The organism is Ensifer sp. VA4 (assembly GCF_055710065.1).
Genome location: NZ_JBVQPO010000012.1, coordinates 170,815 through 274,061, shown reverse-complemented (window position 1 = coordinate 274,061; position 103,247 = coordinate 170,815). Strand labels below are relative to the sequence as shown.

At 64.3% G+C, this 103,247-nt stretch carries 107 protein-coding genes and 2 pseudogenes; 56 read left to right on the top strand and 53 right to left on the bottom strand.

From position 1 onward, the window contains the following. Positions 1 to 289: LysR substrate-binding domain-containing protein (locus AC0C6X_RS22235; protein ID WP_472955191.1), on the top strand; the 289-nt coding region annotated here is incomplete at its 5' end. Positions 290 to 306: 17 nt separating this feature from the next. On the opposite strand, the gene arsB is transcribed toward AC0C6X_RS22235, so the two are convergent. The 3 genes from arsB to AC0C6X_RS22220 form a co-directional block, all read right to left on the bottom strand. Continuing rightward, positions 307 to 1,365, bottom strand: coding sequence for an ACR3 family arsenite efflux transporter (gene arsB / locus AC0C6X_RS22230; protein ID WP_472955190.1), 1,059 nt, complete (start codon positions 1,363 to 1,365; stop codon positions 307 to 309). After that, a complete protein-coding gene (locus AC0C6X_RS22225) occupies positions 1,365 to 1,886 on the bottom strand; it encodes an arsenate reductase ArsC (protein ID WP_173517024.1) in 522 nt (173 codons plus the stop codon). Before AC0C6X_RS22225 ends, arsB begins: the two co-directional genes overlap by 1 nt. A 103-nt stretch (positions 1,887 to 1,989) precedes the next feature. Further along, positions 1,990 to 2,340 carry an ArsR/SmtB family transcription factor gene (locus tag AC0C6X_RS22220; protein ID WP_173517025.1) on the bottom strand — a complete coding sequence of 117 codons (351 nt, stop codon included), beginning with the start codon at positions 2,338 to 2,340 and terminating at the stop codon, positions 1,990 to 1,992. A 42-nt stretch (positions 2,341 to 2,382) separates the two neighbouring features. Between AC0C6X_RS22220 and AC0C6X_RS22215 the strand changes: the two genes are divergently transcribed. After that, positions 2,383 to 2,904, top strand: coding sequence for a DUF6428 family protein (locus tag AC0C6X_RS22215; protein WP_472955189.1), 522 nt, complete (start codon positions 2,383 to 2,385; stop codon positions 2,902 to 2,904). 34 nt (positions 2,905 to 2,938) lie between these two features. On the opposite strand, the gene AC0C6X_RS22210 is transcribed toward AC0C6X_RS22215, so the two are convergent. Then, positions 2,939 to 4,672, bottom strand: a complete 1,734-nt coding sequence (locus tag AC0C6X_RS22210) for an adenylate/guanylate cyclase domain-containing protein (RefSeq protein ID WP_173517027.1) — start codon at positions 4,670 to 4,672, stop codon at positions 2,939 to 2,941. A gap of 198 nt (positions 4,673 to 4,870) precedes the next feature. Between AC0C6X_RS22210 and AC0C6X_RS22205 the strand changes: the two genes are divergently transcribed. The 3 genes from AC0C6X_RS22205 (at position 4,871) to AC0C6X_RS22195 (ending at position 7,475) form a co-directional block, all read left to right on the top strand. After that, entirely contained in the window at positions 4,871 to 5,794 is a 924-nt protein-coding gene (locus AC0C6X_RS22205) for a bifunctional helix-turn-helix transcriptional regulator/GNAT family N-acetyltransferase (protein WP_472955186.1), read from the top strand. A gap of 282 nt (positions 5,795 to 6,076) precedes the next feature. Then, complete coding sequence (locus AC0C6X_RS22200) at positions 6,077 to 7,060, top strand: sensor histidine kinase (protein ID WP_173517029.1); 984 nt, start codon at positions 6,077 to 6,079, stop codon at positions 7,058 to 7,060. Between the two features lie 28 nt (positions 7,061 to 7,088). After that, the gene (locus AC0C6X_RS22195) at positions 7,089 to 7,475 is read left to right on the top strand and encodes a response regulator (RefSeq protein ID WP_472955184.1); all 387 of its coding nucleotides are present in this window, start codon (positions 7,089 to 7,091) and stop codon (positions 7,473 to 7,475) included. Positions 7,476 to 7,485: 10 nt separating this feature from the next. Here the strand turns inward: AC0C6X_RS22195 and AC0C6X_RS22190 are convergent, their stop codons facing one another. The 3 genes from AC0C6X_RS22190 to AC0C6X_RS22180 form a co-directional block, all read right to left on the bottom strand. Next, positions 7,486 to 8,181: an SOS response-associated peptidase gene (locus AC0C6X_RS22190; protein WP_472955181.1), complete on the bottom strand. Its 696-nt coding sequence runs from the start codon at positions 8,179 to 8,181 to the stop codon at positions 7,486 to 7,488. A gap of 39 nt (positions 8,182 to 8,220) precedes the next feature. Next, on the bottom strand, positions 8,221 to 9,624 hold the full coding sequence (locus AC0C6X_RS22185) for a DUF1254 domain-containing protein (protein WP_472955194.1): 1,404 nt from the start codon (positions 9,622 to 9,624) through the stop codon (positions 8,221 to 8,223). Between the two features lie 192 nt (positions 9,625 to 9,816). Further along, positions 9,817 to 10,467 carry a LysE family translocator gene (locus AC0C6X_RS22180; protein ID WP_472955180.1) on the bottom strand — a complete coding sequence of 217 codons (651 nt, stop codon included), beginning with the start codon at positions 10,465 to 10,467 and terminating at the stop codon, positions 9,817 to 9,819. Between the two features lie 217 nt (positions 10,468 to 10,684). Here AC0C6X_RS22180 and AC0C6X_RS22175 point away from each other — a divergent pair, with 217 nt between their 5' ends. The 5 genes from AC0C6X_RS22175 (at position 10,685) to AC0C6X_RS22155 (ending at position 14,709) form a co-directional block, all read left to right on the top strand. Further along, positions 10,685 to 11,119, top strand: a complete 435-nt coding sequence (locus AC0C6X_RS22175; protein WP_043616306.1) for an RrF2 family transcriptional regulator — start codon at positions 10,685 to 10,687, stop codon at positions 11,117 to 11,119. 167 nt (positions 11,120 to 11,286) lie between these two features. Beyond that, positions 11,287 to 12,171, top strand: coding sequence for an NAD(P)/FAD-dependent oxidoreductase (locus AC0C6X_RS22170; RefSeq protein ID WP_472955179.1), 885 nt, complete (start codon positions 11,287 to 11,289; stop codon positions 12,169 to 12,171). A gap of 130 nt (positions 12,172 to 12,301) precedes the next feature. Beyond that, positions 12,302 to 13,120, top strand: coding sequence for an arginase family protein (locus AC0C6X_RS22165; protein ID WP_472955177.1), 819 nt, complete (start codon positions 12,302 to 12,304; stop codon positions 13,118 to 13,120). A gap of 83 nt (positions 13,121 to 13,203) precedes the next feature. Next, the gene (locus tag AC0C6X_RS22160; RefSeq protein ID WP_472955175.1) at positions 13,204 to 13,995 is read left to right on the top strand and encodes a DUF1194 domain-containing protein; all 792 of its coding nucleotides are present in this window, start codon (positions 13,204 to 13,206) and stop codon (positions 13,993 to 13,995) included. Positions 13,996 to 14,367: 372 nt separating this feature from the next. Beyond that, the gene (locus AC0C6X_RS22155; protein ID WP_173517037.1) at positions 14,368 to 14,709 is read left to right on the top strand and encodes a DUF6616 family protein; all 342 of its coding nucleotides are present in this window, start codon (positions 14,368 to 14,370) and stop codon (positions 14,707 to 14,709) included. A 36-nt stretch (positions 14,710 to 14,745) separates the two neighbouring features. Here AC0C6X_RS22155 and AC0C6X_RS22150 read toward each other — a convergent pair whose 3' ends face one another. Together AC0C6X_RS22150 and AC0C6X_RS22145 are read right to left on the bottom strand one after the other, a co-directional pair. Next, positions 14,746 to 15,177 carry a GNAT family N-acetyltransferase gene (locus AC0C6X_RS22150; protein WP_472955174.1) on the bottom strand — a complete coding sequence of 144 codons (432 nt, stop codon included), beginning with the start codon at positions 15,175 to 15,177 and terminating at the stop codon, positions 14,746 to 14,748. Positions 15,178 to 15,291: 114 nt separating this feature from the next. Further along, positions 15,292 to 16,959: an arylsulfatase gene (locus tag AC0C6X_RS22145; RefSeq protein WP_472955172.1), complete on the bottom strand. Its 1,668-nt coding sequence runs from the start codon at positions 16,957 to 16,959 to the stop codon at positions 15,292 to 15,294. A gap of 279 nt (positions 16,960 to 17,238) precedes the next feature. On the opposite strand from AC0C6X_RS22145, the gene AC0C6X_RS22140 reads away from it, so the two are divergent. Both AC0C6X_RS22140 and AC0C6X_RS22135 read left to right on the top strand, forming a co-directional pair. Continuing rightward, entirely contained in the window at positions 17,239 to 17,748 is a 510-nt protein-coding gene (locus tag AC0C6X_RS22140; RefSeq protein WP_472955171.1) for an NUDIX hydrolase, read from the top strand. A gap of 123 nt (positions 17,749 to 17,871) precedes the next feature. Beyond that, positions 17,872 to 18,339: a group III truncated hemoglobin gene (locus AC0C6X_RS22135; RefSeq protein ID WP_472955170.1), complete on the top strand. Its 468-nt coding sequence runs from the start codon at positions 17,872 to 17,874 to the stop codon at positions 18,337 to 18,339. 21 nt (positions 18,340 to 18,360) lie between these two features. Here the strand turns inward: AC0C6X_RS22135 and recX are convergent, their stop codons facing one another. Beyond that, complete coding sequence (gene recX, locus AC0C6X_RS22130; protein ID WP_472955168.1) at positions 18,361 to 18,921, bottom strand: recombination regulator RecX; 561 nt, start codon at positions 18,919 to 18,921, stop codon at positions 18,361 to 18,363. 266 nt (positions 18,922 to 19,187) lie between these two features. Continuing rightward, positions 19,188 to 20,417 carry an aminotransferase-like domain-containing protein gene (locus AC0C6X_RS22125; protein WP_173517043.1) on the bottom strand — a complete coding sequence of 410 codons (1,230 nt, stop codon included), beginning with the start codon at positions 20,415 to 20,417 and terminating at the stop codon, positions 19,188 to 19,190. Positions 20,418 to 20,907: 490 nt separating this feature from the next. Between AC0C6X_RS22125 and AC0C6X_RS22120 the strand changes: the two genes are divergently transcribed. Together AC0C6X_RS22120 and AC0C6X_RS22115 are read left to right on the top strand one after the other, a co-directional pair. Then, positions 20,908 to 21,510: a class I SAM-dependent methyltransferase gene (locus AC0C6X_RS22120; RefSeq protein WP_472955167.1), complete on the top strand. Its 603-nt coding sequence runs from the start codon at positions 20,908 to 20,910 to the stop codon at positions 21,508 to 21,510. A 596-nt stretch (positions 21,511 to 22,106) separates the two neighbouring features. Then, the gene (locus AC0C6X_RS22115) at positions 22,107 to 23,639 is read left to right on the top strand and encodes an arylsulfatase B (RefSeq protein WP_472955165.1); all 1,533 of its coding nucleotides are present in this window, start codon (positions 22,107 to 22,109) and stop codon (positions 23,637 to 23,639) included. Between the two features lie 190 nt (positions 23,640 to 23,829). On the opposite strand, the gene AC0C6X_RS22110 is transcribed toward AC0C6X_RS22115, so the two are convergent. The 4 genes from AC0C6X_RS22110 to AC0C6X_RS22095 form a co-directional block, all read right to left on the bottom strand. Continuing rightward, complete coding sequence (locus AC0C6X_RS22110; RefSeq protein ID WP_247960256.1) at positions 23,830 to 24,045, bottom strand: hypothetical protein; 216 nt, start codon at positions 24,043 to 24,045, stop codon at positions 23,830 to 23,832. 89 nt (positions 24,046 to 24,134) lie between these two features. Continuing rightward, positions 24,135 to 25,184, bottom strand: a complete 1,050-nt coding sequence (locus AC0C6X_RS22105) for an MBL fold metallo-hydrolase (protein WP_472955163.1) — start codon at positions 25,182 to 25,184, stop codon at positions 24,135 to 24,137. Positions 25,185 to 25,576: 392 nt separating this feature from the next. Next, entirely contained in the window at positions 25,577 to 26,239 is a 663-nt protein-coding gene (locus AC0C6X_RS22100; RefSeq protein WP_173517048.1) for a peroxiredoxin, read from the bottom strand. 457 nt (positions 26,240 to 26,696) lie between these two features. Then, positions 26,697 to 27,692: a threo-3-hydroxy-L-aspartate ammonia-lyase gene (locus tag AC0C6X_RS22095; protein ID WP_472955161.1), complete on the bottom strand. Its 996-nt coding sequence runs from the start codon at positions 27,690 to 27,692 to the stop codon at positions 26,697 to 26,699. Between the two features lie 254 nt (positions 27,693 to 27,946). Between AC0C6X_RS22095 and AC0C6X_RS22090 the strand changes: the two genes are divergently transcribed. After that, positions 27,947 to 28,474 carry a hypothetical protein gene (locus AC0C6X_RS22090; RefSeq protein ID WP_472955159.1) on the top strand — a complete coding sequence of 176 codons (528 nt, stop codon included), beginning with the start codon at positions 27,947 to 27,949 and terminating at the stop codon, positions 28,472 to 28,474. Positions 28,475 to 28,690: 216 nt separating this feature from the next. Then, on the top strand, positions 28,691 to 29,665 hold the full coding sequence (locus AC0C6X_RS22085; protein ID WP_472955158.1) for an autotransporter outer membrane beta-barrel domain-containing protein: 975 nt from the start codon (positions 28,691 to 28,693) through the stop codon (positions 29,663 to 29,665). A gap of 333 nt (positions 29,666 to 29,998) precedes the next feature. Here the strand turns inward: AC0C6X_RS22085 and AC0C6X_RS22080 are convergent, their stop codons facing one another. Together AC0C6X_RS22080 and pdxR are read right to left on the bottom strand one after the other, a co-directional pair. After that, on the bottom strand, positions 29,999 to 30,682 hold the full coding sequence (locus tag AC0C6X_RS22080; RefSeq protein WP_472955155.1) for a peroxiredoxin-like family protein: 684 nt from the start codon (positions 30,680 to 30,682) through the stop codon (positions 29,999 to 30,001). 179 nt (positions 30,683 to 30,861) lie between these two features. Then, complete coding sequence (gene pdxR, locus AC0C6X_RS22075) at positions 30,862 to 32,358, bottom strand: MocR-like pyridoxine biosynthesis transcription factor PdxR (protein WP_472955153.1); 1,497 nt, start codon at positions 32,356 to 32,358, stop codon at positions 30,862 to 30,864. Positions 32,359 to 32,433: 75 nt separating this feature from the next. Here pdxR and AC0C6X_RS22070 point away from each other — a divergent pair, with 75 nt between their 5' ends. The 12 genes and pseudogenes from AC0C6X_RS22070 (at position 32,434) to AC0C6X_RS22015 (ending at position 42,322) form a co-directional block, all read left to right on the top strand. Further along, positions 32,434 to 33,057 (top strand): FMN-binding negative transcriptional regulator, encoded by a 624-nt coding sequence (locus AC0C6X_RS22070; RefSeq protein WP_472955151.1) that lies wholly within the window; start codon positions 32,434 to 32,436, stop codon positions 33,055 to 33,057. Between the two features lie 244 nt (positions 33,058 to 33,301). Continuing rightward, positions 33,302 to 33,934 carry a LysE family translocator gene (locus AC0C6X_RS22065; protein ID WP_173517074.1) on the top strand — a complete coding sequence of 211 codons (633 nt, stop codon included), beginning with the start codon at positions 33,302 to 33,304 and terminating at the stop codon, positions 33,932 to 33,934. A 117-nt stretch (positions 33,935 to 34,051) separates the two neighbouring features. After that, positions 34,052 to 35,638 carry an acetolactate synthase large subunit gene (locus AC0C6X_RS22060; protein ID WP_472955148.1) on the top strand — a complete coding sequence of 529 codons (1,587 nt, stop codon included), beginning with the start codon at positions 34,052 to 34,054 and terminating at the stop codon, positions 35,636 to 35,638. Between the two features lie 282 nt (positions 35,639 to 35,920). Next, entirely contained in the window at positions 35,921 to 36,163 is a 243-nt protein-coding gene (locus tag AC0C6X_RS22055; RefSeq protein WP_173517076.1) for a helix-turn-helix domain-containing protein, read from the top strand. A gap of 411 nt (positions 36,164 to 36,574) precedes the next feature. After that, positions 36,575 to 37,567: pseudogene (locus AC0C6X_RS22050) on the top strand (IS481 family transposase). 338 nt (positions 37,568 to 37,905) lie between these two features. After that, entirely contained in the window at positions 37,906 to 38,115 is a 210-nt protein-coding gene (locus tag AC0C6X_RS22045; protein WP_173517077.1) for a cold-shock protein, read from the top strand. Between the two features lie 326 nt (positions 38,116 to 38,441). Further along, the gene (gene rpsU, locus AC0C6X_RS22040; protein WP_472955143.1) at positions 38,442 to 38,678 is read left to right on the top strand and encodes a 30S ribosomal protein S21; all 237 of its coding nucleotides are present in this window, start codon (positions 38,442 to 38,444) and stop codon (positions 38,676 to 38,678) included. 295 nt (positions 38,679 to 38,973) lie between these two features. Further along, positions 38,974 to 39,207: a hypothetical protein gene (locus tag AC0C6X_RS22035; RefSeq protein ID WP_173517079.1), complete on the top strand. Its 234-nt coding sequence runs from the start codon at positions 38,974 to 38,976 to the stop codon at positions 39,205 to 39,207. 368 nt (positions 39,208 to 39,575) lie between these two features. Continuing rightward, complete coding sequence (locus tag AC0C6X_RS22030) at positions 39,576 to 39,698, top strand: hypothetical protein (protein WP_282439033.1); 123 nt, start codon at positions 39,576 to 39,578, stop codon at positions 39,696 to 39,698. A gap of 373 nt (positions 39,699 to 40,071) precedes the next feature. Continuing rightward, a complete protein-coding gene (locus AC0C6X_RS22025) occupies positions 40,072 to 40,986 on the top strand; it encodes a pyridoxal-phosphate dependent enzyme (protein WP_247958270.1) in 915 nt (304 codons plus the stop codon). A 244-nt stretch (positions 40,987 to 41,230) separates the two neighbouring features. Next, on the top strand, positions 41,231 to 41,998 hold the full coding sequence (locus AC0C6X_RS22020; protein WP_472955140.1) for a TIGR01458 family HAD-type hydrolase: 768 nt from the start codon (positions 41,231 to 41,233) through the stop codon (positions 41,996 to 41,998). A 90-nt stretch (positions 41,999 to 42,088) separates the two neighbouring features. Next, positions 42,089 to 42,322 carry a hypothetical protein gene (locus AC0C6X_RS22015; RefSeq protein ID WP_472955139.1) on the top strand — a complete coding sequence of 78 codons (234 nt, stop codon included), beginning with the start codon at positions 42,089 to 42,091 and terminating at the stop codon, positions 42,320 to 42,322. A 122-nt stretch (positions 42,323 to 42,444) separates the two neighbouring features. On the opposite strand, the gene ilvC is transcribed toward AC0C6X_RS22015, so the two are convergent. The 4 genes from ilvC to AC0C6X_RS21995 all read right to left on the bottom strand — a co-directional run bounded on the left by ilvC (position 42,445) and on the right by AC0C6X_RS21995 (position 46,145). Then, a complete protein-coding gene (gene ilvC / locus AC0C6X_RS22010) occupies positions 42,445 to 43,506 on the bottom strand; it encodes a ketol-acid reductoisomerase (RefSeq protein WP_173517082.1) in 1,062 nt (353 codons plus the stop codon). A gap of 143 nt (positions 43,507 to 43,649) precedes the next feature. Next, on the bottom strand, positions 43,650 to 44,297 hold the full coding sequence (locus tag AC0C6X_RS22005) for a TetR/AcrR family transcriptional regulator C-terminal domain-containing protein (protein WP_247958272.1): 648 nt from the start codon (positions 44,295 to 44,297) through the stop codon (positions 43,650 to 43,652). A gap of 433 nt (positions 44,298 to 44,730) precedes the next feature. Next, positions 44,731 to 45,144 carry a hypothetical protein gene (locus tag AC0C6X_RS22000; protein ID WP_472955137.1) on the bottom strand — a complete coding sequence of 138 codons (414 nt, stop codon included), beginning with the start codon at positions 45,142 to 45,144 and terminating at the stop codon, positions 44,731 to 44,733. A gap of 152 nt (positions 45,145 to 45,296) precedes the next feature. Next, entirely contained in the window at positions 45,297 to 46,145 is an 849-nt protein-coding gene (locus tag AC0C6X_RS21995; protein ID WP_247958273.1) for a LysR family transcriptional regulator, read from the bottom strand. Positions 46,146 to 46,243: 98 nt separating this feature from the next. On the opposite strand from AC0C6X_RS21995, the gene AC0C6X_RS21990 reads away from it, so the two are divergent. The 5 genes from AC0C6X_RS21990 (at position 46,244) to AC0C6X_RS21970 (ending at position 51,613) form a co-directional block, all read left to right on the top strand. Further along, positions 46,244 to 46,864: a cysteine hydrolase family protein gene (locus AC0C6X_RS21990; protein ID WP_472955135.1), complete on the top strand. Its 621-nt coding sequence runs from the start codon at positions 46,244 to 46,246 to the stop codon at positions 46,862 to 46,864. Positions 46,865 to 47,043: 179 nt separating this feature from the next. Further along, positions 47,044 to 48,393: an efflux RND transporter periplasmic adaptor subunit gene (locus tag AC0C6X_RS21985; RefSeq protein ID WP_472955134.1), complete on the top strand. Its 1,350-nt coding sequence runs from the start codon at positions 47,044 to 47,046 to the stop codon at positions 48,391 to 48,393. An 11-nt stretch (positions 48,394 to 48,404) separates the two neighbouring features. Next, complete coding sequence (locus AC0C6X_RS21980) at positions 48,405 to 50,348, top strand: MacB family efflux pump subunit (RefSeq protein ID WP_472955132.1); 1,944 nt, start codon at positions 48,405 to 48,407, stop codon at positions 50,346 to 50,348. Positions 50,349 to 50,428: 80 nt separating this feature from the next. Further along, on the top strand, positions 50,429 to 50,839 hold the full coding sequence (locus tag AC0C6X_RS21975) for a hypothetical protein (protein WP_472955130.1): 411 nt from the start codon (positions 50,429 to 50,431) through the stop codon (positions 50,837 to 50,839). Positions 50,840 to 50,914: 75 nt separating this feature from the next. Beyond that, positions 50,915 to 51,613 carry a Type 1 glutamine amidotransferase-like domain-containing protein gene (locus AC0C6X_RS21970; RefSeq protein WP_472955129.1) on the top strand — a complete coding sequence of 233 codons (699 nt, stop codon included), beginning with the start codon at positions 50,915 to 50,917 and terminating at the stop codon, positions 51,611 to 51,613. Positions 51,614 to 51,651: 38 nt separating this feature from the next. Here AC0C6X_RS21970 and AC0C6X_RS21965 read toward each other — a convergent pair whose 3' ends face one another. Further along, the gene (locus AC0C6X_RS21965) at positions 51,652 to 51,909 is read right to left on the bottom strand and encodes a YjiS-like domain-containing protein (protein WP_472955127.1); all 258 of its coding nucleotides are present in this window, start codon (positions 51,907 to 51,909) and stop codon (positions 51,652 to 51,654) included. 68 nt (positions 51,910 to 51,977) lie between these two features. On the opposite strand from AC0C6X_RS21965, the gene AC0C6X_RS21960 reads away from it, so the two are divergent. After that, positions 51,978 to 52,883 (top strand): LysR family transcriptional regulator, encoded by a 906-nt coding sequence (locus tag AC0C6X_RS21960; protein ID WP_173517091.1) that lies wholly within the window; start codon positions 51,978 to 51,980, stop codon positions 52,881 to 52,883. On the opposite strand, the gene AC0C6X_RS21955 is transcribed toward AC0C6X_RS21960, so the two are convergent. After that, positions 52,880 to 53,266: a hypothetical protein gene (locus tag AC0C6X_RS21955; protein ID WP_173517092.1), complete on the bottom strand. Its 387-nt coding sequence runs from the start codon at positions 53,264 to 53,266 to the stop codon at positions 52,880 to 52,882. The genes AC0C6X_RS21960 and AC0C6X_RS21955 overlap by 4 nt on opposite strands. A 259-nt stretch (positions 53,267 to 53,525) precedes the next feature. Continuing rightward, on the bottom strand, positions 53,526 to 53,777 hold the full coding sequence (locus AC0C6X_RS21950) for a GFA family protein (protein ID WP_472955124.1): 252 nt from the start codon (positions 53,775 to 53,777) through the stop codon (positions 53,526 to 53,528). Positions 53,778 to 53,925: 148 nt separating this feature from the next. On the opposite strand from AC0C6X_RS21950, the gene AC0C6X_RS21945 reads away from it, so the two are divergent. Next, positions 53,926 to 54,675: an SDR family oxidoreductase gene (locus AC0C6X_RS21945; protein ID WP_472955121.1), complete on the top strand. Its 750-nt coding sequence runs from the start codon at positions 53,926 to 53,928 to the stop codon at positions 54,673 to 54,675. A 95-nt stretch (positions 54,676 to 54,770) separates the two neighbouring features. Here the strand turns inward: AC0C6X_RS21945 and AC0C6X_RS21940 are convergent, their stop codons facing one another. Continuing rightward, entirely contained in the window at positions 54,771 to 55,223 is a 453-nt protein-coding gene (locus AC0C6X_RS21940; RefSeq protein ID WP_247958282.1) for an Lrp/AsnC family transcriptional regulator, read from the bottom strand. Between the two features lie 115 nt (positions 55,224 to 55,338). Here AC0C6X_RS21940 and AC0C6X_RS21935 point away from each other — a divergent pair, with 115 nt between their 5' ends. Beyond that, entirely contained in the window at positions 55,339 to 56,322 is a 984-nt protein-coding gene (locus tag AC0C6X_RS21935) for a nucleoside recognition domain-containing protein (protein ID WP_472955119.1), read from the top strand. 22 nt (positions 56,323 to 56,344) lie between these two features. Here AC0C6X_RS21935 and ftrA read toward each other — a convergent pair whose 3' ends face one another. Beyond that, positions 56,345 to 57,382 carry a transcriptional regulator FtrA gene (gene ftrA / locus AC0C6X_RS21930; RefSeq protein ID WP_173518159.1) on the bottom strand — a complete coding sequence of 346 codons (1,038 nt, stop codon included), beginning with the start codon at positions 57,380 to 57,382 and terminating at the stop codon, positions 56,345 to 56,347. 87 nt (positions 57,383 to 57,469) lie between these two features. On the opposite strand from ftrA, the gene AC0C6X_RS21925 reads away from it, so the two are divergent. Together AC0C6X_RS21925 and AC0C6X_RS21920 are read left to right on the top strand one after the other, a co-directional pair. Beyond that, on the top strand, positions 57,470 to 57,901 hold the full coding sequence (locus AC0C6X_RS21925) for a rhodanese-like domain-containing protein (protein ID WP_472955117.1): 432 nt from the start codon (positions 57,470 to 57,472) through the stop codon (positions 57,899 to 57,901). Between the two features lie 249 nt (positions 57,902 to 58,150). Then, the gene (locus AC0C6X_RS21920; RefSeq protein ID WP_173517097.1) at positions 58,151 to 58,639 is read left to right on the top strand and encodes a GNAT family N-acetyltransferase; all 489 of its coding nucleotides are present in this window, start codon (positions 58,151 to 58,153) and stop codon (positions 58,637 to 58,639) included. A gap of 400 nt (positions 58,640 to 59,039) precedes the next feature. Here AC0C6X_RS21920 and AC0C6X_RS21915 read toward each other — a convergent pair whose 3' ends face one another. Next, the gene (locus AC0C6X_RS21915) at positions 59,040 to 60,272 is read right to left on the bottom strand and encodes an HlyD family secretion protein (protein ID WP_173517098.1); all 1,233 of its coding nucleotides are present in this window, start codon (positions 60,270 to 60,272) and stop codon (positions 59,040 to 59,042) included. A gap of 3 nt (positions 60,273 to 60,275) precedes the next feature. Continuing rightward, positions 60,276 to 60,716, bottom strand: a complete 441-nt coding sequence (locus AC0C6X_RS21910) for a hypothetical protein (RefSeq protein ID WP_173517099.1) — start codon at positions 60,714 to 60,716, stop codon at positions 60,276 to 60,278. Between the two features lie 371 nt (positions 60,717 to 61,087). Here AC0C6X_RS21910 and AC0C6X_RS21905 point away from each other — a divergent pair, with 371 nt between their 5' ends. Then, entirely contained in the window at positions 61,088 to 61,813 is a 726-nt protein-coding gene (locus tag AC0C6X_RS21905; protein WP_173517100.1) for a class I SAM-dependent methyltransferase, read from the top strand. Positions 61,814 to 61,930: 117 nt separating this feature from the next. Here the strand turns inward: AC0C6X_RS21905 and AC0C6X_RS21900 are convergent, their stop codons facing one another. Next, the gene (locus AC0C6X_RS21900) at positions 61,931 to 63,199 is read right to left on the bottom strand and encodes an NAD(P)/FAD-dependent oxidoreductase (protein WP_472955113.1); all 1,269 of its coding nucleotides are present in this window, start codon (positions 63,197 to 63,199) and stop codon (positions 61,931 to 61,933) included. A gap of 214 nt (positions 63,200 to 63,413) precedes the next feature. Then, positions 63,414 to 63,878, bottom strand: a complete 465-nt coding sequence (locus tag AC0C6X_RS21895) for an Lrp/AsnC family transcriptional regulator (RefSeq protein ID WP_173518160.1) — start codon at positions 63,876 to 63,878, stop codon at positions 63,414 to 63,416. Between the two features lie 190 nt (positions 63,879 to 64,068). On the opposite strand from AC0C6X_RS21895, the gene AC0C6X_RS21890 reads away from it, so the two are divergent. Then, positions 64,069 to 64,788 carry an aspartate/glutamate racemase family protein gene (locus tag AC0C6X_RS21890; protein ID WP_247958289.1) on the top strand — a complete coding sequence of 240 codons (720 nt, stop codon included), beginning with the start codon at positions 64,069 to 64,071 and terminating at the stop codon, positions 64,786 to 64,788. A gap of 168 nt (positions 64,789 to 64,956) precedes the next feature. Here AC0C6X_RS21890 and AC0C6X_RS21885 read toward each other — a convergent pair whose 3' ends face one another. From AC0C6X_RS21885 to AC0C6X_RS21870, 4 genes are all read right to left on the bottom strand, one after another. Beyond that, entirely contained in the window at positions 64,957 to 65,325 is a 369-nt protein-coding gene (locus AC0C6X_RS21885) for an NIPSNAP family protein (protein WP_472955110.1), read from the bottom strand. Then, a complete protein-coding gene (locus AC0C6X_RS21880; RefSeq protein WP_472955107.1) occupies positions 65,325 to 65,705 on the bottom strand; it encodes a VOC family protein in 381 nt (126 codons plus the stop codon). The genes AC0C6X_RS21885 and AC0C6X_RS21880 overlap by 1 nt, the downstream gene beginning before the upstream one ends. A 47-nt stretch (positions 65,706 to 65,752) precedes the next feature. After that, on the bottom strand, positions 65,753 to 67,033 hold the full coding sequence (locus tag AC0C6X_RS21875) for an FAD-dependent oxidoreductase (RefSeq protein WP_472955104.1): 1,281 nt from the start codon (positions 67,031 to 67,033) through the stop codon (positions 65,753 to 65,755). 405 nt (positions 67,034 to 67,438) lie between these two features. Continuing rightward, positions 67,439 to 67,843, bottom strand: coding sequence for a winged helix-turn-helix transcriptional regulator (locus AC0C6X_RS21870; RefSeq protein WP_173517105.1), 405 nt, complete (start codon positions 67,841 to 67,843; stop codon positions 67,439 to 67,441). 198 nt (positions 67,844 to 68,041) lie between these two features. Between AC0C6X_RS21870 and AC0C6X_RS21865 the strand changes: the two genes are divergently transcribed. Beyond that, a complete protein-coding gene (locus tag AC0C6X_RS21865) occupies positions 68,042 to 68,926 on the top strand; it encodes an SDR family oxidoreductase (protein ID WP_472955100.1) in 885 nt (294 codons plus the stop codon). Positions 68,927 to 69,004: 78 nt separating this feature from the next. Here the strand turns inward: AC0C6X_RS21865 and AC0C6X_RS21860 are convergent, their stop codons facing one another. From AC0C6X_RS21860 to AC0C6X_RS21850, 3 genes are all read right to left on the bottom strand, one after another. Then, positions 69,005 to 70,219, bottom strand: coding sequence for a multidrug effflux MFS transporter (locus AC0C6X_RS21860; RefSeq protein WP_472955098.1), 1,215 nt, complete (start codon positions 70,217 to 70,219; stop codon positions 69,005 to 69,007). A gap of 104 nt (positions 70,220 to 70,323) precedes the next feature. Next, positions 70,324 to 70,956, bottom strand: coding sequence for a histidine phosphatase family protein (locus AC0C6X_RS21855; RefSeq protein ID WP_472955097.1), 633 nt, complete (start codon positions 70,954 to 70,956; stop codon positions 70,324 to 70,326). 52 nt (positions 70,957 to 71,008) lie between these two features. Beyond that, positions 71,009 to 71,761 carry a pyridoxine 5'-phosphate synthase gene (locus tag AC0C6X_RS21850; protein ID WP_472955095.1) on the bottom strand — a complete coding sequence of 251 codons (753 nt, stop codon included), beginning with the start codon at positions 71,759 to 71,761 and terminating at the stop codon, positions 71,009 to 71,011. A 451-nt stretch (positions 71,762 to 72,212) separates the two neighbouring features. Between AC0C6X_RS21850 and AC0C6X_RS21845 the strand changes: the two genes are divergently transcribed. The 3 genes from AC0C6X_RS21845 (at position 72,213) to AC0C6X_RS21835 (ending at position 75,381) form a co-directional block, all read left to right on the top strand. Continuing rightward, positions 72,213 to 73,325, top strand: coding sequence for a hypothetical protein (locus tag AC0C6X_RS21845; RefSeq protein ID WP_472955094.1), 1,113 nt, complete (start codon positions 72,213 to 72,215; stop codon positions 73,323 to 73,325). Between the two features lie 491 nt (positions 73,326 to 73,816). Then, positions 73,817 to 74,494 carry a MerR family transcriptional regulator gene (locus AC0C6X_RS21840; RefSeq protein WP_173517110.1) on the top strand — a complete coding sequence of 226 codons (678 nt, stop codon included), beginning with the start codon at positions 73,817 to 73,819 and terminating at the stop codon, positions 74,492 to 74,494. A 212-nt stretch (positions 74,495 to 74,706) separates the two neighbouring features. Further along, positions 74,707 to 75,381 (top strand): spermine/spermidine synthase domain-containing protein, encoded by a 675-nt coding sequence (locus AC0C6X_RS21835; RefSeq protein ID WP_472955093.1) that lies wholly within the window; start codon positions 74,707 to 74,709, stop codon positions 75,379 to 75,381. Positions 75,382 to 75,404: 23 nt separating this feature from the next. Here the strand turns inward: AC0C6X_RS21835 and AC0C6X_RS21830 are convergent, their stop codons facing one another. Then, the gene (locus tag AC0C6X_RS21830) at positions 75,405 to 76,532 is read right to left on the bottom strand and encodes an ATP-dependent DNA helicase (protein ID WP_173517113.1); all 1,128 of its coding nucleotides are present in this window, start codon (positions 76,530 to 76,532) and stop codon (positions 75,405 to 75,407) included. 11 nt (positions 76,533 to 76,543) lie between these two features. Continuing rightward, complete coding sequence (locus AC0C6X_RS21825) at positions 76,544 to 76,723, bottom strand: hypothetical protein (RefSeq protein ID WP_173517114.1); 180 nt, start codon at positions 76,721 to 76,723, stop codon at positions 76,544 to 76,546. 210 nt (positions 76,724 to 76,933) lie between these two features. Between AC0C6X_RS21825 and AC0C6X_RS21820 the strand changes: the two genes are divergently transcribed. The 4 genes from AC0C6X_RS21820 to AC0C6X_RS21805 all read left to right on the top strand — a co-directional run bounded on the left by AC0C6X_RS21820 (position 76,934) and on the right by AC0C6X_RS21805 (position 79,995). Beyond that, positions 76,934 to 78,028 carry an AbrB family transcriptional regulator gene (locus AC0C6X_RS21820; RefSeq protein ID WP_173517115.1) on the top strand — a complete coding sequence of 365 codons (1,095 nt, stop codon included), beginning with the start codon at positions 76,934 to 76,936 and terminating at the stop codon, positions 78,026 to 78,028. A gap of 209 nt (positions 78,029 to 78,237) precedes the next feature. Next, the gene (locus AC0C6X_RS21815) at positions 78,238 to 78,612 is read left to right on the top strand and encodes a COG4315 family predicted lipoprotein (RefSeq protein WP_173517116.1); all 375 of its coding nucleotides are present in this window, start codon (positions 78,238 to 78,240) and stop codon (positions 78,610 to 78,612) included. Continuing rightward, entirely contained in the window at positions 78,596 to 79,150 is a 555-nt protein-coding gene (locus AC0C6X_RS21810; RefSeq protein ID WP_247958304.1) for an RNA polymerase sigma factor, read from the top strand. The genes AC0C6X_RS21815 and AC0C6X_RS21810 overlap by 17 nt, the downstream gene beginning before the upstream one ends. After that, the gene (locus AC0C6X_RS21805) at positions 79,147 to 79,995 is read left to right on the top strand and encodes an anti-sigma factor family protein (RefSeq protein WP_247958305.1); all 849 of its coding nucleotides are present in this window, start codon (positions 79,147 to 79,149) and stop codon (positions 79,993 to 79,995) included. Before AC0C6X_RS21810 ends, AC0C6X_RS21805 begins: the two co-directional genes overlap by 4 nt. Positions 79,996 to 80,034: 39 nt before the next feature. On the opposite strand, the gene AC0C6X_RS21800 is transcribed toward AC0C6X_RS21805, so the two are convergent. The 6 genes from AC0C6X_RS21800 to AC0C6X_RS21775 all read right to left on the bottom strand — a co-directional run bounded on the left by AC0C6X_RS21800 (position 80,035) and on the right by AC0C6X_RS21775 (position 84,490). After that, positions 80,035 to 80,880, bottom strand: a complete 846-nt coding sequence (locus AC0C6X_RS21800) for a glycosyltransferase family 2 protein (protein WP_247958306.1) — start codon at positions 80,878 to 80,880, stop codon at positions 80,035 to 80,037. A 31-nt stretch (positions 80,881 to 80,911) separates the two neighbouring features. Further along, positions 80,912 to 81,907 (bottom strand): glycosyltransferase family 2 protein, encoded by a 996-nt coding sequence (locus AC0C6X_RS21795; RefSeq protein WP_247958307.1) that lies wholly within the window; start codon positions 81,905 to 81,907, stop codon positions 80,912 to 80,914. Positions 81,908 to 82,045: 138 nt separating this feature from the next. Continuing rightward, positions 82,046 to 82,420 (bottom strand): nitrile hydratase accessory protein, encoded by a 375-nt coding sequence (locus tag AC0C6X_RS21790; RefSeq protein ID WP_247958308.1) that lies wholly within the window; start codon positions 82,418 to 82,420, stop codon positions 82,046 to 82,048. Continuing rightward, positions 82,407 to 83,066, bottom strand: a complete 660-nt coding sequence (gene nthB, locus AC0C6X_RS21785) for a nitrile hydratase subunit beta (protein WP_472955089.1) — start codon at positions 83,064 to 83,066, stop codon at positions 82,407 to 82,409. Before nthB ends, AC0C6X_RS21790 begins: the two co-directional genes overlap by 14 nt. Then, complete coding sequence (gene nthA / locus AC0C6X_RS21780) at positions 83,063 to 83,701, bottom strand: nitrile hydratase subunit alpha (protein ID WP_247958346.1); 639 nt, start codon at positions 83,699 to 83,701, stop codon at positions 83,063 to 83,065. Before nthA ends, nthB begins: the two co-directional genes overlap by 4 nt. 195 nt (positions 83,702 to 83,896) lie before the next feature. Then, a complete protein-coding gene (locus AC0C6X_RS21775; RefSeq protein ID WP_247958347.1) occupies positions 83,897 to 84,490 on the bottom strand; it encodes a LysE family translocator in 594 nt (197 codons plus the stop codon). A gap of 239 nt (positions 84,491 to 84,729) precedes the next feature. Here AC0C6X_RS21775 and AC0C6X_RS21770 point away from each other — a divergent pair, with 239 nt between their 5' ends. Further along, positions 84,730 to 85,575, top strand: a complete 846-nt coding sequence (locus tag AC0C6X_RS21770) for an aldo/keto reductase (protein WP_173517125.1) — start codon at positions 84,730 to 84,732, stop codon at positions 85,573 to 85,575. A gap of 22 nt (positions 85,576 to 85,597) precedes the next feature. Here AC0C6X_RS21770 and AC0C6X_RS21765 read toward each other — a convergent pair whose 3' ends face one another. From AC0C6X_RS21765 to AC0C6X_RS21755, 3 genes are all read right to left on the bottom strand, one after another. Then, positions 85,598 to 86,620 carry an NADP-dependent oxidoreductase gene (locus AC0C6X_RS21765; RefSeq protein ID WP_247958348.1) on the bottom strand — a complete coding sequence of 341 codons (1,023 nt, stop codon included), beginning with the start codon at positions 86,618 to 86,620 and terminating at the stop codon, positions 85,598 to 85,600. Positions 86,621 to 86,923: 303 nt separating this feature from the next. After that, positions 86,924 to 87,496: an acetolactate synthase small subunit gene (gene ilvN / locus AC0C6X_RS21760; protein ID WP_173517126.1), complete on the bottom strand. Its 573-nt coding sequence runs from the start codon at positions 87,494 to 87,496 to the stop codon at positions 86,924 to 86,926. A gap of 21 nt (positions 87,497 to 87,517) precedes the next feature. Beyond that, positions 87,518 to 89,296: an acetolactate synthase 3 large subunit gene (locus tag AC0C6X_RS21755; RefSeq protein WP_173517127.1), complete on the bottom strand. Its 1,779-nt coding sequence runs from the start codon at positions 89,294 to 89,296 to the stop codon at positions 87,518 to 87,520. A 383-nt stretch (positions 89,297 to 89,679) separates the two neighbouring features. Here AC0C6X_RS21755 and AC0C6X_RS21750 point away from each other — a divergent pair, with 383 nt between their 5' ends. Beyond that, a complete protein-coding gene (locus AC0C6X_RS21750; RefSeq protein WP_282439034.1) occupies positions 89,680 to 89,808 on the top strand; it encodes a hypothetical protein in 129 nt (42 codons plus the stop codon). A 47-nt stretch (positions 89,809 to 89,855) separates the two neighbouring features. Continuing rightward, complete coding sequence (locus tag AC0C6X_RS21745; RefSeq protein ID WP_472955086.1) at positions 89,856 to 91,055, top strand: NAD-dependent formate dehydrogenase; 1,200 nt, start codon at positions 89,856 to 89,858, stop codon at positions 91,053 to 91,055. A gap of 69 nt (positions 91,056 to 91,124) precedes the next feature. Here AC0C6X_RS21745 and AC0C6X_RS21740 read toward each other — a convergent pair. Continuing rightward, positions 91,125 to 91,268, bottom strand: a pseudogene (locus tag AC0C6X_RS21740) (alkene reductase); the annotation flags it as partial. Positions 91,269 to 91,366: 98 nt separating this feature from the next. Here AC0C6X_RS21740 and AC0C6X_RS21735 point away from each other — a divergent pair. Then, positions 91,367 to 93,100 carry a tetratricopeptide repeat protein gene (locus tag AC0C6X_RS21735; RefSeq protein WP_472955083.1) on the top strand — a complete coding sequence of 578 codons (1,734 nt, stop codon included), beginning with the start codon at positions 91,367 to 91,369 and terminating at the stop codon, positions 93,098 to 93,100. 25 nt (positions 93,101 to 93,125) lie between these two features. Here AC0C6X_RS21735 and cax read toward each other — a convergent pair whose 3' ends face one another. Next, a complete protein-coding gene (cax, locus tag AC0C6X_RS21730) occupies positions 93,126 to 94,226 on the bottom strand; it encodes a calcium/proton exchanger (protein ID WP_472955080.1) in 1,101 nt (366 codons plus the stop codon). Between the two features lie 348 nt (positions 94,227 to 94,574). On the opposite strand from cax, the gene AC0C6X_RS21725 reads away from it, so the two are divergent. After that, positions 94,575 to 96,647 (top strand): ATP-binding protein, encoded by a 2,073-nt coding sequence (locus AC0C6X_RS21725; RefSeq protein ID WP_472955078.1) that lies wholly within the window; start codon positions 94,575 to 94,577, stop codon positions 96,645 to 96,647. Positions 96,648 to 97,018: 371 nt separating this feature from the next. Beyond that, positions 97,019 to 97,420 (top strand): VOC family protein, encoded by a 402-nt coding sequence (locus tag AC0C6X_RS21720; RefSeq protein ID WP_173517132.1) that lies wholly within the window; start codon positions 97,019 to 97,021, stop codon positions 97,418 to 97,420. A gap of 22 nt (positions 97,421 to 97,442) precedes the next feature. Here the strand turns inward: AC0C6X_RS21720 and miaA are convergent, their stop codons facing one another. Beyond that, the gene (gene miaA / locus AC0C6X_RS21715; protein ID WP_472955075.1) at positions 97,443 to 98,354 is read right to left on the bottom strand and encodes a tRNA (adenosine(37)-N6)-dimethylallyltransferase MiaA; all 912 of its coding nucleotides are present in this window, start codon (positions 98,352 to 98,354) and stop codon (positions 97,443 to 97,445) included. On the opposite strand from miaA, the gene serB reads away from it, so the two are divergent. Both serB and AC0C6X_RS21705 read left to right on the top strand, forming a co-directional pair. After that, complete coding sequence (gene serB / locus AC0C6X_RS21710) at positions 98,353 to 99,240, top strand: phosphoserine phosphatase SerB (RefSeq protein ID WP_472955072.1); 888 nt, start codon at positions 98,353 to 98,355, stop codon at positions 99,238 to 99,240. The genes miaA and serB overlap by 2 nt on opposite strands. Further along, complete coding sequence (locus AC0C6X_RS21705) at positions 99,237 to 99,803, top strand: GNAT family N-acetyltransferase (protein ID WP_472955069.1); 567 nt, start codon at positions 99,237 to 99,239, stop codon at positions 99,801 to 99,803. The genes serB and AC0C6X_RS21705 overlap by 4 nt, the downstream gene beginning before the upstream one ends. Before the next feature lie 218 nt (positions 99,804 to 100,021). Here the strand turns inward: AC0C6X_RS21705 and AC0C6X_RS21700 are convergent, their stop codons facing one another. Both AC0C6X_RS21700 and AC0C6X_RS21695 read right to left on the bottom strand, forming a co-directional pair. After that, positions 100,022 to 100,924, bottom strand: a complete 903-nt coding sequence (locus AC0C6X_RS21700) for a LysR substrate-binding domain-containing protein (RefSeq protein ID WP_472955067.1) — start codon at positions 100,922 to 100,924, stop codon at positions 100,022 to 100,024. Between the two features lie 626 nt (positions 100,925 to 101,550). After that, on the bottom strand, positions 101,551 to 103,074 hold the full coding sequence (locus AC0C6X_RS21695; protein ID WP_472955064.1) for a DegQ family serine endoprotease: 1,524 nt from the start codon (positions 103,072 to 103,074) through the stop codon (positions 101,551 to 101,553). Between the last annotated feature and the right edge of the window lie 173 nt (positions 103,075 to 103,247).

Here is a 103,247-nt window from a genome sequence, read left to right as displayed (position 1 = left end):
GATCGACGCGGCCCTTCACGCCCTCGGGCTCGAGCGCGACATCGCCGCATCCGTCGGCAGCTTCTACGAAGCCCTGGCGCTTGCCCGCGCCACGGATCTGATCGCCAGCGTGCCCGAACGCTACACCGGCACCTTGCGCGCAAACCTCGTCACCTTCCCGCTGCCGGTCTCTCTGCCCGAAATCACCATCTCGCTGCTCTGGCACCCCCGCCTGGATGCGGATCCGGCGCATCGGTGGTTAAGGGGGTGTGTCAGGGAGGTGTGTGTGGGCGCGCGTTCGGCGTCTTAAATTAGGCCCCCATTACCTCACGCGCGCTCCGAAACGGCATTCCTGGCGACGGCGGGCGCTGCCTCGTACCAGCCCTTGGATCTGTTCACGATCCAGACGACCGACAGCATCACCGGCACCTCGATCAGCACCCCGACGACGGTGGCGAGCGCTGCGCCCGACTGGAAACCGAAAAGACTTATGGCGGCGGCAACGGCCAGTTCGAAGAAGTTCGAGGCGCCTATGAGAGCAGAGGGACCGGCGACGCAATGTTTCTCGCCCGACAGGCGATTGAGCAGATAGGCGAGCCCGGCGTTGAAATAGACCTGCACGAGGATCGGCACCGCCAGAAGCGCAATGATCGTCGGCTGCGCGATGATCTGTTCGCCCTGAAACCCGAACAGCAGCACCAGCGTTGCCAGCAGGGCGACCAATGAGGCCGGCTGAACCTTCGCCAGGAAGCGATCGAGCGCCGCGGACGAAGCGTTCGCCAGGAGACGCTTGCGAAGCACCTGCGCGATGATCACGGGAACGACAATGTAGAGGGCGACCGACAGCACTAAAGTTGCCCACGGCACGGTGATCGCGGAGAGCCCGAGCAGAAGCCCGACGATGGGCGCGAAGGCGACGATCATGATCGCGTCGTTGAGCGCCACCTGGGAGAGCGTGAACAGCGGTTCGCCCTTCGTCAGGTTCGACCACACGAATACCATCGCCGTACAGGGCGCTGCGGCGAGGATGATGAGGCCGGCTATGTAGGAATCGATCTGATCGGCCGGCAGCAGCGGCCGGAAGAGCCAGCCGACGAACAGCCAGCCGAGCAGCGCCATCGAGAACGGCTTGACCGCCCAGTTGATGAGAAGCGTCACGCCGATGCCGCGCCAATGGCTTCCGACATTGGAAAGCGACCGAAAGTCGATCTTCACCAGCATGGGAATGATCATCAGCCAGATGAGGATGGCGACCGGTATGTTGACCTTGGCGATCTCGGCAGCGCCAATCGCCTGAAACACACCAGGCATGAGGTGGCCGAGCGCTATGCCCGCCACGATGCAGATCGTGACCCAGAGGGTCAGGTATCGCTCGAACGCCGACATCACGAAGCCCTCCGCTCGGTCGCGCCTTCCATGCCGCCGATCTCGCGCAGATGGCGCTCCAGCACCATGCGGTCGATCGATGCCAGCGGCAGGTTGACGAAGGCCGTGATGCGGTTCTTCAGGAACTTCGCGGCCTCGGCAAAGGCCCGCTGGATCTCGCCCTCGCTTCCTTCGACGGCGGCCGGATCCTCGATGCCCCAATGGGCCGTCATCGGATGACCGATCCACACCGGACAGGCCTCCCCGGCAGCGCTGTCGCAGACCGTGAAGATGAAATCCATCTGCGGGGCGCCGGCGCCGGAGAACACGTCCCAGCTCTTCGAGGACAATCCGTCCGTCGGATAGCCGAGCGCTTCGAGCTCCCGGATCGCGTGCGGGTTCACCTGCCCCTTCGGCTGGCTGCCGGCAGAATAGGCGCGAAAGCGACCCTTCCCCTCCTTGTTGAGGATGGCTTCGCCGAGAATGGAGCGGGCGGAATTGCCCGTGCACAGGAAGAGCACGTTGTAGATGCGGTCAGACATGGCGGTTTGTCCCGTTAATGCGAGGGGTCCAGGAGAAGGAGTTCATCGGGTGCGGACGGCGGGCGAAAGAACGACCGGACGGCTGCCTGCTTTCGCCGATCGGTCATGCCTTCGCTCCCGCCGGTGCGCAGCACGACGCCGCAGCGACGGCGGGGGCGCAGATCTCGGGATGGCCGCCGCAGCAGTCCTCCATCAGGAAGCGGACCAGCCCGCCAAGCGCGTCATAGCCGGCCCGGTAGATGATCGAGCGGGATTCGCGTTGCTGCGTGATCAGCCCCGCTCTCTCCAGTTCCTTGAGATGAAAGGAGATATTCGAGGGCGATACCTCCACCCTTTCCGCCAGCGCCCCCGCCGCCATCCCGTCCGCGCCGGCGACGACGAGCAGGCGGACGATCTGAAGGCGGGTCTCCTGGGAAAGCGCTGCGAAGGCAGCGAGGGCTTGACGCTCATCCATATTTCAATAATCCTTGAATAGTTGAAATGAGGATTAGCCCAAATGAATGTTCCCGACAAGTCCAAAATCGGCGACCACGACCTCAGCCTCGCCGACTTCATCAGCGCGCTCGGGACCGCCCGGGATCTGCCGCTGGTGTTTCACTACGACGGCCATGCGGTGAGATCCGGCTACCACGTCACGGAAGTCAAGGCCGGCCAGTTCTCGGCCCTCGATTGCGGCGCCAATCCGGAGGCCTGGTCCGAGATCTTCGTGCAGTTATGGGACGTCGAGGAAGCCGGCCGAACGCATCTTTCCGCCGGAAAGTTCGCGGCCATCGTCCGCAAGGTCTCCGAACACGTTCGCCTCGACGCCACGGCCCGCCTGACCTTCGAGGTCAGCGACGGCGTGCGCCCGATGCAGCTCTACTGCGCCGGTACCCCCGTGTTGGAGGATGGCGGCATTCACGTCCACCTGCAGCCGAGACCGGCAAGCTGCAAGCCGCGCGACCGCTGGCTGGCCGAAGCCGCCCCGGCTCAGGCCTGCTGCGGCCCCAGGGAGAACGCTGGCGGCTGCTGCCCGTAGAGCAAATTTTCGGGGTCGATCGAGGCCCGCCTTTTCACCCCGCCCCCGCCTTGGTGAGCCCCTCGCGCAAATGCTGCGCATCGCTCTCCTGCGCATAGTGCAGCGTGCCGAGAAAAGCCCCGATCTCGAACGAGGGGTTGAGCGCCCGCACCTTCTCCATATGCGCGCCGGCCGCGATCGTGTCGCCGAGCCAGCCGTAGCAGGCGGCGATGAAGGCGTGCTGGGTCTCGTCCATGCTGGAGAGATGCATGAAGGCTTCTATCGCCTCGCCATACTGGCGGGCGGCGAAATGGGCCTTGCCGAGGTGGCTCCAGAAACGCTCCGGGTGGTGCGGGTTGAGCCGCATCGCCTTGCGGATCCATTCCACCCCCTCCTCCGGCCGGCCGAGCCAGGTCAGCAGTTCGCCCTGCTGCACCACCACCAGGTCGTAATTCGGGTTGAGGAAGAGCGCCCGCTCCTGGTGGTAGCGCGCCGTCGTCAGCGCATTGTTGTTGACGTTGACCGCCGCGAGGATGCGGTGCACGTCAGCGTCGTTGTCGTCGAGCGCGAGCGCCCGTTCGAGCTCGTCATTGATCTCGGCCCAGGTCGCCTCCTTGTCGGCGCACCAGCCATAGACCCAGGCCTGGCCGAGGATGCAGGCGCGCCAGGCGTGGGCATGGGCATAGCCGGGGTCGAGCGAGACGGCCCGGTCGATCAGCGATTGCGCCTGCTCGTTATCGGCGGCGCTGCCGCGGTGGTGCAGCACCTTGGCGGCAAGCGCGCATTCATAGGCCGCCATGTTCGCCGGCTTCGTGCGGGAGAGCTGGTCGCGCTGGGCGGCCTCCAGGCGCCCGGGCACGGTGGCGGCGATCGCCGCCGTCACCTCGTCCTGAATGGCGAAGATGTCGTCGAGCTGCCGGTCGTATTTGTCGGCCCAGATATGGGCATCGCTCTGCGCGTCGATGAGCTGCACGGTGACGCGCACCCGCTCGCCGATCTTGCGCACGCTGCCTTCCACCAGATATTGCGCCCCGAGGCTGGCTGCCACCTCGCGCGCGTTCACCGGCTGGTTCTTGTAGACAAAGGAGGAGTTGCGCGAGATGACGAAGAGCTCATGCCGGCGCGACAGCTCGGTGATGATATCCTCGGTCAGGCCGTCGGCGAAAAACTCCTGGTCCGGATCGCCGCTCATATTGTCGAAGGGCAGCACGACGATCGTCGGCTTGCAGACGCCCTTTTTCGCCGTATCACCCGCTGCAGCCGGCAAACCTGCCCCTTCGAGCCCGACGCGATAGAGGTGCACCGGGCGGCTGATGTTCTTCAAGATCTTCTCGCCGAGATCGTCGATCGGCAATTCCAGCCGGTCGGCAACTTGCGTTGCCACCGCCGCGGTGACGCAGATGCCGCCGACCTCGGCCAGTTGCTCGGCGCGCGCGGCGATATTGACCCCGTCGCCAAAGATGTCGTCGTCCTCGAAGATGATGTCGCCGAGATTGATGCCGATGCGGAATTCGATCCGCCGGTCCTCCGGCACGTCGCTGTTGCGCCGCTTCATGCGGCTCTGGATCTCGACCGCGCATTTGACCGCATCGGTCACGCTCTGGAACTCGACCAGCAACCCGTCGCCGGTGGTCTTGATCAGCCGCCCCTTGTTCTTGGCGATCGCGGGATCGATGAGCTCGATGCGGTGGGTTCTCAGCCGCGCAAGCGTGCCCGCTTCGTCGGCTTCCATCAGCCGACTATAGCCGGCCATATCGGCCGCCAGCACTGCGGCGAGTCTCTGCTCCATGGGCTTGCCATACGATAAAAGAGCGGCCGATTCCGGACCAGGAGGTTCCCGGTGCAATACTATCGCACGCCGAGGGGATCGCCTACCTAAATTAGAGAGCTCTGCTTTTCGATCACCGCATCAACGGCAAGGTCGCTTGACATTACTTGCCTAAGGCAACTAATTATATGCTCAAGGCAATTTCATAAAGGCATCGCCATGTCTGCGCAGCAGATCCACGACCGCGCCCTGACGGTGCGGCGCTTCAACCGCTTCTATACCCGCCTGATGGGCCTGCTGCACGAGCACCTGCTCGCCAGCGCCTTCTCGCTGACGGAGGTTCGCATTCTCTATGAGCTGGCGCACCGGCCGGCGCTCACCGCATCCGATCTCTGCCGCGAGCTCGGCCTCGACGCCGGTTATCTCAGCCGCGTCATCGCCGGCTTCGAGAAGAAGGGGCTGGTCGAAAGGACCCGCTCACCGGCCGATGGCCGGGTTGCGCAACTCGAACTGACGGAAGCGGGGCGCGCTACGTTCCAGCCCCTGGAGGATGCCTCCCAGCGCGAGGTCGTCGCCATGCTGGAAAAGCTCTCGGTGCCGGAACAGCGGCAACTGGTTTCAGCGATGGGCGAGATCGAGAGCCTGCTCCAGGAGGAGCGGGTGCCAACCTACATCCTGCGCGATCCGCAGCCGGGCGACATGGGCTGGGTCATCCATCGCCAGGGCGCGCTCTATGCCGAGGAATATGGCTGGAGCACCGAATTCGAGGCCCTGGTCGCCGAGATCGTCGTCAAATACATGCGCGACTACGACCCGGCATCCGACCGTTGCTGGATCGCCGAAAAGGACGGCAAGATCGTCGGCTCGGTGTTTCTGGTAAGGCACGACGAGACGACGGCAAAGCTCAGGCTTCTCTATGTGGAGCCGAGCGCGCGGGGCCTCGGCATCGGCCGCCGCCTGGTCGAGGAATGCATGCGCCACGCGCGTCTTCTCGGCTACAGGCGCATGGTGCTGTGGACCAATGCGGGCCTCGACGCCGCCCGCCACATCTACGAGAAAGCCGGCTTCGCGCTGATCGAGGAAGAACGGCACCACAGCTTCGGCAAGGACCTCACCGGCCAGATCTTCGCGCGGGATCTGTGACGCGCGAATATCGCCTGCCGCCGTCGGCGCCATCCCGGTTCGAGAGCGATGCGGCGGCCGCGGGTGCTCCTGCTGCATGCCCCCTCAAACCGACCATGATTCAAGGACAAAGACATGCCGCCATTCAAACGGCCACGGCGACCTTTGCGCGTCTCAAAAGACGCGCGGCGCTGTAGGCGCACGCGCGCGAATGAGGCACGCACGTAACCTCCTGCCCGGAACAAGAATCTTTGCTTGCTCGTTATTGGTTGTGACGAAGAAGATCAGCGCCCGGGTACGATAATGAACCTGGAAGACATCTACCGCCTGCTGCGAAACGATCATCTTGAAGCGCAGGGCATCATCGACACCGTCCCCGATCCCTTGCTCTTGCTGGATCAGAACCTGTGCGTGCGGACCGCCAGCCGCGCCTTCTTCAAGACGTTCAAGGTCGATCGCGACGAGACGATCGGTGAGCACATCTACGACCTCGGCAACGGGCAATGGGACATTCCAGAGCTGCGCCGCCTGCTTGAAGAGGTGATCCCGAAGAGCAAGGCGGTGGTCGACTATGAGGTCGAGCACGAATTTCCGAGCATCGGGAACAGAATAATGCTGGTGAGCGCCCATCGGCTGTTTCATCCCGATGGCAACAGCAGGTCCCTGCTGCTCTCGATCGTGGACGCGACCGAGCGGCGCTTGCGCGAGACAGAAAGGGATCTGCTCCTCGACGAACTCCGGCATCGCATGAAGAACCTGCTCGGGCTGGTCCAGGCGCTCGCTCGCCAGACGACGGCGGCGGGCCGCTCCGGAGAGGAATATCGGGATGCGTTTCTTGGCCGGTTTGGCGCGCTGGTGCGGGCTCACGATGCGGCCTATTCGGGAGAGCGTATCGACCTCGAGGAATTGCTGGAGCGAACGCTGAAGCCCTATTCCGAAGGCGGAACGGCGGTGGTGATCGAGCCGAGCCAGCCGGTGCCGCTGGAAACGAACCGGACCATGTCGCTGAGCCTGATCCTGCACGAACTCGCGACCAATGCCGTAAAGTATGGCGCGCTGTCCACCGATACGGGGACGATTCATGTCCGGTGGGCGATAGAGGAGGCAAGCGCCAAGCATCTCAGGCTGACCTGGCGAGAGAGCGGCGGCCCTTCGGTCACACCGCCGACCACGACCGGCTTCGGCACGCGGCTTATCGAGTTCGCCGTCCGGTGCGAATTGGGCGGGCGGGTGGAACTGAACTATGCGCCAACGGGTTTGGTTGTAGAGATCGTCACACCCCTGTGACCGGTCTTCCAACAATGAGACCGGCTTCATGCGCAAGACCGTGCTTCTTGTCGAGGACGAGTTCCTGATCGCGATGGACCTCAAGCTGCTGCTCGAACAGCGTGGCTGGCGCGTGACAGGACCGGCCGCGACGGTGGAAGAGGCGCTTGGACTGCTGCACGACGAATTGCTGGCCGTGGCCGTTCTCGATGTTACGCTGCGGGACGGAGCGGTGACACGGGTCGCGGAGGCGCTTCGGGCGCAGAACGTACCCTTCGTGATCGCCAGCGCCCACCGCAATCCGGAAAGGCAGGGTGGCGAGGTCCTGGCTGGGGCCCGCAATGTCGGCAAGCCGACCGAAGTGCAGGATTTACTGGCCGCCCTGGAAGAAGCAACCCGATCCGGAGGCAGCATCCCGAGCGCGCGGAAAGCGTGATTTGGCCGCTTCAGTCGATCGGATCGAGAATGTCGGGCGTATCGTTCTTCGGCGAACCGACCTTGCTGCCGATCTTCCACATCGTCATCAGCTCAGGCGGAAACGGCTTCATCAGATCGGGCACGTCCGGCTCCGACGAAAACCAGCGCTCGTAGTCGTCCCGGTGCAGGATCACCGGCATGCGGTCGTGGATGTCGGCCACCATGGCGTTGGCATCCGTGGTGACGATCGCGAAGGTGCGGATGTCCTCGTCGGTCTCCGGGTTGCGCCAGCTCTCCCATATGCCGGCAAGGCAGAAGGGCTCGCCCGTCTTCATGGCGATGGCGTAGGGCTGCTTGTCCTTGCCGGTGCCGTGGATGTCCTTCCATTCGAAGAAGCCGTCGATCGGCACCAGGCAGCGGCGGCGCTGATAGCTCGAACGAAACTTCGCCGCGATCGTGTCGCCCCTGACATTGACGAGCGGCCGTCCCGCCTTCGGATCCTTCGTCCAGCTCGGGATCAGCCCCCAGCGCGCCGAAACGAAGACCGGGCCGAAGAGATCGGGATCGCGGATCACATCGCGGATGATGATCGGATAGATCAGCGTCGGTGCGCCGTTATAGCGCGGGAACTGGTTGGCGAGCGCTTCGACGCCGCCGCGCTCCGCAAAGCCGAAGGCCCTGAGCAATCCCTCGAGAGTGGTCTTCAGATAGACGCGTCCGCACATGATCGCTGCTCCCGACGCCGGCGCCTGTCCCTCCGCGCGTCACTTCACCTTCTCTACGTCAGGCAGTTTCCAGCTCTTGTCGAACAGCGGCTTTTCCGGGCCGTAGAGCCGGAAGAGCAGTTCGAACTTGCCTTCGGGGTCCACCGGCACCCAGTTGGCCTCCTTGCCCTCAGGCGCCTTTGGCCCGAAATAGACATCGACCGAACCGTCGGCGTTCTTCTGAACGCCGGAGCCGGTCGAGGCGACGCTCGCCTTGTCCATGTTGCGGATCAGCGCATGCGTCTCGCGGTCATAGGCCGTCACCGACCAATATTGCTTGACCGGCGCGTCCTTCGGCACCACGAGGCGATAATTGGCGCTGCCGTCGAAGGTGTCGCCGTCCTTGTCCCTGTTGGCCATCAGGTAGAATTGCGCCGTGCCGAGCCGCTTGATGCCGGTGAAGCCGAGCGTGTAGGTCACGCCGCGGGCGTCGACCGGATAGGTATTGGGATCGGAATAGGCGCCCGAGGCCGCAGCCACCATTTCCGGCAGCCCGGCGGGAAACCAGCGGATGCCCTCGTTGATCACGGGGAAGCCGGCGTCATAGCGTGCGGAAAGCTCGGCCCTCGCCTCGGCCGCCGCCGCGTCGAGCAGTTTCTTCGTCTCGGCGTTCGGCTGGTAGGGCTTGCCTTTCTCGATCCCCAGAGTTTTCAGATGATCGATCATCAGCCGGTCGCGCTCGAGCCAGGGTTCGGTCTGCACGATGCGGTTCAGATTGTCGAAGAAGCTGGCATCGTAGCGGATGGTGCTGTCGAACAGCACGTCATAGGCATCGACGAAGGTCGTCGCCGGCGCCTTGTCGTTCGCGGACATCGGGTAGATCTTGATCGTCTTGCCATAGGCGACCGACTTTTCGATATCGGCATCGCTATGGCTCTTGAGATTGGAGCGCAGCAGCGCAAAGCCGGTGAAGGTGTCCGAGCGGAGCGCGATGAAGCCCTCCGGCACCTCGCCCATATAGTCCGGCGGCAGGATCAGGTATTTGCCGCCCTTGCCCTTGTCCGCCCCTTCCGGCCCGGCATCCTCCAGCGGCATCTGCCAGGCATTGACGATGTTGCCGGCGATCGATCCGCCTTCTGCCGGCGGGATCTCGATGACGATGGGGCCATCCTTCACGTTCCAGAAGGACATGAGATAGATCGAGTCCGGGTTGGGCGTCAGCGTCTGGTTCTTCCAGTTGACCGGCCGCGACCAGTAGACGATCTCGTTGACCTTGGCCTTGGTCTTCGAAAGCGCCTCCTGCAGCATCAGGTCGGCGTTGACCGCCGGCATGCCCCAGATGACCGCTTCCACCGCCCGGCGCTCGAAGGCGCGGCGCTGGAGGCTTTCCGGCGAAAGGTCCTGTGCGGATACGCCCGCCGTTCCGGCAAGGAGCACAAGCGCTGTAAAGGCAGCCCGAAGCATCACGATCCTCACTTTCGGCAATGGCCCGCTGGACCGCCAGACGCAAGGCGACGTGCCCAGCCAGCCGATGGTCCGCTGCAAAGTAGAACCCCGCGCCCGTTCGGCGCGGAAGTTACGTAACGGTTACCTATATTACAGTGCCGCGCGCCTTATCGGACGCGCAAAGATCGCTTCCCGAGACGTCAGGCCGGTCTATTTCTTCTGATTGCCCGCAAAAGCGGCCGTCAAGCCAAGGCCGATGTAGACGAAACCGCTGACCCAGCGTTCAGCCTTCAGATAGACGGGACTGCGCTTCAGCCAATTGCCGGCCGTGCCGGCGGCAAGCGCATAGGTGCCATCCGTCACGACGCCAATCGCTGTGTAGAGAATCCCGAGAAAAGCGATCTGCATTGCCACATGGCCACGGTCGGCCTCGACGAACTGCGGCAGGAAAGCCAGAAAGAACAGCGCTGTCTTCGGATTGAGGAGGTTGACTATGAAGCCCTCACGAAAGAGGCGCATGCGGCTGCGCGCTGGCAAACCGCTCTCGATGTCGGGAATGTCCGACGGGCCGAAGATCTTCTTGAGGCCAAGCCAGATCAGGTAGGCCGCGCCGGCATACTTCACGACGCTGAAGGCGAGCGCGGACGACGCCAGGAGCGCCGAAAGCCCCACGGCGGCCGCGGCGACATGAACAAGCGTGGCCGTGTGGATGCCAAGGATCGAAACGAGGCCGGCCGAACGGCCCTGCTCGACCGAGCGCGCGAAGATGTAAAGGACTGCCGGTCCCGGCACGAGAAGCAGCACCAGCGTGGCGCTGACGAACAGGCTGAGATTGGTTGCGCTGGAAATCGCCAAATCCATGATTATCTTGCCCCGTTTCCTCTTACAGTAGCGATAGCATTGGACTGCGCCCAAGGCGAGATAAACCTGCGGGATACCGGGCCCTGCTCCGCCCAATTCCACCGCGCAAACCATACGCCCCCTTGACTCCGGAACCGCTGATCGTCTTCGGCGCGCGTCTGGCCCGCTTCCCACACCGCCCTTGCATCGCAAGACGATTCGTAATAATTGAAGTTACATGAAAAAAGACAGCCGCCTTTCCTCCGTTCTGCACGCGCTCCTGCACATGGCCGAGCGCGGCGAGCCTTTGACCTCGGACGAGCTTGCCATGTGCATGCGCACCAATCCGGTCGTCGTCCGCCGCACCATGGGCTTCCTCAGGGATGCCGGCATCGTTTCCTCCGCCCGCGGCCACGCCGGCGGCTGGGCGATCACCGCCGACCTCAAGACCGTGACGCTCCGGCAACTGCACGAGACGCTCGGCGAGCCCGCGATCTTTGCCATCGGCAACCGGCAGGAAATGCCGGAATGCCTGGTCGAACAGGCGGTCAACGCCGCCCTCGACACCGCCTTTGCCGAGGCCGAGGCGCTGCTGCTCGAACGCTTCGCCCATGTGACACTTGCCGACCTCGCAGAGGATTTCGCCCGGCGGCATCGGCTTCGATCACAATGAAAGCCGATCGATCCACGTCATGACGTGATCGATCCCGATACATCCGCCTATCCCGGAGCCGTCTAAAACGCGGTTTTCCGGCCGGAATTCCATTGCCCAAGCTCGGGTCGACACACTGGTTCCAGAGAGCCGGTGGGCCGACCTGCGCCCAACCGAAAGGAAGACCCATGCAACAGGACGTCATCATCATCGGCGGCAGCTATGCCGGCATGGCCGCCGCCCTCCAGCTCCTGCGCGCCCGCCGGCGCGTGTTGATCATCGACGAGGGCATTCGGCGCAACCGTTTCGCCAGCCACTCCCACGGCTTCCTCGGCCAGGACGGCATTGACCCCGGCGAGATCGCCGCATCCGCGCGGGCGCAGCTTTCCAAGTACCCGACGCTCACCTGGATCGATGGCCGCGCCGAGAAAGCCACGGGCAAGCAGGACGCCTTCGTCGTCACCACCAGCGATTGCGTTTCCCATGAAGGCCGGCGCCTGCTCTTCGCGACCGGCGTCAAGGACGGCCTGCCCGAGATCGAGGGGCTCGCCGAGCGCTGGGGCAGGAGCGCCTTCCATTGCCCCTATTGCCACGGCTACGAGCTGAACGAGGGCGAGATCGCCGTCATTGCCGCAAGCCCGATGTCGCTCCACCAGGCGCAGCTCATTCCCGAATGGGGCAAGGTCACCTTCTTCACCAATGGCGCCATTACACTTGACGCCGAGGCGCGCGCCGACCTCGTCAAACGCGGCGTCGCCATCGACGAAACCGCGGTCGCGAGGCTTGAAGGCCATGCCGATGTGGTGCTGACCGATGGCCGCCGCCTGCCCTTCTCGGGCCTTTTCGTCGCCACCCGCACCACGCCCGCAAGCGACATCGCCGAACGGCTCGGCTGCGAGATCGAGGAAACACCGATGGGGCTGCAGATCCGGGCCACGGCCGCGAAGGAAACTACCATCCCCGGCGCCTATGCCTGCGGCGACGCCGCGCGCGTCCCCCACTCCGTCTCGCTCGCCGTCGGCGACGGCGCCTGGGCCGGCGCGCAGCTGCACCGCTCGCTGGTGTTCGGATAATGAGCCAGCACAGGGGCGGCCGTGTAGCGGCACGAGGGAAAGACCGAACGGCGCCGTTCGGCCTCCGGCCTTGTCAAATCAGCGGCCCCTGTGCTCTCCATCGTTCCGTCCGAACGAGTTGGAGTGATCGATGCCAATAGCCCTCACCTGCTTCCAGGGTCGCGCCGGCGACCACAATGACCTCGGGATTCCGGGCGCCAAATCCATCGCCTCCCATCTTGCACAAAAGCTCGGCCTCGATGCCGTCGTGATCGGAGAGCCGGAACCGGCGCTGAACGGCCCCTGGACGGTCGAGCTCGAAGCCGCGATGCCGGCGCTCCGCCGCATGCTGGATCGCTTCGATGCGATCTACGCCGAAGGATCGGTCTCGCTGGCGGCAACGAGCCGTTGCGCGGTCTCGCTGGCAACGCTGCCCGCCGTCGCCAGATACCACGAGGATGCGGTCGTCGTCTGGTTCGACGCGCATGGCGACCTGAACACGCCTGATACCAGCAGCACCGGCTATCTCGGCGGGCTCGCGCTTTCGGGGCCTTGCGGCCTCTGGAAATCCGGCCTTGGCGACGGACTCTCGATCGGCAAAGTCGTTCTGGTCGGGCAGCGCGACCTCGATCCCTTTGAAACCGACCTCATCGCGGCGAAGGGCATTGCGCATATCCGCGCCGGCGCCGACCTTGCGCAAAGGCTGGCCGAGGCCGTCGCCGGCCGGCCCGTCTATATCCACCTCGACTGCGACGTGCTGAACCCCGGCATCGTCCCGACCGACTACCAGCATGACGACGGCTTGTCGCTCGACGATCTGCGCGCAGCCTGCGCGGTCCTTGCGAGGAGCCAAGTGGTCGGGCTGGAAATCGCCGAGTTCCAGAACGCCTGGTCGGCGGGCGGCGAGCCGGTGTCGCCCGAACCGCTGATCGAGGCCCTGGAACCGCTTCTGGAAAAGCTTGGCCGCTGACGCGGGCAGCCGACGCTTCACATTGCCAATGGCCGCTTTGGGCGTAGCATGGTCCCCCTGTTTGCGCTCGGGTCTCTGCCGCGATGAAACTGCGATCGGCTCTTTTCGCCTGTATCTGCCTGCTCGGCGGCAGCGCCTCTGCCGAGCCGCCGCTTCGCGTCGATCTCGAACTGGTGCTGGCCGTCGACGTTTCCTATTCGATGGAACTCGATGAGCAGCAGGTGCAGCGGCAGGGCTATGTCGCCGCCTTCCGGGAGCCCGAATTGATCCGGGCGATCGAGAACGGCCCTCTTGGCCGCATCGCCGTCACCTATGTCGAATGGGGCGGCGCAGCGGTGCAGGTCATGCCCTGGACGCTGATCGACGGACGGGCGACGGCGGCGCAATTTGCCGAAGCACTTCGCCGGCAGCCGATCCGGCGGATCGCCTTCACCTCGATCTCCAACACGCTGGCCTTCACGCGGCGGCTGTTCGATGTCAGCTCCTTCCAGGGCAGCCGCCGTGTCATCGATATTTCCGGCGACGGGCCGAACAATTCAGGCGTCCCGGCGCCGGTCGCCCGCAACTCCACCGTCGCCCGCGGCATCGTCATCGATGGCCTGCCGATCATGCTGAAGTCGCAGCCGGATACCGCCTCGATCCCCGACCTCGACGCCTATTACCGTGAATGCGTCATCGGCGGCGACGGCGCCTTTCTGGTGAAAGTGTCGAACACGGGCGAGTTCGCCAAAGCCATCCTGCGCAAGCTCATCATCGAGATCTCTGGCCAGGAGGTAAGCCGCCTGTCGCCGGCCATGGTGCGGCAGGCCCAGTACGGCAAGGACTACAATTGCTTCATCGGCGAGGAAATGCAGGAGCGGATGATCGGGCGATAAACACGATGCTGTTGTCCTACAGCTTCCTTCGTGCGTTCACACGACCGCCACATCCCCCACCCGTCATCCTCGGGCTTGACCCGAGGATCCATGCGCACCCGGGCGAAACATTCAGACCACAGTTCTGGATGCTCGGGTCAAGCCCGAGCATGACGGTGGGTAAGGTGCCGCGGGTAAGGAGCCACAGCCAAGGCAGGCACCGCCGTGGTGCGATCAGCACAGTTGCAGGCATGCCGCTCCAGCCAAAGACCGGGATCTCCATCCACAGCCAACAGGAAACGGCGTGTTGACTCTGAAATTCCAGCAGCATGAAACGGTTCACCGTCCGCAACTTCGCGACTTCAGACTGACAAACAGATACGAAAGCAGACCATGCCGCATTACCTGACCGAACTCTACAGCGCCAAACCGGCGTGGCTCGCCCTTTCCCGACAGGGGCGCCAGCAGTTCTTCACCGCGATCGGTTCCGCCATGCCCGCGCTGACCGCGCTCGGCGTGGAGCTGATCACCTTCGGCAAGGTCGACCAGTCCAAGCTGCATGCGGCCTCGCAGACCTTCTTCGCCGTGTGGCGCTGCCCGGATGCCACCGCACTGGAAGCCCTCGTTTCCGGCATCGCGCAATCGGGCTGGCACGAGTATTTCGACACGATCAACGCCGGCGGCAAAGGCACGGATTTGGCCGGTCACCTCACGCAGCTCGGCGAAGCCGCGTAGGGCTCGACCGTTCCCGCGCTCTCGCGGCCGGTCTCCTCAAGCCTCGATCGGCTTGAGGCGGCTGTAGAAGACGATCTCCGGATCGTTCTCGGCGAGGTTGTCGATATAGCCGCTTGGCTGGAAACCGGCCCTGATGAAGAGCTCCTGCATGGGGCGGTTCGACATGTTCGTCGAGCTGAAGAGTTTCGAGCCGGCGCATATCGATTGGAAATAGGCAATCAACGCGGCGCCAAGACCGCGGCGGCGATAGGCAGAACCGACCATCACGATCTCGATGAAGCCGTGGCCAAAGAACTGGTACGTCAGCACGCCATAGGCCGCAATCGCGCCATCGATTTCGACCAGGTGGCAGCACCCCGCCTCGATCCAATTGGCGATGTCGTCGCTGCGCTTCGGATCGTCGGCAACAACACTGTCGATCGCACAGAGCGCCGGATGGTCGTCCTTGACCGCAGGTCGAATTCGCATGGCCCAGCTACCCCAGTTTCGCGAGAAGCTAGTACGACGCGCTGCGCCAGGCAACCACCTCGGGGGGAAGCGGGCCCGCCGCCAGCCCATGCCGGCGGCGGGGGCATCTGCGCCTTATCTCGGCGCCAATCTTTCCAGATCATTCAGCCGCTTCATCGCTGCCTGCTGCGCCAGCAGGCCGTAGTTGATGCCGCTGGCATTCAGCGTGCTGCCGGCTTGGTAGGGATACTGCCCGAAGTCGGAGAAAAACTCCTTGATCTTGGCCTGGATCGGCACGAGCAGCCACATGTTCCGGCCGATGAACTCCATTGCTCCGCCGCCCTCCTTGCTGCCCCGTTCGTACGGATCCATCCTCAGATTGGTAATGTTTGCCCAACTTGGCACCTCGCGCGTCGCCGTTGCGATGTTGCCCTCGCTGTTGACCGCAAAGCTCAGTTTCCAGTCGTTCCACCGGATGGCGTTCAAGTTGCCGCCCTGGTCGAAATAATAAACCGACTCCCGCGGCGGCTCCTTCGCCTCGCCTTTCAGCAATGGCGTCAGGTCGTAGCCGTCGAGATGCACCTTGAAGGTCTTCGACGTGCCCTTGAAGCCTGCCTTCATCTCTTCCTTGACGTCGGCGATGCCGGCAGCGGCCGCAAAGGTCGGCATCCAGTCCATCAGCGTTACCGGGTCGTTGATCTGCGTGCCCGGCTTCACCACACCCGGCCAGCGCACCATCATCGGAATGCGGAAGCCGCCTTCCCAGGTCGTACCCTTTTCGCCGTGGAACATCGTCATGGCGCCATCCGGCCACAGCGCCAGCTCGGCGCCGTTGTCGGTCGTGTAGAGCACGATGGTGTTTTCGGCGATGCCGAGATCGTCGAGCTGCTGCAGCAGCTGGCCGACATGGCCGTCATGTTCCACCATGCCGTCCGCATGGATGCCCTTGCCGGTCTTGCCGAGCGACTCTTTCTTCAGATGGGTGAAGATGTGCATGCGCGTCGAGTTGAACCAGCAGAAGAACGGCTTGTCGGCCTTCACCTGCCGGTCGATGAAGTCCTTGGCGGCCGTCAGGAACTCCTCGTCGACGGTCTCCATGCGCTTGGTGTTGAGTGCGCCGGTGTCCTCGATCTTGCCGTCGGCGCTCGACTTGATCACGCCGCGGGGACCAAACTTCTTCCTGAACTCCGCATCCTTCGGATAGAAATAACCCTCCGGCTCCTCCTCGGCATTGAGATGGTAGAGGTTACCGAAGAACTCGTCGAAGCCGTGCGCGGTCGGCAGGTGCTCGTCGCGGTCGCCGAGGTGGTTCTTGCCGAACTGGCCGGTGGAATAGCCCTTGGTCTTCAAGACATCGGCGATCGTCGGCATCCAGTCCTGGATGCCGTGCGGATCGCCCGGCATGCCGATCGTCAGCAGCCCGGTGCGGAACGGCTCCTGGCCGAGGATGAAGGAGGCGCGGCCCGCAGTGCAGCTCTGCTGACCGTAGCTGTCGGTGAAGATCGCGCCTTCCGCGGCGATCCGGTCGATATTGGGCGTGCGATAGCCCATCAGCCCCATCGTATAGGCGCTGATCTGCGGAATGCCGATATCGTCGCCGAAGATCACCAGAATGTTCGGCGGCTTGCCGCTCGAAGAAGAGGATTGCTGTGCCTTTGCCGGGCTTACCGAAGCGCCGGATGCGACCAGCGAGGCTGCCGCGAAGATGGTTCCGCTCAAGAGCAGGTCGCGGCGACTGACATCCGTTCCCCCGCAACCATTCTCGGCCGTCGCGGAATTGGCCTTACCGTCATGCGCGCTCATCGCTTTCTCCTTGGCTCAAGTCGATGGGGTGAAGTGCTGCGATTTTCGGTTGAGCGGGATGATGCGCCTCAATGAGGACGGGACAAGTACGTAACGGTTACGAAGGGGCACGCCTGGCGCGCGGCGTTGCCCGTGTCGCGGGCGCAACTATTCGGTGGATGAAGCGCAGCCGACGTACCGGTTGCCATCCGCAGCCGCTTCCGCGTAACAGGCGGTTGCCATTAGTATCGCGCCGCAAAATGGCAGGCGCTCGGGAAAGGCGCGACAGAAAAGGAACGCATGAAGCCGACCAGGAAGGACAGCGGGCAAAAGACCGGCAAGGCCGGAACGATCTTGCAGCAACTGGCAAGATCGCCCGAGAAGCTTTTCTCCGGGTCGTTTCGCCAGCAGATCGCCGCCCTGTGCTTCCGCCGCGTGAAGCAAAGCCGTGACATCCAGATCCTGGTGGTCACCTCGCGCGAGAGCGGCCGCTGGGTCATTCCCAAGGGTTGGCCGATGAAGCGCAAGAAGCCGTATGAAGCCGCCGCGATCGAGGCCTGGCAGGAAGCGGGCGTGCGCGGCAAGGTCAAGAAGAAGCCGGTCGGCAGCTACACCTATCTCAAATCGCTCGACGACGGCGACGTCGTGCCCTGCGTGGTCGATATCTACCAGATCGAGGTCGATGAAGTCGCCGATGATTTCAAGGAGCGCGGCGAGCGCATTCTCGACTGGGTCAGTCCGGACGAGGCCGCGCGCCGTGTCCGCGAAATCGAGCTGAAATCTCTGCTGGTCGAATTCGCGCCGCGCTGAACATGCCGTCGAAGCCGCAAGCGCTCGCCCGCCGTCGACGACAGATTGCCGCAATAGACGCTTCCGCCTTTGGCGCCGGCGTCGCCATCGACTATATGAGACCGGCAAAGCCGAGGGCATGAGATGAACGACGAACTGCAGGGCCGCGCCGCCCATGTCGCGGCGATCGCCGAGCGCGCGGAAGCCGAGATGAGGGCGATCGGCGTCGACGAGACCTTCATCGGCCATCTGGTCGAGACGTTCTACGCGCGCGTGCTGGCCCATCCCGAACTTGGCCCGGTCTTCGATGCCAGGCTTTCCGGGCGCTGGCCGGAGCACATGCAAAAGATGAAGCGCTTCTGGTCGGCCGTCGCCTTCCGCAACGGCGCCTATGGCGGCAAGCCGGTGCAGGCCCATGTCGGCGTCGCCAACATGACGCCGGAACTCTTCCCGAAATGGCTGGCGCTTTTCTCCGCGACGCTCGATGACATCGCCCCGAGCCAGGAGGCCAAGGCCTGGTTCATGGCAACGGCCGAGCGCATCGCCCGAAGCCTGACGCTCTCGCTCTTCTACAATCCGGCGCTCGACGACCCCGCGCTGAAACGCGGGTGAAGGACGGGCGTTGCACGCCCATCAGAGCAAGCGGCCCGCAATCAGGATTTCCTCCGCCTCCTCGACTGACATCGCGAAGACGCGTCTGCCGATCTCGAAACTGAAGCCGCCGCGCGCAAAGGCGGAAAGCTCCTTTGCCGAGCGTTTCTCGTCGAGCGCCGCCTTGCGGAACGGACCGAAGGCGCGTTTGCGGGCAAGGACGACGGCGGCATAGAGGTCGTCGGCCTCCTCGAGGGCCGCCGCGACATCGTCCTTGGCAATGCCTTTCTGCGCCAATGTCTGCGCGATCGCCCGCTTCGACTTGCCGCCGCGCATGGCCGAGCGGGTCTTGACCTCGGCATAGGCCTGATCGTTGAGCGCGCCATTGTCATAGGCGAAGGTCACGGCCGCCGCCGCCAGCAGTTCCACCTGATTGGCGCTGATATCCTCGAACTTCTCCCGCGCCTTGCGCGCAATCGCGTCGAAAAGCTGCTTTTCCGTATGCATCTGGCGGGCGAGCCGGTAGGCGGCGGAATTGCGCGCCCAGGCATACATGCGCGGCGTCGGCTGATCGCTTACGTCCGTCTCGTCGTTGAGGTCCAAGCCTGCCCTACCCCTCGAAGTGAAACCACAAGGCAACTCCGATCCGCGCGGTTCATCGTCGCATCGGCCTGCGACATGATCTGACTCTCGCGGGCAACGCAAATGCCTACTGCATGTCTCCTGAAATCGACCTCGATTTAAGGACGAAGACATGCAGCAAATCAGAGTGTTTCGAGGTCTTCTCCCTGTGCGCGCTGCACCGACCAAAAGAAAAACGCGCCCGCCGGAACGGACGCGTTTTTTTAAGTGGCAGGAAATTGCGCGCCTTAAGCCGCCAGAGCCGCCGCTTCGCCGCGGATCAGGTCGCCGAGACGGCGAATGCCCTCGTCGATCATCTGGTCGTTGGCGCAGGAGAAGGAGACGCGCAGCGTGTTTTCGCCCGAGCCGTCGGCAAAGAAGGCGCGGCCGGGAACGAAGGCGACCTTGGCGGTCTCGATCGATTTCGCCAGCAGCGCGGCGCCGTCCATGCCCTTCGGCAGCGTGACCCAGACGAACATGCCGCCTTCCGGCTTCGTCCAGGAAACGCCCTCGGGCATGTACTTTTCGAGCGCCGCCAGCATGGCGTTGCGGCGCTGCTTGTAGACCCGGTGGATCTTGGCCACCTGCTGGTCGAAGCCGCGCTCGGCAACCGTGCAGATCGCCATCTGGTTGATCGTCGAGGAATGGAGATCCGCCGCCTGCTTCATCAGCACCAGCTTGCGGATCACCTTGTCCGAGGCGACGACCCAGCCGACGCGAAGGCCCGGGGCCAGCGTCTTGGAGAACGAACCGCAATAGATGGTGCGGGTGTTGTTGATGTCACCCTTCTTGGCGATTTCGAGCGCCAGGATCGGCGGAACCGGCTCGCCGTCATAACGCAGCGACTGGTAGGCCGCGTCTTCGATGACGGCGATGTCGAGCTCTTCGGCCAGCGCCAGCACGCGCTCGCGGCCGGCCCGGTCGACGGTCTCGCCGGTCGGATTGGCGAAATCGGCCGAGAGATAGGCGAACTTGACGCGGCCGCCCGCCTCGCCCGCCGCCTGGCGGTAGGCTTCCGGCGTGCGGTTGCCGTTGGGGTTCAGCTGGTCATAGGTCGGCTCGTAGGCGTTAAAGGCCTGCAGGGCGCCGAGATAGGTCGGCCAGGTGACGAGCGCGGTGTCCTTCGGCGACAGGAACAGCTTGCCGAGATAGTCGAGGCCCTGCTGCGAACCGGAGGTGATGAAGATGTTGTCGACGCCGGCGGGAATGCCGAGATCAGCCATCTGCTTGGCGAGCCATTCGCGCAGCGGCTTGTAGCCCTCGCTGACCGAATATTGCAGCGCCGCACCGACGGCCGGGCCTGCGAAGATCTCCGCATAGGCGTCCTTGAATTCCGCATCCGGAAACAGCGCCGGATCGGGAATGCCGCCGGCGAACGAGATGATGTCCGGACGGTCGAGCAGCTTCAACAGTTCGCGGATTTCCGAGGCGCGCATCCGGCTCGAGCGCGTCGCGAATATGTGTTCCCAATCCAGCATGGGTTGTTTCCTCAGAGATTATGGTGCGGAAAGCGGTTCTCCGCTTCCTCCCGCGTCATTGCAGACGGCGAAGCGACAGGACCACGACGGCTAATTTATGTCAATATTATTGACCTAATTCCGTGCGTTTTTCGGACTTTTCGGGCTCTTTGCACCTAGCGTCCAGGACCTGACGTCGCGTCAGCCCAAGCCGAATGCCACGCAGCCCCGGGCAATGCAAGCCACTCGCGTTACGCTCTTGCCGCCCGCGGGAACGGAGCGCCGCTGTCGTGCTGACATTTTTTCCCAAGACGCCGTCATCTTCGACTAGAGCAATTCCAGGAAAAGTGTGAAACGGTTTTCCGTCCGGAATTGCGTAATTTCAAAAGGTTAGATCCTTTCACTGTTTCCATGAAACAGTGAAAGGATCTAGTCTCTCCGCAATCGCGGACTTCGGCAGGAGAAAACAGTCCGCTTCACTCCTTCCCGCGACGAGAGCTAAAGAGCATCCATGACAAAACCCGATATCGACGACACCCTTATCTTCTACCGCGACAACGCCGCCACCTATGCGGGGCGGGAACGCCGGCCGCCGGCGGCGCGGCTCGATGCCTTCATGCGCAAGCTCGCACCCGGCGCCGCCGTTCTCGATCTCGGCTGCGGCGGTGGCCACGACAGCCTGGCGCTGCTGCAAGGAGGTCTCGACGTCACCGCCTGTGACGGCTCGGCGGAGCTGGCGCGTGAGGCCGAAGCCCGGATCGGCCGCAAGGTCGACGTCGTCAGGTTTCAGGAGATCGACTGGCGAGATCGCTTCGACGGCATCTGGGCCGAAGCGTCGCTCTTGCATGTGCCGCGCGCGGAACTCGGCGATGTGCTCGCCCGCCTCCGCCAGGCTCTGCGTCCGCGCGGCGTTCTCCATGCGAGCTTCAAGGCCGGCGAAGCCGAGGGCCGCGACCGCTTCGGCCGCTATTTCAACTATCCGTCAGCGGCATGGCTGCGCGCCCGTTTCGAGCAAGCTGACTGGTCGGAGGTTGGTATCCGCGAGGCGGATGGCGGCGGCTATGACGGCGAGCCGACCCGCTGGCTGTATGTGTCTGCGATCCGCGCGGGCTGAGGTCGGCGCGTTCGAGCGATACTGCCCGATCCCGAAGGGTGGGCAACAAGTCTCGATCCGCTTTGCCTCAAGCCTCGCGGCTGAAGTAACTCAGGATCAGCAAGGTGCAGATCGCAGCAACGATCAGGGCGTCGAAAAGTGCGAAGTGCTCAAGGAATGAGAACACGGCATTTCCTCCTTCCAGCTAAACCTATGAGAGCACAGATTCAGGAAAATTGAAACGCGAACCCCGAATCTATACTTCGACAGACCCGGAAATATTCATGGATATTCCTGCATTGCAGCATATTTCCTTTGGCAATGCACAATAAATGAACCGCCGTCCGCACAGGCACAACCTTCTGGCGACATCTCGGCCCGGCCTCGCTCGCGCATCATGGCGCCCTGACTTTCCTGCCGTCCCTGGTCCCGACGCACGCAGGGCCGCACCGGCGGCATCGATCGGCGCTTCATGCCTGTCACCTTCCTTCTGCGCCGGGGCCGAGCCTGCTTCCCACGGCAACACCAATTGACGCCGCTACCGGGAGGTGTAGATATTAGCAATACAGAATAAATGAAGCCACCTCAATGAGGGGCCGATTTCCAAGGGGGTGCACATGCCTTTGTCCCATGGCGGGCAAGCCGATCCTGCGGCTGCCTGCAAGCCCGCCTCGGCGACCAATGCCGACAGGACCGACAAGGGCTTGACGCGGCGCGAGGCGTTGCTGAGCGGCGCGGCGATCGCCGTGGCCGCGGGACTGCCGGCGAGTCTTGCCGCCCTCTCCGCCCCTGGCCAGGCCTTCGCCAATGGCACGACGCCGCCGCATATCGTCTACATCATCGCCGACGATCTCGGCTGGGCCGACGTCGGCTTCCACGGTTCCGACATCAAGACGCCCAACCTCGACAGGCTGGCCGAGACCGGCGCCCGGTTCGAGGAGTTCTACACCCAGCCCATGTGCACGCCGTCGCGCGCCGCCTTCATGACCGGCCGCTATCCCCTGCGCTACGGCTTGCAGACCGGCGTCATTCCCGCCGCCGGCTCCTATGGACTTGCGCTCGACGAGTATCTGCTGCCGCAGGCATTGAAGGATACCGGCTACCAGACCGCTCTCGTCGGCAAATGGCATCTCGGCCATGCCAAGACGGAATACTGGCCGAGACAGCGCGGCTTCGACAGCTTCTACGGCGCGCTGGTCGGGGAGATCGACCATTTCAAGCATTCCTCGCATGGCGTGAAGGACTGGTACCGGGACAACACGCCGCTTGAGGAAACCGGCTTCGACAACAGCCTCATCGGCGACGAGGCGGTGCGGGTCGTCGAACGGCACGATCCCGCTGCTCCCCTGTTCCTCTACCTCGCATTCACCGCCCCGCACACGCCATTCCAGGCGCCGGAGGATTATCTCGACCGTTACAAGCACATCGCCGACGAGAACCGCAGGGCCTATGCGGCGATGATCTCCGTGCTCGACGACGGTGTCGGCAAGGTGGTCGCGGTGCTGGAGAAACGCGGCATGCGCGACAACACGCTGATCGTCTTCCACAGCGACAATGGCGGCGTGAAGAATTCGCTCTTTGCCGGTGATTCCAAGATCAGCGGCGGTTTGCCGGCCAGCAACGGCCCCTATCGTGACGGCAAGGGCTCGCTCTACGAGGGCGGCACACGGGTCGCGGCCCTTGCCAATTGGCCGGAGCGGATCAAGCCGGGCACGGTCCAGGGCATGGTCCATGTCGTCGACATGTACCCGACGCTCGCGGCAATCGCCGGCGCGCCGCTTGGCAAGGCCAAGCCGCTCGACGGCATCAACCTCTGGCCCGCCTTGAGGGAAGGAAAGCCGTCGCCGCGCCGGGACATGGTCTACAATGTCGACCCACTGGCAGGTGCCGTGCGCAAGGACAATTGGAAACTCGTCTGGAAGGCATCTCTGCCGCCGAAACTGGAACTCTTCGACCTTTCCGCCGATCCGTCCGAAACGAACGATCTTGCCGCTGGTAACGCAGACAAGACACGCGATCTGCAGGACTGGATCAGCCGGCTTGCCGGCGAAATGGCACCGCCTCTCCTCATCCTGGACGCGGTGCGGCTGACCTTCCAGGCACCGCCGGTGGCCGCCGATCCCTCGACGCTCTTCAGCCTCGGTGACTGACCTGCGGCCACTGCAGGTTTCCCTTGATCGTAGCCGGTCAATGGCCAAAAACATGCAGCAACTCAATGCGCTGGAGCCGACCTTTGCGCCGTCTGATACGACGCGCGGCGCCGTGGTGCGCGCCCTGTCCACGGGCTTCTGCGCGCCGTGCACCCGGGCGAGATCGCAAGGAAATGCTGGTCGCCAATGCCTACCAGTTGCCCGGGTCTGCCGTGTGGTCGATGCTGGCGAATTCGTCCGCCTTTTCCCGGTCGAGCATCAAGCTCACCGCGTTCTTTGCTTCATCGATGACGGAATAGGACAGCGGCGCCGGCTCGCGGGTGAGACACTGATACATCAGCAAGGCCGCCTCCTCGGCGGTATCGGCCTCGAATTCCCTGACGACGCTGACAGCGAACTTGTGCATGGCCCCAAACCTGTTCCTTGCGCGTTTCGATCACCGCAACGCTTCGGGATGGAGATGGTGCGCGCGGGGCCGACGTCAATGCGTCGGCATCAATGCGTCACCGGCCCATCCGCCTTCTTCCAGGCGGCAATGCCGCCCTCGATATGGCAGGCGGTGGTGAGGCCGGCCGCCTGGGCAGCCTCAACGGCCATGGCGGAGCGCTCGCCGAAGGCGCAGTAGAAGACGATGCGCTTGCCGGTCGCCGCCGCCAGTTCGTGCAGCACGCCGCCGGCGGCGATGTTCTGCTCGAGGTCCGGATAGGGCGCGTGCAGCGAGCCGGGAATGACCCCGTGCTTTTCCCGCTCGGCCTTTTCGCGCAGGTCGACGAGCGCAACCTTCGCCCGGCCGCAAAGCGCCAGCGCTTCCTTTGCCGAAAGCGCCCAGCCCCGCCGCGCGATCTCGTCCTGGTGCAGGCCGATATGGACGTTGGCCGGCACCGCCACGTCCATCATCTTCGGATTCGGCAGCTTGAGATTGTTCATCAGCTCGACATATTCGTCGACGGATCTCACCCGAAGCCGCGGGTTGAAGCGCTTCTCCTCGCCGATGGTCGAGACCGTATCGCCCTTGTAGTCGTGCGCCGGGTAGACGAACGTCTCGTCGGGCAGCTTCAGCAACTTGTTGAAGAGCGAGTCATATTGCTGCCGCGGGTCGCCGTTCTGGAAGTCGGTGCGGCCGGTGCCGCGGATCAGCAGCGTGTCGCCGGTAAAGACCCGCCGGCCCATGTCGCCGCCCATCAGGAAGGAATAGGAGTCGTCGGTATGGCCGGGCGTATAGAGCACGTCGAGGCTCAATCCCTCGATCGACACCCGGTCGCCCTCCGTCACCCGCATGGAAACGACGTCGGCCGCGGTCTGTTCACCCATGACGGTGATGCAGTGCGTCTGGTCGCGCAGTGCCCCGAGACCGGTGATGTGATCGGCATGGAGATGGGTGTCGACCGCCTTGACCAGCTTGAGGTCGAGCTCGCGGACGAGCTGCAGGTAGCGCTCGACCTTTTCCAGGACCGGGTCGATGATCAGCGCCTCGCCGCCCTGGCGGCTGGCGATCAGGTAGGTATAGGTGCCGGATACGTTATCGAACAACTGTCGGAAGATCATCGGCGACTCCCTTGCATCGAGGCGTCATGCAACAAATGGCGGCCCGCCCCTTATCCGCATGGTGAGGGAGTTGCCCCTCATCCGCGCGGTGAGGTATTGCCCCTCATCCGCCTGCCGGCACCTTCTCCCCGCAGGCGGGGCGAAGGGACGGTGCCGCACGCTCGAGTTCCCCCTCTCCCCGTTTGCGAAGAGAAAGGACGCTTGCACCGCGTCCGCTCCAAGCCCCAACCCCAAGGCGTTGAGGAGGGCGAGCGGGTGCAGCCAATCCCCTTCTCCCCGCCTGCGGGGAGAAGGTGCCGGCAGGCGGATGAGGGGCTCGTCACCGTGCAGATGAGGAGCTCCTCACCGTGCGATGAGGGGCATTCCCCCTCACCCCTTGCCGTTGTTGCGCCTCAGCCCTTCGGCTGCGGCACGATGCGGATATAGGGCTTCGGCGCGCGCCAGCCCTCCGGGTAGACCTTGCGGGCATCCTCGTCGCTGACAGAACCGGCGATGATGACGTCGTCGCCCTGCTTCCAGTTCACCGGCGTCGCCACCTTGTGCTTGGCGGTGAGCTGCAGCGAGTCGATGACGCGCAGCACCTCGTCGAAATTGCGGCCGGTGGTCATCGGATAGACGAGGATCAGCTTGATCTTCTTGTCCGGGCCGATGACGAAGACGTTGCGCACCGTCTGGTTGTCGGCGGGCGTGCGCAGCGTCGGATCGCCGGAGACCGGCGCCGGCAGCATGCCGTAGAGCTTCGAGACGGTGTAGTCGACATCGGCGATCATCGGGAAGTTCGGCGCATAGCCCTGCGTTTCCTCGATATCGGCCGCCCAGCCGGCGTGCCGGTCGAGCGGGTCGACGGAGAGGCCGATGATCTTGACGCCGCGCCGGTCGAATTCGGGCTTGATGCGCGCCATGTAGCCGAGCTCGGTGGTGCAGACGGGTGTGTAATCCTTCGGATGCGAGAACAGGACCGCCCAGGAATCGCCGATCCAGTCGTGAAACCGGATCGTGCCATCGGTCGTTTCGACCTCGAAGTCCGGTGCGAGGTCATTGATTGCAAGCGTCACGATACCCTCCAATGTGTGTGAGCGCTGCGCCCGCCCGGGCGCGATGGAAGCACTCTATTTTCTTGACAGCGCCGAGCCCGGCAAGGCGCCAGAAGGCCGCTGTAATCCTTCCGTTTTCTTCCATTGTTTACACTCCGGCGACGACCGCCCGGAGGAGAAATTCCTTTAGAAAATCATATCATTACAGCAGCCCTGGTTTGCACGGGGAAGCACGGCGCCTAAGCGCGATGCCCAGTGTGCCACTTTTGCCGCTTAAGGCAACCGGAAAGACGGGCGTCGCAAGCGGCCTGGTCGAACAAGCAGAAGGCATCGCCGCAGCAACGGCGGGCCGCGCTCGACATTGCCATCCGGGCTTCGAGCCAGTCATGCGATTCCCCTTTTTCAAAGCCGCCTGTTCGGGATCGGCGAGCGTCCGAGTTTTCTAGATTCGCCCGGCTTTCTAGCTTCGCCCGGTTTTCTAGTCTCGAATGTCGCTGAACAGTGCGCAGAAGGTGGCGAGATCGACATTGCCGCCGCTGATGACGACGCCGACCCTTTGCCCGGCCGAGGGAAGCACGCCCTGCAGCACGGCCGCAGCCGCCAGGCACCCGGTCGGTTCGACGATGATCTTCATGCGTTCGGCAAAGAAACGCATGGTCTCGACGAGCTGGGCGTCGCTCACCGTGGCAATCTCGCGGACCTCGCGCCTGAGGATCGGGAAATTGTGCTCGCCGACATGGTTGGTCAGCGCCCCGTCGGCGATCGATTTCGGCACCGGGATACGTACGATCTCGCCGTTCCTGAGCGACTGCTGGCCGTCATTGCCGGCCTCCGGCTCGACACCGATGACGACCGCGCCGGGCGAACGTTCCCGGGCGCTGAGCGCCGAGCCTGCGAGGAGGCCGCCGCCGCCGAGCGGCGTCACGATCAAGTCGAGTTCGCCGACCTCCTCGATCAGTTCCAGGACCGCCGTGCCCTGCCCGGCGATGACGTCGGGATGGTCGAAGGGCGGGATGAGGGCGGCGCCGCGCTCGGCCGCCAGCTTCGCGCCGATCGCCGCCCGGTCCTCGGTATAGCGGTCGTAGAACACGACATCGGCGCCATAGCCGCGGGTCGCTGCCACCTTCATTTCGGGCGCGTCCTTCGGCATCACGATAGTCGCGGCCACACCCTGCAGCCGTGCGGCATAGGCGATCGCCTGCGCATGGTTGCCGGAGGAGAAGGCGACGACGCCCCGCTTCTGGCCGCTTTCCTGCAAGGCAGCGATCGCATTATAGGCACCGCGGAATTTGAAGGCGCCGGCGCGCTGGAAATTCTCCGCCTTGAAGAAGAGCCGCGCCCCGGTCGCGGCATCGGCCGTGCGCGAGGTCAGCACCGGCGTCCGATGCGCCACGCCGGCGATGCGGCTGCGCGCTCTCTGAACGTCCTCGAAGGTCGGAATGCGTAACGTTTCGCCTGCTGCTGAAGTCGCCATGTAGCCCTCCGGTGCTCGCCCTGCGGTTTTGGCGCCATCGTAAACGACCGGCGCGACCCGACAGCTTCCACTGAAATTTGAAGGTAGCATCGTCACCGGCCTTCATGGAATGTGCAAACTGGAGTTGTTGCGACTCGAAAGATCGCCTTCTCTGTGGGACACCGGGGACGCCGCGCCGGCCGAAATCGGCCTGGCGCAAATGACCATGCCTCGTATTGGCGGGGTAGACGCAAGCTTGGGGGAGCAAGCGTAGGGTGGATGTTCATTGCCGACGAGCACTGTCACTTACGGCCTATGTCGGGCTGCTCACCGGCCTCTGCGGCCTGGCGATGCCAGCCAAGGCACTGGCGGCCAATTGCAGTTCCCGCGGTGGCCTCGCCTATCTCGGGAACACGAAGGGGGGCACCGGCTCCGTCTGGATTTCGGGAACGAGCGCAGGCTCCTTTGGTCTCGAAGCGGCGCAAGGCAATCAGACCGTCGACACCTGGAGCAAGAGCAGACGCGGCCTCCATCTCTCGCTTTCGCCGGTTGTTTCAACCGGCAATGGTGGAACGCACAAGCTCTATGACCTGTCGAGCGGAAAGCCCTGTCTGCTCGATACGCAGAACCAGGTGCGCAGCGGTATTCTTCCGAACATCGACTGGCCGGACGGCCGACCGGATGTCGGACCGCAGCCGGTCTTCCCAGGCTTCGACTGGCCCGACGGCCGGCCGGACGTCGGCCCGCAACCGGTCTTCCCGGATTTCAACCTGCCCGACGGCCGACCGGATGTCGGACCCTAGCCGGTCTTTCCGGATTTCAACCTCCCCGATGGCCGCCCGGATGTCGGACCGCAGCCGGTCTTCCCGGATTTCAACCTCCCCGATGGCCGACCGGATGTCGGACCGCAGCCGGTCTTCCCGAATTTCGACCGACCCGATGGCCGACCGGATGTCGGACCTCAGCCGGTCTTTCCGGGGTTCAAGCCGCGCACGCCGACCGCGGTCAGGGGCGGGCGCGTGGTCGCCGCCAGGACGCCGGACACCTGCATCGATCCGCGGTCGATCGATTCCAAGCAGCAGCAGCGCGACCTGCCGATCTGCCGGGATCTCGCCGCCGAGGAGGCCGCGGCCCAAAGCGCCGACCGATCCAACCAGGTGCCGTTGACGCCCGGCCGCGATCTCCCGCAACCCTCCCTTTGGAACTTCTGGTCGGATATCCAGTTCGCGGACATCTCCGACGAGCGTTACGACCGCGACAGCGATACGCTCGCCCGCTCGCTGACGATGGGCCTCGATCGCCGGATCACCAGCGATCTGGTCATCGGCATGACCGTTTCCCTCGAAGACAGTTCGACCGATGCATTCGATGGCACATTGGGCATCGATACCGACGGTTTCAGCTTCGGCCCCTATGCGGCCTATCGCCTGTCGAAACACTGGGCGATCGACGGATCGCTGACCTATGGGCGCTACAACAATGATATCGACCTCAGCGTGCTGAGCGGCCAACAGGATTCGGAACGCCTCGCCGGCGAAATCTCGCTGCACGGCCAATACAAGGTCGATGCCTATCTCATCCGCCCCAAGGTGTCCGTCAGCTGGTCCCATATCGACAGCGACGCCTACGATCTCTCGGGCAGCATCCTCAACACGCCGGTCAGCGTTTCCCTGCCCGGCGACAGCTTCAACTACGGCATCCTCGATCTCTCGACCGAGGTCAGCCGTACCTTCCGCCTGCCGGACGGGCAGCCGTTTCTCGTCTTCACCGAGCTCGGCGCCGAATACCAGTTCGAGCGGCCCAACGACGGCAAGATCCTGACCGGCGACCTCACGGAAGTAACGCCCTCGCCATGGTCGTTCTCACTGCGCTCGGGCTTCAGAATGCTGGTGAACGACAACCTTCAGATCGAAGCGACGGGCGGTTACCTGAGCTTCGGTCAGGATGATCTCGATGTCTGGGAAGGCAAACTGCATGTTTCCTGGAGTTTCTAGAGCGCCGTGCGTTCAGATGAACGCAGGTCGCTTTAGAGGCGATCGGCCGCTCACCCGTTTTTGGACGGATGAGCGCGATAGTGATCGACCGCAAAGCCGAAAAGCACCTTCAGCATGAACAGCGCCGAGACCACCGTCATCGCCGGCGTCTGGCCCGGAAACAGCGGCAGCCCCGCAAGGCCGGCCGCCAGCAGCAGGCCGCCGACGAAGGTCTGTGCGGCATGTCCGGCAAGCAGGTCAATACGGTTCTCAGAAGCCGAAAACCCATGACGGCTTCGCGCCCGAGCCGCCTTCTGCCCCTCCCGTCAAGGCAACACCGCCGCCCTCGCCCGCTCAGCCGGCGACCTTGCCGGCGGCCAGCATGATCTCGCGCGAAGTCGGGAAGACGCCGATCTCCTCCGGCCCGAAGCGGGCCTCGATCTCGCTCCACCGCACGATGCCGGCCGCATCGATGAGAAAGTGGCCGACGAGCTGCGTGCCATGCTGCGCGTAGATGCGACCGTCCGTCTCGTCGGGCTCGAAGCCGTCCACGGCATTGAGCAGGTCGTTGGCCCGCATCGGCTGCGCCGGTTCCGGCATTTCGCCCGTGGGGTTGATCCGCGCCGCCTCGAAATCGGCCAGTCTGGCACGATCCGGCCATTGCGGCGGCTCGTCGCTTTCGGGCGAAAGGAACACGACGCGGGGCACACCGAAATCCCGATGCGTTCTGCATTCCGGATCCGAAAGCAGCGTGACCGGCGTCGGCTGGTAGCCGAAGTAGAGGCGCGCGCGCTCGACCGGCGTGTTGACCACCGCCAAGGTCTCCACCCCGACGGCACGAAGTGCTGGCTCGACAGCGGAGAGCTGCCGGAGCTGACGACGGCAGAAAGGGCAATGCAATCCGCGGAACAGGCCGATCAGGAACGGGCGGCCGCTGAGGCTGGCAAGCGAAACCGGAGCATCGCGATTGGCGCTCGGAAGCGTGAAGTCGGGTGCCGGTTCTCCCGGCTGCAACGGCTGAGCTCTCCGTTCTGCCATCGGTCTCGCCTCCTGATTACGCCGCCCTTCCGCAAAGCCCGAAAAATCGATCCCGGCCTGGACAGGCGGGCGTGCCGCCATGGAGCCGTTGCGCATGACCCTCGCGCCCGTGGCGGCACCGACAGACTATAGCGGAGATGGCAGCGCCACACTACAGCCGCACCTTCGCACGGCGCCCTTTAGCCGCCCCAGCAACGCAACACCTCGGCAAGCGCCGCCACGCCCTTGCCGATCTCCGCCGGCTCGAGGCTTGCATAGCCCATGACGATACCGGCCCGGTCGGGCCGATGTCCGGCTTCGTCCGCGGCGTAGAGCGGCGAAATCGGATAGAGGCCGATGCCCGCCGCCCTCGCCCGCGCGATCAATTCGCCTTCCTGCGCCTTCTCGACCCGATCGAACCAGACGACGACGTGCAGGCCGGCATCGGCGCCCGCGACGGCCACCCGGTCGCCGAGCTCCGCCTTGAGCGCCGCAAGCAGCGCTTCACGGCGGCGGCCATTGCTGCGCCGGCTGCGGCGGATGTGACGCTCGTAGGCGCCGCTTGCGATCATCGCTGAAAGCGCCTCCTGCTCCAGAACGGGAGAATGGCGGTCGACCAGTTGCTTGGCGGCGGCGAAGACGGCGCGAAGCGGCGGCGGCACGACGAGATAGCCGAGCCTCAACATCGGCGACAGGCTCTTCGAAATCGTGCCGAGATAGATGACGTTTTCCGCGTGCGCCATCGTCTGCAGCGGCGGGATCGGGCGGATATCGTAGCGATATTCGCCGTCGTAATCGTCCTCGATGACATAGGCTCCGCTGCGTTCCGACCAGGCGAGAAGCTCCTGCCGGCGCCGGGCCGAGAGCACGCTGCCGAGCGGAAACTGGTGCGACGGCGTGACATAGGCGAGCTTCACGTCTTCGAGCCCTTCGAGCGCCTCGGTTCGCAAGCCCTCCCCGTCGACGGCGATCGGAACCACGTCAGCGCCGGCGGCGGCAAAGACCCGGCGCGCCATGACGTAACCGGGATCCTCCACCGCGACCCGGCCGCCGGGATCGGCAAGCACGCGGGCGGCAAGGTCCAGCCCCTGCTGCGAGCCGTTGACGATGATGATCTGGTCCGGCGCGCACCTGAGCCCCCGCGCCCGCCAGAGATAGGCCTGAAGGGCCGCGCGCAATTCCGCCGATCCGCCGGGGTCGTCATAGGCAAGCCGCGGCCTGCGCCGCCGAAGCGCGGCATTGACCGCCCGCCGCCAGGCCTCGGCCGGAAAGTCGGCCGCCGAGAGGTCGCCATAGCGAAAATCGGCGATCAACCCGCCGGACTGCGGCGGTACCCAGGTCGGCCCCTCGCCAAGCGCCGCTCCAAAGCGCGACAGCCGAACGGGTGCCTCCGGGCTCGGCGTCGGCGGTGAAGGCGCCCCTTCGGGGAGCGGCTTGGTACCTTCGTGCTCATGCAGCAGCGCCACCCGCGAGGGCGCGCCCTGCCGGCTTTCCAGAAACCCCTCGGAAAGAAGCTGCTCGTAGGCTGCGGTCACGGTGGTGCGCGACACGCCGAGTTCGGCCGCCAGCGCCCGCGTCGACGGCAGCCGATCCCCAGGGCCGTAGGTGCCGCCGAGGATCTGCGCCTTCAGCGCCTCGTAGATCCGCCGGGTGGTCCCGCCCCTCGCCTCGTTGTTCTCCGCTATCAACTGGCCCACTCATTTATGCGAAAACTGGATATTCGGTCCAGTCCAGTTTACCTCTATGAAGTGGCAGGCACAAGGAGCGAGATCATGTACACACCCCCGGCGTTCAAGGAGGAGGAACTGAGCGTACTGCATGCGATCATCGAGGCCGCGTCGCTGTCGACCTTCGTCACCGCAACCGCCGATGGCCTGCTTGCGACCCCGCTGCCGCTGCTGCTTGATCGCGACGAGGGTCCTCATGGCACCCTCTATGGCCACCTCGCCCGCGCCAATCCGCAAGGGACGACCGCGCCGATCGGCGCCGCCATGGCGACCTTCCTGGGGCCGGACGCCTATGTCACGCCCTCCTGGTACGCGTCCAAGCGCGAACACGGAAAGGTTGTGCCGACCTGGAACTATTCGGCCGTGCATGCCTATGGCGCGGTCGAGTTCTTCACCGACGAGGACCGGCTTCTCGATGTCGTCACCCGCCTGACCAACCGCCACGAAGCGGCCCGCGCCGAACCCTGGCAGGTGAGCGACGCGCCCGCCGCCTTCGTCAAGGCGCAGCTTCGCGGCATCATCGGCCTCAGGCTGCCGATCGACCGCCTCGACGGCAAGCGCAAGATGAGCCAGAACCGCAGCGCCGAGGACCGCCAGGGCGTCGCCGCCGGGCTTGCAGCCAGCTCCCGCCCCGAGGATCGCCGCGTCGCCGAGGAGATCCCGGTCTGACGCGCGACGGACATTCCGCCGTGCCGCTCCTGCGCCTTCACCTGATGGATCGGGCGCTCCGATTTTCCTTCAACTTTCCCGCGCAAGACCTTACAGCGCCGCGCGTCTTTTAAGACGCGCTAAGGTCGCTGTAACACTTTAGATCTGCTGCATAATTTTGCCCTTAAATCGATTCCGATTTAAGGAATTATGCAGTAGAACGACTCCCGAATAGGCCGCGCAGCAGCAGACGAGGTATAGCCCCATGCCATCGCTCGACATTCTCCTCACCTTCTTCGTCACCACGGCAATCTTCGCCTATATCCCCGGACCGGCGATGCTCTATGCCGCCGCGCAGACCATGGCGCGCGGCCGCTTCGCCGGACTGATGGCCTCGCTCGGCATCCACCTCGGCGGCTATGTGCACGTCGTTGCGGCCGCCGCCGGCCTTTCCATCCTGTTCCATGCGGTGCCGACGCTCTATCTCGCGGTGAAGCTTGCGGGTGCCGGCTATCTCGTCTGGCTGGGTTTCACGCTGATGCGCGCCAAGGCGAGCGGCGATGGTCACCTGCCCGCCGTCGAGGCGAAATCGGCCCGCCGCGCCTTCTTCGAGAGCATCACCGTCGAGGTGCTGAACCCGAAGACCGCGATCTTCTTCGTCGCCTTCCTGCCGCAGTTCACCGATGCCGCCGCCGCCTTCCCGGTGTGGGTGCAGTTCCTGCTGCTCGGCACCGCCGTCAATCTGATGTTCTCCTCCGCCGATCTCGTCTGCGTGTTTCTCGCCGATGCCGTCGTCGCCAAGATGCGCCGCTCCAGCCGGGCACAGCGCCTGTTACAGCGCGCCGGCGGCACGGTGCTGATTGGCCTCGGAGCCCATCTCGCCTTGCAGCGGACCTAGGGCAGCGGCCCCACGGCGGCGCGCGCAAGATTTCACCTCCCGAGGCCGGTGTACTGCGCTTGCACCGGGTCGAGGCGCAGCTATCATGCGCCCGAGGGCCAATCGGGGGACAGGCGCATGGGAGAAGGCGGCCAACCAATTCGCACCACGGGCGCGGATATGCTCGTCGATACGCTGCTTGCCAACGGCGTCGACGTCTGTTTCGCCAATCCCGGCACGTCGGAAATGCACTTCGTCGCCGCCCTTGATCGCAAGCCGGAGATGCGCTGCATTCTCGGCCTTTCCGAAGGCGTCGTCACCGGTGCGGCCGATGGCTATGCGCGCATGACCGGCCGCCCGGCCGCAACCCTGCTCCACACCGGCCCCGGCCTCGCCAACAGCCTTGCCAACCTGCACAATGCGCGGCGCGCCCGCACGCCCGTCATCAACGTTGTCGGCGACCATGCCTCCTACCATCTCGCCCTGGACGCACCGCTGACCAGCGATATCGAGTGCCTGGCCCGCCCGATGTCGAACTGGGTGCGGCGGGTGAAGGATCCTGCGGATGTGGGGCCGACGGCGGCGGACGCCTATCGCGCTTCGTTGGCGCCACCGGGCGTTGCCACGATGATCCTGCCGGCTGACGCGTCCTGGGGTGCCTTTTCCACCGACGCGCCGCCGCAGAAGGTGCTGCTTGATGCGCCGCGCCCGGCAAGTGCGGAAACGGTCCGCAAGGTCGCCGGTCTCATCCGTGCGAACCCTGCAGGGGTCGCCATGGTCTTGAGCGGCGCCGCCGCAAAGGCAGATGGCCTCGCCGTCGCCGGACGGATCGCGGCCGTACACAACGTCCAGCTTTTCAACGAGGTGCTCGTCGCCCACACCCAGCGCGGCCGCGGGCGGGTGGCGCCGCGGCGCATCCCCTACCCGATCGACATGGCGCTCGATATGCTCAGCGACGTCAACGTTCTGATCCTCGTCGGCGCACCGGAACCGGTGGCATTCTTCGCCTATCCCGGAAAGCCCGGCCGCCTGGTGCCGGAAGGCTGCGCGGTCGTGACCCTTGCCCGCCACGGCGAAGACCTCAAGGCAACGCTCGAAGCGCTGCGCGACGAACTCGGCATCAGCGCAACGCTGCCGCTGCCCACAACGGGCGCCCCTACCGACGAGGGCGAACCCTCCGGCACGCTGACGGAAGACGCAGTCGCCGTCATCGTCGCCCGCAAGGTCCCGGAGAATGCGATCGTTTGCGACGAGGCGGCCACCTCGGCCCGCCGCTTCTTCGCGCTTTCGGCCTTCTCGGCGCCGCACGATTTCATCATGCAGACCGGCGGCGCCATCGGCGAAGGCATCCCGCTTTCGACCGGCGCCGCGATCGCCTGCCCCGAACGCAAGGTGATCTGCCTGCAGGCCGATGGCTGCGCCATGTACAACATTCAGGGCCTGTGGACCCAGGCGCGCGAAAACCTCGACATCGTCACCATCATCTTTTCCAACCGCACCTACGCGATCCTCCACGCCGAGATGCGCAATGTCGGCGTCGAAGAGATCGGCACCAACGCCCGCCGCATGCTGAACCTCGACCAGCCGGCGCTCGACTGGGTCTCGCTCGCCCGCGGCTTCGGCGTCGAGGCGGCCGTCGCCACCTCCTGCGAAGCCTTCGCCGCCCTCTTCGACGCCGCGCTGTCGCGGCGCGGGCCGTTTCTGATCGAGGCGCGCCTCGTGTGAATTTCCGTGTCGTTTTCGTGCTGATTCGGGCACCGGCGCGCCGCGAAAATGAAGCCCCCGATCGGTGCGGTTCACACCTTCCCTGGAGCGAAAATTACAGCCTAAACAACTGATTTAATTAGGCTATTCACAAAAATTCGGCCGCAAACTTGCGCCCGGGAACTTCTCGCTTATATTAGCGGCGCCCCAGGTTCGCGCTCGTCTGTCCGAGTCGCATTTCAGTTTTGGGCCCCCTTCAACCGACAGCTTTCTTTGTCGGTGGATCAACGAAGGAGACACTTCATGTCCTTTAAGAAAGACCTAACCAAGGCCCCCGGCGCATCTTTGTCCCGCGTCAATATCGGGGCCGCCATCAAGCGTTCGCGTGAAACCGCCGGCTATTCGGTCGACGATCTCTCGGTCACGACTGGCCTGACGGAAGTTGAAATCTCGAAGATCGAGCTTGGCGCCGATACCGATCCCGCCAAGCTGCAGCGCATCGCCGCCGCATTGCAGGTCTCGCCGCAGACCTTTAACGCCGCCTGACAAGCGGGGGCGGTGCGCCGAAGACAAGCGCGCCGCCGCCTTCCACCGCCGGCCGATCCGGTCGCAGTCGGGCAAGCCCGCGTCATCCGAACGCACCGCCCTCCAGAAGCCGGCAACGCCAACCACGGCCAAACACATTCCGTCACTACTGCATGTCTCCTCAAATCGACCTCGATTTAAGGACGAAGTCATGCAGCAAATCAAAGTGCTACAGCGACCTTTGCGCGTCTGATTAGACGCGCGGCGCTCTAGAGCAATTCCAGGAAAAGTGTGAAACGGTTTTCCGTCCGGAATTGCGTAATTTCAAAAGGTTAGACCATTTCACTGTTTCCATGAAACAATGAAATGGTCTAGGTGTTTGATCCCAGGCTTTGATGGGGCATCCTTGTCTTCCGAATCAAAGGATGCGCTATGGGCCAGGTTCTTCATGGGAGCGCCACGACGACAGAGGCGGTGCGTCGAGCGATACAGCATAGTCAAGAGAGCCTGAGGACGCTTTCCAAGCGCTAAGGGATCAATCCAAAGACGGTTGCCAAGTGGCGGAAGCGGACATCGGTCGCGGACCTGCCGACCGGCCCGAAGGAGCCACGTTCGACGGTCCTCTCCGTCGAGGAGGAGGCGGTCATCGTCGCGTTTCGACGCTACACGCTGTTGCCGCTGGATGACTGCCTCTATGCGCTGCAGCCGACGATCCCGCACCTGACGCGCTCCTCGCTGCACCGCTGCCTGCAGCGCCATGGCATCGGTCGTCTGCCGGATGTCGACGGCGACAGGCCGCCGAAGAAGAAGTTCAAGAGCTATCCGATCGGCTACTTCCACATCGACATTGCCGAGGTGCGCACTGAACAGGGCAAGCTGCACATGTTCGTTGCCATCGATCGCACCTCGAAGTTCGCCTTTGTCGAACTGCACGAGAAGGCCACGACCGCCGTCTCACGCGAGTTCCTGCTGCGTTTGATCGCAGCCGTCCCTTACAAAATCCACACCGTGCTCACCGACAACGGCATCCAGTTCACCACACCCGGCGCTGGCGGCTCGGCTGTCCCGCTGATCAAGGAAGCGATCGCCAACGGTGAACGCTTCTGGGCCCATGCCTTCGAATACGCCTGCGCCACGAACGATATTGAGCACCGGACGACCAAGGCAAAGCATCCATGGACCAACGGCCAGGTCGAGAGGATGAACAGAACCATCAAGGACGCCACCGTCAGGCGCTTCCACTACGAAAACCACGACCAGCTCCGCCAGCACCTCGCCGACTTCGTTGCCGCCTACAACTTCGGCCGTAGGCTGAAGACGCTCAGGGGCCTCACCCCTTACGAATTCATCTGCAAGGCATGGGCGTCGCAGCCCGAACGCTTCACCCTCAATCCGCTCCACCACATGCCGGGACTAAACATCTAGGCAGCCGGCCCGGCCGGTCGGCCATCGAGGCCGCGCGCCGGCCTCGTCGCGGGCATCCTGGCCCGGTCCGTAATAAAACCCATGCCGGTTCGGCCAAGAAAAATAATCGGACGAAAAGCTTGGTATTACAGGGTCGTAGAGAGGTTTTCACAATCACCTGAAAACGCAAAACCGGATATTTGTGTTGAACTGAAAAAAGTATCGCCTATATATCGTCGCATCGAATATTGCTTGTGACCTTTGACGAAGCGCTCCCGCGCGGCCAGATTTCCTCTCAAATATCGATTATGGCCGGGAGAATATCTTCCGGAAAACTCAACGAATGAAAGGAAATCATCATGGCTTCGGGCACTGTAAAGTGGTTCAACAGCACCAAGGGCTTCGGCTTCATCCAGCCCGATGACGGCAGCACCGACGTGTTCGTCCATATCTCGGCTGTAGAACGGGCCGGCATGCGCTCGCTCGCCGAGGGACAGAAGGTCACGTTCGACGTCGTCGCCGACCGCCGCACCGGCAAGAGCTCGGCCGACAACCTCAGAGCGGCTTGATTTGTCATTCGCTCTCCCCTGACCACGGATGTACTGGCAGGGGAGTGCTTGAATGACGGGAAGAGGTCGGGGAAACAACCCGGCCTTTTTGCGTCTCTGGATCCTTCGATCTCCGGTGAAGGAGATCATCATGCCGCAAGCCTGCGCATTGAGCGAAAAAGCCGCGCTCTCGGCATGCGCCGCACCGGCTTTCCGCCCCGAAGCAACGGGTCGGACCGCCACCACCGCTCGACCTTGGCTCAGCCCTTGAGCACATGGATAGGCCGACAGTCAGAAGTCACGGCATCGTTTGATGCTGCCCGTGAATCGATGAAGGAGAACGTAACTTGCAGGTACTTGTCAGAGACAACAATGTTGACCAGGCTTTGCGCGTCCTGAAGAAGAAGATGCAGCGAGAAGGCCTGTTCCGCGAATTCAAGGCGCGCACCAGCTACGAAAAGCCCTCGGAAAAGCGCGCCCGCGAGAAGGCCGAAGCGATACGGCGCCAGCGCAAGCTGCAGCGCAAGAAACTCCAGCGCGAGGGCCTGCTGCCGGCGCCCAAGCGGGCTGCAAAGTCGCGCTGATCGCGCCGCAGTCCCCTTGCGGGACATGCGATAAGACAAGGCCGGTGGCGCTGAGGCGCCACCGGCACCGGATACCGAGCGGGTCCATGGGCGCAGCTGAACCGCCCGAACCAACCTTGCATCCCGTCGTCGTTTTTTTCCTTAGGCCCGACGCGAATTGCAGGTAAAATTACCCGGAGAATCAAAAGGCTACAGCGACCGTTGCGCCACTGCGCAGCGTTTTTGACAGCAAGACAGCACTCCTGCGGCGTGTCCGCCCTCCAATGGCGTCACGCCCATCCCGCGGAGACAAGTCATGACGTTTACCGGCAGCAATCTCTTCAAACCCGGCAAGGCTCCGGCCGCCGACAAGGCCGGCGCCAACGATCATTCGGCGAAGAACATCATCGCCGCCGAAAAGGTCGCCCGCGACAAGAAGACGGAGAAGCTGAAAGCGCTCCGGCTCGAACGCGCCGCCGCCGAGCCGCAGGCGCCGCCGCCCGCCCCCAAAACCTCCCGCAAGACCTCCCGCAAGACGCGGCGGCCGTGATCGATCACGGCAGGAACCCGCGGCTGTCGCCCATCGCCCGTGAGAACGACCTTGTATTGGGCGTATTTGAAGCGCATGGTTCATGCATCGACATTGGCCTAATTGGCTTTTCGCGGCGTCAGAGGTCCACGGCCCGCCAATTTCCCATTATCGACGGCTAAGCTTGCGCGACTGGAAAGCCGAGCGCGAGCGCAAGCGGACCGGCAGTATCCTTGCCACAGCGCACGCTCGGGAAAGCACGAGGCGAGACGCCTCGACGGAATGAAAGCAGATTGCGCCAAGCGCGACACTTCCGCCCGGACGTCCGACCGCCGCGCAAGCCGCCTGCACGACGACACGCGCAGGCAACACCAGGATTGGACGACCGTATGTTCCAGGACCTCGCACACAGAATTCGCCGATACGACTACACGCTGGCGGCAATCAAGGCGTCGCTGGTCTTGTCGCTGCTGTTCGTCGCCTTCGTTATCTTCAGCGGCCTTCTCTGGTAGCACCGCGAGCATCCCCCGCTCGCGCGCCACCACGGCGCCGCGCATCTTCTCGGACGCGCAAAGGCTGCTCTCGAACTTTGATGTTCTGCACGTCCTTAAATCGAGGTCGATTTGAGGAGACATGCAATCGGCTCGCGCCATTGTTGCCGATGACGGGCCGAGCACGTTGCGGGGCGGCCACGATCGGTGGCAAATTCCACATTTGAGAATCGGGGAGACCTTTTGCCTGCTGCATGGTTCCTTCAATCATAGCCGATCAAAGGACAAAAACATGCAGCGTTTCAAAGTGCTCCAGCGACCTTCGCGCGTCCTATAAGACGCGCGGCGCTGTAGTCGGCACTTGCCCCCATTGCGCTTTTCAACGGGACCTCCCATGGCACTGCACCTCGAAACTCCGCTGATCGAATCCCTTCCGCTGAGCCTCGCATCGGGCCGCTCCGTCTGGCTGAAGATGGATGCGCTGCAACCACCGGGCTCCTTCAAGATCCGCGGCGTCGGCGCGGCTTGCGAGCATCACGCGCGAAACGGCAAGCGGCGTTTCGTCTCCTCCTCCGGCGGCAATGCCGGCATGGCGGTCGCCTATGCCGGCCGCCGGCTCTCCATTCCCGTCTCCGTCTACGTTCCGGAAACGACCACCGAGCGGGCGAAGGCGCTGATCCGCCAGGAAGGCGCCGAAGTGATCGTCCACGGCGCTGGCTGGGACGAGGCGAATGCCCGCGCGCTTGCGTCGGTCGATGCCGACACCGCCTTCATCCATCCCTTCGACGATCCGCTGCTGTGGGCCGGCCACGCCACTGTTATCGACGAGGTCGTCAAGGCCGGCCTCGCCTTCGATGCCGTCCTGCTCTCGGTCGGCGGCGGCGGCCTACTCTCGGGCGTCGCCGAAGGGCTGAAGCGCAATGGGCTGCGCGATATCCCCATCATCACCGCCGAGACCGAGGGCACCGCATCCTTCGCAGCCTCCGTCAAGGCGGGAAGGCTGGTGGAGCTTCCCGCAATCAGTGGCGTCGCCACCTCGCTCGGCGCCCGCAAGGTCTCGGACCGCGCCTTCGAGATTGGCCAGAGCCATCCGGTCGAATGCGTCGTCGTCAGCGACCGCGCGGCCATCGAAGCCTGCACCCGCTTCCTCGACGATCACCGGGTGGCGGTGGAGCCCGCCTGTGGCGCGGCTCTCGCGGTCGCCTATGCCCACGCCGATCAGTTGCAGCGCTTCGAGCGGGTGCTGATCATCGTTTGCGGCGGTGCGACGACGACGGTCGCCCAGCTGCAGGCCTGGCAGGCTACCTGACGTTTAAAGCGCGTCGCGATCTTTCAGATTCGCTCCTTTGCTTTAAGTCTTTGATATTTAGCATGTCGTTATCGCAAAACCGCCGCACAGTTTTGCGCGACATACTTTAGGCGGCGCCGCGCCTTCCCGCATGCAGCGGGAAGACGGCAGCCAGACCCCAAGGTGGGCGCGACAGGCGCGGACCGATCGGCAGGCATCCGCTGCCCCCGTTGACCAGGGCCTGGCGCTCAGGCAGTCTCTTGCCATGGCCAGAGGCGTGCTGCTCGATCTCTCCGGCGTGCTCTATGACGGCGACACGGTGCTGCCGGGTGCCGTCGTGGCGGTCTCGCGCCTCAGGGCCGCCGACCTGCCCCTCCGCTTCCTGACCAACACCACACGGCAATCGAAGCGCCAGCTCATCGCCCAGCTCCAGCATTTCGGCTTCGATTGCGCCGCCGACGAGGTGTTCACGCCGGTTGCTGCCGCGTGCGCCTGGCTCGAGGCGAACGGCTACCGGCCGCACCTGCTCGTTCATTCCGCACTCGAGGAAGACTTCGCCGATTGCCGCAAGGACGGCCCCATCGCCGTCGTCGTCGGCGATGCCGCGGAGCGCTTCAGCTATGGCCGGCTCAACGCCGCGTTTCGCGCGCTGATGGCCGGCGCGCCGCTGCTGGCGCTCGCCCGCAACCGCTTCTTCCGTGATCGCGACGGCGAGTTGAGCCTCGATGCCGGCCCGTTCGTCGAGGCGCTGGAACATGCGAGCGGCACCAAGGCGCAGCTCTTCGGCAAGCCATCTGCCGATTTCTTCCTGGCAGCGGCAGCGAGCATCGGCCTTGACCCGGCCGATGCGACCATGATCGGCGACGATGCGGAAAGCGATACCGCCGGCGCGCTTGCCGCCGGGATCGGCACCGCGATCCTGGTGCGCAGCGGCAAATATCGGGAAGGCGACGAAAACCGGTTCGCGCCGGCGCCTACCACGGTCGTCGACGACATAAGGGCCGCCTGCGACTTCATCCTCCACCAGCATTGAACCGCTCTCCTCGCGACCCCTGGCAAAGGCGATGACGCGAACTTATGTCAGTTCAGAACCTTGCGTTGGTTCAGCCGGTCGAGGAGGCAAATGTACGATAGGCTCATGGTCGTTGTTCGCTACGGTGCGATGGTCGTTCGCTGCCTCTGGTGGGTCACTGTCGTTAGCGGAGCAACGGCTTTAGGCGCCTTCTATGGCTGGCAGAACCACGGCTGGCCGGGAGCGATCGCCCTCGGCCTGGTCGGTTGTGGTGTCGGCCTGGCCTTTGCGGCCGCGCCCGCCTCATGCCTGGAAATCCTTGTCGATTTCGCGAGGATCTCCTGACCCGACGGCCCTCGCGTCGCCGGATGCCTGCCGCAAACGGCGATGACGAAGACTGGAACATCCCGCCAACGAAAAAAGCCGGAGCACTGCCCCGGCTTTCTTCATTCTCTGTTCGATAAGGCTTAGTTCTTCGCCTTGTCGACCAGCTTGTTCTTGCCGATCCAGGGCATCATGCCGCGCAGCTTGGCGCCGACTTCCTCGATCTGGTGGGCGTCGTTGACGCGGCGGATGCCCTTGAAGCGGGCGGCACCCGACTTGTATTCCTGCATCCACTCGGAGGTGAACTTGCCGGTCTGGATGTCCTTGAGGACGCGCTTCATCTCAGCCTTGGTTTCTTCGGTGATGATGCGCGGACCGGTGACGTATTCGCCCCACTCGGCCGTGTTCGAGATCGAGTAGTTCATGTTGGCGATGCCGCCTTCATAGATCAGGTCGACGATCAGCTTCACTTCGTGCAGGCACTCGAAATAGGCCATTTCCGGAGCGTAGCCGGCTTCAACCAGCGTTTCGAAACCGGCGCGGATCAGCTCGACGAGACCGCCGCAGAGAACGACCTGCTCGCCGAAGAGGTCGGTTTCGCACTCTTCCTTGAAGTTGGTTTCGATGATGCCCGAACGGCCGCCGCCGACGCCGCAGGCGTAGGAGAGCGCGAGGTCGAGGGCGTTGCCGGAAGCGTCCTGGTGAACGGCAACGAGGCAGGGAACGCCGCCGCCCTTCTGGTATTCGCCGCGAACCGTGTGGCCCGGGCCCTTCGGCGCGATCATGACGACGTCGACGGTCGCCTTCGGCTCGATCAGGCCGAAGTGAACGTTGAGGCCGTGGGCGAACGCGATCGCAGCGCCGTCACGGATGTTGCCGGCAATGTCGGCCTTGTAGATTTCGGCCTGCAGTTCGTCCGGCGTCGCCATCATGATGAGGTCGGCCCACTTGGCGGCTTCCGCAACCGAGAGAACCGAGAGACCATCGGCCTCGACCTTGGCAGCGGTTGCCGAACCCGGCTTCAGCGCGATGCGGATTTCCTTGGCGCCGGAATCCTTGAGGTTCAGCGCATGGGCGCGGCCCTGGCTGCCATAGCCGACGATGGCGACCTTCTTCGACTTGATCAGGTTGATATCGGCATCACGATCATAATAGACGCGCATTTTAGTGGTCCTTCCCGTTGTTGTCAGTCGTCTCCGCCGCATGGCGCCAGAACCGGGACCGGCTCAGGAGCCCTACGGCAATTCCTAATGCTGCAGCGACCTTTGCGCTTCGTCCGAAGCGCGGCGCTGCAATTTCACTGCTGCAGCGACCTTTGCGTGTCTCCGACACGCGGCGCTGCAGGCCGTCACCTCTTCGTGCCGTAAAGCGTGAGGAAGGCGGCAACCGCCTGCTCCGCCTTGCGGCCAAAACCCTTTTTCATCTCGCCGGCCTCTTCGCCCAAGAGCATCTTCAGATGCCAGTCGGAGACGATGAGCCCATAGAGGGCGCCGTAAGCCTCGTCGGCATCGTCGAACGTCAGCAGCCCCGCCTTGCGGCCGGCCTCCAGCAGCGCCGCCGCACGGCGGCCGATCTGGCGGCGCCCGCGCTCCTGCAGCATATGGCCGAGCTTGGAGCCGTCGCGGCTCGCCTGGCCGATCGCCAGCCGGTTCAGCGCCAGCGACACGTCGCCCGAGAGAACCTCGAGCAGATCCTTGGCAAAGACGATCAGATGACGCTCAAGGCTCTCGGCATCGAGCGCCTTGGCGGCCACGTCCTGGGTGCGCACCTTGCTCGCCTGGAAGCCGATCATCGCCGAGATCAACCCGTCGCGATCGCCGAACCACTTGTAGAGGCTTTCCTTGGAGCAATTGGCCGCCCGCGCGATGCCGGCCGTCGTCAGCGCCTTTTCGCCGCCGTCGACCAGAAGACGCAATGCCTGCTCGAGAACGGCGCCCTGACGTTCGGTCAGCCCCTCCCCGGCATTCGCCTCCCTCATCGCCGCAGTCATCTGCACGTCGCCTCGCTCCCGATCAGTACCGTACGGTACGGTTCGCACTCTTCTAGTGAAGAGGCCTGGGAGCGTCAAGACGATTCTTACAAGGGGGCGAAATTTCGGCGGTGACGGCGGGACAGCCTTTATGGTGCACGTCTGTTGCTGCCCCTCATCCCCCTGCCGGGACCTTCTCCCCGTCGTCACGGGGAGAAGGGAATCGCGGCTCAGTTCCACGTCGATCTTAATTTCTGGCCCGTGACCGCCGCTGTCGTCCACGTCCCCTCTCCCCGCCTGCGGGGAGAGGGCTAGGGTGAGGGGCAAAGCCCACCACCAACTATGTCCTTAAATCGAAAAAGACGGATAGCACCGCACGTCGACAAGCACGGTTCCGGTTACCTTCCCCCTGCCTCCGCCCGCTGGGGACAGCAGCCACACCCCTGGCCCAAGCGCGAAACTATCCAGCAATCGTTGCCAAATCGGTCATCTGAACGCGTTGCGACGGCGACAGGATCTGGATTTCAGATGGCCGTTTTAACTTGGCTTCGTGCAGATTCCAGAGTGCCAGAAACAATGTCGTCACGGCGAAAAACGCCAAGGCTGCCAGGTGGACCTTGCCGGTGCGGCGCGCGAAATAGGAGCTGGCCCTCGCCTCGATGGCTCGACCTGCCGCCCCGGCCTGCCGGGCATTTTCATTCATATACCGGGTTACTCGTCCGCCGGAACGATCTCGCGCCTGGGCCGGATCATCGTCGCTCGGCCCGGCACTCAGTCCGGTGCGCACAGCGCTAAAAAGCAGGGTTGCGAACAACACCCAAAACACCAGGAAAGACAGGGCGAGAAGCTGACCGCTGGGGATATTCGTATCCATCGAAGTGTCCGGGCTCTGCGACAAAGACCGCCTGTCCCTCCAAGCGCTTCCTTGCCGTCTACGGAAGACATTCTCCCCTTTGTCGTAGAATTTTCAACCCATGGCACGGAAAAGTTGCGGATGACGATCCTTGCTCCGACTAAACCCAGCGCCTACCGCCACCCCCGCACAGCCTCCTCGATGAAAGCCGCCACCGCCGCGACACTCGGCACCCGCGCCCGTTCGGGATGCATCATCAGGTAGACCGGGCGCTCGGCGATCGCGTCAGGCAAATCGACCGCCTCGAAGCGAGGGTCGCGCAAGGCGGAGACTTCCGGCAACATCAGTTCGGCGCCGAGCGAGAGTGCCGCCTCCATCAGGATCTCCAGCTTGTCGGCGGTCAGCGCCACCCGGGCGCCGGGGCGCAGCCGGGAAAGCGCCTGCATCTCCGGCACATGGGCAAGCGCCGGTCCATAGCGCACCACCGGGCATGGGCTGTCTCCCTGCCCCTTCGGCCGGAACAGCCGGAAGCGGAGCGTGCCGAGGCTCTTCACCCGCACCGAATCCTCGCCGGTGCGCGCCATGCGGATGGCGATGTCGGCCTCGCGCCGTTCGATGCTCAGCATCTGGTTGTCGGCGATGAGATCGAGCGTCAGGCCCGGATGGCGCTGCTCCAGCCGGGCAAGCGATGGCGCCAGGATGGCGCTCAGCACGAAGCCGATGCTCGTCACCCGCACCTGGCCCTTCAGCTCCGCCGTCCGTCGCAGAAGCGTCGCGAGCGACAGCGACGCTTCCTCGGACATCGTCCGCAGCCGCTCGACCACCGGCGCCAGCACCGGCGTCGGTGTCAGCCGGCCGTCGATGCGGTCGAAGAGCGCCGCCCCCACCCGCCGCTCCAGCGCCGCCAGCCGTCGCGACACCGTCGTCTGGTCGACGCCGAGCGAGCGGGCGGCCTGGCTGAGCGTCGCGCCGCGCACCAGATGGTCCAGCAGTTCGAGATCTGCCCATGTCCCTGCATTCATGCAGATTTGCCTCCGAAAATTTCGGCTCACTCTGCATCAGTGCAGCCGCTAAGATCAAGCCCATCAACACCCCGCTTCGAAAAGCAAGGAGCCTGACGATGACCGCTGCCACCCTTTCGCCCGCCGCCCCCGCAACCCTCTACACACTTGCTGGCGTCACCCTCACCCCGCCCCCGCTTGGCGAGGCGACGCTGATCCTGATCGACTACCAGAACGAATATCTGGCTGGTCCCTTGCGGCTCGTCGAACCCGAAGCGGCGATCGAAAAGGCGCGGCAGCTTCTGGTCGCTGCTCGTGCCGCCGGCGCCAGGATCATCCACGTCGCCCATCGCGGCGCTGCCGGCGGCGTGTTCGACCGGGCTCAGCATCGCGGCGCGATCGTCGATGCGCTGGCGCCGCTGCCAGGCGAAACCATCGTCGAGAAGCCGCGGCCCAACGCCTTCTCCGGCACCGACCTCTCGGAGATCGTCGGCCCGGCCGGCACGCCGGTCATCTTCGCCGGCTTCATGACGCACAATTGCGTCTCCTCGACCGCCCGCGCCGCCAAGGACCTCGGCTACGGCATCACGATTGCGGCCGACGCCTGCACCACCCGCGACCTTCCCTCGCCGGCCGGAACCATTCCGGCGCGCGCCCTGCATGATGCCGAGCTCGCCGGCCTTGCCGATCACCACGGCGCCGTCGTCGATGTCGCCGCGTTGATCGCGCCGCGCGGTTGACCGGCTCGTCAGCCGTCATCGAAACCCCGGGCGCCCGCCGATCGTGGGCGCCCTTTGCCGCAGCGCAACTGCGGAAGATTACGAAAATATAATGATCTCAATGCTGTTCGCCGGGGCCGTTCGCTTCTATTTTTGACCTATCCATTTTGGCATCGGCGATGCCGGATAGGGCGCAAGCGATGAGCAAGACAGCAAAGACGGCGCGAGCCGACACCACGCCCCGCGACGACGCGGCCCCCAATGTCACCTTCATTCCCGGTGCAGTGCAGAAGGCGAAGCGCAAGCGTCGCACGCGCTCCTGGCTGTGGCTGCCGGTCGTTGTCGCCATCGCCGGTGCTGCCTATTACGGCTGGGTGCGCTACGGCGAGGAGCCGGCAGCGGCGGCGATGGTGACCGATGTCGTGACGCGCGGCGACATCGAAAACAGCGTCACCGCCGTCGGCACGCTGGATGCGGTCAACTCCGTCGATGCCGGCGCGCAGGTCTCCGGCCAGTTGAAGGCGCTGCATGTCGAGATCGGCGACAGGGTCACGCAAGATCAACTGGTCGCCGAGATCGACCCGGCGACGATCGAGAACCGCATCGAGATCGACCAGGCGGAGCTCGCCAACCTCCAGGCGCAGCTCATCTCCAAGAAGGCGCAGCTCGTGCTGAAGCAGGCCAATATCGACCGTCAGCGCAATCTCGTCGAAGCCAGGAGCGTGGCGCAATCGACGCTCGACCAGGCGATCGCCGATCTCGCCGCGGCCGAAGCCGACGTCAACGCCATCGAGGCGCAGATCCGCAAGCAGCAGGCGACCCTTGCCGGCGACAAGGTCGATCTCGGCTATACCAAGATCTATGCGCCGATATCAGGCACCATCGTCGCCAACCCGGCCAAGGAAGGCCAGACGCTGAATGCCAACCAGACGACGCCGACCATCGTCACCATTGCCGACCTCTCGACCATGACCGTCAAGGCGCAGGTGTCGGAAGCCGATGTCACCCGGCTGAAGGTCGGCATGGATGCCTATTTCACGCTTCTCGGCCAGCCGGGAAAGCGCTTCGTCGGCAAGCTTCGGCAGATCCAGCCGATGCCCGACACCGCCAACAACGTCGTGCTCTATTACGCCCTCTTCGACGTGCCCAACCCCGACGGCGAGCTGATGATGTCGATGAGCGCGCAGGTGTTCTTCGTGCAGGCCGCCGCCAGGGACGTGCTGATCGTGCCGAGCGCCGCCTTGAACCACCCGGCCAAGGGCACCGGCGATGCGGCCGGCCAGGGCGGCGGCCGAGGTGATGGCCAGAGAAGCGGCCAGGCGGATGGCGCACGTGGTGAGGCCGGCAAAGCGCAAGTCACCGTCGTCACCGCCTCCGGCGCGCTTGAAACCCGCGACGTCGAATTGGGTATCCGCAACCGGGTCAGCGCCGAGATCAGGAGCGGCCTCGCAGAGGGCGAGAAGATCGTCGTCAGCACCGGCTCCGGCAGCAGCGGCAACGCCCGTGACAGCCGCAGCCTGCGCGGCATGCGCATGCCGCCGATGTTCTGAGGCTGCCGGCCATGTCCCCGCTCATCTCGCTCAAGCACGTCTGCAAGACCTATTTCAACGGCGATCTTGCCGTCGGGGTGCTGCACAGCATCTCGCTCGATATCGAGGCGGGCGAATTCGTGGCGATCGTCGGGCAGTCCGGCTCCGGCAAATCGACGCTGATGAACATTCTCGGCTGCCTCGACCAGCCGACCGGCGGCGACTATCTGATCGACGGCGAAAGCGTCGCCGACCTCGACACCGACGAACTGGCGGCGCTGCGCCGCCGCACCTTCGGTTTCGTCTTCCAGAGCTACAACCTCATTCCGACCGCAAGCGCCAAGGAGAATGTCGAGGTGCCGGCCGTCTATGCCGGCATGTCCGCCCGCGACCGGCACGATCGCGCCGAGGCGCTGCTCGAGGCGCTGAAGCTCGGCGAGCGCCTCGACCACCGGCCGAACCAGCTCTCCGGCGGCCAGCAGCAGCGTGTCTCGATCGCCCGCGCGCTGATGAACGGCGGCCGCGTCATCCTTGCCGACGAGCCGACCGGCGCGCTCGACAGCCAGAGCGGCTCGGACGTGATGGCACTCTTGCGCGACATGAACGACCAGGGCCACACGGTCATCGTCATCACCCACTCACGCGAGGTCGCCGAACAGGCCGACCGGCTGATCGAGATCCATGACGGCCGCATCGTCGCCGACCGCGCCAAGAAGAGCCGCAGCAATGCCGAGGGGGCTGCCGCCCTTGCCCGCCATGTCAGCGAAGGTTCGGCGGCGATCGCCGACGTCACGGAAGCGGTGAAGATGGCGTTCCGGGCGCTGAAGGCCAATCTCTTCCGCACCATCCTGACACTGCTCGGCATCGTCATCGGCGTCGGCTCCGTCGTCGCCATGCTGGCGATCGGCACCGGCGCGCAGGATTCGGTTTTGAGCCGCATTTCCTCCATGGGCTCGGACCTCCTGGTGGTGCGCCCCAGCATGGCGAATTTCCGCGGCAGCGCAGGCGGCAGCAACGTCACGCTCATTCCGGCCGATGCCGATGCGATCCTCGAAGTGCCGAACGTCGCCTTCGCCGTGCCGGAGATGACGAGCAACGTCACGCTCCGCCGCGGCAATGTCGACTACCAGACGACCGCCAATGGCACCGTGCCGCAGTTCACCACCGCGAAATCCTGGAAGATGGCCAAGGGCGAATTCATCAACCAGAACGACATGGACGCTTACGCGCCGGTCGCGGTCCTTGGGCAGACGGTGGTCAAGACGCTCTTTCCCGATGGCGACAACCCGATCGGCCAATATGTGCTGGTCAACAAGATCCCGTTCCAGGTCATCGGCGTGATGGCGGAAATGGGCGCCACCGCCTTCGGCACCGACCAGGACGATGTCGTGCTGGTGCCTTTGACGACCGGCAGCATCCGCCTCTTCGGCCAGCGCAACGTGCGCACCATCACCGTGCAGGTGAAGGATGGTTCGGCGATCGACATCACCCAGCAGACGATCCAGGCGCTGCTCGACCAGCGCCACAAGCGCCCGGACACGCAGATCACCAACATGTCCTCCGTGCGCGAGGCCTTCACCGAGACCTCGAACACGCTGAAGCTGTTCTTGGGCTCCGTCGCGGCGATCTCGCTCTTGGTCGGCGGCATCGGCGTCATGAACATCATGCTCGTCTCGGTCAGCGAGCGCACCCGCGAGATCGGCGTGCGCATGGCGACCGGCGCCCGCCAGCGCGACATCCTCCTGCAGTTCATCATCGAGGCCCTCGTCGTCTCGGCGATCGGCGGCACGCTCGGCGTCGCGCTCGGCCTCGCGACCGGGGCGCTCGCCGGCCAGTTCGGCATGCCCGTCGCCTTCACCCTCGGCCCGGTGGCGCTTGCGTTTGCCTGCGCCTTCCTGACCGGCCTCGTCTTCGGCTTCCTGCCCGCCCGCAACGCCTCGCGCCTGCAGCCGGCGGTGGCGCTGAGTGCGGATTGAGGGGCGCGACGCGGCCGGCTGTAGACAAAGCATGCCCCACTACCCAAGATGGTATTCTGCAACCATTGGCGTGATTCGAGATGTGGAAGTTCTTCGCAGCCCTGACATGTGTGCTTACGGCGGGGGCCTTCATCTGGCTTGCGCTCTTGGTTTCGGGGCACATCGAAGGCGAATTTGGCCTGAGGGACCTGATCAGTATGATCATGTCGGTGCCGACAACCATCGGCCTCGTCTGCTATGCCTACGATAGGACCATGCTTCCATCGGCCTTCTGGCCGCCTTTTGCCAAGATGCTGACCCTTTGGACGGCCTTTGAAATCGTTGACACGACCTGGGCACTCTTGTCTCTCAGCCCGGCGGCATTTGCCAGGAGCAAACTGGCCGCGGTGGTGGTGCTCTATCCGGTCCTTCTGGCGTTTGCCTATTTCGGGTGGCTCGGCGTCTGGCGCTACGCCCGCGCCGTGAAGCGGCAATCTGCTCCCGCGAACTGACGCGAACTTCGTTCAGATGCGCGCGCAAGCATTCACCGTGGCGCAAGTCGCCCTGCTCGCGAAAGTGAAGACAGATTGCTCAACCTCGTACTCTACAGCGACCAGATCTTCCCCGAATGTTCGGTAATCGACCTCAGGCTCGTGGACCGGCTGCGGGCGCGCGGAACCGGAAATCGCATCGCCTATGTCGCCTCCGGCCCGGAGCCGGATCGCGGCTTCTTCCTTGCTGCCCGGTCCTATTACGGCCGATACGGCCTCGATCTCGCGCTGTTCTTCGATCTCGATGAGCCGCACTCGGCAGAAGACATCGCCGCACTCTTCGCCTCGGATGCCATTCACCTCGCCGGCGGCCATATCGGCGGCTTTCTCGAACGCCTGAAACGAAGCGGCATGCTCGGGCCGCTCCGCGACTGGGCGCTCGCCGGCGGCATCCTCATCGGCGTCAGCGCCGGCGCCATCCTCATGGCCCCGACGATCGCGACGGATGCGCTCTTCATCGGCAGGCGGCCGGAGGATATCGCTGACGGCGATGCGCTCGACCTCGTACCGTTCGCGTTCTTCCCGCATCTCAACGACGACGACGCGTACCTGCCTGCGCTCCTGCGCTACAGCGCATTGTTGCTGCGGCCGATCGTTGCCTGCAATGACGGCGACGGCATCATTGTGACCGGCGGGAGGATCGAGTGCCTGGGGAGTCCGCTTTGGCTTGCGGGCGGAGCCGCACGCGCGCCGGGCGAGATCAAGCTCGACGGCTTCTCGATCTTGGAGATCTGACGGCGCACGTCTGTTGCACGTTGCTGAGCCCCGCCCCTCTATATCGCTCCCGCCCGCGCGGCTCCCGCATGGCGTAGCGCCACCGCTCCTTCCCGCGGGGGCAGCGGTGCCGAGGCGGCGTTGCGCCTGCCGCGTTGCGCCTCTTCCGCTGTCACGCCGATGTCGGCGAGGCGCTCCGCGTCGAGCTCACGCAACTGCTGCACCTGCCGGTACCGCGACCGCGGCGAGGCGACGAGATAGAGACCGATTTCCCTGAACATGTCGAATACCCATGTCTTGTGCCTGATTATGGGCACAGACTGCGCCTCGACATTCCACAAATGAAGGTTAGCATTCCTATTCGAAGCATAAGGAAAACTTTGATATGGGTGCGCTCAATCTCGACTATCTCAGAACCTTCGCGCTGGTCGCCGATCTCGGCAGCTTCTCGGCCGCCGCCGAGCGCCTGGGGCTCACTCAGCCGGCGATCAGCCTGCAGGTGCGCGCTTTGGAAAAGCAGCTCGGCGTGCGCCTCGTCGAGCGGGTCGGCCGCACCGCGCGGCCGAGTGCCGCCGGGGTGGAGCTGCTGGTCCATGCAGGCCGCATCGAGGCCGCGACGAACCAGGCCATCGAGGCGGTGGCACGCCACGCCAAGGGCGTTCTCGGCCGCGTGCGGCTCGGCACCGGCGCCACCCCGTGCGCCTTCCTGCTGCCGCCGCTGCTGGCCGATCTCAAGCGCCGCTTTCCCGACCTCGACATCACGGTGACGACCGGCAACAGCGCCGACATCGTCAAGGCGGTGGACGAAAATCTGCTTGATATCGGGCTCGTCACCCTTCCCGTCACCGGCCGCATCTTCGATGTGGCCCCGCTCTTCGACGAACGCTTCGTCGCCATCGCCCCTCTGGGAACCGACCTGCCTGACAGCGTGACCGCCAAAACCCTGGCGAAGCACCCGTTGATCCTCTACGAACCGGGCGCCAACACCCGCCGGATCACCGACGAATGGCTGATTTCGGGCGGCACGGACGTCAAACCGCTCATGTCGTTCGGCAGCGTCGACGCGATCAAGGAAATGGTCGCCGCCGGCCTCGGCGCAGCGCTCGTGCCGGAAATCGCGCTCCGCGCCGGGGATCGCGAGCGGCTGGAGGTGCGGCCGGTCACGCCGCCTTTATCACGCCGCTCCGCCCTCGTGCTGCGCCGCGACAAACGGCTCGATCGGGCGCTACGCGAAACGCTCGCGGCGCTTAGGACGCTGGCAGATCTGGACGAGGAGTTGGGGCGTAGTTAGTCCGCTTGCACAAGCACCTGGCAAAGAATGTCAGAAACACCGTCAGACCCGGTAAACGCCATGCCCTTTCCGTCCGGCAGCCTTACCATAATGCGTGTGGCCTTGAGGTTGTCCAGGACAAGCACCTTGAGCCCATCCTTCGTGACGACAGTCGCTGACCATGTCTTGATGCGCGCCGCTTCTTCGAATGGCGGGAAGTTTGACGAGACTGAAGCGACATCTGCGCCACCCGAACCATTAAGCGCGAATTCGATCGTCGTTCCGGGCAGCGCGCAGTTTACGACACCGTGCTTTTGATACGGCTCCGCATTTGCCACCAATGACAAAGCAAAAAATGCAGTCGCTGTGCCCACCAACAGTGAGCGTAGATTCGAGTACTTCATTTGCCCCTCCATCCTCAAGGAACTCTTATCGCGAGTCTCGCGAAAGTCGAGTTGCATTCTCGAAGGAGCTCAACGGGAAGGCTGCAACAGAAGGGAAAACAACATGAAAGCCGGCTAGGTGAAGGCGCATACGCACTATTGTGCTGAGATGGAGCTACAGATGCCACACCTCGACCGGGGTCTCGCCCCAGTTGTCGTTGAGCCCGTCGCAATAGGTCACGGGGGCGGTCACCAGCTCGTCGATATCGACGCCATCCAGTCAGGCGACGTTGATATTGTAGCAGGTCTCGTTGGTCATGTTCGGCGCGTCGATGCGCTCGAACGGGCGCACGCCGCATCGGCCCGGGTTGCGGCCGCTATAGTCCGTCAGCGCCGCTTCACCGGCAAGGAGGCGGAAGGCCTCGGGCTTCACCACCACCGACCAGAGGCGCATCTTCACGCAGATGCTGTCCATCTCCGCCTCGATGCGCACGGCGCCGCAATGGCAGCTCCCGCTAGAGGTCTTCAGCATCCGTTCCTCCTTCCCTCGTTGTCAGCCGGACTATGCCACCAGCGCGATTGAAAATCTGCATCGTCATAATCACCGATCGGAAATCGGGTGGGCGGTGCCCTCCGCCGGCAGTAGTCAGGGCACACTTCAACAAGAGAAGGATAAGTCCATGGCCATGCTGCAAGACAAGATCGTGATCGTCACCGGCGCCTCTTCCGGCATCGGCCGTGCGGTCGCCAGGCTCTTTGCCGCCGAGGGCGCGAAGATCGTCGCCAACGCCCGCGGCGAAGGCCCGCTTACCGCCGTCGTCGAGGCGATCCGTGAGGATGGCGGCGAAGCGATCGCCGTCAGTGGCGACGTCACCGAGGAAGCGACCCATGTCCGGCTGGTGGAAGCGGCGCTCAGCCATTTCGGCGGCCTCGACATCGCCGTCAACAATGCCGGCTCCGTCGGCGCCGTCAGGCCGGTCGCCGAAATCACCGCCTCCGAATGGCAGGAGACGCTCGCCGCCAACCTCACCTCCGCCTTCCTCGCCGCCCGCCACCAGATCCCCGCCATGCTGCAAGGTGACTGTGGATCGCTGGTCTTCACCTCCACCTTCGTCGGCACCAGCGTCGGCATCCCCGGCATGGCCGCCTATGGCGCCGCGAAAGCCGGACTGATGGGCCTCGTCAAGGGCATCACCGCCGACTATGGCGCGAGCGGCATCCGCGCCAACGCCCTGCTTCCGGGCGGCGTCGACACGCCGGCAGGCGGCAGCAAGGAGCAGAAGGAATGGGCGGCCGGCCTGCACGCGATGAAGCGCATCGCCCAGCCGGAAGAGATCGCCCAGGCCGCCCTCTTCCTCTCCGGCCCGATGGCAAGCTTCGTCTCCGGTGCAGCGCTCTTTGCCGATGGCGGCAATGCCGCGGTGAAGTGACGGGCGGCAACGGCCCAACAGGCGCCAGGGCCGGCTGCCCTGGCGCGAAGCTGCGGCAGTAGCTCTATCCGGACAGTCGCCTCCCCGGCGGCCCTTCAGATCGGTATCTCCGTCGTCTCCTTGCCCGTGCGGATCACGAATGCCGTGTAATAGCGGGCGACATTGCTCTCCTCGCGGAAGAGCCGCTCGGTCAGCGCATCGAGTTCGTCCATGTCTTTGAGCCGCAGCATCAGCAGCGCATCGGTCTCGCCGCTGACGCTATAGGCCTGGACCACCGCCGGCTCCTTGGCGGCCATGTCGAGGAAGCGGCGGACATATTGTTCGCCGTGGCGCTCGAGCTCGACGGTGATGATCGCCTTCATCGTTCGGCCGGCCTTGGCCGGATTGAGGACCGCGACGATCCGGTCGATGACGCCGGCCTGATGAAGCCGCCTTATGCGGCGCAGGCAGCTCGACGGAGAGAGGCCGACTTCGGCCGCAAGCTCGGCATTGGTGCGCGACGCATCCTGCTGCAAGAGCTTCAGAAGCTTGCTGTCGATCTTGTCCATCCCGGTTCCCCCGTTGCGGCCTCATGCAATTTTATTGCACAAACTCGCATATTTTGACCACAACTGCGAATGGCCTCGCGCTAGTCCTTGAACAACCAGTCAAGGAGACACCGTCATGGCCGTTCTGATCATCCTCTACCGCAAGACGCTCGCCACACTCGAAGTCTATTTCGACCTCGTCCGCGTCATCGTCCCCGTCACGATCGTCACGCATGTGCTGCAGGAACTGGGGGTGATCCGGGCAGTCGCGCCCGCCTTCGAGCCGCTGATGACCGTGGTCGGGCTGCCGCCCGAACTCGCCTTCGCCTGGCTGACCGGCCTGCTTGTCGGTTTATGGGGCGCCGTGGTGGTCGTCTTCGCGCTGGTGCCGGTTTCGGAGCTGACGACCGCCGACATGACGGTCTTTTCGGCGCTGATGCTGGTGGCCCATGCCATCCCGATCGAACAGCGTATCATCCAGAAGGCGGGCCCCAGTTTTCTCGTCACGGGCGCGCTCAGGATCGGCGGCGGCCTCGTCTTCGCGGCGCTGCTGCACCAGGTCTTCGCGGTGACCGGATGGCTCACCACGGCGCTCAATCCGACATGGATCCCCGTCAACGAGGGCTCCGGATGGGTCGCCTTCGCGCTCAGCACGCTGAAGACGCTCGCGACCATGCTCGTCGTGCTGCTCGCCTTGAGTTGGACGATCGAGATTCTCAAGCTCGTCGGTATTCTCGGCTGGCTGAACCGGGGCCTGGCGCCGCTCTTTCGCCTCGCCGGCATAAGGTCCGAGACAGTGCCGTTTACCGCCGTCGGCGTGCTCCTCGGCATATCCTATGGCGGCGCGCTGCTGATCCGCGAGGCGCACGAAGCCAGGGTGGAGCCGCGCCAGGTCTTCCTCGCCTGCGTCTTCATGGGCTTCGGCCACAGCCTCATCGAGGATACGCTGGTCGTCGTTGCCCTCGGTGCGGATTTCGCCAGCGTGTTCTTCGGCCGCCTGCTCTTTGCCATCATGGCAACGGCCGTGGTCGCGCGCGTCATCACGTCCGCGCCGGACAGGGTGTTCTTCCGCTCCTTCTTCCGCAAGGATGGTGGCGAACCCGCCCTGTCGGAGGCGTAGAGCAAGCCGCGCAGCGGTTGCGTTACTCCGCCGCGACCTCCGCAGCCAGAGTTGGCGGCACCGTCATCCGCCCGAAGGCGGCGCGGTAGGCGGCGGGCGTCGTCGAAAGCTGCTGGCGGAAATGGTGGCGGAGCGTCTGGGTCGAGCCGAAGCCCGAGGCTTCGGCCACCTGCTCCATGCCGAGCGCCGTTTCCTCCAGCAATTGCCGGGCGCGGGAAAGCCGCTCGGAAAGCAGCCAGCGCGCCGGCGTCGTGCCGGTCGCCGCCTCGAAGCGGCGCAGGAACGTGCGCTCGCTCATGCCCGCCGCCTTCGCCAGCACGGCGATCGAGAAATCCTCGCCGAGCCTTTCGCGCATTCGGTCGAGCAGCGGCCCGAGCCGGGCGCTCTCGTGCACGTCGGGCACCGCCCGCTCGATGAACTGCGCCTGGCCGCCGTCGCGGTGCGGCGGCACGACGAGGCGGCGGGCGACGCGATTGGCGGCCTCGCTGCCGAAATCGCGGCGGATCAGATGCAGGCAGAGATCGATGCCGGCGGCACTGCCGGCCGAGGTCAGCACCGCGCCGCCGTCGACATAGAGCACGTCCGGCACCACCTCGATGTCAGGATAAAGCACCTTCAGCCTGTCGGTATAGCGCCAGTGGGTTGTCGCCCTGCGGCCCGAAAGCAGGCCCGCCGCCGCCAGCACGAAGACGCCGGAACAGATGGAAAGGACGCGCGCGCCGCGATCATGCGCCGCGCGCAAGGCGGCGCAGACCGCCTCCGGCACCGGCTGGTCGGCGCCCCGCCATCCGGGAACGATGATCGTGCCGGCTTCAGCCAGAAGCCCGATACCGCCGTCGGCAACGAGGCGCACGCCGCCGGTTGCCCTCAGTTCGCCGGGATCGACAGAGGCGACGGCGAAGCGATACCAGCCCTCGCCCATTTCCGGCCGCGGCAGGCCGAACATCTCGACGGCGACGCCGAACTCGAAGGTGCAGAGCCCGTCATAGGCAAGCGCCACGACGAGCGGATTTTGAAGCGATGGGGCAGCGGAAAACGACTTTGGCATGATCTTGAGCATATATGGCAATAATGCCAACTGCCAGTCCCCGCCAAGCGCTGTTACACCTCTCCTCGCCAACCCGCACGAACACCTGAGGAGAGCCCGATGAGCATCGTCACCGAAACCCCCGCCGCTTCCCCCGAGATCGCCATTGCCCATTTCGCCAAGCGCCTCAGCGTCGAGACCGATTGCTCGGACGTCGCCCATGCGCTGAAGAGCGGCGAACAGGATTTCGTGCTGCTGCATGTGGTGGGCTCCGAAGCCGCCTATGCCCGCCGTCACGTGCCGGGCGCCATCCACTTGCCGCACCGCCAGATCAGCGCCGAACGCATGGCCGAGTGGCCCGAGGATACGCTCTTCGTCGCTTACTGCGCGGGCCCGCACTGCAACGGCGCCGACCAGGCGGCCTTCAAGCTTGCCCGGCTCGGCCGCCCCGTGAAGATCATGATCGGCGGCATCACCGGCTGGGAAGATGAGGGCCTCGCCTTCGCCACCGGCTCCGCGCCCGGTGAAGCGCAGGCCCTGCTCGCCGCCTGAGCCCGGGCCTACAGCGCCGCGCATCTGATAAGACGCGCAAAGGTCGCTGTAGCACTTTGATTTGCTGCATGTCTTTGTCCTTAAATCGAGGTCGATTTAAGGAGACATGCAGTAGCTCACACGATTGTTTCGCGCGTCTGCCAGACGCGCGAAGCGCGCCGCAGCACTTTGCAGCGCCACATGACCTTGCCCCCGCCGGCATTCAGTAACCCGCGCCTGACGGATCACCCCTTTGCACGAGATGTCGAGATGCACGCCTCACCCCTCACCGTCCGCCCCTTCCAACGCCACGACGTGACCGACATGCTGCGGCTGATGCGCGGCCTTGCAATCTTCGAGGGCTACATCGACAAATTCGGCGTGACCGAAGCGGACCTGGTCGAACACGGGCTTGGCGAAACCCCGCGCTTCGGCGTGCTGATCGCGGAGCTTTGCGGCCGCACGGTCGGCATCGCGGTTCACTACGTCATCCCCTGGACCTACGACCTGAAGCCGACGCTGGTGCTGAAGGAACTTTTCGTCGAGGAAACAGCACGTTCCTCAGGCGCAGGCGCCGCATTGATCGCGGCTCTGAAACGTTATGCAGCCAGGATCGGCGCGCCGCGCATCAACTGGACGGTGCTGGCGAGCAACGACGCCGCCAAGCGTTTCTACCGGCGCGAGGGCGGCAGTCATGATGCGATCTGGGAGCCCTGGACGATGCCGGTCGAGGCCGTTCCGGGCGGCTGCGAAGGCTGAAGATCCACCTGACCATGCGCCCCGGAACGGCGTCTAACCCTCGTCGAAGCCGTCATAACCCGCTTGGGCAGGGCATCTCGCGGCCCTGCCTAGCCCCAATTGACTACTCAAATCCCTCTTAAATTTGATTGATTTCAGACACTGCTTTTGTCAAACTGTACCTGTAATTGCACACCGCAGACATACAATCCCCGGAAGAGTAGTGTGGTTGCGTTTTTATTGCCGTGCAATTGCTTTATTTGTTTTTATTGCGCGCTCGAGCCTCCGTTCCCCGCGGAGGCTCAGTTCATTTGAAGAACAGGCAAACGCAAAAGGCCCCGACCGTTTCCAGTCGGGGCCTTGTATTCGGGGCCTTGTATATTGACTGCCGCAGCGGCGCTTCAGAGGCTGCACCGCCCCATCAATGGCCGCCAAGCACCAGCGTCTGCACCGGCAGCATCAGCGCCTGCATGCGCAGGATCATCGCATGGACGAGGCCCACGGCGTCGACCACATGCAGATAGGCCCAGCGAAGGGTGCTGATATCGGGTGACTCCAGTTCGTCATGGCTGTTGGTATAGGCGTTGGCGATGCAGCTGCTGCCCGGAGGAACGTCATCGAGCACGCCGGGATAGAGCGGCTCCATGAAGACGGTCAGCGTGCCGGGCTGCGAGATCTGCGTGACGTCGATCAACTGGTCGCTGGCGCGCACCTGGCCGGCGGCAATCACGTCCTGCACCTCGGTCACGACCAGCGGGATGATGGTGAAGGGCTTGCCGACGCAGGTCGCCTCGCCGATCATGCCCACCTTCATCACCTGCGTCTCGATCTGGCCGAAGCCGGCAATAAGCCGCGCCCGGCCGGCAGACTCGGGCACGAGCACGCCCGCCGGCCGCAGAAGCGGATTGACCACTTCGCCGACCCGGAGCGTGAACTGCTGCAGCGTGCCGGACACGCCGGCCCTGACCGTGGCCTTGGCGATATCGACCTCCGCCTCCTTCAGCGCTGCTTCGGCGCTCGCCTTCTGCGAAGGCAGCAGCGAAGCGAGCTTGGTCTCCAGCGTCTGCTTGTTGGAAAGGGCGGCGGTGAGTGCGCCCTTGCGCCCTTCGAGGTTGACCTGCCGGCGCTCGATCTCGCGCCGGGCGACGACGTTGGGGTTCAGCTTGTTGAGTTCGACCTGGGTGTCGTACTCGTCTTGGGCCTGCTGCACCGCCGCCTGGGCCTGCACGATCGCGCCATCGGCAGCGACGAGTTCGGTGCGGGAGACGGTGATTTCTGCGTCAACCTCGGCGATCTGCCGGCGCGCAACCTCGGCGGCGGCTTCCTCTTCCGAGCTGTCGAGCTTGAACAGCGGCTGGCCGGCCTTCACCTTCTCGAAGGTGGTCACGTAGATCTCTGAGACGCGCCCGCTGGTCTCCGGCAGCACCGCGACCGTGCGGAACGCCGCGGTGACGTTCTTCGTCGACGGATGGAAGTAGAAGATCAGCGTGATCAGCGAAATCGTCAGGATGATGCAGGCGGTGATGCCCCAGCGCAGTTCGAACCAGACGGAGTAGATCGTGATCTCCTTGCCGAACCTCTTGCCCTGGACATAGCGGCGGAAGAGATAGTCGGGAAGGATCGTCAGCATCGAGCAAAGCATGAATTCGAACATGGCTCAGGCCTTTCCTTCCACCGACGGCTGATCTGCAGGCGCTGCCGGATGCCCCGCTGCCGGCTCAGGCTCGGCCGGCACGGGTTCAGTTGCTCCATCCACCTTGCCGGCGATCCGCTCCAGGGAGCGGGCGACAGACGAAAGTGGCGACGAAAAATCCGGCAGGTCGATCAGCGCCAGAATCAGCGCTGCGATCCAGAAGATGTTGTTGTGCGTGAGCAGCGAGATCAGCCCCAGCACCGCCACCAGTTCGTATTGAACCTTGTGGCTCTTGTGCGCCATGGTCTCCGGCAGCGAATGGAGCCGGAGATAGAAGGTGCCAAGCGCGAAGATCGCCAGGATCATGAAGATGACGACGACGTTGAACAGGACGTCGCTCTGCCCCGGTGCCGTGATGAACGCCGGTAAATGATGAATTGCAGTAGGATGGACGGCCTCAGACATTACGCCTCCAAAAAACGGACCGGACCAGGAGAATCGCACATTAGCACACCCCCAAAAAACGCAAACAAAACTTGTACTTCAGCCGCAACTTGACCTTGCGGAACTGCGCGCCTAAGCAAATCAGGGTTCTACGGCGCCGCGCGTCATCAGACGCGCAAAGGTCGCTGTAGCACTTTGAATTGCTGCATGTTTTGTCCTTTAACCGGCTACGGTTAAAGGAAACATACAGTAGCACCGGCGAAATGCCGGAGGGTTTCGAGCAGGATCCTCGGCGGCATGCTGTTCCCCCGGTAACCGCAGCCGACGCCCACTCGTCCTATCGCGCGCCGCAGGCGGCCGCACGCACCGTCCATTGCCTGAAGGAGACCACGATGGCTCAAAACATTTACGACAGGCCGGAGTTCTTCGAAGGCTACAGCCAGCTCGGGCGCTCGCTGCACGGGCTTGCGGGTGCTGCCGAGTGGCCGGCGATCCGCGCCCTGCTGCCGGATCTCTCAGGCAAGCGCGTCGTGGACCTCGGCTGCGGCTTCGGCTGGTTTTCCCGCTTTGCCCGCGAGGCCGGCGCCGCTCACGTGCTCGGCCTCGATCTCTCCGAGAAGATGATCGCCCGCGCCCGGGCCGACACGTCCGATCCGGCGATCGAATACAGGATCGCCGACCTCGATGAGCTCGAACTCCCCGAGCAAGGCTTCGACTTCGCCTACAGCTCGCTCGCCTTCCACTATGTCGAGGATTTCGGCCGGCTGGTCGCCACCATCCACCGGGCGCTCGCTCCCGGCGCGCATTTCGTCTTCACCATCGAGCACCCGATCTACATGGCCTCCCACAATCCCGGCTGGCGCTTCGAAAACGGCGAACGGACCTGGCCGGTCGATCACTATTCCGAGGAGGGACCGCGCATCACCGACTGGCTGGCGAAGGGCGTGATCAAGCACCACCGCACCATCGGCACGACGCTCAACACGCTGATATCGACGGGCTTTGCCATCCGCCACGTTGAGGAATGGCGGCCGACCGAGGCGCAGATCGCCGAGATCCCGGCTCTGGCCGAAGAAGTCGATCGCCCGATGATCCTGATCGTGAAGGTGCAGAAGTAGGAGCAAGACATGGCAGCTCATGCATAGGCCGCTGTTCAGCGTGTCTGCCAACCACTGAAGGTGCCTCTTGGCACCAGCAAGCTGACGGCAGCTCATGCAGCGGCCGCCGTTCACCGCCTACCCCTTTTTCTTCAGGCTCTCCTTCTGGGTGATCAGCCGGGCGCTGTGCTGGCCGCTCAAATAGGTCCAGAACCAGCTCCAGGCGACGGCGAAGCGGCTGCGGGTGCCGATCAGGAAGTAGATGTGGGCGATGCCCCAGATCCACCAGGCAAGCGCGCCCTTCAGCTTGAAGCGGCCGAAATCGATGATCGCGGCGCGCCGGCCGATGGTGGCAAGGCTGCCCTGGTGGCGATAGCGGAAATCGCCCGGCGGTTTGTCGCCGGCAAGCCGCGCGCGGATGACATCGGCCACATAGGCGCCCTGCTGCTTGGCCGCCGGCGCGATGCCCGGCACCGGCTTGCCACCGTCATAGGTGACGGCGGCCGTGTCGCCGATGACGAAAACATCCCTGTGTCCGGGGGCGGTGAGATCGGCGCCGACAATCGCCCGGCCGGCCCGGTCCGCGGCGATGTCCAGCCAGCGGGCGGCGGGTGAGGCCTGCACGCCCGCGGCCCAGACGAGTGTGCGGCTCGCCACGAACTCCTCGCCGATCATCACGCCCTCCTCGGTGCAGGATGTCACCGGCGTTCCGGTGCGAACCTCGACGCCGAGGCACTTCAGCTCCTCGACCGCGTAAGCCGAGAGATCCTCGCTGAAGGCGGCGAGAATGCGCGGCCCCGCTTCGACGAGGATCACGCGGGTTCGCCGCGTATCGATGCGGCGAAACTCGTCCGGAAGCGTGCGATGCGCCATCTCGGCGATGATCCCGGCAAGCTCGACGCCCGTGGGACCGGCACCGATAATGGTGAAGGTCAGCAGCGCATCGCGCGCGGCCGGCTCTTCTTCCAGCTCGGCGCGCTCGAAGGCGGTGAGCACGCGGCGGCGGATTGTGGTGGCGTCCTCGAGCGTCTTCAGGCCGGGGGCGAATGGCTCCCATTCGTCATGGCCGAAATAGGCATGCGTCGCCCCGGTCGCCAGCACCAGCGTATCGTAGCCGACCCGCTGGCCGTCCCTGAGAACGACCGCCTTTCCGGCCGCGTCCACATCCGTCACCTCGCCGAGAAGCGTCGTCACTTCCGGCCGGTCGCGCCAGAGACTGCGAAGCGGCCAGGCGATTTCCGAGGTCGCGATCAGCGTCGTCGCAACCTGATAGAGCAAGGGCTGGAAGAGATGGTGGTTGCGCCGGTCGATGAGCGTGATCCGAACCGGTGCGCCGGCGAGCCCCTTGACGAGTTGCACCCCGCCGAACCCGCCGCCGACGACGACCACGTGATGCCTGTCCTGCATGTTTCTTTCCAGTCGGCTCAGCAACTGGCCTTCCGTTTGGACATGCCTCAACATTGGGGTTGCAGACGGCCAGGACAAGCGCAACCACCTCATGTCACCCTTGCAAAAAATCAAGAACGGTCGCGATCAGGACCGTTTCGCGAAGGCGATGTGCTCTGCTGCGTCCACCAGCACGATCTCGTCGTTGGCGAGGGTGAAGCCCTTTGCCACTGCCTCACTCCGCATAATCGACCGGCACCGCCGTACCGCTCTTCAGGATTTCCATCGAGATCGAGGCGGAGACGTCGAAGAGTTCCACCTTGCGCACGATCTGCTTGTAGACCACGTCGTAATGCTCGACGCGCGGCAGCACGACCTTGACGATATAGTCGTAATTCCCCGTCAGCCGATGCACCTCGACGATTTCAGGGATATCGCTGATCGCCCGGCGGAAGGTCTCGATCCACTCGTCCGAATGGTGCGCCGTCTTGATCAGCGCGAAGACGGTCGTCGGCACGCCCATGCGTTGGCGGTCGAGCACGACGATGCGCCTGCTGATATAGCCCGCCTCCTCCAGCCGCTGGATGCGGCGCGAACAGGCCGACAGCGAGAGGTTCACCCGCTCCGCCAACTCACCAACGGCAACGCTTGCATCCTGCTGCAGCAGCCCAAGCAGCTTCCTGTCCCTCTCGTCGAGCACGCCGATCCCTCCACCCATAGCCAACCGTTGCGCTATATCTTTGCACATCTATCATCTCTTGCGCAAATATCTCGCGCCAAGATGCATTTTCCCTTGCAACAAAGCGAACCGTTCCAACGCACTTTGCCGCATAGTTTTCTCCATCGAAAACTGGCTGCGCTCAGCGCGGCAACAGCGGGCAGAGAGAGGAATGGTTATGCGCAAGATCGGTCTCATCGGCGGCATGAGCTTCGAAAGCTCGGCGGTCTACTATCGCATGGTCAACGAAGCCGTGCGCGAGCGTCTGGGCGCGCTGCATTCGGCTGAGGTGCTGCTGCATTCCGTCGACTTCCAGTCGATCGTCGACCTGCAGAAGGCCGGCCGCTGGGACGATGCCGCCAGGCGGCTTGCCGATGTCGCCCGCGGCCTGGAGGCGGCCGGCGCCGACTGCGTGCTGATCTGCACCAACACCATGCACCTGATCGCCGACGCCGTGCAGGCCGCCGTCGACATTCCGCTGATCAACATCATCGACGAGACCGCCGCACGTCTCAAGGCAGCCGGCAGCCGCAGGCCATTGTTGCTCGCCACCCGCTACACCATGGAGCACGGCTTCTATGCCGAGCGCATGAAAAGCCACGGCATCGACATCATGGTACCGGATGCGGACGGCCGCACGCTGACCCACAATGTCATCTTCGACGAACTGTGCGCCGGCAAGGTGCTGCGTTCTTCCCGCAGGGCGTTGATCGATCTGATCGACAAGGCCGAGGCGGAAGGCGCCGACGCCGTCATCCTCGGCTGCACCGAGATCTGCCTGACCCTCGACCCACGGGCTCTGCCGCTGCCGGGCTTCGATTCCACCGCAATCCACGCCGAGGCCGCCGTGGAGTTCGCGCTGGAAGGGGTCTCGCTGGCGCGGGCCGCGTGAGCGCCGGCGCTGGGACCGCTGAGGTACCTACGAGGGGACTGCAAAGACCACCCGTCGGCTTTAACACGTCTTCCTTCGTCGCCAGGGGCCCGAGCATGCTTATCCAATATAGAAGCCGCAACACCCCTGAGCCCCGTCGGGGCTTGATCGGTCAAGCCCGAGGATGACTTAAGGATTGCTCACAAGCGGCTGCAGGAAGATGCGCTCATAGCTGATGAACGGCGGGTCGTTTCCATAACGCGCGTTGGCCGCAATGCCATCCGGATCTTCGGCGATCTTTTGCCGATAGCGAAGATAAGCTGCCTCATCCGGAAAGGTGAAAAGCGGGATAGCGATATCACCGGCACCCTCTTCGCCCACACCCGGAAAGCTCGTGCCGGCGCCCTCGGGCTTTTCGCGCGGGATGAAATAGCCGTGATGCGTTCCGCCGTAACGCTCGACGAGCCTGACCCAGATTTCTGCGTAGCCGCTGAAGTCGGCCATTCGGCCTTGCTCGATCCGGTAGCGGATTTCACAGGTGACGGGACCGTCCGGCATCAGGCTTCCTCTCCCTTGTATTCGGGCCTCGGCCCGCGAAGGCCGATGCAATTGCCCCAGGGGTCGCGCACCTGGCACATCCAGAGCCCCTCCTGTATCGCCATTGGTCCACGATAGAGAAGCGCGCCAAGCGCTTCGAAATGCTTGAGAGCCCGGTCGAAATCCTCGACCGCCCAATAGACGACGGAGCCAGCCGCACCGCTCGCCACCTTCTCGTCCGCCTGCACGATTTCCAGATCCACTGTCCCGACCTGGAGATAGGCGAAGTCGAATTCTTCAAGCCACCGTCGCTCGGCTTTGGGGAAAGCCCGCTGATACCAGGCGAGCCCCGCTTCCGTGTCAGCAACATGCACCAGAATGGCCGCCACGCTGTCGGTCATCGCAATTTCTCCATTCGCCGTCCGGTCCTCTCGTTTCGTCGCCTACTTCAGGCGGAAATCGCGTCCGAGGCGGATCGGAGCAGGCGGTGCGCAGGTGCGCCCACCGCCCGCCAGTCGCATTCGCCAAGCCCGGCCGGCGCGAAGGGGTCGATCAGCGTGCCCGAGACGATCGAGGCGAGCAGCGCCTGCATCGGCGGCGTGTGCGCGATCGTGGCGACCAGCCGGTCGCGCAGCCAGGCGAGAAGGGTCGAGTCCGACTGGTAGAAGGGCGTGAAGGCGAGTGAGAGAAGCTGGAACAGGGCGACGTGACTGCGGCGCGCGGCGGCATAGGCAGCAAGGGCCGTATCGAGGTCCGACGCGTGGTCGAGCGCATGCGCCAGCGCCGCCACGTCGAGAAGCGCCATGTTGGCCCCCTGCCCGAGCTGCGGGCTGGTCGAATGGGCGCTGTCACCGACGAAGGCGATACGGCCGGAAACGGGCGGGCGCATGGTGCGATGGGCATAACGCGCCAGCGTCAATTGCTCCCAGTCGGCAATCTGATCGAGCAAGGGAGCACAATCCGGCCAGTAGTCGAGGATACGCGCCTTCCAGCGGCCGAGCCCGGCCTCCCGCACCCGGTCCGCGTCTGCCACCTTGAGGCTCCAGAAGAAGGCGACGCGCTCCATCTCGCCGACCCGCGCCCTGCCCGCCGGCAATAGGCCGATCATCACCCGCGCCTGGTCGTAGCGCTGCACCAGCGCATGGCGGTCATGGACGAGCCCGTCGCTGTCGAGCGTCGCCCAGAAGGCGCCATAGGTCAGTTCGCGCACCTTGGGCGCCGCGGCGGAGCCGGCCGAAAGCGTCGAGCGCGCGCCGCTTGCATCGATCACCAGATCGTAGGCGCCCGCTTCTCGCCCTTCGGCATCGAGAAGAACGGCCTTGTCGGCTTCCACCCTCGCGCCCGTCAGCGTGATGCCGGTCCGGACCTTCAGGCCGGCGCCGCGCACCGCATCGTGAAGCGTGTTGAAGAGCGCCGCCCGCTGCACCGCCAGCCCGAAGCGGCCACCGGCCAGCGCGTCATAGCGCACGTCGAGAACGGTCCGTCCGGATTTCGCATCGGCGCCGTAAAGCCGGTCGATCCGGCTGCCGAGGGCAAGCATCGGCTGCAACAGGCCGAGCGTGTCGAGCACCGTCAGTCCGGTCGGTTGCAGCATCAGGCCGGAACCGACGGGCGAGGCCTCTTCGAAACGTTCGAGAAGCTCCACCCGATGGCCGCGCCGCGACAGCATCAGCGCCGCCGCAAGCCCCGCCGGGCCGGCGCCCGCAATGCCGATATCAAGTGTCTTCATGATTCCCCGGGGGTGACGCAGTTGACTGGCGAAACTATAGGGAAAATCAAGGCGCTAGGGCAAGATTGCACGGCGAGACACGACGTCGCGCGTCGTGCCTCGCCACCGCCCCTCATCCGCCCGGTGAGGGCTTGCCCCTCATCCGGCCTGCCGGCCACCTTCTCCCCGCAGGCGGGGCGAAGGAGACTCGCGGCACCCGCTCGCTTCACGTCCCCATCTTCAATCGCAGCGCTCTCTGACGGCAGGTTCCGATTGGCAACGCCGCCTTCGTCCTCGTCCCCTCTCCCCGCCTGTGGGGAGAGGGTTAGGGTGAGGGGCAAACTTCACTAACGCTCGCCGGAACAAAGAAGCGTGTCGGGCGCACAAGCGAACCGTTCGCCCGCGGTGTCCGCCCCCCGGAGAACTTCACGCCTCCGCGTCATAAACCTCGCGCGCCGCCCGAATGGCCCCGTGGTTCTCCACCGACCAGTCGACGAAATGCTTGAGCAGGCCGAGCAGCGAACGGCCGAGGTCGGTCAGCGCATATTCCACGCTCGGCGGCTGGGTCGGGTAGACGGTGCGATGGATATAGCCGTCGCGCTGCAGGTCTCGCAGCGTCTGGGTCAGCATGCGCTGGGAGATGTCGGGAATCAGGCGGCGGAGCTGCGAGAAGCGCAAGGGACCGTCGGCCAGCGACAGGATCATCAGCGAATTCCACTTGCCGCCGATATTGTCCATGACATCGCGCACCGGACAGTTTTCGACATCCATCGGAATGCCGCAGACCATTGCCACGCGCTTGCCATTCACCTCGCCGGTCAGCATGCTCATAGGCGGTACCCTTCCTGTTACCACAGCAGAAAAAACTGCCTCCTTTACAGCTCTACCGAGATTACGGGATAAGAGCAAGTCTCAAAAAGAGACCGTGTGCCGGCGCTTCCTCCCAGGCGGCCGGCATCAACGGCGAGCGAGGAAAGGCGGGCGCTCTCCCGCCCATCCCGTCTCAGGTTCAGAGGAAAAGGAAAAGACATGTCCGAAACATTGCTCGTCACCGGCGCAACCGGCCAACTCGGCAAGCTCGTGCTCGACCAGCTTCTCGGCTCCGGCGTCGAGCCGGCCCGCATCATCGCCACCAGCCGCGACACGGCGAAGCTTGCCGATTATGCCGTCAAGGGCGTCAAGACCCGCGTAGCCGACTTCGACGACCCCGCTTCGCTCGAAAGCGCGTTTGCCGGCGCCGACCGGATCCTGATCATCTCGACCGACGCGCTCGACCAGCCGGGCAAGCGCCTGAAGCAGCATCTCGCCGCCGTCGCCGCCGCCAGGAAGGCCGGCGTCAAGCACATCCTCTACACCTCGATGCCCAGCCCCGAGACATCGGTCGTCCCCTTCGCCCCCGATCATCTCGGCACCGAAAACGCCATCAAGGCGACCGGCATCCCCTACACCATCCTGCGCAACGGCTGGTACATGGAGAACCTGTTCATGGCACTGCCGCATGCGCTCCAAACCGGCCAATGGTATTCCTCGTCCGGCGAAGGCCGCCTCGCCCACATCGCCCGCGCCGATGTCGCCAAGGCCGCGGCTGCAGCGTTGGCCTCGAGCACGAACGAGAGCCGCACCTATACGCTGACCGGCGGCGAGCAGCGCTCGACCGACGAGATCGCCGCCCTCGTCGCCAAGGCGACCGGCAAACCGCTCGAAGTCGTGCATATCTCGGACGAAGCGCTCGCGGGCGGCCTGAAGGGCGCCGGCCTCCCGGACTTCCTCATTCCGATCGTCGTTTCCTTCGACGCCAACACCCGCGAGGGCCACATCAACATGGTCACGAACGACGTGACGACGCTGACGGGTGCGACGCCGGTGAAGCTTGGCGCATTCCTGGAAGCGAGCAAGGCGCAACTTGCCGGTTAAGAAACCCGCTTGAAAGGAAGGGAGCCGGTGGCATGCCGGCTCTCGCCCCGTCCCACTCCCGTCACCGCCTGGGGTGGCCTACCTTACGGCCTCCACCGGCGAGGCATCCGCCCGCACCGCGATCTCCGAAAGAACAAGTGCGCTGATGCCGGCAACGAAGAACCCGGCGGACAGATTGAGCGTCGTGCCGTCGTAAAAGGCGCCCATAGCGATCGCGAACAGGGTGGCGATCAGGCTCGATCCGGAGGCGATCAACGAGGCACCGAGACCCGCAACCTGACCCAGCGAGCGCATGGCCATGGCGTTGAGGTTGCCGAAAAGCACCCCGATCGCGAAGAAGGCCGCAAAGCCGAGCACCATCAGCACCGTCAGCGGCGGCCGGCCGGCCCAGGAGGCCGATACCACCAGCATGGCAAGCCCTGCCGTTGCCAATCCCAGGAAGCCGTAACGCGCCATCGCTTCCGAACCGAAGCGTTGCACCAGCTTCGCATTGAGGAACGAGGCAAGCCCGATGCCCGCGGCGAGCAGGGCAAAATAGAGGGGAAAGGTCTGTCCGATCCCGTAGGCGTCGAAGAAGAGGTCGGCCGCCGTGCTGAGATAAAGGAGTTGCGCGCCGAAGACGAGTCCGGTCGCCAGGATCAGGAGCGTCACGCGCCGGTTTGCGAGGATACGCCGTCCGTTCGATACGAGAAGCCGCGGGCGAAAGGGGATGCGCTTGTCTTTCGCCAGTGTTTCCGGCTGCCGCATCACCAGCCACAGCCCGAGAAGGCCGGCCGCCGCGAGGTAGACGGCAAAGACGCTGCGCCAGCCACCGACGGCGATGATCCCTTGCGCCAGCGTCGGGGCCAGCATCGGCACCAGAATGAAGAGCGTGAACATGAAGGACATGACGCGGGCCATGGCATCGCCTTCGAACTGGTCGCGGATCATCGCCCGCGTCGCGATCTTCGGTCCGGAGACGCCGACGCCCTGAAGGAAGCGGCCGAGGATCACCATTTCGAGCGAGCCCGCCACCAGGGCAACGACCGTCCCGACCGCATAGACGCCAAGCCCCAGAACCAGCGCCCTCTTCCGCCCCATCGCATCGGAAAGCGGCCCCAGCAGCAACTCACCAAACGCCATGCCGAGAATGAAAAGGGAGATGACGTGCTGGGTGGAAAGCGGCGGCCGGACGCCGAGATCCGTCCCAATCTGGCGCAGGCCCGGCAAGAGCGCATCGATGCTGATCGAGGTCAGCGAGGTCAGAAGCGCATAAAGGACGATGCGCTCGCGGAAACTGGTGGGGAATGTCATTGGCCGCATTCGAGGGAGAGGATGGGCCCTACCTATAGCAGACCCGCGCCAAAATTATAGGCGACCGAGAGCCTCGGATTACCTGTCGTGCGGCCTCAAGGATCTTACGATGACTTGAAGCTCAGATGCGACGCATCCGCGAGACTGACAACCGCCCGGCTCCGAAAGAAATCGTCCTGGCGCAGATGCGTGATGCTCCCGGATTTCGCCGGGAAACTCAGAAAGCCTGCGGCCTCGATCGGAACCTTCATCCAGGCGGCGATGACGAGCGTAGGCGTGAAGCCGTGCGTGACGATGATCTGCGCATCGCAGGACCGCTCGACGATCGCGTCGACGCAAGGATAAACGCGCAGCGCGACATCACGACGGGTTTCGGCGCCCTCGATGCCGCAATCATGGTCGAGCCGATTGTCGTCCGGCGCCGGGGTGTAGCGCGCCTCGAGCCACGGCTGGGGCTTGCCACCCGCGACGCCATAGCTGATTTCCCGGAGGGCAGCCGTTTCCATCACCGGCCGTTTGAAGCGCTTTGCTATGGCAGCAGCCGTCTGGGATGCACGGCGCAGATCGGAACTATGGATCTCCACGTCCCTTTCGCCAATCAAAGCCATCAGCCGTTCGGCCGTTGCCTCCGCATCCTGCCTGCCGCAGTCAGTCAGATCCGTGTCGTACCAACCACCCACCCTGCCCTCCAGGTGATGGACGGATTCGGTATGGGTGACGACGAAGAGATCCTTCATGGCATCGCTCGGGGACGCAAGGCACGCTCGCAAACAGAGCGCAGAGGTCGCCTCAGACCTCCTGCCCGCAGGCGCGGCGGAAGCGGCGTACCGTTTCGGCCATGCCGTATTCCAGCGCATCGGCCGTCAGCCCGTGACCGATCGAGACTTCGGCAAGATTGGGGATGTGCCGGGCGAGCAGCGGCAGGTTCGCGACCGTCAGGTCGTGCCCGGCATTGACATCGAGTCCAAGGCTTGCAGCGATCGCAGCGGTGCGGCCGAGTTCACCGGCGATCTTCTCGGCCCTGGCCGGATCGTCATAGCAGCCGCCATAGGGGCCGGTGTAGAGTTCGATGCGGTCGGCGCCGGTCTCCTTGGCAATCCGCAGCGCCTCTTGATCTTCGTCACCGTCGGCAAACAGCGAAACGCGAAAACCCTTCTTCTTCAGCCGGCCGACGACATTGCCGAGGAGGTTGTGGTTCTTGCGGAAATCCCAGCCGTGGTCGGAGGTCGCCTGCGCCGGATCGTCCGGCACCAGCGTCACCTGCTCCGGCCGGTGCGCCTCCACTAGGCCTAGGAACTCCTCGTTCGGATAGCCTTCCATGTTGAATTCCGTCTCCGGAAACGCCTCGTCGATCAGGTCGCGGATCGGCTGCAGATCGGTGAAGCGGATGTGGCGCTGGTCGGGACGCGGATGCACGGTGAGACCGGCAGCCCCCGCTTCGAGTGCGATGCGGCCAAGCGCAGTGACGGAGGGCCAGGGCAGATCGCGCCGGTTGCGGAGCATTGCGACGGCATTCAGGTTCACGGACAGATTTGCAGGCATGTCTGAACTTTCCAGAAAGTGGACCCTGGCGGGCCCGGACGCAGGCAATGTAGTTGCAATGTTCTACTGCATAATTGCTGAAACCAGAAACGGTTTGAGGTCCGATTATGCAGCAATTCCAAGGAGGTTGCGCGCGCGGCGATGCGACGATTGCGCGCGGTTCGTTTGCCCGTCTTGTCTTGACCAAGTCTTGACAATCAACGCCTCTAATATGCGAGAAGGCTCAATGACGAACGGCGAAAATGGCCGGGTGGGCTTCCGCTGCCATCTGCCACAGGGAGAACCGCCGCAATTATTGCGTTTATTTCAGAAATACCTCAAACCTGCGGCCTGCTACCCCTGACAACCACCTTTTTTTGGGCTTAACTTTCCGAATCAGATCGAATGGCCCCGCCCGCGCCTCGATCGCATTTCATAGATTTTTACTCATATGACACTGGAGCAAGAACGGATGACGACGGTCGAAAGACCCTGCGACGAGACGATTCGGCGGGCCCTCCGTCGGATCCTCGAAAGCAAGGCTTTCGCGCGTTCGGAGCGCCTCAGGGCCTTCCTCGCCTATGTGGTCGAGAAGGAGATGGCCGGCGAAGGCCATCAACTCAAGGGCTATTCGATCGCGATCGACGTCTTCGGCCGGCCCCAGGCCTTCAACGCCGACAGCGACCCGCTCGTGCGCGTGCACGCCGGCAAATTGCGCAAGCTGCTCAAGGTTTTCTACGAGGGCGACGGTGCCGACGACGAATGGCGGATCGCCATTCCCAAGGGAACCTATGTTCCGGAGTACCAGCGCGTCCGCAACGAGGAAGAGCATCAGGCAGAAGTTTCGCCCCGCCAGCCGAAGCTGACGAAACGGCGCTTTGCCGGGCATCGGCCCGCCTGGCCGCCGGCGCCCTTCTCCTCGCCGCTCTCGGTGCTGACCGTTCTGCCGCTGCTTCTCTTCGCGCCGATGCCCTCGCAGGAAATGACGCTGGACATCGACGCGCAGGCAAAGCTCTTCAACGCGCGCCACGCGACCGAGCGGGTGCTGCCCTCCGTGCAGGTGAAGGTGACCGGCGCGGACAACGAGGACGCCAAGGCCTTCGCCACCGCGCTCCGCCTTGCGGCCCAGCGCCACAAGACGCTGGCCCGCGCCACCGATGGCGACACCGGCCGCCCCGTTTCGCGCAATTCCGACCTGTCTTTCACCGTGCAGGTGGCCTGGTACGACGCCCCGGCGCAGGGGATCCGCGTCACCCTCTCCCATGATGGCGAGAATATACCCCTGCGCCAGGACTTCATCACCTGGAAACGGCTCGCGTCCGAGCCCGACCTGCTTTATGAGAGCATGTCGCTGGCCACGGAACTGTTTTCGCTCGACGGCGAGATCTACGAGCACGCCCGCCAGGAGCAGATCGAAAGCCCCCTCATGGGCTGCATGGCCGCCACCCAGCGCTATCGCAGGCACCTGACCCGGGGCGCCTTCGAGGAGGCCTGGTCCTGCCAGCAGAAGCTGTCGCCACTGCGCGGCGACGAACCGCTGTTCATCCTCAGCTCCAACAGCCCGCTCAAGGTCATCGGTCACTGACCGCGCCGGAGTGCGGCGCGCCTGTCGATACGCGCCAAGACCACAGCAACACCTTGAATTACTGCATGTTTCCCGAGGTCGGCGGCGACGGGAGCAAACAGGCGATCGCGACGGCACTACCAATTGGCGAAACGGCCGTCAGCCTACAATATTAAAGACTGGTCATATATTCGATTCGCGTATAACGTTGCACGCATGCGTTGGGAATGGATGCCTGGTTGCTCGTCAGGCAAGCATCGAGGTCCTGAGTAAACCGCGTCGTCCAAGCGGGATGCCCCAGCCGAGCAGCAGGCATTGTCGTTGTCGGTCAACGAGTGCCTCAGCACGCGGACGCGTTCCGCACATTTGAGAGACCCGGTGATCGCCGCGCTTCCGGACGCGGACTGCGTGCACCCTGGGTCGGCCTCGATCCAGGTCACCGATGCGGAAAATCAAACGTTACAGCGACAACGCGCCGGATGGGCGCGGCCTGTAAACCGGGGACGATCGATATGCCGCGAGACCACTGGAAATACGAAGGCATGCTCGCCGCGCCCGACCGCGGCGGCTTCCTGCCCATCCTTCCCCTTCCAAATCACGACCCGACGGCCCCGCTGGCGATCGCCGACATGGCCGATGCCTTCGGCGTCACCCACCGCACCCTGCACTTCTACGAGGAGAAGGGTCTCCTGACCGCCGCCCGCATGGGGCCGATGCGGGTTTACAACGAAGAACACATCCGCCGCATGGCCGTCATCAACGCCTGTCGCGAGATCGACATGCCGATCGCCACCATCCTGGAGCTTCTGACCGGCCTTGCCGGCACCGAAGAACAGGCCGATGCCGACCACTTGTTTCGCGAGGCGCTTTTGGCGCGGCGCCGGGAACTTGCCGCCCAGCAGGCAAACCTGCGCCGCCAGATGCAGCGCATCACCGAGCTGCTCGAAACCAGCGACGGCAGCGGTGCCGCGGGCGATGATGGGGACCATGTCCACCTTTCCCCGATCGAAAGCGAATGCCTGACCTTCATGGCCGAAGGCTATCCGGCCTCGCGCATCGCCGGCCTGATGGAGATGGATGTCGCAGCGGCGCTGACCCTCGAAGCCGGCATCATTCGCAAGTTCGGCGCCAACAACCGCTTCCAGGCGATCGCCAAGGCCGTCATCGCCGGCATGATCTCGGCGGAGTGACCGAGGCGCCCCCGCGGCGGCTCTCGCCTTTGCCCATGCGCTCGCCGGCGTGAACAGTGCTGCCGCGCCCGGAATGAAGGAAGGCCCAAGCCTGCCGGCGGCCGGTCGTGGCACCCGTTCGCGCGCAATTCTCCCGGTTGACCGATAATGTGATGTCTTCAACGCCACGCTCATGTTACGAGGCGCTGAAACGACTGAAGTGAGATGCCCCGATGCTTCCCTGGATCCAGCTAGACCGCGCAACCATTCCCGGAGACGGCGACGAGTTGCGCCTGAAGCAGCGCGGCCAGGAATTTTCCATCATGCTCGGCTCGACCGAGTTGATGAACAGCCGGCTGAGCGGTTCGGAAGAGGCGCTGGCAACGCTCGCCTACGAGCGGATCGCCGGCGGCAAGAACCTGAGCATGCTGATCGGCGGCCTCGGCATGGGGTTTACCTTGCGGGCGGCCCTCGCTGTGCTGCCGGACGATGCCCGCGTCACCGTCGCCGAACTGGTGCCGGCCGTCGTCGACTGGGCACGCGGCCCCATGGCCGATCTTCACAAGGGCACGCTCGACGACCCGCGCGTTACGATCCATATCGGCGATGTCGGCGCCCTGATCCGCTCGAAAAAGGCCGCCTACGACGCCATCCTGCTCGATGTCGACAACGGCCCGGACGGTCTGACCCGCCCCTCCAACGACAGCCTCTACAGCCATACCGGCCTTCGCGCCGCCCAGGCAGCACTTCGGCATGGTGGCGTGCTCGCCGTCTGGTCGTCCGCGCCGGACAGCGCCTTTACCCGCCGCCTGCGCGAGGTGGGTTTTGCCACCGACGAGGTGAATGTGCGCGCCAATGGCAAGCGTGGCGGTGCCCGCCACGTGTTGTGGATGGCGACCAAGCGCTGAAGCGCCCCTTCCCGTCGCCGCCTCTAGCGAACGATGGTCAGCCGCTCCGCCGCGCGGGTGATCGCTGTATAGAGCCAGCGCTCGCGGGTGTCGCGGAAGGCCCAGCTCTCGTCGAACAGCACGACGTTGTTCCACTGCGAGCCCTGCGCCTTGTGCACTGTCAGCGCATAGCCGTAGTCGAACTCGTCGTAGCGCTTGCGCGTCTGCCATGGGATCTCGCCCTCGACATCCTCGAAGGCGGCCTTCAACAGCTTGATCTTGGCGGCACCGCGATCCATGTCGTCGTCTTCCGGCCGGATCATCAGGTTGATGCCGGGCTTCACCGTTTCCTTCGACGAGCTCATCACCTGCCACAGCGAGCCGTTGAGCAGGCCCTTGGCCGGATCGTTCCTGAGGCAGACGAGCTTGTCGCCGGACTGCGGATAGTCGCTGGTGAAGCCCTTGAGCTCGCGCAGGCGCTGGTTGTAGCGCCGGCGGGTCCGGTTGGTGCCGACAAGCACCTGGTCCGCTTCCAGCACCAGTTCCTGGTTCACCTGCCCGCGGCCGATCACCTGCGTGGTGCCATAGTCGCCATGCATGATCTCATTGCCTTCGCGTACCTGCATGGCGAGCTGGATGATCGGGTTGTCACGCGCCTGGCGATGGATGTCCGTCAGCAGGTAGTCCGGCTCCTGATTGGTGAAGTAGCCGCCGCCCGAAACCGGCGGAAGCTGGCCCGGATCGCCGAGCACCAGGATCGGCGTGCCGAAGCTCATCAGGTCCTTGCCGAGCGCCTCGTCGACCATCGAGCATTCGTCGACGATGATCAGCGCGGCTTTCGCGACCGGGCTCTGGCGGTTGATCGCAAACATCGGCGCGATCGAGGTCTTGCCGGTTTCCTCGTCGGAAACCTCTTCCTCGCCGCGAGGACGATAGATCAGCGAGTGGATCGTCTTGGCGTTGCTGGCGCCCTTGGAGCGCAGCACCTGCGCGGCCTTGCCGGTGAAGGCGGCAAACAGCACCTCGCCATCGACATGCTCGGCGAAATAGCGCGCAAGCGTCGTCTTGCCGGTGCCGGCATAGCCGAACAGCCGGAAGAGCGGCGAGCGGCCTTCTTTCAGCCACTGCGAAACGGCCTTGAGGGCCTCATCCTGTTGCGGTGCGAACTGCATGAGGTTGAGTGTCAGGATTCGGGCGGCACAAGCAAGCCCGGATTTATGGGCTGCGCCGATGCTGCGACGGCCGTTTGGAAGGCGTTTTTCGGCAACTGAGAAAATTGCCACGCAAAATCAATGTCTTTTCGCCTGATCGCGGCTGTCCGGCCGTTCGGATCAGAGATGTTTTGTTCACGTTTTTTTCTCATAACCGGCCTTCAATCACACGGCCGCGGCAGCGCTCCGCTCAATTTCGGCTGCCGATGGCTGTGGCACTTTCTTGCCGTGCCCCTTGAATGCAACGCCGCATTGTTGCTAACGAGCGGGACGGGATGGCGCTGCAGTGCAGACCATCGCTCGAAGCCCGTTGAGGCCGGCCACGAATGGCCGCTCCCGCCTTTTCCGGGCCATGCCGGAGAATGCCCGTGACGACCGACAAGCTAAAAGCCGCGTCCCCTCCGGAAAAGGTCGGCATCGGACGGCTGGCGCCGTGGCTGCAATGGTGCCTGCTTTCGGCCTTCTCGCTCGTGCTTGCCACCTGCTTCGAATTCATCGGCCTTCCCGCCGGGCTGCTGATGGGGCCGATGCTCGCCGCAGTCCTCGTCGGCATGAATGGCGGCACGATCCGCCTGCCGCGCCAACTGTTTTTCTGCGTACAGTTCATCCTGGCGATGATGATCGCCGGCGCCATGACGCCGGGCATGCTCGCAACCTTCTCCGGCAACTGGCCGCTGTTCCTCGCCGTCATTCTCTCGGTCATCGCCGTCAGCACGCTCTGCGGCTGGGTGATCACCCGCATGCGCATCCTGCCGGGCACGACGGCGATCTGGGGCTCGTCCGCCGGCGCCGCCTCGACCATGCTCTTGATGGCCGATGCCTACGGGGCGGATGCCCGCCTGGTCGCCTTCATGCAATATCTGCGCGTGATCTTCGTCGCCAGCACCGCAACCGTGGTGGCGCATATGTGGGTCACCGGTGCGGAAGCCGATGAGACCACCCATTGGCTCGCGCCGGTCGCGGGCCTCCCCTTCCTCGCCACCATCGCCGTCGGGCTCGGTGCTGCCCTCGCCGGCCGCTTTTTGCGCGTGCCGGCGGGCGCCTTTCTGCTGCCCTTCCTCCTCGGCGCCGTGCTGAACGTCACCGGCGTCATGACCACGGTGCTGCCGCAGTGGCTGCTGGCCTTCTGCTTTGCGCTGCTCGGCTGGAACATCGGCCTTGGCTTCACCCGCCAGATCCTCATCCACGCGCGCCGCGCCCTGGTGCCGACCGTCCTCTCGATCATCGTGCTGATCTCCTTCTCGAGCCTGCTCGCGGTGCTGCTGATCAAGGTCGTCGGCATCGATCCCCTCACCGCCTATCTCGCCACCAGCCCCGGCGGGCTCGACTCGATCGCCGTCATCGCCGCCTCCAGCAATGTCGACCTTTCCTTCGTGATGGCGCTGCAGACCGCCCGCCTGCTGATCATCACCATGATCGGCCCGGCGCTCGCCCGCTTCGTCGCCGACCGGGCTTGAACCGCTCGCCGTCCGGCTTTGCCGAAACTGCCACCAGTTTTCCGGGAATAAATCCGCCGCGCACCGTGTCTCATGATCGGATCTGCAAGCATGCGGCTCTTGCGGAAACGGGACTAGAGCATCCCGCGGCCCCTGCGGCAACGGGACTAGTCTAGGAGGCATTTGCCCGTTTCCGGATACGAAAACCATCTTGAGGAAGGACAATTGCCATGAAAACGTTTCCATTGACGATCGCCATGCTGCTTGCCGCCGGCGCCACGGCGTTTGCCGCGCCACCGGTCAAGGAAGTCGAATCGGCCAAGGGCAAGGTACTGGCCGCCGAAAACGGCATGACGCTCTATACCTACAAGGACGACCATGGCGGTGTGTCCAGTTGCTACGACAAGTGCGCCGCGAACTGGCCGCCCTTCCTGGCGGAAGCCAGCGCCAAGGCCGAAGGCGCCTATACGCTCGTCGAGCGCAAGGACGGTAAGAAGCAATGGGCGAAGGACGGCATGCCGCTTTATTTCTTCGTCAAGGACAAGAAGATGGGTGACATTACCGGCGACGGCGTGAAGGGCGAATGGGATGTCGCAAAGCCGTAATGGCGGAAATGCGGATGCGGGGGGCGATCCCCCGGCATCCGACCGGTTCGAGGAGGATGTGCTGGCATTGGTGCCGGCACTGAGGCGCTATGCGCGCAGCCTCGTGCGTTCGGACCCGGACGGCGAGGACCTGCTGCAGGACTGCGTGGAGAAGGTGCTGGCGCGCCGCGCGCAGTGGCGTGGCGTCAATCTGCGCGCCTGGGCCTTCACCATCATGACCAATCTCGGGCGCAACCGGCACCGTTACCTCGCCATGCACCCGCAGGTGGCGCTGGACGAGGATCTGGGGCTCGAGGCAGAGAACCGCGAGAGCGATCCGCTCGAGCGCTCCAAGCTCGAACGGGCGCTGAACGGCCTTTCCTCGGAAAACCGTTCGGTGCTGATGCTCGTGGTGATCGAAGGGTATCGCTACCAGGACGTGGCCGAGATGATGGCCATTCCGATCGGCACTGTCATGTCGCGGCTCTCACGCGCCCGGCGCCAGTTGGCCGAAGCCATGAAGGACGACAATGTGATCAGCATGCGGAGACCGAAATGACGGAAGATTTCAACACCGTCTCCGAAGACGACCTGCACGCCTATGTCGACGGTTTCTTGACCCAGCGGGAACGGCAACGGGTCGAGCAATGGCTGGAGCGCAACCCCGCGCGCGCCGAGGAAGTCAGGCAATGGCAGGCGCAGGCGGTGGATCTCCGTGCGCTTTTCGCCGGCTACGCCCGCAGCGACGCACGCGACCGCGCCTTGCTCTTAAGCAGCAGCCATAGCGATCTTCCCCAGCCGAACCCGGGCAGGAACAACGGCAAGGACACAGGTTCCGCCATCCGCCGTCTGCGTGCCATCGCCGCCGGTCTCGCACTTTTTGCCGCCGGCGGGCTCACCGGCCTCTATGCACCCGCGCTGCTTTCGGCCGATCGCGGCGGCCGTGCGATTGAGACCGCCGACAGCCTGCCGCGACAGGCGCAATCGGCCTTCCTGGTCTATGCCAGCGAAGTGCGCCACGCGGTCGAAGTTGGCGCCGACGAGCAGAGCCATCTTGCCAACTGGCTCGGAAAACGCCTCGATCACCCGCTGTCGATCCCCGATCTCTCCTCGTTCGGCTTCTCCCTGGTCGGCGGCCGGCTGCTGCCGGTCAACGGCAAGGCGGGGGCGATGTTCATGTATGAGGATGGCACCGGGCGCCGGCTGACCGTTCTTCTCGGCCGCAACGACGACAACCGCGAAACCAGTTTCCGCATCGACAGCGCCGACGGCGTCGAGACCTTCTACTGGATCGACGGTCCGATCGGCTACGCCGTCACCGGCGAGGTGCCGCGCAACCTGCTGCAGCAGGTGGCCGACGAGTGCTACCGCCAGTTCGACAAGAGCGAGGCGACGGGAAGCTGAGGCGGCGACGTGCCGTCTCACTTGCGCGTTTTCATCCGCTCAGAAGAAGCCGAGCAGCTTGTAGCGGGTCTTGCGGCGCGCGTCGTTCCAGAACATGCGGAACAGCAGGAACCGCGTCCACGGCGACATCGGCGGCAGCTTGTCCTTCAGCCGATAACAGCCGACCGTATATTCCCAGCGCTGCGCAAATTTCTCCCTGAAGGTCTTGGCCCCATAGCGCTGAACCGACCCCGAACCCTCGATGAAATGGAACTCGGGCCCCTCCACATAGGCGACGAGATCGCGCACCACGAACTCCGTGATGATGTAGGAGGCGCCAGTCCAGGGATAGCTGAACTCGGCATAGCGGCGCAGCAGAATCTCGAGGCTGCCTTGCGAGCGATAGATGCCGTACACCCATTCCGACGGATAGCTGAGATTGCGCGGGATCTTGCCGTCGCGGATGCGTTGGGCAAAATTGAAGACGTCGCGGTTGGGCCTGGCAAGGCGCCCCTTGCCATTGTTGATCCGCCGGACGTCCGAAGTCCCCAAGAGCTTGGTCTCGTCCGCTTCGAGCGCGGCGACGAGGCGCGACAGGTAGTCGAGCGTCGAATAGTCGTCGCAGGCCCGGAGGCAGAAATATTCGCCGAGCTCGGTACCGAGGCGGAAGCACTTGAGAAAGTTCTCGTCGGCGTCGAGATGCACCTCGTTCTCGAGCACCTCGAAGCGAGGATCTTTGGCGGCAAAGGCCCTGGCGATCTCCAGCGAACCATCGGTCGACCGGTTCTCGACGATGATGGCGCGAAAATCCCTGAAATCCTGGTCCGCGATGCACTGCAGGCACTTTTCCAAGGTCTTCGCCCCATTGAAGACCGGAAACAGAACGACGAGTTTCGCCTTCTCCATTCTCACTCCAAGCAACTGGCCGGGCGGCGCTTCAGGCACGCTCGAGCCGCGTAATGAATCCGAGATCCAGCAATTGCCTCGATCCGGTAAAGCGCACCGATACGTCCGACGCCAATTGCAGGCCGCCGTCGTTTGCAATGCTCTCCTTGATCTTCACATAGACGGCAGAGGCATCGAAATATTGACCGCCTGCCGCCGCCGCGTCGACGACCTCGGCATAGTCGGCGAAGAACTTGAAATGCAAAAGCACGCCCATGGCGGCCGGGAAATTCCTGTCATAGGGCAAGGGCTGATGGATGCTGGGGCCGAAGCAGCACGCGCCGTCCCAGAACATCAGCGGATATTTGACCATTTCGAGGTCAGTGCCGAACTTGCGCTGGCGCGGTCCGCCCTTGACGCAAAAGGCTCGCTTCATCGCGCACATCGTATAGCCGGCAGCGTCGAAATGATCGGCGATCTCCCAGGGAGCCTGCTGCTTCAGCTTCTCGACGTCGGCGCGCTCGAGGTCGACCGGATACATGTCGAGCATGGGTGCCAGCAGGCGGCGCGCGCCCATGCGCTCCAGCGCCGGAATGAGCCAGCCGAGCCCGCGTTCCTCATAGCCGTCGTAGACGAGGTACTCGTCGGAATCGACATTGACGTACCACCGGCCGGTGCCATAACGCTCGAACAGCGTTTCCCGCCACTCGCGCCCGCGCCGCGCCTCCTTGAAACGGACGATGGACGACCAGACGTCGACGTCCGGCTGCGCCACCAGATATTCGCGCGTGCCGTCGGATGAGACGTCGTCAACGCAGATGAAGCGTGTTACCCCGAGCTTGCGGTAATGCGCCAGGAACGACGGCATCAGCTTGAGATCGTTATGGGTGATGAACATCAACGGGATATCGCCCGACCCCAAGGTCGCCGGCCCCCGCGCGTTGAGGCATGTCAGCTCGTGCCGGCGCTTCTTTTTCCTTTCCCGCCGGGCTATCCTTTTCGTTTCCAGCCATGTGCCGAGGCGCTGGAGCGGCGTTCTTCTGAACATGTCCGCCGCCGCCTCCATGGAGGAAAAAGGATATCGCGTCTCGCCCACGGCAAGCTCCGGATCGTTTAGATTAGCAGCCTCTACGTGAAAATCCGACTGCAATCAACTTGCGAAAGACTCGGACCGGAGCCTTCGGCGTCAGGGGCGCTCAGGATCGTTGGCGAGCACGATCGGCTGGCCATGCGGCGTCGCTTCCGCCGCCCGCTGCCAGCTCCGCGTCAGGTGTTCCAGCTCGCGGCCGGAGGCGATCGAGAGTTCGGTGACGAGGCGCGAGAGCGCTGCCACCCAGCAGTCGTAATAGTCGCTGGCGTCCGCCTTGCGGCCGGGCTTGTAGAGTTCGGCCGAAAGCGCCTCGGCCCATTCCGGCCAGGAGAACACGCCCTTTTCGTGCAGGCGCACGGTCATGGCGAAGGCGTTCGCCTGCCAGGGTTCGGCAAAGACCGGATCGCCCTCCGGCGATTTCGGCAGCTCAGCCGAGGCGACGAGCGGCGACACCACCTTACACGTGTTCAAGATAGCTCTCCCAGGCATCGACCGAGACCGTCAGCGTCGGGTCGACGCCCTCGCCCCAGATCTCGGGCCCATCGAAGACGACGGTATAGACCCATTGCGGATTTTCGCCGCGGCCATGGGCGTTATCATCCGGAAAGACGAAGGAGCCCTGCACCGCCTCCACCCGGCCGAGTTTGGCGCGGGCATAGCGCGGCAGGCGCGTATGGGTTTCCGGATTGAAATTCTTCGTGCGCACCCGGTCGCCAACGGTAAAGCGCGGCGCGGTCTCGACCGGACGGTCGCAGGGGCCACCCTTGGCGAGCACGCCGGCGACCATGTCGGCCTTCAGCACCCGCTTCGGGGTCGCCCCCTGTTCCAGCCTGTGGCCGGCGTCGAGTTCGGCCTGGCTCACGAAGCCGTGGCGCTTCAGCAGCGTCTCCAGCGCCCGCGTCCAGATCTCGTAATAGCTCGCCGAAAGATAGGTCGCCGGCGGCAGGCTTTCGCGCGCATGCCGGCTTTCGTCGATCGTCCAGGCGCCGAAGGCACCGCAGGAGAGCGTGATGCCGAGCGCCCGCTTCTCCCATTCCGCATGAAAATAGGGCTCGTCCTTTTCCGGCGCCACCGGCCCGAGGCCGTGTGCGCCGCCGAGATCGTGGGGGCCGTTCATCGGACCGCCTCCGCGGAAAGCGCCAGACCGGTACCGATCATGGAATCGCGCGTCACCAGGCCAGCCAGTTCCTCCTCGCTGAAGCCTTCGGTGCCCGCAGGCCGTTCCGGCACCACGAGATAGCGCAGTTCCGCCGTCGAATCCCACACACGGATACGGGTCGCCTCCGGCAGCGTCACGCCGAACTCCGAAAGCACTCCGCGCGGATCGATGACGGCGCGCGAACGATAGGGCGGCGCCTTGTACCAGACCGGCGGCAGGCCGAGCACGGACCAGGGGTAGCAGGAGCAGAGCGTGCAGACGACGAGGTTATGGGTGCCGGCCGTGTTGAAGACGGCGCGCATGTGCTCGCCCTGGCGGCCCGTAAAGCCGAGGCTGGCGATCGCTGCCGTGGCGTCACGCTTCAGCCACTCGGCGAAATCGGAGTCGACCCAGGCCTTCGCCACCACGCGCGCGCCGTTGCGTGGGCCGATCTTCATCTCGTAGGTCTCGACGATCGCATCGATCGCCGCCGGATCGATCAGCCCCTTCTCCGTCAGCACCGTCTCCAGCGCCTTCACCCGCGCTTCCATGTCGGTGAAATGGTTGTCGTGATGGTCGCGATCGTGGCCGTGGCCATGATGGTGTTCGGACATGCCTGGCTCCTCCGCCGGGAAATCGCTGTCATTACTACTGCATGTCTTCTTAAATCGAGCGCGATTTAAGGACAAAGACATGCAGCAAGTCAAAGGGCCACAGCGACCTTTGCGCGTCTCAGAAGACGCGCGGCGCTGTAGTGCAGAATCACGCTCGCCGAAACCGGCGGGCAGCTCCACGCCTTCCGGCTTTCTCTATTTCAGCATCGGCCAGAGGCTGACGACGAGCAGCACCGCCATCGTGATGTTGAAGCATTTCAGCCGCGAGGGCTCGGACAGCCATTGGCGCAGCGCCGAGCCGAAGCCCGCCCAGGTGGAGACGCTCGGCACGTTGACCAGTGCGAAGACGATGCCGACGACAAGCACGCTCATGAGGTAGCTCTCGCTGCTGGTATAGGTCGCCATGGCCGAAACCGCCATGACCCAGGCCTTGGGATTGACCCACTGGAAGGCGGCGGCGGCAAGGAAGCTCATGGGCTGTGCACCGGCCTTGCCTTCACCGAGCGAACGCGAGGTGCCGATCTTCCAGGCGATCCAGACGAGATAGGCGCCGCCGGCAAATTTCAGCGTGGTGTAGATGAGCGGCACGGAATGGAGCAGCGCACCGAGGCCGAAGCCGACGGCGATCAGGAGCACGAAGAAACCGGCGCCGATGCCCAGCATATGCGGCACGGTGCGCACGAAGCCGAAATTCACGCCCGATGCGAAGAGCATCATGTTATTCGGCCCCGGCGTGATCGATGTGGTAAATGCGAACAAAAACAGCGCCAGCAGCGTATCGGCCTGCATGGGTTCCTCCCGTCTAATTGGGTCAACATAATTGACCTATTGGCCGGCACCAGCCGCGAACTTGTCACCATGACAAATTGACGAAGGCCATCTTCAACGACTTTCACGCGAGATTAACCGCCTGCAGCGCAAGAGAGCCTTGCTCGAGGACGTGGGCTCGAAAGCGCGCGACTTTGCGCTAGATTGGCGATCTGACCGGACGACCGCCGTCCGACCTATCCGCCTGTGAGGAGAACAGCATGCATGACCCGATCCCGACAACGACGCTGCCCGATGGCCGCCGCGTGCCCGTATTGGGGCAAGGCACATGGCGCATGGGCGACGCGCCCGCGCGTGCGGCCGACGAGGTGAAGAGCCTGCAGCTTGGCCTCGATCTCGGCCTGGCGCTGATCGACACGGCGGAAATGTACGGCGACGGCGCCTCGGAGCGGATCGTCGGCGAAGCGGTGCGCGGCCGGCGCGACGAGGCCTTCATCGTCAGCAAGGTGCTGCCGTCGAATGCCAGCCGGCTCGGCACCGAGGCCGCCTGCGAGCGCAGCCTGAAGCATCTCGGCGTCGACCATATCGACCTCTATCTGCTGCACTGGCGCGGCGGCTATCCGCTGGCCGAAACGGTTGCGGCTTTCGAGGCACTGAAAAAGGCCGGCAAGATCCGCGCCTGGGGTGTCTCCAACTTCGACGTCGACGACATGGAGGAACTTCTGTCGGTGCCGGACGGCCGACACGTCGCAGTCAACCAGGTGCTCTACAACCTCTCGCGCCGCGGCATCGAGTTCGACCTTCTGCCCTGGTGCCAGCAGCGTGGCATCGCGATCATGGCCTATTCGCCGCTCGACGAGGGTCGGCTGCTGCGCAATCCCGATCTCATCCACATTGCCAAGGCGCACCAGGCGACCCCGGCCCAGATCGCCCTCGCCTTCCTCAAGACCCGCCCCGGGGTGATCTCGATCCCGAAGACCGGCTCGGTGACACGCGCCCGCGAAAACCGCGATGCGATGGACATTCACCTGACGGCGGACGACCTCGCCGACCTCGACCGCGCCTTCCCGCCGCCGAAGCGCAAGCGCTCGCTGGAGATGATTTGAGGGTTGGCCGCGCAAGCGAGCCTTATCGGCTTTCGATCTCCACCACCACCTTGCCCTTGGCGCGGCCGGATTCCAGGTAGGCAAAGGCTTCCGAAACGTTCTTGAACTGATACACCCGGTCAATGACGGGCCGGACCGCCCCAGTCTCGATGAGATCGGCAAGCTCGGCAAGCTCGGTCCCATCAGGATGCATGAAAAGATAGCGGTATGTGACGTCATGTTTCCTGGCGACGGCGCGTATCCTGTAGGATGCAAGCCAGAAAAGCGTCGTCAGGAACACGCCACCGCCGAGATCCTTCCGCGCGGTCTCGGGCTCGGGCATGCCGGCAATGGAAACCACCTTTCCGCCGCGCTTGACCACGCCGAACGACCTTTCGAGCGCTTCGCCGCCAAGCAGATCGAAGACGCCGTCCATCTCGTGCAACCGCTCCTCGAACCGTTGTGTCGTATAGTCGATCACCACATCCGCGCCGAGCTCTTCGACCAGCGCACGGCCACGAGGCGATGCCGTGGTCGTCACCTCTGCCCCCAGCCTTTTTGCCAACTGAATGGCGAAGGTGCCCACGCCCCCAGCGCCGCCGGATATGAAGATCCTGTTGCCCTGCTTGACGTTGAGTTCGTCGCGAAGTGCCTGCAATGCGGTGAGACCGGCGAGTGGCACGCCAGCCGCGGCGCAGAAATCGATCGATGCGGGCATCTTCGCCAGAAACTTTTCGGGAACGACCGCATACTCGGCCAAGCCGCCCATGGCATCCTTGGGCATGCGCGCAAAGACACGGTCTCCCGGCGTGAAGGACGTGACGTTCTCTCCCAGTTCCTCCACCACGCCGGCGAGTTCGTTGCCCATGACGATCGGCAATGGATAGCGCTGGACGATCCTCAGAGCACCTTCGCGCGTCTTGTAGTCGACAGGATTGAGACCTGCGGCATGCACCCGGACAAGCAGTTCGCCGCGCGCCGGTCGCGGACGCGGTACGTCGCGCAAATGCGCGGCGTCCGGACCGCCATATCGTGTGAGAACCAATGCCCGCATCGTGGAGCTCATCCGGCACCCGATATCTTCGGATTTCCATCCGGGATAAGTCGACGAGAAATGCCGGCGAAGTCAACCGAGCGAATGGTGTAATAGCTTCCGCCTGCCCCTCATCCGGCCTGCCGGCCACCTTCTCCACGCCTGCGGGGAGAAGGAAACGCGCAGCAACCGCCCGGCACAAAGACACCGAGTGCTACCTGCACATATTGGTTTTGGGAGATCAGGAGAGCCGCGGCACGCTCGGCGTCGTCCCCTCTCCCCGCCTGCGGGGAGAGGGTTAGGGTGAGGGGCAATTCCCTCTCACCTGCTCAACAATCACATGCCCTGCGGGCCGCGGTTCATCGCCGCGATGCCGGTGCGGCAGACTTCGATGAGGCCGAGCGGCTTCATGATGGCGATGAACTGCTCGATCTTCGACGGCTTGCCGGTGATCTCGAAGACGAAGTGCTCAATGTTGGCGTCGATGACCGAGGCACGGAAGGCGTCGGCGAGACGCAGCGCCTCGACACGGTGTTCGCCCGAGCCCTGAACCTTGACGAGCGCCAGTTCGCGCTCGATCGGCCGGTCATGGCCGAGACTGGCGGCACGCACCGTCAGGTCGACGACGCGGTGCACCGGTACCAGCCGCTCGAGCTGGTTCTTGATCTGGTCGAGCACGTGCGGCGTGCCGCGCGTCACGATGGTGATGCGCGACAGGTGCGCCTCGTGTTCCGTTTCCGAAACCGTGAGGCTTTCGATGTTGTAGCCGCGGCCCGAGAACAGGCCGATGACGCGGGCAAGGACGCCCGGCTCGTTGTCGACGAGAACCGAAAGCGTGTGGGTTTCGGCAAGCTCGGTTTCCTTGGCAATGAAATAGGCGGAGCCGGTCGGTTGAAGGTGTGCGCTCATTCTATTGTTCCTGTCCCTATCTCAAACCAGCTGGCGGCCCTTGGCGTCGATCGCATTGGCGACCGCCTCGTCCGTTGCCTCGTCGGGCAAAAGCATCTCGTTGTGTGCCTTGCCCGAGGGGATCATCGGGAAGCAGTTGGCGAGGTTGGCGACGCGGCAATCGAAGATGACCGGCTGCGGCGTGTCGATCATCTGGCGGATCGCCTCGTCGAGCTCGCTCGGCTTGTCGCAGCGGATGCCGACGCCGCCATAGGCTTCCGCCAGCTTGACGAAGTCAGGCATCGCCTCGGTGTAGGAATGCGACAGGCGGTTGCCATGCAAGAGCTGCTGCCATTGCCGCACCATGCCCATGTACTGGTTGTTGAGGATGAAGATCTTGACCGGCAGGCCGTACTGAACGGCGCAGGACATTTCCTGGATGCACATCTGGATCGAGGCGTCGCCGGCAATGTCGATGACGAGGCTCTTCGGATGAGCGACCTGAACGCCGATCGCCGCCGGGAAGCCATAACCCATGGTACCGAGGCCGCCCGAGGTCATCCAGCGGTTCGGCTGCTCGAAGCCGAAGAACTGCGCCGCCCACATCTGGTGCTGGCCGACTTCCGTGGTGATGTAGGTGTCGCGGTCCTTGCTGAGCTCGTAGAGCCGCTGGATCGCGTATTGCGGCATGATGACTTCGTCGTTCGGCGTGTAGGCGAGCGAGTTGCGGGCGCGCCACTTGGCGATCGTCTCCCACCAGTCCGAGAGACGCGCCTTGTCGGCCGACTTGGAGGCCGCGCGCCACAAGCGAACCATGTCTTCGAGAACCGTACCGACATCGCCGAGGATCGGCACGTCGACGCGGACGTTCTTGTTGATCGACGAGGGGTCTATGTCGATGTGGATCTTCTTGGAGTTCGGCGAGAACGCATTGAGGCGGCCGGTGATGCGGTCGTCGAAGCGCGCGCCGATGCAGACCATGACGTCGCAATCATGCATCGCCATGTTGGCTTCGTAGGTGCCGTGCATGCCGAGCATGCCGAGCCAATTCTTGCCGGAGGCCGGATAGGCGCCGAGCCCCATCAGCGTCGAGGTGATCGGGAAGCCGGTGAGCTCGACCAGTTCACGCAGGAGATGCGAGGCCTGCGGGCCGGAATTGATGACACCGCCGCCGGAATAGATGATCGGCTGGCGCGCGCCCTTCATCAGTTCGACCGCTTCCTCGATCTTCTTGAGGTCGCCCTGGGTCTTCGGCTGATAGCTCTTCTGGGTCGGGACGGCAGACGGCGGCGTGTAGGTGCCGGTCGCGAACTGGATGTCCTTGGGGATATCGACGACGACCGGGCCCGGGCGGCCGGACTGGGCGACGCGGAAGGCCTCATGGATGATGCGGGCGAGATCGTTGACGTCCTTGACCAGCCAGTTGTGCTTGGTGCACGGCCGGGTGATGCCGACGGTGTCGCATTCCTGGAAGGCGTCCGAGCCGATCAGCGCTGTCGGAACCTGGCCGGAGATGCAGACGAGCGGGATCGAGTCCATCAGCGCATCCTGCAGCGGCGTCACCGCATTGGTGGCGCCGGGACCGGATGTGACCAGCATGACGCCGACCTTGCCGGTGGAGCGGGCATAGCCTTCGGCCATGTGGCCGGCGCCCTGCTCATGGCGGACGAGAATGTGCTCGATCTCTTCCTGCTGGAAGATTTCGTCATAGATCGGAAGCACGGCGCCGCCCGGATAGCCGAAGATATGCTCGACGCCGTTGTCTTTCAGTGCCTGGAGAACGATCTCCGCACCTGTCATCTGGTTTTCTGTTCCGCTCATTGACCTGCTTCCATCCCTTTTCCAGTTGGGTGCTTAGCTTGTTTGAAGGCATAAAAAAAGGCCCCGTCAGGAGCCTCGTTCAGCGCATGGGTGGCTATCGCCGGATGGTTACACCATCCTGCCCATGCGCCGTCCCACCACAAGAATAACCGCGAAATTTTTCATGGGGCGAGTTGATAAACACAAAACCCCCATGCGTCAACGGCTTTTCGGGGCTGGCGGGCATGTTGGCATCTGTGCCGAAGCGAAGGTAGCGCAGGGATACCCTTTTCCTGCGACGCCTGTTCGCACGCGGCTTTCGGGTCGCTTCCCTTGAAAGCTTGCCCTGCTCCTCCACTTTCATAAGGGTGTTGCCAACGCTACGAACGTGGGAGCCCTGCTGCATGTTTCCGGAAGATCGAGACCGATCGAAGGACGTGCAGAAAGCCAAGCGTTACAGCGGCCTGCTGGCCACAGATATTTCAACAGAGCACATCGCCCTGCTGTTCGTCCGCGTTGACCGGCAGCGCTGAGAGCGTCGAGGGCCTCCCCTTCGTTTTCTCGATGAAGGGAGATGAAAATGGCAAAGGTCGTTTGCGTCCTCTACGACGATCCGGTCGACGGATATCCCAACAGTTACGCGCGGGACGGGCTGCCGAAGCTCGAGCGCTACCCCGGCGGCCAGACGCTCCCCACGCCCAAGGCCCTCGATTTTGAGCCGGGGATGCTGCTGGGCAGTGTCTCGGGTGAACTGGGCCTCAGACCGTTTCTCGAAAGCCTCGGACACAGCCTGGTCGTCACCTCCGACAAGGACGGTCCCGACAGCGCCTTCGAGCGCGAGCTCGTCGACGCCGAGATCGTAATCTCGCAACCCTTCTGGCCGGCCTACCTGACCGCCGAAAGGATCGCCAAGGCGAGCAAGCTGAAACTCGCAATCACCGCCGGCATCGGCTCGGACCACGTCGATCTCCAGGCGGCGATCGACCGCGGCATCACCGTCGCCGAAGTAACCTATTGCAACTCGATCAGCGTGTCCGAGCACGTGGTCATGATGATCCTCAGCCTCGCGCGAAACTATATTCCTTCCTACCAGTGGGTCGTGAAGGGCGGGTGGAATATCGCCGACTGCGTCGCGCGTTCCTACGACATCGAGGGCATGGAGATCGGCACGGTCGGCGCCGGGCGGATCGGCAGCGCCGTGCTGCGCCGGCTGAAGCCGTTCGACGTCAAGCTGCACTATACCGACCGCCACCGGTTGCCCGACGCGGTCGAGAAGGAGCTCGGCGTCACCTTCCACAAGACGGCGGCGGAGATGGTGCCCGTCTGCGATGTCGTCACCATCAACGCGCCGCTCCACCCGGAGACGGAAGACCTCTTCGATGCGGCGATGATCGCCAGGATGAAGCGCGGCGCCTATCTGGTGAACACGGCGCGCGGCAAGATCTGCAACCGTGACGCCGTTGCGCAGGCGCTGGAAAGCGGCCAGCTCGCGGGCTATGCCGGCGACGTCTGGTTCCCGCAGCCGCCGCCGAAGGACCATCCCTGGCGGTCGATGCCGCATCACGGCATGACGCCCCATATTTCCGGATCGTCGCTGTCCGCCCAGGCGCGTTACGCCGCCGGCACGCGGGAGATACTGGAATGCTGGTTCGAAGGCAGGCCGATCCGCGAGGAATACCTGATCGTCTCGGGCGGCAAGCTCGCCGGCACCGGCGCGCACTCCTATAGCGCAGGCGATGCGACGCGCGGATCCGAGGAGGCGGCGCGCTTCAAGGGCTGAAGTCGCAGTTTCCGGCGCGCTCCGGGTCTCCCGGATCTCGGGGTCGATCGGCTCCGGCCGTACCCCGCCTCAGGCGGAGACGGCCAGCGCCGGGTAGTCGATGTAGCCCTTCTCGGTGCCGCCGAAGTAGGTCATGCGGTCGGCCTCGTTCATCGGCGCATCGGCCTTCGGCCGATGAACGAAGTCCGGGTTGGCCAGCACCATCTGGCCATAGGCTTAGATGGGCCGGTCCGCCGCGCACCCGACGCGGGCGATCATCTTCCGGCCCTCATGAGAACACGCTAAAGTATCCGTGACAGGCGGAGAGCGGGATGGCAAACGGGCGCGTCGAGCGGCGACTTGCGGTCATCATGGCCACCGATATTGTCGGCTATTCCCGTCTGACGGAGGCCGACGAAACCCGCACGCTCGACACGATGAAGCGGTTGCAGACGTCCATCCTTGCGCCCGGCATCACGGCTTGCGGCGGCCGGATCGTCAAGCTGATGGGCGACGGCACGCTGGTCGTCTTCAACTCCGCCGTCGATGCGGTGGATTGTGCCATATCGCTGCAAGAGGCGCTGGCTTGCGACCAGCAGGAGCAGCCGACCGAGGATCGCATCCTCGTCAGGATCGGCATCAACCTTGCCGACGTCGTTATCGACGGCGACGATCTGCTCGGCGACGGCGTCAACGTCGCCGCCCGCCTGCAGGCCTCGGCCACCCCCGGCGGCATCTGCATCGCCGATGTCGTCCATCGGCAACTCGGCGCCAAGTGCCGTTCGGCCTTCCTCGACGGTGGCGAGATCGCACTGAAGAACATCACCCGCCCCATCCACGTCTGGCACTGGACGGACGCGCCGGCGATCGGGCCGGCGGCATCGCAGGCCTGCGCGCGCCCCTCGATCGCGGTGCTGCCCTTCGAGAACTTGAGCGGCTCGCCGGACCAGACTTTCTTCAGCGACGGGATCACCGAGGATATCATCGGCGGCCTCGCGCGGTTCCGCTCGCTTTCCGTCACCGCCGCCAGTTCGTCCTTCAGCTTTCGCGGCAAGCATGCCGACATGCGAGAGATCGGCCGGAAGCTTGGTGTTACCTACCTCGTCGAGGGCAGTATCCGTCGCGCCGGCGAACGGATTCGCATCACCGCGCAACTGGTTGAAGCTGCCAGCGGAGCGCACCTTTGGTCGGAGCATTACGACCGCAGCCTGACGGATATCTTCACGGTGCAGGACGAGGTGACGCGGACGATCGTGTCGACCCTAATCGGGCAGATCGAAACCGCCGATCTGCGCCAGGTGCTGCGAAAGCCGACGACCAGCCTCGCGGCCTACGAGTTCTACCTGCGGGGACTTGTGCACATCCGCGGCTACGAGCCCGACGACAATCAGCAGGCCCATGCGATGTTCCAGGCGGCTGTCGACCGCGACCCGCAGTTTGCGCTGGCTCATGCCTACTTGGCGCTCGCCATAATCGCCGAGCGCGGCTACGGCAACGCGCCGACGGACGTTCTCGATCAGGCGTTGGCGTTGGCGCGAAAGGCCGTCTCGCTCGATGAGGGTGAAGGCGGCTGCCAGCGCTTGCTGGCGCTTATTCACGTCAATCGCCGCGAATTCGACCTGGCGGAGCGGCATTACCGCCGCGCCTATCTGCTGAACCCGAACGACGCCAATACGCTGGTGCAGATGGGCGGACTCTTTGCCCGGCGAGGGAAGCTCGATGAGGCGATGGAGTGGATCAACGAGGGCTTCCGGCTGAACCCGTTCCCACCGCCCTGGTACAACGCGGCCCTGGGCAATGCCCTCTACATTCTCGGTCGTTACGAAGAGGCGGCGGCAGCGCTGAAGGAGTTGCCCAATCCCGGCCCGTTCACCCTCGCCCGCCTTGTCGCCTGCCATGCGCAGGCCGGCAACACTGCCGCCGCCGAGGAAACGAAGACCCAGCTTCTGCGAGTCTGTCCGGACTTCTCGACGGAAGACTTCGTCCGCCGCGGCCTGTTGCTCGAGCGAGACGAGCACCGTGACCTATTCCGCCAAGGCCTGCTGAGGGCGGGACTGCCGAAGTGAAGCGCCGGCCGTTGCCGACGCCGCCTCACGGCTGCACTTGTGGCGGCAGCAGAAACAGCGTCATGCCGAAGATCACATAGACCGTCAGCGCCAGAACGCCCATGTACCAGGCCGAGCGACCGCTGTTGGAGAGCAGCGTCGCTGCCATCGTCGCGATCAGCATCATGACCACCGCGCCCGGCCAAAGTTGCAGGTCCATCGGCCGCGGGCCGATCACGTAGCTCAGGAGAACCAGCAGCGGCGCGACGAAGAGCGCGATCTGGGCGGCGCTGCCGAGCGCGACGCCGACGCTCAAATCGAGCCGGTCCTTGCGCGCCGCCGAGAAGGCCGTCGCAATTTCGGCGGCGGCGCCGACAAGGGCGACCACGACGAAGCCGACGAAAGCCGGCGTCATGCCGAGCTCCTCGGCAGCCACCTGCACCGATCCCACGAAGACCTCGCTGACCAGCGCCACGAGCACCGTGACCGCCAGCAGCACGCCGATGCCCGTCGCCAGCGGCCAGTGCACGCCCTCCTCACCGTGCTCGGAGCCGGCAGAGGTGAAGAGCTCGCGGTGGGTGCGGAGCGAAAACAGCATCCAGAGCCCATAGACGACGATCAGCACGATGGAGAGACCGGCGCTCAGCTGCTGGGTGAAGGCGGTTTCCGGCAGGCCGTCGGCACTGCCGATCAGCGATGGCACCAGCACGGCGACGGTCGCCAGGAACAGGAGACTCGCCTGGAAGCGTGCATTCACCCGGTTGAACTCCTGGAGATGGTAGCGCAGTCCGCCGAAGAGAAATGCGCCGCCCAGCATGAACAGCGTGTTGGTGACGATCGCACCGGCGATCGATGCCTTGACCAGCAGGTACTGGCCGGCATTGAGCGCCATCAGCGCGATGACGAGTTCCGTCAGGTTGCCGAGCGTGGCGTTGAGGAGAGCACCGATCGTATCGCCGGTTCGTGCCGCGACCGCCTCCGTCGCCTGGCTGAGAAGCGCCGCAAGCGGCACGATCGCGGCCACCGACAAGAGGAAGAGCAAGGTGTGTGCGCCGGGCCAGATATGCTCTCCCGCGATTGCCACGGGCACGAAGGCGAGCAGCCACAGAATGGGTGTCCGGCGAACATATTCAAACGCATTGGCCATGATCGTTCCCCCTCGCCAACCCCGCAGGCGCCGGTGATCTGCACACGCCTCACGGTCGTCCGATCGGCCGGGAGAGCGACGAATGCGGTTGGTCACCAGCGACTATTCCGTATCGGGCACGGGACCGCATTGACTTTGATCAAGTCACACGTTGGACCGGCGCCCGCCCGATCGGCTTCGGCGGCTCGGCGCGCAGCACCAGCGAGGAAGCGAGATCTCAGAGACAACGCGCGATGAGGCAGACGCCGCGTCCTGTAAATGGCGGACGCCAGTCTTCGAGAGCCGCGTCAGCCCGTACTACTCCGCCTGCAAATCCGCGAAACCACTTGTTAAATCCCCCCGGCTAACATGAGCGGCTGTGATGCCGGGGGTTTTGCGTTGCTGAACAATGAACTTCATTCCTCGATCCGCGCAGGAGAGCAGGATCGCCGTGACGGGCTGAAGCCCGGCAACCGGTTCCTGGGGCGTGTCGTTGCGTGCAACGGCGCGCGCGCCACCATCGCGGCCGTCGCCGAAAACGGCGAGACGTCGCTGACCGAACTTTGGTCGGTCGGGCGGCTGATCTCGATTTCCGTCGGCAGAAACCGTGTCGTGGCTCTGGTCTATTCGATGCAGACCGCCTCGGCCGAATGGGGCGAGGAAGCCAACAACACCTTCCGCATCGAAGTCGAGTTGATGGGCGAGGTCCACATCGGGCCCGATGGACGCGAGGAGTTTTCCGCCGGCATCAGCCAATATCCCTATCTCGGCGCCCTCGTGCACCGCATTCGCGCGGCCGACCTTGCCCGCATCTACGATTCCGGCCGCAGCGACAGCTGCATCATCGGCAAGCTCACCCAGGATGAAAGCCTCGACGCGACGATCCACGTCCCCTCGATGCTCGCCAAGCACTTCGCCATCGTCGGCACGACCGGCGTCGGCAAATCGACCGCGGTCACGCTCTTGCTCAACAAGGCGATCGCCTCCGATCCGAAGCTGCGCGTGCTGATCCTCGACCCGCACAACGAGTTCGCCGCCGCCTTCCCGGAGCTTGCGGTCGTCATCGACACCGACACGCTCGACCTGCCCTTCTGGTTCTTCCGCCTCGAGGAATTTGCCGAGGTGATCTTCCGCGGCCGCCCGGCGCCGCCGGACGAGCTCGACATGCTGCGCGACATCATTCCCGAAGCGAAGAAGGCTTTCCGGGGCGGTGAATCCAGCCTCATGCGGCGCCAGACCGAGAAAAGCTCGATCACCGCGGATACACCGGTGCCCTACCGCATCGCCGACCTCCTGGCCCTGATCGACGAACGCATCGGCCGGCTCGAGGGGCGCAACGACAAGCCGCATCTGCGTTCCCTCAAGGTCAAGATCGTCTCGGCGATCAACGATCCGCGCTACCATTTCATGTTCTCCTCGAACACCATTACCGACACCATCCAGGACACGATCGCCAAGATCTTCCGCATTCCCGGCGATGGGAAGCCGATCGCCACCTTCGAGCTTGCCGGCATTCCCTCGGAAGTCGTCAATTCCGTCGCTTCGGTGCTCTGCCGCATGGCCTTCGAAATTGGCCTGTGGAGCAATGGCGGCATTCATATGCTCGTCGTCTGCGAGGAGGCGCACCGCTATGTGCCGGCCGATCCCTCGCTCGGCTTCCTGCCGACCCGCCAGGCGATTGCCCGCATCGCAAAGGAGGGCCGTAAATACGGCGTCTCGCTCGGCGTCATCACCCAGCGCCCCGGCGAGCTCGACCCGACGATCCTTTCGCAATGCTCGACGGTCTTTGCCATGCGGCTTGCCAACGACCGCGACCAGGAGATCATCCGTTCGGCCATTCCGAACTCCTCGACCTCGACCACCAGCTTCATCTCCTCGATCGGCAATGGCGAAGCGATCGCCTTCGGTGAGGCCGTCGCGGTGCCGATGCGCATGCGCTTTTCCCGCGTCTCCGAAGAGCGCCTGCCGCGCGCCCACGGCATCGTCGACCGGATCGACGAGGATGCGCCGCCAACCGTCGATCTGCGTTCGATCGTCAGCCGCATGCGGGCGATCAACGGGCCGGATATTTCCTCCTTCCAGCAGAGCTACATGGCAGCGTCGACCGGCAGCGAAGAGCGTCTCTGGGACAGCGAACTCGGTGCCGGATCCGCAAGCGAGACGGAGCAAGGCTTCGCGGACTCGGCTCTGGCTGTCGAGCCCTACCGCCCGGACATGCTTCCACGCAGCACCATTTCCCCCAATCCCGAGCTGGAGCGCTTCAACCAGATCCGCCAACAGCTTCTGAACGAAAAGCCCGCGGCCGAGCAGCCAGCGCCCCGCTTCGGAGCGGCGGTGCCGACCGGCCCCGGTACCCCGGCCGCCGGCGACCGACCCCGCGAAGGGTCGCTCCGGGAAAGCCTGCTGAAGCGGCCGCTCGGCAGCATCATCCGCAAGACCTAACGCAAGTCGCGCAAAAGTGCGCGGTTTTGCGATAACGATATGCGAAATATCAAAGACTTAAGCGTAAGGAGCGAATCCGAGGGTCGCGACGCGTTAGCGCTCACGCGGGGCCATGCTGGCGCGCACCTGGCCTTGTCGGGGAAATTGGGCCGCCGTTAGAATACAGGTTATGATTGTCTCGTGATCCCCTGTCGACCAAGCCGCGATTCCTCTTTTTCTCGGCCGCAAAGGCGTGAACGAGGCAGCCGCAAAAGACTCCTTGGATTGCCACGGAACCTTTACGACGCCGCGCCGTTGGTCTGCGCGATCCTGTGGCGCGGACAGCCGGGGGATCTTCAAGCAATCGACGAAAGTGGAGTGAGGAGGCCGCCATGGTCGCAAGCGTTACCCCTTTTTTGATGTTTCAGGATGGCGTGGCGGAGCAGGCCATGGCCTTCTACATCTCGCTGTTCCCGAATGCCGAGGTGCTGGAGATCGAGCACTACGGCCCGGGCGAACAGGGCCCTGAAGGCAGCATCAAGGTCGCACTCTTCCGGCTCGGCGCACAGAGGGTTAGGTGCATCGACAGCCCCATCAAGCACGCCTTCGATTTTACCCCGTCCTTCTCTTTCTTCGTCGAATGCCAGAGCGAGGACGAGATCATCACGCTCGCGACCATGCTGGCCGAGGGCGGTACTGTGCTGATGCCGCTCGACAATTACGGATTCAGCCAGCGCTTTACCTGGGTAAACGACCGCTTCGGCGTATCCTGGCAGTTGAACCTCGCCGACTGAGCCATCCTCGGCGCCGCCTGCCCTACAGCACCGCCTCGGCGCTCTCGATGCGCCGCCAGCTCTCGTCGAGCTGGTTGCGGAACCAGGTCATCTGGCGCTTGGCATATTGCCGCGTGGCCGCAGCGCCCATCTCGATCACCTCGGCCTCGCCCAGCTCGCCCCTCAGAAGTGCCGCGATCTGGCTGACGCCGATCGCCTTCATGACGGGCATTTCCGGCGGCAGGTCGAGCGAAAGCAGCGCCCGCACTTCATCGATCGCGCCGCCGGCAAGCATCAGTGCGAAGCGGCGGTTGATGCGATCGTGCAGGAGCTTGCGCTCCGGCAGAACCACGTATTTTTCCGCCCGGTCCGGATCGACGATCATGGGGCCGTTCTGCCGCTGGAAGAAGCGGATCGGCCTGCCGGTCGCCTCCACCACTTCGAGCGCGCGGGCGATCCGCTGGCCGTCGCCGACGTTCAACGTCGCCGCCGTTTCCGGGTCCTCGGCACTCAGCGCGCGATGCAGCGCTTCAGGCCCTTCCGCCTTCAGCCGTTCACGCAGACGCTCGCGGATCGCGGCCGGGATCTCGGGCATGTCCGAGAGGCCACCGGTCAACGCCTTGAAATAGAGCCCGGTGCCGCCGACGAAGACCGGCAGCCGCCCCTCCTGCCTGAGCCTGGCAACGAGCGCCTGCGCCTCACGCACCCAGGCGCCGGTGGAATAGGCCGCGGCCGCTGGCACATGGCCGTAGAGGTAGTGTTCCACGCCGCCCATATCCTGATCGTCGGGTCGCGCCGTCAGCAGCCGCAGCGTGTCATAGACCTGCATGCTGTCGGCATTGACGACCACGCCGTCATGCCGGCGCGCCAGCTCGACGGCAAGCGCAGACTTGCCGCTGGCCGTCGGCCCGGTTATCAGGATCGCGTCGCTCTCGGTTTCAAGGTTATTGTCCATGGCTCTCGTTGCCACGCTTATCGCCAATCCGTCAAATCCTGTTCTGACGCCCGCGCTCGCGGAAGCGGCTGCCGATGCCGTCGAGGCGTCCGGCCTCTACTGGTTGGCCGATGGCGTCGCCTGCGACATCGCGCTGACCGACGGCACCGATCCGGATGCGGCCGAAGCGCTGCTGCGTGCCGAAATCGGCACCGCTGCCATCGACGTCGCCGTGCAGGACGCCGAGAGCCGCCGCAAGAAATTGCTGATCGCCGACATGGATTCGACGATGATCGGTCAGGAATGCATCGACGAACTGGCCGCCGAAGTCGGCCTCAAGGATAAGGTGGCGGCCATCACCGCCCGCGCCATGAACGGCGAGATCGCCTTCGAGCCGGCCCTGATCGAACGCGTCGCACTGCTGAAGGGCCTGCCGCTCAGCGTCGTCGACGAGGTGATCGCCAAGCGCATCACGCTGACGCCAGGCGGGCGACAACTGATCGCGACGATGAAGAGCAAGGGCCACTACACCGCGCTCGTCTCCGGCGGCTTCACCGTCTTCACTGGGCCGATCGCCAAGATGCTCGGCTTCGACGAGAACCGCGCCAACACGCTGCTTGCCGAAGCGGGTATCCTGACCGGCGAGGTCGCCAACCCCATTCTCGGCAAACAGGCCAAGGTTGATGCCCTCATCGACATCGCCGCTCGCCTCGGCATGTCGACGGGCGAAGCCCTCGCCGTCGGCGATGGCGCCAACGATCTCGGCATGATCCAGCTCGCCGGCACCGGCGTCGCACTGCACGCCAAGCCCGTGGTCGCCGAACAGGCCAAGGTTCGCATCGACCACGGCGACCTGACCGCCCTTCTCTATCTCCAGGGCTATCGCAAGACGGACTTCGTCGGATGATCATCTCAGAGACCGACCGGCTGCGCATTCGCGCCTGGAAGGACAGCGATCGCGATCTCTTCTTCGAGATCAACAGCGACGCCAAGGTCATGGAATTCTTTCCCTTCCGCCGCAATCGCGCGGAGGCGGACGCGCTCTTCGATCGTGTCGGCCGCGGCATCGCCGAAACCGGCCTCGGTTTCTTCGCCATAGCGCTGAGGGCCGACGACCGCCCGATCGGCTTCTGCGGCCTTGCCTTGACGGATCTGGAACCGCACTTTCCCGATGGCACGGTCGAGATCGGCTGGCGGTTGGCGGTTCCCTTTTGGGGCAAAGGCTATGTCACCGAAGCTGCCTCCGATTTACTGCGTTACGGCTTCGAGGAAAAAGGTCTGGGCGAGATCGTTTCCTTCGCCGTCGCCGCCAACACTCGCTCGACGGCGGTGATGCAACGGCTAGGCATGCGCCGCGACATGAACCGCGACTTCGACCACCCCCGCGTTCCCGTCGACCAGCCGGCACTGCTACGCCATGTGCTCTACGCCATCAGCGCCAGCGAGTGGCGTTTTAGGGCTGGCGCTTAACAATCGGCCATTTGGCGTAGCCCCTCCCTGTCCTGCCGGACATCTCTCCCCGCACGCGGGGAGAGATCTGCCAGCAGCAAGGCGCCTGCCCACTTCAACGTTGAGGAATGCCGGGCGCTCGCTGATTACGTCCTTCTCCCCGCGAGCGGGGAGAAGGTGGCGGCAGCCGGATGAGGGGCATGCGTTGCGGCCGATCCCCATCCGCCCGATACCCCGCCTCACCTCTCCCGCCCCGCCCCCGGATATCTCCGCTCGACCCATGCGACAAAGGCCTGCGCCGCGTCCGAGAGCGCATCGAAGCGCCGCGTCACGATAAAAAGCCCGCCAAAGGGCACCGAGATATCGAAGGGCTGGAGCAGCCTCCCGGCGGCGATGTCGTCGCGCGCATGGTCGCGGTCGATCAGCCCGACGCCGCTGCCCCTGAGCGTCGCCTGCAGCACCATCGAACCATCAGCAAAGATGGCGCCGCGCTCCAGCTTGACCGGGTCGGCGCCGGCAGCCGCGAACCATTGTTCCCAGAGCTGCCAGTTTTCCTCGTGCAACAGCGCGTGCTGCAACAGGTCTTCGGGCCGATCGAGCGGCCTTCCGGCGGCGGCCAGCGCCGGCGCGATCACCGGGAACATCTCGACCTTCGCCAAGGGTCGCGCCTCGACCCGCGGCCAGGAACGGGCGGTAGCGCTGTGGCGGATGGCGATATCCGCATCGCCGCCGCGAAACTCGACCAGCCGGGTATCGGCGTCGATCATCAGATCGATCTCCGGATGCGCCTCCTGGAACTCCTGCAGATGCGGCACCAGCCAGCAACCGGCGAAAGACGGCTCGGCGCTGACCTTCAGGGTCTGCGAGAGCCGCCACCCCGAGAGCATGTCGAGGCGCTCGCCCACCATGTCGAACGCCGCCGTCAACACGCCGAGCAGGGCGCGGCCATCGGCGGTCAGGCGGACGCTGCGGTGATGCCGCTCGAACAGCGGCCGGCCGATCAAATCCTCGAGCTCGCGCACCTGCCGGCTGATCGCCGCCTGCGAGACGAAAAGCTCGGCGGCAGCCAGCGTGAAGCTTTCGAGTCGCCCGGCCGCCTCGAAACTCCGCAACGCTGTCAGGGGCAAGCGGCCGCGCTTCATGCATAACCTCAAGTCATCCGAAAGCGATAGTAAACTCGTTTGAGGGGCGCGGGCAAGTGCGGTGAAATGGGAACCCGGAAGGAGGTTCAGCCATGCTTGCGATCATCGAAATCCTGTTCGAAGCCCTGCGGCTGGTGACCTTCCAGCCAGCGCAAAAGGCACCCTACAAGCCGGCACGGTCGGCGAGTGACGACGACTGCTGACATCAAAATGCGACACCCTTCAGACTTGCCCCTCTCCTCGGGTTTAGCCCGGGGACTAACCTCTCCCCGCTCGCGGGGCGAGGGGACGTGCCCGGTCACCGACCACCGTATGGCCCCGGTCCAAGAATGGAGAGCTCGGGCGGAAAACAGCCGGACCGGACGTCGCTCTCCGAGCGGGCGCGGCGTTGTCCCTTCTCCCCGCCTGCGGGGAGAAGGTGCCGGCAGGCGGATGAGGGGCCACTTCCGGCGCTGCCAAGCGCCGAAAGACGGCAGCCACCGCGAGCTTGAATCAAAATCGGAGGAAGCGGATTCGATCTATCAGCGCGCGCGGCGATCGATCTGAAAAGATTCGGCAATCGCAGTCGCTCGAGAGCGCTGCGGCGGCCCCGAACGGATGCCGCAGCCGCATATCCTGGCGAAGCCCTACTCCACCCGCACCGTGACGAAGCGCAGTTCGCCCGTCTTGCTGGAGAGCATCAGCAGCGCATTGCGCCGGCCGTTCGATTTCAGTTCCTCGACCCGTTGGGCAACGTCGTCAGGCGTGTCCATTGCCTCCTGCCCGACCTCGACGATGACGTCGCCCGGCTCGATGCGCCGTTCCGCCGCCGCCGAATTCGGCGAGACCTCGGTAATGACAACGCCATCCACGTCGTCGGCAATGCCGTATTTCTTGCGCGTCTCCTCGTTCAGCGTCGCAAGCTTCATGCCGAGCACGACGTCGGTCGCCGGCAGCGGGGCGGCCTCGGGCTTGTCCGGCTTCTGCGTCTCGTCGTCGGTCGTCGCCGCCGGCGCGCTGGCAACTTCACTGCCGTCCTCTAGGCGACCGAGGGTGACCTTGACCGTCTGCTCCTTGCCGTCACGCACCACGACCACGTCGACCGCCTTGCCCACGGGGCTTTCGGCAACGGCACGCTGCAGGTCGCGCACCTCGGTGACGTCGCGGCCATCGAACTTGACGATGACGTCGCCGGCCTTGATCTCGCCATGGGCGATCGGCCCGCCTTCGATGATGCCGGAGACGAGCGCGCCGCGCGCCGTACCCATTTTCAGGCTCTCGGCGATATCGTCGTTCACCGGCTGGATGCGGACCCCGAGCCAACCGCGCCGGGTCTCGCCGAAATCCTTGAGCTGCAGCACGACATTGACGGCAAGCTCCGTCGGCACCGAGAAGCCAATGCCGATCGAGCCGCCGGAGGGCGAGATGATCGCGGTGTTGATGCCGATCACTTCGCCGGCCATGTTGAACAGCGGCCCGCCGGAGTTGCCGCGGTTGATCGCCGCGTCCGTCTGGATGAAGTTGTCATAGGGGCCGGCATTGATGTTGCGGCCGCGCGCCGAAATGATGCCGACGGAAACCGAACCGCCGAGCCCGAACGGATTGCCGATCGCCATCACCCAGTCGCCGATGCGCATCTTGCGGGAATCGCCGAAGGCCACCGCCTTCAGTGGCGCCTTCGGCTCGACCTTCAGCACGGCCAGGTCGGTCTTGGTATCCTTGCCGACGAGCTTGGCCTTCAGCTTGCTGCCATTGGCAAAGATGATCTCGATATCGTCGGCGCCTTCGATCACATGGTTGTTGGTGACGATGTAGCCGGTCGGGTCGATGACGAAGCCGGAGCCGAGGGAATCGACGGTGCGCTGGCGGTTACCCTGGCCACCCTGCCCTTTGAAGAACTCGTCGAAATAGGGCTGGTAGGGCGAGCCCTCCGGCACCTGCGGCGTCGGCGCATCGTCGTCGTTCTTGACCTTCTGCGAGGTCGAGATGTTGACGACCGCGTCGAGCAGGCCGGCGGCGAGATCGGCAACGGAAGCCGGACCGTTGGTCGGCGGGCGTACCGCGGCCGTCTGGGCGAGTGCCGTATTGCTGAAGGCAAGCGCGCCTGCGAGCGCCAGAATGCCCAAGGAGGTGCCAAGCGAATAAGCTCGGGATTTCGTACGCGTGGACAAGTCGCTTAGGCTCCTCTCGATGCGCGATGATCGGCCGGTTCTCCTGGCCGCCACCTCTCCTGGATCCCGATGATCTCAGGTCCAACCGACCCAAGATCATAGCGTGATCGTTTGTCATAAGTTAGAGCGGGATCCGGGCGGAAAACCACATTCACCTTTCCTCATCCCGCTCT

Coding starts and splice junctions, on each gene's coding strand:
- arsB (WP_472955190.1), bottom strand. CDS start 1,365: ATGTCGGCGTTCGAGCGATACCTGACCCTCTGGGTCACGATCTGCATC.
- AC0C6X_RS22225 (WP_173517024.1), bottom strand. CDS start 1,886: ATGTCTGACCGCATCTACAACGTGCTCTTCCTGTGCACGGGCAATTCC.
- AC0C6X_RS22220 (WP_173517025.1), bottom strand. CDS start 2,340: ATGGATGAGCGTCAAGCCCTCGCTGCCTTCGCAGCGCTTTCCCAGGAG.
- AC0C6X_RS22215 (WP_472955189.1), top strand. CDS start 2,383: ATGAATGTTCCCGACAAGTCCAAAATCGGCGACCACGACCTCAGCCTC.
- AC0C6X_RS22210 (WP_173517027.1), bottom strand. CDS start 4,672: ATGGAGCAGAGACTCGCCGCAGTGCTGGCGGCCGATATGGCCGGCTAT.
- AC0C6X_RS22205 (WP_472955186.1), top strand. CDS start 4,871: ATGTCTGCGCAGCAGATCCACGACCGCGCCCTGACGGTGCGGCGCTTC.
- AC0C6X_RS22200 (WP_173517029.1), top strand. CDS start 6,077: ATGAACCTGGAAGACATCTACCGCCTGCTGCGAAACGATCATCTTGAA.
- AC0C6X_RS22195 (WP_472955184.1), top strand. CDS start 7,089: ATGCGCAAGACCGTGCTTCTTGTCGAGGACGAGTTCCTGATCGCGATG.
- AC0C6X_RS22190 (WP_472955181.1), bottom strand. CDS start 8,181: ATGTGCGGACGCGTCTATCTGAAGACCACTCTCGAGGGATTGCTCAGG.
- AC0C6X_RS22185 (WP_472955194.1), bottom strand. CDS start 9,624: ATGCTTCGGGCTGCCTTTACAGCGCTTGTGCTCCTTGCCGGAACGGCG.
- AC0C6X_RS22180 (WP_472955180.1), bottom strand. CDS start 10,467: ATGGATTTGGCGATTTCCAGCGCAACCAATCTCAGCCTGTTCGTCAGC.
- AC0C6X_RS22175 (WP_043616306.1), top strand. CDS start 10,685: ATGAAAAAAGACAGCCGCCTTTCCTCCGTTCTGCACGCGCTCCTGCAC.
- AC0C6X_RS22170 (WP_472955179.1), top strand. CDS start 11,287: ATGCAACAGGACGTCATCATCATCGGCGGCAGCTATGCCGGCATGGCC.
- AC0C6X_RS22165 (WP_472955177.1), top strand. CDS start 12,302: ATGCCAATAGCCCTCACCTGCTTCCAGGGTCGCGCCGGCGACCACAAT.
- AC0C6X_RS22160 (WP_472955175.1), top strand. CDS start 13,204: ATGAAACTGCGATCGGCTCTTTTCGCCTGTATCTGCCTGCTCGGCGGC.
- AC0C6X_RS22155 (WP_173517037.1), top strand. CDS start 14,368: ATGCCGCATTACCTGACCGAACTCTACAGCGCCAAACCGGCGTGGCTC.
- AC0C6X_RS22150 (WP_472955174.1), bottom strand. CDS start 15,177: ATGCGAATTCGACCTGCGGTCAAGGACGACCATCCGGCGCTCTGTGCG.
- AC0C6X_RS22145 (WP_472955172.1), bottom strand. CDS start 16,959: ATGAGCGCGCATGACGGTAAGGCCAATTCCGCGACGGCCGAGAATGGT.
- AC0C6X_RS22140 (WP_472955171.1), top strand. CDS start 17,239: ATGAAGCCGACCAGGAAGGACAGCGGGCAAAAGACCGGCAAGGCCGGA.
- AC0C6X_RS22135 (WP_472955170.1), top strand. CDS start 17,872: ATGAACGACGAACTGCAGGGCCGCGCCGCCCATGTCGCGGCGATCGCC.
- AC0C6X_RS22125 (WP_173517043.1), bottom strand. CDS start 20,417: ATGCTGGATTGGGAACACATATTCGCGACGCGCTCGAGCCGGATGCGC.
- AC0C6X_RS22120 (WP_472955167.1), top strand. CDS start 20,908: ATGACAAAACCCGATATCGACGACACCCTTATCTTCTACCGCGACAAC.
- AC0C6X_RS22115 (WP_472955165.1), top strand. CDS start 22,107: ATGCCTTTGTCCCATGGCGGGCAAGCCGATCCTGCGGCTGCCTGCAAG.
- AC0C6X_RS22110 (WP_247960256.1), bottom strand. CDS start 24,045: ATGCACAAGTTCGCTGTCAGCGTCGTCAGGGAATTCGAGGCCGATACC.
- AC0C6X_RS22105 (WP_472955163.1), bottom strand. CDS start 25,184: ATGATCTTCCGACAGTTGTTCGATAACGTATCCGGCACCTATACCTAC.
- AC0C6X_RS22095 (WP_472955161.1), bottom strand. CDS start 27,692: ATGGCGACTTCAGCAGCAGGCGAAACGTTACGCATTCCGACCTTCGAG.
- AC0C6X_RS22080 (WP_472955155.1), bottom strand. CDS start 30,682: ATGGCAGAACGGAGAGCTCAGCCGTTGCAGCCGGGAGAACCGGCACCC.
- AC0C6X_RS22070 (WP_472955151.1), top strand. CDS start 32,434: ATGTACACACCCCCGGCGTTCAAGGAGGAGGAACTGAGCGTACTGCAT.
- AC0C6X_RS22065 (WP_173517074.1), top strand. CDS start 33,302: ATGCCATCGCTCGACATTCTCCTCACCTTCTTCGTCACCACGGCAATC.
- AC0C6X_RS22060 (WP_472955148.1), top strand. CDS start 34,052: ATGGGAGAAGGCGGCCAACCAATTCGCACCACGGGCGCGGATATGCTC.
- AC0C6X_RS22055 (WP_173517076.1), top strand. CDS start 35,921: ATGTCCTTTAAGAAAGACCTAACCAAGGCCCCCGGCGCATCTTTGTCC.
- AC0C6X_RS22045 (WP_173517077.1), top strand. CDS start 37,906: ATGGCTTCGGGCACTGTAAAGTGGTTCAACAGCACCAAGGGCTTCGGC.
- AC0C6X_RS22035 (WP_173517079.1), top strand. CDS start 38,974: ATGACGTTTACCGGCAGCAATCTCTTCAAACCCGGCAAGGCTCCGGCC.
- AC0C6X_RS22030 (WP_282439033.1), top strand. CDS start 39,576: ATGTTCCAGGACCTCGCACACAGAATTCGCCGATACGACTACACGCTG.
- AC0C6X_RS22025 (WP_247958270.1), top strand. CDS start 40,072: ATGGCACTGCACCTCGAAACTCCGCTGATCGAATCCCTTCCGCTGAGC.
- AC0C6X_RS22020 (WP_472955140.1), top strand. CDS start 41,231: ATGGCCAGAGGCGTGCTGCTCGATCTCTCCGGCGTGCTCTATGACGGC.
- AC0C6X_RS22015 (WP_472955139.1), top strand. CDS start 42,089: ATGTACGATAGGCTCATGGTCGTTGTTCGCTACGGTGCGATGGTCGTT.
- ilvC (WP_173517082.1), bottom strand. CDS start 43,506: ATGCGGCGGAGACGACTGACAACAACGGGAAGGACCACTAAAATGCGC.
- AC0C6X_RS22000 (WP_472955137.1), bottom strand. CDS start 45,144: ATGGATACGAATATCCCCAGCGGTCAGCTTCTCGCCCTGTCTTTCCTG.
- AC0C6X_RS21995 (WP_247958273.1), bottom strand. CDS start 46,145: ATGAATGCAGGGACATGGGCAGATCTCGAACTGCTGGACCATCTGGTG.
- AC0C6X_RS21990 (WP_472955135.1), top strand. CDS start 46,244: ATGACCGCTGCCACCCTTTCGCCCGCCGCCCCCGCAACCCTCTACACA.
- AC0C6X_RS21985 (WP_472955134.1), top strand. CDS start 47,044: ATGAGCAAGACAGCAAAGACGGCGCGAGCCGACACCACGCCCCGCGAC.
- AC0C6X_RS21980 (WP_472955132.1), top strand. CDS start 48,405: ATGTCCCCGCTCATCTCGCTCAAGCACGTCTGCAAGACCTATTTCAAC.
- AC0C6X_RS21975 (WP_472955130.1), top strand. CDS start 50,429: ATGTGGAAGTTCTTCGCAGCCCTGACATGTGTGCTTACGGCGGGGGCC.
- AC0C6X_RS21960 (WP_173517091.1), top strand. CDS start 51,978: ATGGGTGCGCTCAATCTCGACTATCTCAGAACCTTCGCGCTGGTCGCC.
- AC0C6X_RS21955 (WP_173517092.1), bottom strand. CDS start 53,266: ATGAAGTACTCGAATCTACGCTCACTGTTGGTGGGCACAGCGACTGCA.
- AC0C6X_RS21950 (WP_472955124.1), bottom strand. CDS start 53,777: ATGCTGAAGACCTCTAGCGGGAGCTGCCATTGCGGCGCCGTGCGCATC.
- AC0C6X_RS21945 (WP_472955121.1), top strand. CDS start 53,926: ATGGCCATGCTGCAAGACAAGATCGTGATCGTCACCGGCGCCTCTTCC.
- AC0C6X_RS21940 (WP_247958282.1), bottom strand. CDS start 55,223: ATGGACAAGATCGACAGCAAGCTTCTGAAGCTCTTGCAGCAGGATGCG.
- AC0C6X_RS21935 (WP_472955119.1), top strand. CDS start 55,339: ATGGCCGTTCTGATCATCCTCTACCGCAAGACGCTCGCCACACTCGAA.
- ftrA (WP_173518159.1), bottom strand. CDS start 57,382: ATGCTCAAGATCATGCCAAAGTCGTTTTCCGCTGCCCCATCGCTTCAA.
- AC0C6X_RS21925 (WP_472955117.1), top strand. CDS start 57,470: ATGAGCATCGTCACCGAAACCCCCGCCGCTTCCCCCGAGATCGCCATT.
- AC0C6X_RS21920 (WP_173517097.1), top strand. CDS start 58,151: ATGCACGCCTCACCCCTCACCGTCCGCCCCTTCCAACGCCACGACGTG.
- AC0C6X_RS21915 (WP_173517098.1), bottom strand. CDS start 60,272: ATGTTCGAATTCATGCTTTGCTCGATGCTGACGATCCTTCCCGACTAT.
- AC0C6X_RS21910 (WP_173517099.1), bottom strand. CDS start 60,716: ATGTCTGAGGCCGTCCATCCTACTGCAATTCATCATTTACCGGCGTTC.
- AC0C6X_RS21905 (WP_173517100.1), top strand. CDS start 61,088: ATGGCTCAAAACATTTACGACAGGCCGGAGTTCTTCGAAGGCTACAGC.
- AC0C6X_RS21900 (WP_472955113.1), bottom strand. CDS start 63,199: ATGCAGGACAGGCATCACGTGGTCGTCGTCGGCGGCGGGTTCGGCGGG.
- AC0C6X_RS21890 (WP_247958289.1), top strand. CDS start 64,069: ATGGTTATGCGCAAGATCGGTCTCATCGGCGGCATGAGCTTCGAAAGC.
- AC0C6X_RS21885 (WP_472955110.1), bottom strand. CDS start 65,325: ATGCCGGACGGTCCCGTCACCTGTGAAATCCGCTACCGGATCGAGCAA.
- AC0C6X_RS21880 (WP_472955107.1), bottom strand. CDS start 65,705: ATGACCGACAGCGTGGCGGCCATTCTGGTGCATGTTGCTGACACGGAA.
- AC0C6X_RS21875 (WP_472955104.1), bottom strand. CDS start 67,033: ATGAAGACACTTGATATCGGCATTGCGGGCGCCGGCCCGGCGGGGCTT.
- AC0C6X_RS21870 (WP_173517105.1), bottom strand. CDS start 67,843: ATGAGCATGCTGACCGGCGAGGTGAATGGCAAGCGCGTGGCAATGGTC.
- AC0C6X_RS21865 (WP_472955100.1), top strand. CDS start 68,042: ATGTCCGAAACATTGCTCGTCACCGGCGCAACCGGCCAACTCGGCAAG.
- AC0C6X_RS21860 (WP_472955098.1), bottom strand. CDS start 70,219: ATGACATTCCCCACCAGTTTCCGCGAGCGCATCGTCCTTTATGCGCTT.
- AC0C6X_RS21855 (WP_472955097.1), bottom strand. CDS start 70,956: ATGAAGGATCTCTTCGTCGTCACCCATACCGAATCCGTCCATCACCTG.
- AC0C6X_RS21850 (WP_472955095.1), bottom strand. CDS start 71,761: ATGCCTGCAAATCTGTCCGTGAACCTGAATGCCGTCGCAATGCTCCGC.
- AC0C6X_RS21845 (WP_472955094.1), top strand. CDS start 72,213: ATGACGACGGTCGAAAGACCCTGCGACGAGACGATTCGGCGGGCCCTC.
- AC0C6X_RS21840 (WP_173517110.1), top strand. CDS start 73,817: ATGCCGCGAGACCACTGGAAATACGAAGGCATGCTCGCCGCGCCCGAC.
- AC0C6X_RS21835 (WP_472955093.1), top strand. CDS start 74,707: ATGCTTCCCTGGATCCAGCTAGACCGCGCAACCATTCCCGGAGACGGC.
- AC0C6X_RS21830 (WP_173517113.1), bottom strand. CDS start 76,532: ATGCAGTTCGCACCGCAACAGGATGAGGCCCTCAAGGCCGTTTCGCAG.
- AC0C6X_RS21825 (WP_173517114.1), bottom strand. CDS start 76,723: ATGAGAAAAAAACGTGAACAAAACATCTCTGATCCGAACGGCCGGACA.
- AC0C6X_RS21820 (WP_173517115.1), top strand. CDS start 76,934: ATGCCCGTGACGACCGACAAGCTAAAAGCCGCGTCCCCTCCGGAAAAG.
- AC0C6X_RS21815 (WP_173517116.1), top strand. CDS start 78,238: ATGAAAACGTTTCCATTGACGATCGCCATGCTGCTTGCCGCCGGCGCC.
- AC0C6X_RS21810 (WP_247958304.1), top strand. CDS start 78,596: ATGTCGCAAAGCCGTAATGGCGGAAATGCGGATGCGGGGGGCGATCCC.
- AC0C6X_RS21805 (WP_247958305.1), top strand. CDS start 79,147: ATGACGGAAGATTTCAACACCGTCTCCGAAGACGACCTGCACGCCTAT.
- AC0C6X_RS21800 (WP_247958306.1), bottom strand. CDS start 80,880: ATGGAGAAGGCGAAACTCGTCGTTCTGTTTCCGGTCTTCAATGGGGCG.
- AC0C6X_RS21795 (WP_247958307.1), bottom strand. CDS start 81,907: ATGTTCAGAAGAACGCCGCTCCAGCGCCTCGGCACATGGCTGGAAACG.
- nthB (WP_472955089.1), bottom strand. CDS start 83,066: ATGAACGGCCCCCACGATCTCGGCGGCGCACACGGCCTCGGGCCGGTG.
- nthA (WP_247958346.1), bottom strand. CDS start 83,701: ATGTCCGAACACCATCATGGCCACGGCCACGATCGCGACCATCACGAC.
- AC0C6X_RS21775 (WP_247958347.1), bottom strand. CDS start 84,490: ATGCAGGCCGATACGCTGCTGGCGCTGTTTTTGTTCGCATTTACCACA.
- AC0C6X_RS21770 (WP_173517125.1), top strand. CDS start 84,730: ATGCATGACCCGATCCCGACAACGACGCTGCCCGATGGCCGCCGCGTG.
- AC0C6X_RS21765 (WP_247958348.1), bottom strand. CDS start 86,620: ATGAGCTCCACGATGCGGGCATTGGTTCTCACACGATATGGCGGTCCG.
- ilvN (WP_173517126.1), bottom strand. CDS start 87,496: ATGAGCGCACACCTTCAACCGACCGGCTCCGCCTATTTCATTGCCAAG.
- AC0C6X_RS21755 (WP_173517127.1), bottom strand. CDS start 89,296: ATGAGCGGAACAGAAAACCAGATGACAGGTGCGGAGATCGTTCTCCAG.
- AC0C6X_RS21750 (WP_282439034.1), top strand. CDS start 89,680: ATGTTTCCGGAAGATCGAGACCGATCGAAGGACGTGCAGAAAGCCAAG.
- AC0C6X_RS21745 (WP_472955086.1), top strand. CDS start 89,856: ATGGCAAAGGTCGTTTGCGTCCTCTACGACGATCCGGTCGACGGATAT.
- AC0C6X_RS21735 (WP_472955083.1), top strand. CDS start 91,367: ATGGCAAACGGGCGCGTCGAGCGGCGACTTGCGGTCATCATGGCCACC.
- cax (WP_472955080.1), bottom strand. CDS start 94,226: ATGGCCAATGCGTTTGAATATGTTCGCCGGACACCCATTCTGTGGCTG.
- AC0C6X_RS21725 (WP_472955078.1), top strand. CDS start 94,575: ATGAGCGGCTGTGATGCCGGGGGTTTTGCGTTGCTGAACAATGAACTT.
- AC0C6X_RS21720 (WP_173517132.1), top strand. CDS start 97,019: ATGGTCGCAAGCGTTACCCCTTTTTTGATGTTTCAGGATGGCGTGGCG.
- serB (WP_472955072.1), top strand. CDS start 98,353: ATGGCTCTCGTTGCCACGCTTATCGCCAATCCGTCAAATCCTGTTCTG.
- miaA (WP_472955075.1), bottom strand. CDS start 98,354: ATGGACAATAACCTTGAAACCGAGAGCGACGCGATCCTGATAACCGGG.
- AC0C6X_RS21705 (WP_472955069.1), top strand. CDS start 99,237: ATGATCATCTCAGAGACCGACCGGCTGCGCATTCGCGCCTGGAAGGAC.
- AC0C6X_RS21700 (WP_472955067.1), bottom strand. CDS start 100,924: ATGAAGCGCGGCCGCTTGCCCCTGACAGCGTTGCGGAGTTTCGAGGCG.